Source organism: Embleya sp. NBC_00888, assembly GCF_045207655.1.
Taxonomy (GTDB): domain Bacteria; phylum Actinomycetota; class Actinomycetes; order Streptomycetales; family Streptomycetaceae; genus Embleya.
On the sequence record NZ_CP108784.1, the window covers coordinates 2,360,794 to 2,476,136 of the forward strand.

The 115,343-nt window shown below is 71.6% G+C and carries 85 protein-coding genes and 3 rRNA genes (1 of these 88 running past the window's edge); 22 read left to right on the forward strand and 66 right to left on the reverse strand.

The window, feature by feature from the left end; translation table 11 throughout:
• Nucleotides 1-505: 505 nt before the first annotated feature.
• Nucleotides 506-901, forward strand: a complete 396-nt coding sequence (locus OG948_RS09325) for a hypothetical protein (protein WP_406295383.1) — start codon at nucleotides 506-508, stop codon at nucleotides 899-901.
• Between the two features lie 96 nt (nucleotides 902-997).
• On the opposite strand, the gene der is transcribed toward OG948_RS09325, so the two are convergent.
• From der to cmk, 3 genes are read right to left on the reverse strand one after another with little or no spacing between them, the layout of a single operon-like run.
• A complete protein-coding gene (der, locus tag OG948_RS09330) occupies nucleotides 998-2,467 on the reverse strand; it encodes a ribosome biogenesis GTPase Der (protein ID WP_406295384.1) in 1,470 nt (489 codons plus the stop codon).
• A gap of 44 nt (nucleotides 2,468-2,511) precedes the next feature.
• Complete coding sequence (locus OG948_RS09335) at nucleotides 2,512-3,177, reverse strand: lysophospholipid acyltransferase family protein (RefSeq protein WP_406295386.1); 666 nt, start codon at nucleotides 3,175-3,177, stop codon at nucleotides 2,512-2,514.
• Nucleotides 3,174-3,860 carry a (d)CMP kinase gene (gene cmk, locus OG948_RS09340; RefSeq protein WP_395873804.1) on the reverse strand — a complete coding sequence of 229 codons (687 nt, stop codon included), beginning with the start codon at nucleotides 3,858-3,860 and terminating at the stop codon, nucleotides 3,174-3,176. Before cmk ends, OG948_RS09335 begins: the two co-directional genes overlap by 4 nt.
• A 169-nt stretch (nucleotides 3,861-4,029) precedes the next feature.
• Between cmk and OG948_RS09345 the strand changes: the two genes are divergently transcribed.
• The gene (locus OG948_RS09345) at nucleotides 4,030-5,115 is read left to right on the forward strand and encodes a prephenate dehydrogenase (protein ID WP_406295387.1); all 1,086 of its coding nucleotides are present in this window, start codon (nucleotides 4,030-4,032) and stop codon (nucleotides 5,113-5,115) included.
• 136 nt (nucleotides 5,116-5,251) lie between these two features.
• On the opposite strand, the gene OG948_RS09350 is transcribed toward OG948_RS09345, so the two are convergent.
• From OG948_RS09350 to OG948_RS09430, 17 genes are all read right to left on the reverse strand, one after another.
• On the reverse strand, nucleotides 5,252-7,360 hold the full coding sequence (locus OG948_RS09350) for a hypothetical protein (RefSeq protein WP_406295388.1): 2,109 nt from the start codon (nucleotides 7,358-7,360) through the stop codon (nucleotides 5,252-5,254).
• On the reverse strand, nucleotides 7,357-9,438 hold the full coding sequence (locus OG948_RS09355; RefSeq protein WP_406295389.1) for a hypothetical protein: 2,082 nt from the start codon (nucleotides 9,436-9,438) through the stop codon (nucleotides 7,357-7,359). The genes OG948_RS09350 and OG948_RS09355 overlap by 4 nt, the downstream gene beginning before the upstream one ends.
• 1 nt (nucleotide 9,439) lies before the next feature.
• Nucleotides 9,440-11,608, reverse strand: coding sequence for a hypothetical protein (locus tag OG948_RS09360; RefSeq protein WP_406295391.1), 2,169 nt, complete (start codon nucleotides 11,606-11,608; stop codon nucleotides 9,440-9,442).
• Nucleotides 11,609-11,633: 25 nt separating this feature from the next.
• A complete protein-coding gene (locus OG948_RS09365; protein WP_406295392.1) occupies nucleotides 11,634-12,710 on the reverse strand; it encodes a protein kinase domain-containing protein in 1,077 nt (358 codons plus the stop codon).
• The gene (locus OG948_RS09370; RefSeq protein ID WP_406295394.1) at nucleotides 12,707-15,154 is read right to left on the reverse strand and encodes a hypothetical protein; all 2,448 of its coding nucleotides are present in this window, start codon (nucleotides 15,152-15,154) and stop codon (nucleotides 12,707-12,709) included. The genes OG948_RS09365 and OG948_RS09370 overlap by 4 nt, the downstream gene beginning before the upstream one ends.
• Nucleotides 15,151-19,044 carry a tubulin-like doman-containing protein gene (locus tag OG948_RS09375; protein WP_406295396.1) on the reverse strand — a complete coding sequence of 1,298 codons (3,894 nt, stop codon included), beginning with the start codon at nucleotides 19,042-19,044 and terminating at the stop codon, nucleotides 15,151-15,153. Before OG948_RS09375 ends, OG948_RS09370 begins: the two co-directional genes overlap by 4 nt.
• A 105-nt stretch (nucleotides 19,045-19,149) precedes the next feature.
• A complete protein-coding gene (locus OG948_RS09380; RefSeq protein WP_406295397.1) occupies nucleotides 19,150-21,465 on the reverse strand; it encodes a vWA domain-containing protein in 2,316 nt (771 codons plus the stop codon).
• A gap of 370 nt (nucleotides 21,466-21,835) precedes the next feature.
• Nucleotides 21,836-22,822 (reverse strand): pseudouridine synthase, encoded by a 987-nt coding sequence (locus OG948_RS09385; RefSeq protein ID WP_391586915.1) that lies wholly within the window; start codon nucleotides 22,820-22,822, stop codon nucleotides 21,836-21,838.
• Complete coding sequence (scpB, locus tag OG948_RS09390) at nucleotides 22,822-23,595, reverse strand: SMC-Scp complex subunit ScpB (RefSeq protein WP_406295399.1); 774 nt, start codon at nucleotides 23,593-23,595, stop codon at nucleotides 22,822-22,824. The genes OG948_RS09385 and scpB overlap by 1 nt, the downstream gene beginning before the upstream one ends.
• Nucleotides 23,592-24,626 (reverse strand): segregation and condensation protein A, encoded by a 1,035-nt coding sequence (locus OG948_RS09395; RefSeq protein WP_406295401.1) that lies wholly within the window; start codon nucleotides 24,624-24,626, stop codon nucleotides 23,592-23,594. The genes scpB and OG948_RS09395 overlap by 4 nt, the downstream gene beginning before the upstream one ends.
• A gap of 132 nt (nucleotides 24,627-24,758) precedes the next feature.
• On the reverse strand, nucleotides 24,759-25,325 hold the full coding sequence (locus tag OG948_RS09400; RefSeq protein WP_406295402.1) for a hypothetical protein: 567 nt from the start codon (nucleotides 25,323-25,325) through the stop codon (nucleotides 24,759-24,761).
• The gene (locus OG948_RS09405) at nucleotides 25,310-26,284 is read right to left on the reverse strand and encodes a ParA family protein (protein ID WP_020555592.1); all 975 of its coding nucleotides are present in this window, start codon (nucleotides 26,282-26,284) and stop codon (nucleotides 25,310-25,312) included. The genes OG948_RS09400 and OG948_RS09405 overlap by 16 nt, the downstream gene beginning before the upstream one ends.
• Nucleotides 26,285-26,638: 354 nt before the next feature.
• On the reverse strand, nucleotides 26,639-27,538 hold the full coding sequence (locus OG948_RS09410; protein WP_406295404.1) for a tyrosine recombinase: 900 nt from the start codon (nucleotides 27,536-27,538) through the stop codon (nucleotides 26,639-26,641).
• Nucleotides 27,539-27,933: 395 nt separating this feature from the next.
• Nucleotides 27,934-29,049, reverse strand: a complete 1,116-nt coding sequence (gene ald / locus OG948_RS09415; protein WP_406295406.1) for an alanine dehydrogenase — start codon at nucleotides 29,047-29,049, stop codon at nucleotides 27,934-27,936.
• A 200-nt stretch (nucleotides 29,050-29,249) separates the two neighbouring features.
• The gene (locus tag OG948_RS09420) at nucleotides 29,250-31,370 is read right to left on the reverse strand and encodes a tetratricopeptide repeat protein (protein WP_406295407.1); all 2,121 of its coding nucleotides are present in this window, start codon (nucleotides 31,368-31,370) and stop codon (nucleotides 29,250-29,252) included.
• A 175-nt stretch (nucleotides 31,371-31,545) separates the two neighbouring features.
• A complete protein-coding gene (locus OG948_RS09425) occupies nucleotides 31,546-32,187 on the reverse strand; it encodes an NUDIX domain-containing protein (RefSeq protein WP_406295408.1) in 642 nt (213 codons plus the stop codon).
• Between the two features lie 451 nt (nucleotides 32,188-32,638).
• Nucleotides 32,639-34,315: a CTP synthase gene (locus OG948_RS09430; protein ID WP_406300213.1), complete on the reverse strand. Its 1,677-nt coding sequence runs from the start codon at nucleotides 34,313-34,315 to the stop codon at nucleotides 32,639-32,641.
• Between the two features lie 707 nt (nucleotides 34,316-35,022).
• Between OG948_RS09430 and OG948_RS09435 the strand changes: the two genes are divergently transcribed.
• The gene (locus tag OG948_RS09435) at nucleotides 35,023-36,846 is read left to right on the forward strand and encodes a glycoside hydrolase family 15 protein (RefSeq protein ID WP_406295410.1); all 1,824 of its coding nucleotides are present in this window, start codon (nucleotides 35,023-35,025) and stop codon (nucleotides 36,844-36,846) included.
• A gap of 550 nt (nucleotides 36,847-37,396) precedes the next feature.
• On the opposite strand, the gene OG948_RS09440 is transcribed toward OG948_RS09435, so the two are convergent.
• The 5 genes from OG948_RS09440 to steA form a co-directional block, all read right to left on the reverse strand.
• The gene (locus OG948_RS09440; protein ID WP_406295412.1) at nucleotides 37,397-38,530 is read right to left on the reverse strand and encodes a glycosyltransferase family 4 protein; all 1,134 of its coding nucleotides are present in this window, start codon (nucleotides 38,528-38,530) and stop codon (nucleotides 37,397-37,399) included.
• Nucleotides 38,514-40,301 (reverse strand): murein biosynthesis integral membrane protein MurJ, encoded by a 1,788-nt coding sequence (gene murJ, locus OG948_RS09445; RefSeq protein WP_406295414.1) that lies wholly within the window; start codon nucleotides 40,299-40,301, stop codon nucleotides 38,514-38,516. Before murJ ends, OG948_RS09440 begins: the two co-directional genes overlap by 17 nt.
• Before the next feature lie 70 nt (nucleotides 40,302-40,371).
• A complete protein-coding gene (locus OG948_RS09450) occupies nucleotides 40,372-41,319 on the reverse strand; it encodes a hypothetical protein (protein WP_406295415.1) in 948 nt (315 codons plus the stop codon).
• Nucleotides 41,316-42,458 (reverse strand): copper transporter, encoded by a 1,143-nt coding sequence (locus OG948_RS09455; protein WP_406295416.1) that lies wholly within the window; start codon nucleotides 42,456-42,458, stop codon nucleotides 41,316-41,318. Before OG948_RS09455 ends, OG948_RS09450 begins: the two co-directional genes overlap by 4 nt.
• The gene (gene steA / locus OG948_RS09460) at nucleotides 42,455-43,630 is read right to left on the reverse strand and encodes a putative cytokinetic ring protein SteA (protein WP_406295418.1); all 1,176 of its coding nucleotides are present in this window, start codon (nucleotides 43,628-43,630) and stop codon (nucleotides 42,455-42,457) included. Before steA ends, OG948_RS09455 begins: the two co-directional genes overlap by 4 nt.
• Nucleotides 43,631-44,136: 506 nt before the next feature.
• Here steA and OG948_RS09465 point away from each other — a divergent pair.
• The 3 genes from OG948_RS09465 to OG948_RS09475 all read left to right on the forward strand — a co-directional run bounded on the left by OG948_RS09465 (nucleotide 44,137) and on the right by OG948_RS09475 (nucleotide 48,434).
• Entirely contained in the window at nucleotides 44,137-45,375 is a 1,239-nt protein-coding gene (locus tag OG948_RS09465) for a hypothetical protein (protein WP_406295420.1), read from the forward strand.
• A gap of 559 nt (nucleotides 45,376-45,934) precedes the next feature.
• Complete coding sequence (locus tag OG948_RS09470; RefSeq protein ID WP_406295422.1) at nucleotides 45,935-47,125, forward strand: sensor histidine kinase; 1,191 nt, start codon at nucleotides 45,935-45,937, stop codon at nucleotides 47,123-47,125.
• A 625-nt stretch (nucleotides 47,126-47,750) separates the two neighbouring features.
• Nucleotides 47,751-48,434, forward strand: a complete 684-nt coding sequence (locus tag OG948_RS09475) for a response regulator (protein ID WP_406295423.1) — start codon at nucleotides 47,751-47,753, stop codon at nucleotides 48,432-48,434.
• A 41-nt stretch (nucleotides 48,435-48,475) separates the two neighbouring features.
• On the opposite strand, the gene OG948_RS09480 is transcribed toward OG948_RS09475, so the two are convergent.
• The 3 genes from OG948_RS09480 to OG948_RS09490 all read right to left on the reverse strand — a co-directional run bounded on the left by OG948_RS09480 (nucleotide 48,476) and on the right by OG948_RS09490 (nucleotide 51,037).
• Nucleotides 48,476-49,150, reverse strand: coding sequence for an antibiotic biosynthesis monooxygenase (locus OG948_RS09480; protein WP_406295424.1), 675 nt, complete (start codon nucleotides 49,148-49,150; stop codon nucleotides 48,476-48,478).
• A gap of 641 nt (nucleotides 49,151-49,791) precedes the next feature.
• Entirely contained in the window at nucleotides 49,792-50,484 is a 693-nt protein-coding gene (locus OG948_RS09485) for a metal-dependent transcriptional regulator (protein ID WP_406295426.1), read from the reverse strand.
• A gap of 13 nt (nucleotides 50,485-50,497) precedes the next feature.
• On the reverse strand, nucleotides 50,498-51,037 hold the full coding sequence (locus OG948_RS09490; RefSeq protein WP_406295428.1) for a YbhB/YbcL family Raf kinase inhibitor-like protein: 540 nt from the start codon (nucleotides 51,035-51,037) through the stop codon (nucleotides 50,498-50,500).
• A gap of 256 nt (nucleotides 51,038-51,293) precedes the next feature.
• Here OG948_RS09490 and OG948_RS09495 point away from each other — a divergent pair, with 256 nt between their 5' ends.
• A complete protein-coding gene (locus tag OG948_RS09495; protein ID WP_406295429.1) occupies nucleotides 51,294-52,022 on the forward strand; it encodes a GntR family transcriptional regulator in 729 nt (242 codons plus the stop codon).
• A gap of 132 nt (nucleotides 52,023-52,154) precedes the next feature.
• On the opposite strand, the gene OG948_RS09500 is transcribed toward OG948_RS09495, so the two are convergent.
• A complete protein-coding gene (locus OG948_RS09500) occupies nucleotides 52,155-52,922 on the reverse strand; it encodes a hypothetical protein (protein ID WP_406295430.1) in 768 nt (255 codons plus the stop codon).
• Nucleotides 52,919-53,524, reverse strand: a complete 606-nt coding sequence (locus tag OG948_RS09505) for an RNA polymerase sigma factor (RefSeq protein ID WP_406295432.1) — start codon at nucleotides 53,522-53,524, stop codon at nucleotides 52,919-52,921. Before OG948_RS09505 ends, OG948_RS09500 begins: the two co-directional genes overlap by 4 nt.
• 291 nt (nucleotides 53,525-53,815) lie before the next feature.
• Here OG948_RS09505 and OG948_RS09510 point away from each other — a divergent pair, with 291 nt between their 5' ends.
• The 3 genes from OG948_RS09510 (at nucleotide 53,816) to OG948_RS09520 (ending at nucleotide 55,953) form a co-directional block, all read left to right on the forward strand.
• On the forward strand, nucleotides 53,816-54,217 hold the full coding sequence (locus OG948_RS09510; RefSeq protein ID WP_406295433.1) for a hypothetical protein: 402 nt from the start codon (nucleotides 53,816-53,818) through the stop codon (nucleotides 54,215-54,217).
• A gap of 276 nt (nucleotides 54,218-54,493) precedes the next feature.
• Nucleotides 54,494-55,288 carry a metal-dependent hydrolase gene (locus OG948_RS09515; RefSeq protein ID WP_406295434.1) on the forward strand — a complete coding sequence of 265 codons (795 nt, stop codon included), beginning with the start codon at nucleotides 54,494-54,496 and terminating at the stop codon, nucleotides 55,286-55,288.
• A 107-nt stretch (nucleotides 55,289-55,395) separates the two neighbouring features.
• Nucleotides 55,396-55,953: a hypothetical protein gene (locus tag OG948_RS09520; RefSeq protein ID WP_406295435.1), complete on the forward strand. Its 558-nt coding sequence runs from the start codon at nucleotides 55,396-55,398 to the stop codon at nucleotides 55,951-55,953.
• A 170-nt stretch (nucleotides 55,954-56,123) separates the two neighbouring features.
• Here the strand turns inward: OG948_RS09520 and OG948_RS09525 are convergent, their stop codons facing one another.
• The 7 genes from OG948_RS09525 to OG948_RS09555 all read right to left on the reverse strand — a co-directional run bounded on the left by OG948_RS09525 (nucleotide 56,124) and on the right by OG948_RS09555 (nucleotide 65,186).
• On the reverse strand, nucleotides 56,124-57,737 hold the full coding sequence (locus OG948_RS09525) for an FAD-dependent oxidoreductase (RefSeq protein WP_406295437.1): 1,614 nt from the start codon (nucleotides 57,735-57,737) through the stop codon (nucleotides 56,124-56,126).
• 251 nt (nucleotides 57,738-57,988) lie between these two features.
• Entirely contained in the window at nucleotides 57,989-58,999 is a 1,011-nt protein-coding gene (locus tag OG948_RS09530; RefSeq protein WP_406300214.1) for a LacI family DNA-binding transcriptional regulator, read from the reverse strand.
• A 147-nt stretch (nucleotides 59,000-59,146) separates the two neighbouring features.
• The gene (locus tag OG948_RS09535; RefSeq protein WP_406295439.1) at nucleotides 59,147-60,637 is read right to left on the reverse strand and encodes an enolase C-terminal domain-like protein; all 1,491 of its coding nucleotides are present in this window, start codon (nucleotides 60,635-60,637) and stop codon (nucleotides 59,147-59,149) included.
• Entirely contained in the window at nucleotides 60,634-61,707 is a 1,074-nt protein-coding gene (locus OG948_RS09540; protein WP_406295441.1) for an NAD-dependent epimerase/dehydratase family protein, read from the reverse strand. Before OG948_RS09540 ends, OG948_RS09535 begins: the two co-directional genes overlap by 4 nt.
• A 29-nt stretch (nucleotides 61,708-61,736) precedes the next feature.
• Nucleotides 61,737-62,591: a carbohydrate ABC transporter permease gene (locus OG948_RS09545; RefSeq protein WP_406295443.1), complete on the reverse strand. Its 855-nt coding sequence runs from the start codon at nucleotides 62,589-62,591 to the stop codon at nucleotides 61,737-61,739.
• 20 nt (nucleotides 62,592-62,611) lie between these two features.
• On the reverse strand, nucleotides 62,612-63,565 hold the full coding sequence (locus OG948_RS09550) for a carbohydrate ABC transporter permease (protein WP_406295445.1): 954 nt from the start codon (nucleotides 63,563-63,565) through the stop codon (nucleotides 62,612-62,614).
• A 214-nt stretch (nucleotides 63,566-63,779) separates the two neighbouring features.
• The gene (locus OG948_RS09555) at nucleotides 63,780-65,186 is read right to left on the reverse strand and encodes an ABC transporter substrate-binding protein (protein ID WP_406295447.1); all 1,407 of its coding nucleotides are present in this window, start codon (nucleotides 65,184-65,186) and stop codon (nucleotides 63,780-63,782) included.
• A gap of 253 nt (nucleotides 65,187-65,439) precedes the next feature.
• Between OG948_RS09555 and OG948_RS09560 the strand changes: the two genes are divergently transcribed.
• On the forward strand, nucleotides 65,440-67,842 hold the full coding sequence (locus OG948_RS09560) for a hypothetical protein (RefSeq protein ID WP_406295449.1): 2,403 nt from the start codon (nucleotides 65,440-65,442) through the stop codon (nucleotides 67,840-67,842).
• Nucleotides 67,843-68,048: 206 nt separating this feature from the next.
• Here the strand turns inward: OG948_RS09560 and OG948_RS09565 are convergent, their stop codons facing one another.
• Complete coding sequence (locus tag OG948_RS09565) at nucleotides 68,049-68,558, reverse strand: hypothetical protein (protein ID WP_406295451.1); 510 nt, start codon at nucleotides 68,556-68,558, stop codon at nucleotides 68,049-68,051.
• Nucleotides 68,559-68,873: 315 nt separating this feature from the next.
• On the opposite strand from OG948_RS09565, the gene OG948_RS09570 reads away from it, so the two are divergent.
• Genes OG948_RS09570 through OG948_RS09580 form a run of 3 tightly spaced genes read left to right on the forward strand, consistent with a single transcriptional unit; the run spans nucleotide 68,874 to nucleotide 70,573 of the window.
• Complete coding sequence (locus OG948_RS09570) at nucleotides 68,874-69,458, forward strand: TetR/AcrR family transcriptional regulator (protein ID WP_406295452.1); 585 nt, start codon at nucleotides 68,874-68,876, stop codon at nucleotides 69,456-69,458.
• 54 nt (nucleotides 69,459-69,512) lie between these two features.
• The gene (locus OG948_RS09575) at nucleotides 69,513-69,914 is read left to right on the forward strand and encodes a cupin domain-containing protein (protein ID WP_406295454.1); all 402 of its coding nucleotides are present in this window, start codon (nucleotides 69,513-69,515) and stop codon (nucleotides 69,912-69,914) included.
• A 44-nt stretch (nucleotides 69,915-69,958) separates the two neighbouring features.
• Complete coding sequence (locus tag OG948_RS09580; protein ID WP_406295455.1) at nucleotides 69,959-70,573, forward strand: DUF4865 family protein; 615 nt, start codon at nucleotides 69,959-69,961, stop codon at nucleotides 70,571-70,573.
• Between the two features lie 704 nt (nucleotides 70,574-71,277).
• On the opposite strand, the gene recN is transcribed toward OG948_RS09580, so the two are convergent.
• The 5 genes from recN to OG948_RS09605 form a co-directional block, all read right to left on the reverse strand.
• Entirely contained in the window at nucleotides 71,278-73,011 is a 1,734-nt protein-coding gene (gene recN, locus OG948_RS09585; protein WP_395873811.1) for a DNA repair protein RecN, read from the reverse strand.
• A gap of 122 nt (nucleotides 73,012-73,133) precedes the next feature.
• Nucleotides 73,134-74,021, reverse strand: coding sequence for an NAD kinase (locus OG948_RS09590; RefSeq protein WP_406295456.1), 888 nt, complete (start codon nucleotides 74,019-74,021; stop codon nucleotides 73,134-73,136).
• A 73-nt stretch (nucleotides 74,022-74,094) separates the two neighbouring features.
• Complete coding sequence (locus OG948_RS09595; protein WP_406300215.1) at nucleotides 74,095-74,898, reverse strand: TlyA family RNA methyltransferase; 804 nt, start codon at nucleotides 74,896-74,898, stop codon at nucleotides 74,095-74,097.
• Nucleotides 74,899-75,000: 102 nt separating this feature from the next.
• A complete protein-coding gene (locus OG948_RS09600) occupies nucleotides 75,001-75,240 on the reverse strand; it encodes a hypothetical protein (RefSeq protein WP_406295458.1) in 240 nt (79 codons plus the stop codon).
• The gene (locus OG948_RS09605; RefSeq protein WP_406295460.1) at nucleotides 75,237-75,845 is read right to left on the reverse strand and encodes a hypothetical protein; all 609 of its coding nucleotides are present in this window, start codon (nucleotides 75,843-75,845) and stop codon (nucleotides 75,237-75,239) included. Before OG948_RS09605 ends, OG948_RS09600 begins: the two co-directional genes overlap by 4 nt.
• Nucleotides 75,846-76,257: 412 nt before the next feature.
• Here OG948_RS09605 and OG948_RS09610 point away from each other — a divergent pair, with 412 nt between their 5' ends.
• A complete protein-coding gene (locus OG948_RS09610) occupies nucleotides 76,258-76,599 on the forward strand; it encodes an alkyl sulfatase C-terminal domain-containing protein (protein ID WP_395873758.1) in 342 nt (113 codons plus the stop codon).
• Nucleotides 76,600-76,629: 30 nt separating this feature from the next.
• Here OG948_RS09610 and OG948_RS09615 read toward each other — a convergent pair whose 3' ends face one another.
• The gene (locus tag OG948_RS09615) at nucleotides 76,630-77,634 is read right to left on the reverse strand and encodes an HAD-IIA family hydrolase (protein ID WP_406295462.1); all 1,005 of its coding nucleotides are present in this window, start codon (nucleotides 77,632-77,634) and stop codon (nucleotides 76,630-76,632) included.
• Between the two features lie 95 nt (nucleotides 77,635-77,729).
• Nucleotides 77,730-78,203: a tetratricopeptide repeat protein gene (locus OG948_RS09620; protein ID WP_395873757.1), complete on the reverse strand. Its 474-nt coding sequence runs from the start codon at nucleotides 78,201-78,203 to the stop codon at nucleotides 77,730-77,732.
• A gap of 103 nt (nucleotides 78,204-78,306) precedes the next feature.
• Here OG948_RS09620 and OG948_RS09625 point away from each other — a divergent pair, with 103 nt between their 5' ends.
• Nucleotides 78,307-79,566: a DUF1015 family protein gene (locus OG948_RS09625; protein ID WP_406295464.1), complete on the forward strand. Its 1,260-nt coding sequence runs from the start codon at nucleotides 78,307-78,309 to the stop codon at nucleotides 79,564-79,566.
• 524 nt (nucleotides 79,567-80,090) lie between these two features.
• On the opposite strand, the gene OG948_RS09630 is transcribed toward OG948_RS09625, so the two are convergent.
• The 6 genes from OG948_RS09630 to OG948_RS09655 form a co-directional block, all read right to left on the reverse strand.
• Nucleotides 80,091-80,936, reverse strand: a complete 846-nt coding sequence (locus OG948_RS09630; protein WP_406295467.1) for a hypothetical protein — start codon at nucleotides 80,934-80,936, stop codon at nucleotides 80,091-80,093.
• A 2,089-nt stretch (nucleotides 80,937-83,025) separates the two neighbouring features.
• Nucleotides 83,026-83,142: ribosomal RNA gene (rrf, locus tag OG948_RS09635) — 5S ribosomal RNA — on the reverse strand.
• Nucleotides 83,143-83,267: 125 nt separating this feature from the next.
• Nucleotides 83,268-86,396 (reverse strand): 23S ribosomal RNA (locus tag OG948_RS09640).
• Between the two features lie 344 nt (nucleotides 86,397-86,740).
• Nucleotides 86,741-88,264, reverse strand: a 16S ribosomal RNA gene (locus tag OG948_RS09645).
• The 16S, 23S and 5S rRNA genes sit together here, the layout of an rRNA operon.
• A 1,026-nt stretch (nucleotides 88,265-89,290) precedes the next feature.
• Complete coding sequence (gene tyrS / locus OG948_RS09650; RefSeq protein ID WP_406295468.1) at nucleotides 89,291-90,568, reverse strand: tyrosine--tRNA ligase; 1,278 nt, start codon at nucleotides 90,566-90,568, stop codon at nucleotides 89,291-89,293.
• 78 nt (nucleotides 90,569-90,646) lie between these two features.
• Nucleotides 90,647-91,390, reverse strand: a complete 744-nt coding sequence (locus OG948_RS09655; RefSeq protein WP_406295470.1) for a DNA-3-methyladenine glycosylase — start codon at nucleotides 91,388-91,390, stop codon at nucleotides 90,647-90,649.
• A 68-nt stretch (nucleotides 91,391-91,458) separates the two neighbouring features.
• On the opposite strand from OG948_RS09655, the gene OG948_RS09660 reads away from it, so the two are divergent.
• On the forward strand, nucleotides 91,459-92,244 hold the full coding sequence (locus OG948_RS09660; RefSeq protein WP_406295472.1) for a sporulation protein: 786 nt from the start codon (nucleotides 91,459-91,461) through the stop codon (nucleotides 92,242-92,244).
• 45 nt (nucleotides 92,245-92,289) lie between these two features.
• Here the strand turns inward: OG948_RS09660 and OG948_RS09665 are convergent, their stop codons facing one another.
• The gene (locus OG948_RS09665; RefSeq protein ID WP_406295474.1) at nucleotides 92,290-93,807 is read right to left on the reverse strand and encodes a hypothetical protein; all 1,518 of its coding nucleotides are present in this window, start codon (nucleotides 93,805-93,807) and stop codon (nucleotides 92,290-92,292) included.
• 135 nt (nucleotides 93,808-93,942) lie between these two features.
• Here OG948_RS09665 and OG948_RS09670 point away from each other — a divergent pair, with 135 nt between their 5' ends.
• Nucleotides 93,943-94,485 (forward strand): YbhB/YbcL family Raf kinase inhibitor-like protein, encoded by a 543-nt coding sequence (locus OG948_RS09670; RefSeq protein ID WP_406295475.1) that lies wholly within the window; start codon nucleotides 93,943-93,945, stop codon nucleotides 94,483-94,485.
• A gap of 254 nt (nucleotides 94,486-94,739) precedes the next feature.
• A complete protein-coding gene (locus tag OG948_RS09675) occupies nucleotides 94,740-95,267 on the forward strand; it encodes an HNH endonuclease (protein ID WP_406295477.1) in 528 nt (175 codons plus the stop codon).
• Nucleotides 95,268-95,386: 119 nt separating this feature from the next.
• On the opposite strand, the gene OG948_RS09680 is transcribed toward OG948_RS09675, so the two are convergent.
• The 11 genes from OG948_RS09680 to OG948_RS09730 all read right to left on the reverse strand — a co-directional run bounded on the left by OG948_RS09680 (nucleotide 95,387) and on the right by OG948_RS09730 (nucleotide 106,855).
• Nucleotides 95,387-96,874, reverse strand: coding sequence for a peptidase MA family metallohydrolase (locus tag OG948_RS09680; protein ID WP_406295478.1), 1,488 nt, complete (start codon nucleotides 96,872-96,874; stop codon nucleotides 95,387-95,389).
• A gap of 1 nt (nucleotide 96,875) precedes the next feature.
• Complete coding sequence (locus tag OG948_RS09685) at nucleotides 96,876-98,792, reverse strand: hypothetical protein (RefSeq protein WP_406295480.1); 1,917 nt, start codon at nucleotides 98,790-98,792, stop codon at nucleotides 96,876-96,878.
• Nucleotides 98,793-98,855: 63 nt separating this feature from the next.
• The gene (locus OG948_RS09690) at nucleotides 98,856-99,317 is read right to left on the reverse strand and encodes a hypothetical protein (RefSeq protein ID WP_406295481.1); all 462 of its coding nucleotides are present in this window, start codon (nucleotides 99,315-99,317) and stop codon (nucleotides 98,856-98,858) included.
• A gap of 10 nt (nucleotides 99,318-99,327) precedes the next feature.
• Nucleotides 99,328-100,227 (reverse strand): metallophosphoesterase, encoded by a 900-nt coding sequence (locus tag OG948_RS09695; protein ID WP_406295483.1) that lies wholly within the window; start codon nucleotides 100,225-100,227, stop codon nucleotides 99,328-99,330.
• A 211-nt stretch (nucleotides 100,228-100,438) separates the two neighbouring features.
• Nucleotides 100,439-101,950, reverse strand: coding sequence for a cobyric acid synthase (locus OG948_RS09700; protein WP_406295485.1), 1,512 nt, complete (start codon nucleotides 101,948-101,950; stop codon nucleotides 100,439-100,441).
• 88 nt (nucleotides 101,951-102,038) lie between these two features.
• A complete protein-coding gene (locus tag OG948_RS09705; RefSeq protein WP_406295487.1) occupies nucleotides 102,039-103,007 on the reverse strand; it encodes a cobalamin biosynthesis protein in 969 nt (322 codons plus the stop codon).
• 153 nt (nucleotides 103,008-103,160) lie between these two features.
• Entirely contained in the window at nucleotides 103,161-103,349 is a 189-nt protein-coding gene (locus OG948_RS09710; protein WP_395862751.1) for a DUF1272 domain-containing protein, read from the reverse strand.
• A 77-nt stretch (nucleotides 103,350-103,426) separates the two neighbouring features.
• Nucleotides 103,427-104,197, reverse strand: a complete 771-nt coding sequence (locus tag OG948_RS09715) for a sulfite exporter TauE/SafE family protein (protein ID WP_406295489.1) — start codon at nucleotides 104,195-104,197, stop codon at nucleotides 103,427-103,429.
• 97 nt (nucleotides 104,198-104,294) lie between these two features.
• Nucleotides 104,295-105,425, reverse strand: a complete 1,131-nt coding sequence (locus OG948_RS09720; protein ID WP_406295491.1) for an SPFH domain-containing protein — start codon at nucleotides 105,423-105,425, stop codon at nucleotides 104,295-104,297.
• A 117-nt stretch (nucleotides 105,426-105,542) separates the two neighbouring features.
• On the reverse strand, nucleotides 105,543-105,950 hold the full coding sequence (locus OG948_RS09725; RefSeq protein ID WP_406300216.1) for an NfeD family protein: 408 nt from the start codon (nucleotides 105,948-105,950) through the stop codon (nucleotides 105,543-105,545).
• 92 nt (nucleotides 105,951-106,042) lie between these two features.
• Complete coding sequence (locus OG948_RS09730; RefSeq protein ID WP_406295493.1) at nucleotides 106,043-106,855, reverse strand: ABC transporter ATP-binding protein; 813 nt, start codon at nucleotides 106,853-106,855, stop codon at nucleotides 106,043-106,045.
• A gap of 171 nt (nucleotides 106,856-107,026) precedes the next feature.
• On the opposite strand from OG948_RS09730, the gene OG948_RS09735 reads away from it, so the two are divergent.
• Nucleotides 107,027-107,803, forward strand: coding sequence for a hypothetical protein (locus tag OG948_RS09735; RefSeq protein WP_406295495.1), 777 nt, complete (start codon nucleotides 107,027-107,029; stop codon nucleotides 107,801-107,803).
• Between the two features lie 99 nt (nucleotides 107,804-107,902).
• Here OG948_RS09735 and OG948_RS09740 read toward each other — a convergent pair whose 3' ends face one another.
• On the reverse strand, nucleotides 107,903-110,452 hold the full coding sequence (locus OG948_RS09740; RefSeq protein ID WP_406295496.1) for an FHA domain-containing protein: 2,550 nt from the start codon (nucleotides 110,450-110,452) through the stop codon (nucleotides 107,903-107,905).
• A 384-nt stretch (nucleotides 110,453-110,836) separates the two neighbouring features.
• Here OG948_RS09740 and OG948_RS09745 point away from each other — a divergent pair, with 384 nt between their 5' ends.
• Both OG948_RS09745 and serB read left to right on the forward strand, forming a co-directional pair.
• Nucleotides 110,837-112,474, forward strand: a complete 1,638-nt coding sequence (locus OG948_RS09745) for a streptophobe family protein (RefSeq protein WP_406295498.1) — start codon at nucleotides 110,837-110,839, stop codon at nucleotides 112,472-112,474.
• Nucleotides 112,475-112,560: 86 nt separating this feature from the next.
• Nucleotides 112,561-113,745, forward strand: a complete 1,185-nt coding sequence (gene serB, locus OG948_RS09750; RefSeq protein ID WP_406295499.1) for a phosphoserine phosphatase SerB — start codon at nucleotides 112,561-112,563, stop codon at nucleotides 113,743-113,745.
• 119 nt (nucleotides 113,746-113,864) lie between these two features.
• On the opposite strand, the gene OG948_RS09755 is transcribed toward serB, so the two are convergent.
• Together OG948_RS09755 and OG948_RS09760 are read right to left on the reverse strand one after the other, a co-directional pair.
• Nucleotides 113,865-114,380, reverse strand: a complete 516-nt coding sequence (locus tag OG948_RS09755) for a SixA phosphatase family protein (RefSeq protein WP_406295500.1) — start codon at nucleotides 114,378-114,380, stop codon at nucleotides 113,865-113,867.
• Between the two features lie 232 nt (nucleotides 114,381-114,612).
• A protein-coding gene (locus OG948_RS09760) for an MMPL family transporter (protein WP_406295502.1) crosses the window boundary here: on the reverse strand, nucleotides 114,613-115,343 show its 3' end. The gene runs 1,621 nt beyond the window's last position; 731 of the gene's 2,352 nt are visible here — the last part of the coding sequence; its start codon lies off the right edge, out of view; it ends in the stop codon at nucleotides 114,613-114,615.

A 115,343-nucleotide genomic window follows, 5' to 3' on the forward strand; every position in this document is an offset into this window, starting at 1 on the left:
CCATCGCCCAAGCGCGATTCCCCCGACGCATCACCGCCCCATCCGCGTCGACCACCGTCACCCAAGCGCGATTCCCCCGGCACGTCACCGCCCCCTCGACCCCCGCCCACCCCATCCGCGTCGACCACCGTCACCCAAGCGCGATTCCCCCCGGCGCGTCAGCGCCCCCGACCCAGCACGCCCCCGGTGATCGACGCGCGAAGCGCGGAGAGCGGCGGAGCCGCAGGTATGGACGGTGTGCCCCGGAGCGAAGCGGAGGGACACACCGTCCCGAGCGAGGCGCCACCTTTTTTCTCGGAGGAGCTTGCGGGGGAGAGAAAAAAGGTGGCGCCTCGCGAGCCGGCGACGAAGTCGCCCAACAAACAGCAACGCCGCGAACCCGACTCCGGCCCGCCACCCCACGCCCCCACCCACGACCCACCCCCACCCCCACCCCCCTCGCGACCCGGCGACGAAGTCGCCCAACAAACAGCAACCCCCAGCCCCCCGTCTCGTTGGACCCGATATGTTCAGCTTCGACGACTCCATCAGCAGCCGAGCCCTCGGCCACCCCGTGGTCGCCGTGGCCGCCCCCACGGCCCCCGCCCACGACGTCCTGACGCCGATCTACAACGCGCTGGAGACCGAGTGGCGGCGCATGTTCCGCGCCGTCCCGCACGAGCGCTCGAACGAGGACTACGCGGCGAGCCGCCCGTCCTACGGCGCGCCCGCCGCGCCCGCCGCGATCAGCCACTCGTACGCGCAGGACCCACCGTTCCCGAACTTCTCGCTGCCCACCCAGGGCAACTGCGCACTGCCCACCCAGGGCGGCTACACCACGTACGGCCGACACCGCGGCGCTTCCCTGGTGCCCGCCCAACCCCCGCGCGTCCCCGCCCCGCACGGCCACCTGCCGCTCTGATGTGCCCGACCGGACAGAGTCGGCGGGAAACGACGACGAGGGCCCGGACGCGATGTCGCGTCCGGGCCCTCGTGATGTCCGCCGTGCCGTCCGGGGTCAGCGACCGGTCTTGTTCCGACCGCGCTTCTCCCTGACCTTCATCCGAATCTCGATCGGCGTGCCCGGGAAGCCGAACTCCTCGCGCAGCCGGCGCTCGATGAACCGGCGGTAGCCCGCCTCCAGGAAGCCGCTGGTGAACAGCACGAAGCGCGGCGGCTTGGTGCCCGCCTGGGTGCCGAACAGGATGCGCGGCTGCTTGCCGCCCCGGATCGGGTGCGGGTGGGAGGCCACCAGCGTGCCCAGGAACGCGTTGAGCTGACCCGTGGGAATGCGCTTCTCCCAGCTCGCCAACGCGGTCTCGATGGCCGGGACCAGCTTCTCCATGTGCCGGCCGGTCAGCGCCGACACGTTCACCCGAGGCGCCCAGGTGACCTGGACCAGGTCCTGCTCGATCTCGCGTTCGAGGTAGTAGCGGCGCTCCTCGTCCATGAGGTCCCACTTGTTGTACGCGATCACGATCGCCCGACCGGCCTCGACCGCGAGCGAGATGATCCGGGTGTCCTGCTCGGTCAGCCGCTCGCTGGCGTCGATCAGGATCACCCCGACCTCGGCCTTCTCCAGCGCGGCCGTGGTGCGCAGCGACGCGTAGAAGTCGGCGCCCTGGGTCAGGTGCACACGGCGACGGATGCCCGCGGTGTCGATGAACTTCCAGGTCTTGCCGCCGAGCTGGATCAGTTCGTCGACCGGGTCGCGGGTGGTGCCCGCGACCTTGTCCACGACCACCCGGTTCTCGCCGGCGACCTTGTTCAGCATGCTCGACTTGCCCACGTTCGGGCGGCCGAGCAGCGCGACCCGGCGCGGGCCGCCCTCCATGACGCCGAAGCGCTGCGCGGGGGCCTCCGGCAGCACCGCCAGCGCGGCGTCGAGCAGGTCGCCGCTGCCTCGGCCGTGCACGGCCGAGACCGGCCAGGGCTGGCCCAGGCCGAGCGACCACAGCGCGGCGGCGTCCGCCTCCTGCGCCATGTTGTCGACCTTGTTGGCGGCCAGCACGACCGGCTTGCCGGACTTGCGCAGCACCCTGACGACGGCCTCGTCGCTGTCGGTGGGGCCGACGATCGCGTCGACCACGAACATCACCGCGTCCGCCGAGTCGATCGCGTACTCGGCCTGGACCGCGACCGACAGGTCGATCCCGACCACGTCGCGCTCCCAGCCGCCGGTGTCGACCACGGTGAACCGTCGACCGTTCCAGGTGGCCTCGTAGTACACGCGGTCGCGGGTCACCCCGGGGGTGTCCTCCACGACCGCCTCGCGGCGCCCGATGATCCGGTTGACCAGCGTGGACTTGCCCACGTTGGGTCGACCGACGACCGCGAGCACCGGCAGGGGCCCGCCGGAGTCCTCGGCGTGCTCGCCTCGGTCGGGGCCGTCCCCTTCCAGGTCGACCCACTCGTCGGGGTCGTAGCCCGCCTCCCACGCCTCCGGGTCGAAGGCGCCCTCGGTCGTGGCGTCGGCGTGCTGCTCCATGGGGGTGTTCCTCGTTCGGGTAGCGGTACGGGTGAAGATCGTGGTCAGCCGGCGCGGCCGGTCATCCGCTCGGCCTCGCGCAGGTGCGCGGTGAGCCGTTCGACGATGCGGTCGGACGCGGCCTGGACGGCCTTGCGGGTGGCCCGGCGGTCGGCGTTCTCGACCGCCTCGAAGGGCTTGCCGTAGACCACGTCGATCCGGGAGCGCAGACCCGGCAATGCACCGATCGAGGATCCCCGCGCACCGGTGCCGAGGCAGGCCACCGGGACGATGGGTGCCCCGGAGCGCAATGCCAGATATGCAAGTCCATTGTGCACTGCCGAGAAGTCGGCCTGTCCCCGCGTGCCCTCCGGGAACACGCCGAGCGCGCCGCCACCGGCCAGTACGTCGAGCGAATCGGTGATCATCCGGCGGTCCGCGACGCCGCGCTGGACCGGGATGTGGCCGATCCCGCGCAGTATCGGGCCGAGCGCGCCGGTGAACATCTCGCGCTTGACCAGCACCTGGGTGGGTCGGGGCGCGAACGCGAAGAGCATCGGGCCGTCGACGAAGTTGGCGTGGTTGCCCGCCAGGATCACCGGGCCGGCCATCGGCACGTGCCACGCGCCGAGCGCGCGCACCCGCCAGAAACTGCGCAGCAGCGGCTCGCCGATGAAGTGCGCGGCTCCGGCGAGCGGGGGCTTCGAGGTGGTCCCGAAAGCCGCGGTCACCGCACGTGTTCCGCGACCAGGGCGAGCAGGTGGTCGACCACCTCTTCGCGGCCGAGCTCGGTGGTGTCCACCAGGATCGCGCCCTCGGCCATCCCCGCGGGGGCGACCGCGCGACCCGAGTCCAGGGCGTCGCGACGGGCCAGATCGGCCCGGGTCGCCTCGACGCTGGTGGCCTGCGTGCCGGTCAGCTCGGCGTTGCGGCGGGCGGCGCGGGCCGCCTCGGACGCGGTCAGGTAGACCTTGACCGCCGCGTCGGGCGCCACCACGCTCGCGATGTCGCGACCCTCGACCACGATGCCGCCCGCGCCGATCGTGGCCCGCTGGAGCTCGACCAGGCGGGTGCGCACCTGCGGCACGGCGCTGACCGCGCTGACCGCCTTGGTCACCTCGTCGGTACGGATCGGGCCGGCCGCGTCCTTGCCGTCCACCGTGATGGTGGGCGCGTCGGGGGCGGTCCCGGAGACGATCTGCGGCTTGTCCGCGGCGGCGGCCACCGCGTCGGGGTCGTGCACGTCGACGCCGTTGAGGAGCATCCACCACGTCATCGCCCGGTACATCGCACCCGTGTCCAGGTAGCGCAGGCCCAGCCGGGCGGCGACCGCGCGCGAGACGCTGGACTTGCCGGACCCTGACGGACCGTCGATGGCGACCACCGCGGTCGCGAGCGGTGTACGGGCTTCCACGGTCGCCGACCTTTCACTTGTTGCCGGCACGGGGGCCGTCACGGGTATTGCCGAACCGGGCGGCGCAGTCGATGCCGCGGGGCGATAGGACACCGCCCGAGGGTACCGTCACGGATAGCCTTGATCGGTTGCCCCATTATTCCGTCACCCGCCCCTTGGAGTTCCCGTCGTGCGTACCGCCGCCGTGGTCGGCACCGGACTGATCGGCACATCCGTCGCACTCGCGCTGGCCTCGCGGGGGGTCACCGTGTATCTCCGTGATCGGGACAGCACCGCGGTGCGCACGGCGGCGGCGATGGGCGCGGGCCAGGAGGCGACACCGCCGGAGCCGGTGGACCTGGCCGTGCTCGCGGTGCCGCCGGCGCGGATCGCCGAGACGCTGCGCCAGGTGCAGTCGGAAGGGCTCGCGCTCGGGTACACCGACGTGGCCAGCGTCAAGGAGCAGCCGCTGCGCGAGATAGCGGATCTGAGCTGCGACCTCACCCGGTACATCGGCGGGCATCCGCTGGCCGGGCGCGAGCGCTCGGGGCCGCTGGCCGCGCGGGCCGACCTGTTCGAGGGCCGGCCGTGGGTGCTCACCCCCTCGCGCGAGACCGACACCGAGACGCTGAATCGGGCGCTGGAGCTGGTGTCGCTGTGCCGGGCGGTGCCGGTGGTGATGGCGCCGCGCGATCACGACCACGCGGTCGCGCTGGTCTCGCACGCGCCGCACCTGGTGTCCGCGCTGATGGCCGCGCGCCTGGAGGGCGCCCGGGACACCGACACCCGGCTCGCGGGCCAGGGCGTCCGGGACGTGACCCGGATCGCGGGTTCGGACCCGAGCCTGTGGGTCGACATCCTGGGCGCCAACGCGAACGCGGTCGCGGACGTGCTCGCCGGGCTGGCGAGCGACCTGGACACCGTGGTCGGCTCGCTGCGCGCGCTCGCCGCGGACGACGAGGCCAAGCGCGAGCTGGGTTCGCGCGGCGTCGCGGCGCTGCTGCGGCGCGGCAACGCCGGGCACGCGCGGATCCCGGGCAAGCACGGTGAGCCGGCCGCGCGGTATGAGGCCGTCCCGGTGGTCGTCCCGGACCGGCCGGGCGAGCTGGCCCGGCTGTTCGCCGACGTGGGCCGGGCCGAGGTCAACATCGAGGACATCCGGATCGACCACGCGCAGGGCCGCCCGACCGGTCTGGTCGAGCTCCAGGTGGATCCGCAGCGGGTCGAGGCGCTCACGACGGCGCTGCGCGGCGGCGGCTGGACCGTACAGCGCTGAGCCGGCGGCGCGCGCGACCGGGCCGCCGATCGGCCCGGTCCGCGCGCACCCGTGCCAGGTTCGCCGGACCGGTCGGCACGACGACGAAGCCGCGCGGTCACCCGGCCGCGCGGTCACCGCATCGCGCGGCCTGCGGTCAGCGCGGCGGGTTCTGCTCCGCCCAGCGCCGGCCCAGTTCGGTGCGGAACTCCTCACCCCACTGGGAGTTGAGCAGGATCTCCTCGATCAGCGGGTTCGGCGAGCGGTCCCGGCGGTCGGAGAGCACGCAGATCGCGATCTGGCGCAGCACGCCCTTGGTGTCGGTCTTGGGCGCGAGCACCACCACGAGCAGTTGCTCGAACAGCTTGCGGGTGCGTTTTTCGCCCGCGCCGGCCGCGTCGAGGCGGTCGCCGAACTGCTCGGCGTCCAGCAGCGTCTCGCGCATCGCCAGCAGGTCGTCCGGGTTCCAGGCCTCCGGCGCGAGTTGCCGTCGGCGCTGTTCCAGCCGGGTGGTCAGCCGGTCCGCGAGCACCGGCAGCACCCGCAGATCGGCGAGGCGCAGCGCGACCGCGAGCGTGACGATGTTGTCGATGCCCGCGACCTCGGTCTTGGCGGCGCCGCCGCCGAGCGCGCGCTCGCGCAGCGTGGGCTTGTCCGGGAGGCGCTTGACCGCGCGTCGTATCTTGTCCACCTCGGTGTCCGGGATGCCGTACCCGGCCCACATGCTCCACGGCGCGTTGCCGGCGCTCGCGGGCAGCGCGCCCGGTGTGGGCGGACTGCCCGCGCCGCCGGCCTCGGGGTCGGCCCCGGCATCCGCGTCGGCGTCGGCGTCCGGGTCGTCCTCGGTGAACGGCAGGGCGGGTATCGGCAGTTCGCCGCGCTCCTCCTCGAAGCCCGGCCAGGGCCCGGTGAAGGCGTCCTCGATCTCCTCGAACACCGCGCCGTCGTCGGCGTACCAGGTCACGTCCGCGGCTTCGGCGGCCTTTGCCGGCTCCCCCGCGCGCGCCGTCCGCGCCGTCGCCGAGGACGGCGAGGACGGGGACGAGGCCGCGGACGAGGAAGCCGGCACCTCGGCCCGCGCCGACACCGACGTCCGGACCGGCTCCGCCGCGTACGGGAAGGCCGGCTCCTCCTCGGCCGCCGACACGGTGACCACCCGCGGCTCGCGCTCGACCCGCTCGGCCAACTCGACCCGTTCGACCCGCTCGCCCCACGCCGGGACCACCGCGGCCACCAGGGCCGGCTCGGGAACCGGCTCCGACGCGACCTCGGCGGCCTCCTCGGCCTGCGCCACGGCCTCGGCGACCGGCGGCCGAGGGGCCGCGCTCCACCGGCCCAGCCGGGTGCAGATCTCCCGGGAGCGCTCCTCGGCCCGCTCGTGCGGGAACCGGCGCAGGTCGCGCATGCCCTCCAGGAGCCGGTGGATGCCCGGCCAGTCGGTGTCGGTGTACCGGCTCACCAGCAGCGCCGCCGCGTGCGCGTGCACATCCGAACCCGCCTTGGGCTCGTCCCGGACCACCAGTCGATAGCGACCCGCCCACGGCTGCGCGTCCCGGGGCCGGCGCGGCACCACCACGAACCTCGGCTTGGCCGAGTGGTCCAGCGTCTCGAACGTGGAGAACGTGAAGGACACCGGCACCAGCCACAGCAGCAGGTCGGAGAGCCCCCACAACATCGGCACCGGGTCGATCCCGACGTCCCGCTGCCGAAACGAGAAGAACCTGCCCGGGTGGCGCAGCACGGCGGCGACCGCGACCTCCAGCAGATAGGCCTGGTCGCGGGCCCGCCCGCGCAGCCGTTCGGCGTGCGCGTCCAGCGCGTGTGCCACGAAGTCCGGTGCGAGCGGGGCCAGTCCGTAGCCGCGCGGGATGTCCTCCAGGGCCGGTTCGCCCGCCCACACCGCGTCCTGGGTGAGCACCAGTGCGGCGTGCGGGCCCAGATCGCGGCCCGGGTCGAGCAGCACCCGCGCGTTGTTGCCGTCGACCACGTACTCGCGCCGGATCACCGCGGCGCCGCGACCGGTGTGCACCAGCGCGACGCTGGTCACCGGTGCGCCCCGATCGTCCGCGTCGACCGCGACGTGCTCGCGCACCTCGTCGTGCCAGCCCGGGAGTTCGTCCCGGGACACGGAGGCCGCGATCGGACCCAGGCCACGCCCGCCGAGCAGGCTGTCCTCCTGGCGTCGGTAGACGATCTGCCGAAACCCGCCCGCGTCGGCGTCGGTCGGCGTGTCCTTCCCGCGCGGCTGCGCCGTCCGTACCGTCATGGCTGCGCTTCCGTCCTGTCCGGCGTGCTGTCGAGGTCCTCCAGGGCGAGCCGACCGTATTCGAGCAGGAACGGCTCGCGATAGCGGGTGGATCGCAGCGCGCTCCACAGGGCCCGCCGATAGTCCTCCCACACCCGAAACGACGTACGAAGCCGCCAGACCGTGCCCGCGACGTCGGTACCGAACGTGGCGAGTCTGCCGTGTGCGACGACGCGCTCGGTCATCTCCCACAACAACAGGCTCAGCGACTCGCGCGGCACGCCGCATCCGTCGAGGGTCTTGATGTCCTCGTGCAGCCGACCGAGCACCGCCGCGAAGGCGGCCTGGGTGTGCTTGTCCAGCCGGCGCCGCTCCTCGTGCGTGCGGTGCACGAGTTGGGCCAGGCGGTACACCACCGGAGTCAGCAGCGGCGGCCCGGCGAGCAGCAGCGCGACCGCGAGCGTGTCCGGGTCGACCCGCTCCAGCGCCTCGCGGAACTCCCGCGTCTCGTGGCCGTTGGACCGGGAGATCTCCCCGGCGGCCAGCTCCAGCACCTCGAAGCCGGACCGGGTCGCGTGCAGCGCCTCCCAGGTCGCCCAGTCCGTCGTGCCGCGCCCGGTCCGCCCGGAGTCGGCCGTCGGCAGCGCCGGGCGACTCTCGGATCCGCCCGACTCGGGCCGGGCGGGCACGAGTCGGTCCGGGCGGGGCGGTACGGGTACGGGCGGGCCGCCCGGCGGCGGGATCGACCGATCCGACTCGCGCCCGTCCCGCCGATCCCGCTCACCGGCCCTCGATATGCGCCCCCCGTCGCCCCGGAACGTGTCCCACCCGTTGCGCCGAGCGCCCCACGCGTCGGATTCGTCGAGCGGGACGTACCCGCTGTCCGGGTGCCGCCCGTTGCGCGCGTCCCGCTCGTCCCGCCCGTTCGGGTCATCGTTCTCGTACGACCGGTCCGACTCGTCCGACTCGTACGACCCATCCGACTCGTACGAGTCGTCGAAGCCGGCCGACTCGTCGTCGGCGGCCCAGGTGTCCGTGTAGCCGGTCACCCCCGGATCGTCGGAGTACCCCGCCGCCGACCACCCCGGGCCCGGGTCGCCGGACCCGCCCGTCCCGGCCGCCGGATCCTCGCGGGGCGCCGGGTCGACCGCGCGCACCAGGCGCGTCGCATCCGGTTCGAGGTCGCGCACCAGGTTGGCGCGGTCCAGAAACGACGCGCCGGGCCGGGCCGCCGCGTCGATCTTGACCAGCGTGCGCTGCACCTCTTCCCACGGACGGGTGCAGTACTGCTGGACCAGGATCCCGGCGGCGTCGCGGAACACGTCCCGCCCCGGCTGCGGTTCGGAGCGCGGGTCGATCCGCAGTCGGTTGGCCGGCTCCGGGGTGTTGGGCCAGCGCGGGACCAGCACGAAGCGCGGCTTGACCATCGCGTCGCTGGTCTCGTACGTGGAGAAGGTCCACCGTCCGGGCGCCACCCACTGCGCCAGGTCGAACACGCCCCACAGCAGCGGCACGATGTCCGGGCCGACGTCGTCCAGGTGCAGGGTGAAGTGCCGCCGGTGGTCGCGCAGTACCGCCGCGAGCACGATCTCGACCAGTTCCGCGTGGTCGCGCGCGTGCCGGCGGATGTCCTCGTGCACGTCCGGGTCGAACGCGTCCGAGCGGATCGAGGCGCCGCGCATCGGCACCGTATCCGGCACGTCGGCGAGCCGGACGTGCGAGCCGGTCAGTCCGCCGCCGTGCCGGCCGTGCAGCCACGCGATCGCCAGCATCGTGTGCGCCTGCACCCGCAGACCGGGGTCGAGCAGCACGTGCGCGTTGTTGCCGGGCCGGTTGGTGCCGTGGATCGCGGCCTCGCGCAGGATCAGCGCGTGCCGCTCCTCCAGCCGCACCCGGCACACGCTCCACTCGGGCGTCTCCGGCAGCGAACGGTCCATCGAGACATGGCTGTCCAGACCCCCGTGCCAGTCCCGCAGGCGGTCGAAGGTCAGCGAGGTGGCGACCGGACCCATGCCCTTGTGGCCGAGCAGGTTCCCGTAGCTCCAGCGATAGACGATCTGATCCAGCCGATCCGCCTCGTCCGCTCCGGTGTCCGCCATCTCACACCCCCACCCGCTCGCTGCCGGCCTGATCGAGCATGTCGCACATCGCAAGGATCGCCACGACGGGTTCGAGAACCCGGCGCGGCCGGATGCCGCCGGGGAACCGGCCGTCCCGGTCGCGCGCGCCGGTGGCCGACACGAAGTGCATCGTGCAGCGCCGGAATTCCTCGAAGGGGCTGAGCCAGGCCGCCGCGTCGTGGGCGTACAGGAACGAGTACACGTCCCGGCTCTCGGCGGCCACCCTGGCCGGGTCCACCACACCGGCGCGCGGCGCGTGCGAGCCCAGCCACGCGTCCACGGGCGGCTCGAAGCGGATCAGGTCGGACTTGGTCACCGCGACCGTGACCGGCTGGTCGAGCAGTTCCGCCCGGCGCGGCAACCGGTCCATCACCGCCGCGAAGGTCCGGTCGCCGCGCCGGGTCCCCGGCATGTCCTCGGCCTCGCCGGTCAGTCGGCGCAGCTCGGGCAGGTCGACCGCGACCACCGGGTCCACCACGAACACGAACGCGTCGGCGGCGGCCAGGAATTGCATCTCCCGGCCGCCCCTGGCCAGGTCCTCGCCGCTGACGTCGAAGAAGGCGATCGGTCGGCTCCGACCGCCCGAGCGCAGCAGCAACGCGTCGGCGAACTGGACCAGGTTGCCCTGGTGGTTGACCGTGGTCGCGAGCATGTGGCCGCGCTGGAGCGGGTCGACCCGGTTGTGCAGGTAGTCCTGATGCTGGGCGGGGTCCACCGGCTGATGGGTGACCCCGTACGGGCGCAGCCCGCCGGCGTCGATCTCGGCGATCATCGCGGCGAGCAGGTGGGTCTTGCCGGAGAGGCCGTCCCCGATCAGGCCGACCACCAGCGGCGGCTCGTGGATCAGGTAGTTGGTCGGCAGGAAGTGTTCGCGCTCCTCGTCCCCGGTGGGGTTGGGGCAGCGCATGAAGGTCGCGCGCATCCGGTCGTGCCGCTTGACCGGGTCGGTGACCGTGCTCAGGTCCACCCGTTCGTAGCGCAGTCGGTCGTCGCGTTCGTAGAGGTCGTTCTCGTCCCAGCGGACCAGGTCCAGGCAGTAGGGGCAGCGCACCACGGCTCGATTCGAGTCGACGGGGCCGGCGGTCGGAGCGGCCGTGGAGGAGGTCGCGGACGCGGTCGGCGTGGGCGGTGTACGGGGCATCTCGCGGGTGCCCTCGTGCGGCGGCTCGACCGGTTCCCCGGGGGAGCCGGGCGAATCGGGCGAGGTCCGGCGGGGTTGCTCGCGCGGTCGGGCGCGCGGTTCGGGGCGGGGGGCGAGCCCGTCGAGGCGGCTCCGGATCGCCTCCACGCGGGTCGCCTCGGGCAGCGTGTGCACCTCGGTGGGCGTGTTCAGGAGTCGGTGGAAGCCCGCCCACCCCTCGCCCACGTAGTGCTTCACCATCCGCCGGGCGAGTTCGCGGTGCGCGTCGAACGGCTCGCCGTTCCCGGTCAGATCGACCCGTGCCCGGGTCCCCGGCGCGGTCCCGGGCACTCGGGGCAGCGTGACGAAGCGCGGCGCGCCCTTGGGATCGGGGGCGGTGTCGTCGACCTCGAACGTGGAGAACGTCCACGGCCCCGGGAGCAGCGCGGTGAGCAGGTGTTGCAGACCCCACAGCAGCACCGTGGCGTCCTCGGCGGTGGCCGGCAGCAGGGCCACCCGGGCCCGGGGCCGGCGCAGCACCGCCGCGGTGAGCACCTCGAGCGGGTCGCCGAGCCGGCGGGCCCGCTCGTGCAGATCGCCGGCGGCGATCTCGAAGGCCTCGGCCAGCCGCTCGTCGGCGAGCGGCTTGAGGCCGTAGCCGGGCGGGATCCGGTCCAGGTCGAGCGCGCCCGGGGCGCGGGTCGCCAGCGAGCCCCACGCGATGGCGTCGAACGGCGCGATGCTGTCCCGGGGACCGACCAGGACGTGTGCGGAGTTGTTCAGCCGCTGGTGCGCGTCGGGGGCGAACTCGCGCCGGATCAGCGCGACGCCCAGCGGGGTGTCGAGCAGACACATGCTGGAGGCCGGGCAGGCGGGATCGCCGTAGTCCACCGTGACCGCCTCGGCCAGCCGGGTCCGGGTATGCCAGCCGAAGACCTCGTCGCGCCCCAGCGACGTGGCGACCGGGACCACGCCGCGACGCCCGAGCAGTCCGTCGGGGTCCCAGCGGTACACGATCTGATGCAACATCAGCCGACCTCACCTGCCGTCGCGTTCAACCGGGTTGGTTCTTTCCGAAGAGCCGGAACCGGCTCGGCCTGGGCTCGGCGGCCGGCGGGTTCGCGGGCTTGGGCGGGACCGACGGCGGCCTGGGTCCGCCGGCGTCGGGCGGGTCGTGTCGCGGCGGCGGTTGGCCGGCCAACGGCATCCGCGTGCGCTTGCGTTCCAGGGCCGCCTCGTAGCCGCGTCGGCCCTCGGCGAGCGGGTCGTACTGGGCGTAGCCGCGCACATACGGGTCCGGCTCGGCCAGCCGGCGCAGCAGTTCCGCCGCGCCCGGCCGGCGCAGCGGGTCCTGCTCGAACACGCCCTGGAGCAGGTCGTACAACACGCCCTGGCTCTCCACGCCGACCGGGATCAGGCCTTGGCGGACCGGGCGGCCGGTGGTGACGTGGTAGGCGACCTGGGCGGCCGACCACAGGTCGTCGCGCGGGTCGGCGGGTCCGGGACCGCGCAGCGGGCCCGGCGCGGCCCACAGTGCGGTGCCCAGGCTGCTGCGCGGTTCCCCGGCGAGCGCGGCGTGGCCGAAGTCGGCGACGTACAAACGGCGTTGCTCGCGCTGCCAGCGCACACTGGCGGGGGTCAGGTCGCCGTGCACGACGCCGGCCGTCTCCAGGTGGCGCACGGTGCGAAAGAGCGCGCGGCGAAACGCCTCCTGTTCCTCGGTCAGCAGCTTGCCGACCACGTCCTCGGCGGGTGGGCAGGGCGCCGCCTCCAGCAGCACGAACGGCTCGACGCCGTCGAAGTCGTGCCCGGCCACCAGGGCGAGTTCGCGCGGGTAGCCGGCCGGTCCGAAGGTGCGCACGAGCCGGAGCAGCACCCGGATCTCGGTCTCCAGGGCGGCCTCGGCGCCGACCCGGCGGCGCGCGTCCAGCGGGCCCAGGCGCTTTTGTACGAACGTGCCGCCGTCCTCCACGTCGCGCACGTCGCGGACCCGGAAGGGCTCGCCGGGCCGGGTCGGCCGGTCCGGGCCGAACTCGACGCGGCGCTCGACCGAACGGCCCTCGGGGTCGGTGTACCCGAGCTTCTCCTCCCGGGCCTCGCCCGCGCGCCCGGGCGCGCCCGGCGCGCTCACGACGCCCATCCGTCGTCGTCGTGGCGTGCGCCCGGCCCGCCGAGGTCCCGGGTCGGCGCGCCGTCCGCGCTCTCCTCCCACATCCGCGCGTCGTCCACCGAGCCCGGCAGCAGCGGCATCAGGCGCAGGACGCCGGCCATCCGGCCGCCGCCGGTCCACACCAGTTCGTGCTCGATCAGGTGCCCGGAGCCGCGGTCGCGCAGTGCCTCGCGGACGGCCGGACGCACCCCGCGCGGTGCGAAGCGCACGCTGCGGGTGTGCGCCGGGGCGTGGTCGAGCAGCACCAACTGGTCGGCCCCGCACAGTTGCAGCATGGATCGGTCCGCGGGTTGGCCGAGCAGTTCGGCGATGCGTTCGGCGTCGCCGCCGGCCGTGTCGCCCACGTGCGGGCGGTCCTGGGCCCGGCGCGCGAACGGCGGCGCGGCTTGCACGCCGTTGTGCGCGAGGTGGTCGGCGTAGGCACGCAGCACCGGCCGCAGTTCGGGTTGCGCGCCGCGCCGGGAGGCCTCCGCCGGGTCGCGTTCGAGCAGCGGCCACAGCGGTTCGAACGCGGCGTGCAGCCCGTCCACCAGGTCGGCGAGCACGGTGTCGTACAGGCTCGCGCCCGCGCTCGGCGGCGGGGCCGAGGGCGGCGCGGGTCGGCCGGAGGTCGGGTAGCCGGCGGTGCCGAACGCGGGCGCGCCCGGGTCGGGCCCCACCGGTTCGCCCGTCAGTTGCCGCTCGATCACCGCCGCGTCCTCGGCGAGCGTCTTGGCGCTCTCCTCCAGCAGCGCGGCCAGCACGGTCGCCCGGTCCACCGCCTCGCGCCGGGGACCGGCCAGCGCCCAGTCGTTCCACACCGTGCGCACCAGCAGCGCGTGCAACGCGTGCAGCGCCCGGGTGGCCGCGCCGAGCGCCAACGCGCGCTCCCAGCGCCGGACCCGCACCGTCCAGTCCACGCCGGGCAGCACCACGAGTACGGCCAGGCCGAGCACCAGCGCGAGCGGCCCCACGCCGGTCGGTGGATCCCACGCGCGTCCGGCGAGCAGTCCGCAGACCGCGCCGACCAGGGCGACCAGGCCGGCCACGACGATCATCGGCAGCGCCTCGCCGGGCAGCGTCGCGCGGCCCGCGCGGTCGGGGCGGCGCACGGTGATCAGGGTCGACCCGAGCACCGCGAGCAGCACCGCCAGGCCCGCGCCGACCACCCCGAAGGCGGGCCACAGCGCGGTCAGGAACGAGCCGACCAGCGCGGCGCCGACCACCCCGACGTGCCCGGGGCCGAGCGGGAACGCGGCCGGGCGCAGGTAGTGCCCGAGGAAGGCGTCCGAGCAGGTCCGGTCCACCTCGTGGGCTCGCGAGGCGCCCGCGCCCGGGGCGATCCGATCGGCCAGCTCACGCAGCCGCTCGGCCAGTCCGCGCAGGCCCTCGGGCCGGTCGAAGGCGGCGGCGGTGCGCTCGTACAGCGCGCCGGCCACCGAGGTCGCGCCCACGCCGGGCGGCTCCGGGATCAGCACGCCGACCTGGTCCAACCAGGCCCGCCCGTCCGCATCCAGGCCGGCCGCGCCGCGGCCCACGGTCTGCCGGACCAGGTCGCGGTATTCGAGCAGCGCGGTCGCGGCGTCGGCGACCTGTTCGTGGATCGGGCGCCCGTCGTGACCCGCCGAGCCGTACAGCGCGAGCGGGCCGGCGAGCAGCGACAGGCGTCGTTGCGCGTGCCCCAGACCCTGGTCTGCGTGCGCCCACCGGCCGCCGAGCGGGCTGTCCGCGCGCACACATTCGCGCATGCCCCCGGCGGCGACCGGGCCCGGGCCCTGGTCGTCGGCGAGCGCGGCGAGCGGTTCGGGCCACGGCTCGTCCACGCCGCCCTCGGCGCCGGACAGTCGCTGTACCGCGCGGATCCGGGCCCGCTGTACCGCGTCGTCGCGGATGCGCTGGACGAACGCGGTCATCCCGGGTGCCGCGATCGAGCGGGGCATCTCGGTCACGCCGGCGAGCACGTGGTCGAACACCTCGGGCTGGGTGAGCACGTCCACCAGCGGCGCGAGCGCGTCCGCGTCGTCGGGGCTGAGCGTCACACCGGGCGCGCGGCCCGGCGCCCAGTCCGTGCCCCGGACGTCGCCGACCCACAGCGTGGCCGCGTCGCTGCCCGCGAGTTGGCCGGGGCGGCGCAGCACGATCGAGCCGTCCACGGGCGCGCCGACCGCGACGCACACGACCTTGCTGTACATGCCGGCGAAGATCCGCTCGTACGCCTGCCGGTGGGCGACCAGTTCCTCGACCGAGTCGAGCACGAGCACGCGGTCCGCGTCCACGTTGCGGGTGCCCGCGGGCACCCGGGTGCGGGCGTACGCGGTCTGCACGTCGGCGAACCGCCGGGCCGCCAGCACCGTGTCGTACTCGGTGCGCAGGTCGACGACGACCACCAGCGGGCGCGGCACGCCCGGGTCGACGGAGTCGGTCACCAGCCACCCCCGGGGAGCTCGCGGTCGTCGTGCTCGTCGGGCAACCGCAGGGTCCGGTCCAGGCCGTCCAGGCGCACCGTGCGATCGTCGGGATCCGCGTCGTCGCGCCCGGGTCGCTCGCGCGGGTCGAACGGATCACCCGGGTCGCGGTCGCGATACGGGTCGTGCGCGTCGCCGGCGTGCCGGGGGTCCAGCGGCCCGCGGGCCTCGCGCGGCTCGCCGGGGTCGTACGGATCGTAGGGGTCGTACGGCTCGCGCCGGCCGCGCCGTTGCGGACCCGGCGGCCGCTCCGGGGCCTCGTGCTCGTCCCGGTCGCCCCGGTCCTGTCGACCCCGGTCGCGCGGGTCCGGCTTGTCCAGGCTCGGCCGCCCCAGGTCGCGGGTGTCGGGCAACTCCGGCGACTCACTCGGGTCGTGCCACCGCTCGGGGCCCCTGGGCGCGCGCCCGTCGCGCCGATCCGGTTCGCCCCGGTCGAACGCCGGTTCGCCCGGGTCGCGCCCGTCCCGCCGCTCCCGCTCCCGGTCGTCCCGACTCTGCCGCGGCCGGCGTCCCTCACGCCACTCGCGCTCGGCACGTTCGTCTCGTTCGTCCCGCTCGTCCCGCTCGTCGCGCCCGCGTTCGCCCACCCGTCGATCCCGCTCGAAGCCGCGCTCGTCCCGCCCGCGGCCCCACTCGTCCGGTGCCCGGCCACGCTCGGCGCCGCCCCCGCCGTACCCGTACTCGTCCACCGGCCCCGAGTCGTCGTACTCCAACTCGCGCAGCGAGTTGCGGGTGGTGGCCTGGTGCGGGAAGGGCAGGTCGAGCGCGGCGGGCAGGGTGATCTCCCACAACCGCAGCAGTTCCTCGGCCCAGCCCCGGCTGCGCTCCGGCAGCCGATCGCGCAGCTCCTTGAGCACCTTGACCTGCCGCGGCGCCACCTCGTGCACGAAGTGCCGGTACAGCGGCGATGGTTCGCCCACTCGCGCGCCCAGCCCCTCCGGGTAGGTGAGCATCAACTGTTTGGCGAACTCCCGGCGCACCGAGGCGTCGTCGGTCAGCGTCCACTCCTCGTAGGCGCGCAGCAGGCTGCCCCACGAGGAGGCTCGATCGAACGGGCGCAGCGGCAGCCGCATCACGGTCGGCCCATGCGGCAGCCGGATGTCGATCACCTCGGGCGAGGACCGGTCCCCGCGCCCGACCTCGACCTGCCCGTTCCACATCGCGCACAGCAGCCGGTGCAGGATGTACACCCGGTGTCCCTCGGTGGTGGCCAGCCAGTCGTAGGTGAAGCCCAGCCGCTGGCGCCACTTGAGGAAGTCGACCGGGTCCTGCCGGTCCAGCGAGCGCGACCACTGGGCGAGCACCTGGCGCACCTCGGGCACCTCGGTCAGGCTCATCGCGCTGCGGAAGAGCACCACCACGATCGACTCCTGCTCGACCGCGCGGAACTCGATCTTGCGGGACGGCTCGTTGGGGATGTTCAGCATGCGTTCCAGGTACTGCCGCACGTCCGAGTCGTGCGAGGTGCCCGGATGGGCGATCAGCACCTTGAGTTCGCCGCTGCCCTCGGGCGAGAAGCCGTTGGGCAACATGCCCGCGAGCTTTTGCACGAACTGTTCGAGGTCCTCCTCGCCCACCGCGACCCCGCGCCGGGTCGCCGCGCGCGTGAGCAGGTCGCGCACCGGCGGCAGCAGCGGCTGCGCGTTGAGCTCGCCGGCCTGCACGAACAGGGTCTTGACGTGCTGCTTGATCTGGTCGCGCACATAGGTGACGGCGGCCGGGCCGCCCTCGCGCTCCTCGCCCATCTCGTAGGCGCGCTGCCAGATGCTCGTGCCGAGCAGCTTGCCGACGATCTGCGCGGCGCCGGCCGTCTCGGGCAGCCGCTCGCGGTCCACGAAACGGCGCAGCACCTGGCGGTAGAACGACTCCAGGTTGCCCTGCGGCGGCAGCAGGTAGGAGACCCCGGAGCGCTGCCGGTACAACTCCCGGGTGGCCCGGCCGAAGTTCGCCTCCTCCTGGTCGCGGTGGTCGTTGAAGGACTGCGCCAGGCCGTCCACGACGTGCCGCAGGTAGACCATCTTGCGGTCCCACACCTCGGCCTGACCGCCCCACTGGGCATGCCAGTTGCGGCGTGAGCGCCATTCGAACCACTGCTGCTGCGCGTTCAGCGCGCGTTGCACCTCGGGGTCGCCCCACTTGGCCTTGACCACCCCGCCCGCGCGGTCCTTGATCGCCGGGATGTGCGGCGCGTTCACGGTGATCCCGGGCGGCGGCGTGGGTTCGGTGCTGCAATGCGCGAGCAGGCCGGCCACTCCCGGCCGGTCCGCGTCGCTGTACAGCCTGCGGTCGCCGAAGAGCACCCGGCGGGCCCGGAACAGGTCGCCGTCGGCGAGCAGTTGGCGGATACCGCGGGCGTGGTTGAAGTCCTCGGCCAATTGCGCGGTGTGCGCCCGCAACTGGGCCTCCTGCTGGCGCAGCGCCTGTTCCATCGCCCGGGTACGCGCGTTGAGCGCCTGCATGATGCCCGCCGCGCCCTTGGCCGGCGACGGGTCGGCCACGTGCGGCGGCGCGCACAACCACAGTTCGCTCAGACCGGCCACCGACATGAACGACTTGATCTGCTCCAGGTTGGCCTCGGAGGACACCCGCACGTCCGAGGTCAGATCGCGCACCGCCTGGGCGAGCAGCCGGCCGGCGACGATGTCGGCGAGTTCGTCCACCGGCACGGTCATCGACGCGACCAGGCTCGTGGAGACCCCGCAGGCGCCGATCCCGCTGGGCGCGGGCACCTCGCGGCGCACGCCCTCGTTGATGAAGCTGTCCGCGAAGGACTGGTACAGGTCGCCCTGGATGACCGCGTTCTCCAACTCGGCCCCGCCCGGGTTGAGTCCGGTGCCGATCAGCGACATCACCAGGGAGACCACCGAGCGGTGCAGGTCCTCGCGCTCGATCCCGCTGGTGCGGCTGAACAGGAAGCCGGTCTGGACGGTGCCCGCCTTGAGCCGGGTGGACTCCAGACCGGGGTAGCGCACGGCCAGGTTGCCCGCCGGCGCGCCGAGCCCGGTGTCGAGTTCCTCCTGCGCGTACTGCCCGTTCTGGTCGTCGACCAATTGGAACAGGTCCAGCAGCGCCCGCCCGGCGTTGAGCACCGCGGGCCGGCCGCCGCCGCGTTCCTCGTCGAACGCGGACGGCATCAGCACCAGCGGATAGATCTTGATCCCGTCGTAACCCTGCGAGAACGCCTCGCCGATCAGGTGCAGGTAGTCGTAGAAGATCCCGCAACCGGTGCCTCCGGCGATCGAGAACGCGACGAACACGTCGCACGTGTTGCGGTTGTTCTGGCTGCCGCTGAGCGCCATCAGGTGGTCGTTGCCGTTGCTGATCAGGCCGACCGCGCGACGCAACGGGTCCATCGCGGGCGCGAGTCCGTGCCGGAAGGTCTCGAACAGCGCGGCGCGCCCGACGGTGGGCAGCTGCCCCGCGCCGCGCCGCAGCGGCGTCACGCGCGGCTCGCCCTCGCGGGCGGGCAGCCACGGGATGGTCTCCTCCGCCGCGTTGATCCGCAGCGAACGAGCCACCTCCGGATAGGTGTTCAGCGGTGGCACCAGTTGGGTGGTCAGATGCGCGTTGCGATCCGCGGCGGCCCGATGCGCGGGCGGCGCGGCCCGCAAGCGCTGCCGCTGCAACTCGTTCTCGTTGAGGTCGGCGTAGACGAACTGGATGCAGTTGGGCAGTTGGTACGGGGTCAGTTGGCCCCCGAGCCGCTGCATCAGGCCGGTGCCGTCGGCGCCGCACAGTTCCTCGCGCAGCCGTCGCTCGAGTTCGGCTCCGATCAGACATCCGGTGCCGCCCAGGCCCACGAACAGCATGGACTGGTGGATGGACATGCCCCTGCGGCCTTGCGCTGCCACGGGCCCTCCTCGAAAAGTGCGTGACGTGCGAGCTCGGGTGACTCGGATCCCGCGTCGGGGACCGGTGCCGCGGCCGGGAAGCGGTGAGCGTTCCCGGCCCGGGCACTAGCGCGGCGGTCCGTAGCCGAACGTGGTGTCGTCGGGGCCCGCGCCGGGCCCGGGATCCGAGGCGGGTCCCGAACCGTACGGGCCGTACGGGTTGTACGGTTGGTCGGATCCGTAGGCGCCCTCGCCGTAGGGGCGCGGGGGCGCGGCCGTGGGCGCGGCGGAGCCGTAGGGGTTGTAGGGATCACCGGAGGCGGAGCCCCCGGTCGGCGACCCGCCCTGGACGCGGTCGTCCGTGCAGCCCAGCGCCAGCCCGGGTTCGATCTCGGTGGACCGGCCCATGTCCAGGTGCAGGTGCGCGCCCAACGGGGTCTCCACGTCCAGGGTGCCCGTCGCCGCGGTCCGCCGCACGATCCACGAGGTTCCGGGTTCGTGCTGATACAGCGGGATCAGTTGGGGCGGGAAACCGGTGGTGTCCAGCCGGAACCACATCGCCTCGGCTCGCTCGTCCAGCGGCCGGGTCTCCACGCCGATCGGCTGCCCGTCGCGGTACAGGCGCAGCGCGATCGGTCCGATCCGACGCGCGCGTCCACGCCGCTTGGCGAGGTAGCCGAGCAGGCCGAGCAGCAGTGCGATCAGCACGACGGCCCCGATCACCATCCACAGGTATCGATCCCAGAAGCCGGGCGGCGGTTCGACGGTGATGGTGCGGGTGGTCTCGAAGAGCACCTTGTCGCCGTCGGTGGTGTCCAGCACCCGGACCCGGCCGGTGTGGTCGCCCTTGGCGATGTTCTTGCCGAAGGCGAGCTTGAAGCCGAACTCGTCGGAGCCGGCCGTCACCTTCTGCTCGGCCCCGGTGATCCGCATTCCGGTGGCGGCCGGGAAGTCGGCGACCACGCGCAGCGTGTGCGACCTGGTGTCGTTCACCTTCCAGGACACCGTGCCCGCGACGCTGCCGCCGGGTTCGATCGTGGTGTCGCCCCAGCGGATCTCGGCCAGGGCCGAGGCCGGCCCGCCGCCGAGGGTGACCGCCTTGACCTCACGGGTGCCGGAGACGCCCGGCGCGGTGATGGTGCCGGTGAAGCTGACCTGACCGGTGGTCCCGGCCGGAATCCGGTAGTCGCTGAAGAACTCGCCCTTGTCGCCGGCCCGGAGCGGGATGTCGGCCTTGAGCCCGGGACCCTCGATGTGCCCGGACACCACGACGCCCTTGAGCGCGGCCGGATCGGTCAGGTTCTTCTCCCGGGTCTGCAGGAAGACGCTGAACTTCACCGGCTCGCCCGCGGTCGGCTGGGGCGGGTTGAGTTGCACGTAGGACTTGACCACGCCCTGCCACAGCGCGGCCGCGCTGACCGGCCCGGACACCCCGGCGGGCGCCTTGAGATGGATCCGCCACTTGCCCGCGACGGGGTCGGTGACCCGCAGCGTCTCGGTTCGCGAGCCCTCCCCGCGGTGTTCGGTGCCGGGCGCGTTGTCGACCTGCTTGCCGTCCGGGTCGAAGAACGTGGTGTCGATGTGCTCGTTGGCCTTCTGCACCTGGATGACCACGTCGGTGGCGATCGCCGGGATCGTCACGTTCAGGTCGGCCTCGCCGTTGACGTCGGTCGAGTCGGTCTGGGTGACCCCGGCGCAGCGCGCGGTCCCGAACGCCTTGCGCAGGGTCTGCACGACCTCGCCGGAGTCCTTGACCGTGACCGCCTTGGGCTTGTCCTCGGGGCGATTCGAGCAGATCGAGGGTGCGCCGCCGTCCGCGATCCGGTTCAGTTGGGCGGCGTCGATCCCGCTGCCGAAGCCCAGTGGCCAGATTTGTATGCCCGCGGTCTTCGCGTCGGCCAGCGCGGCGGTCAGGGCCTTGTCGAGTTCGCCCGGGATCCGCGCGGCGTCGGTGCCGTAGCTCTCGCCGGGCGCGACCGCCATCGCGCCGTCGGTCAGCACGAACAGGACCTTGGGTTGGCCGGCCGGGGCCGAGCGCAGCATGCTCACGCCCTGCCTGATCGCGGCCGGGATGTCGGTGTTGTTGCCTTCCTGATCGGTGCGCGCGTGCAGCTTGTCCGCGCACGTGGCCACCGCCGGATCGGACACCGCGGTCATCGGACAGACCACGTCCACCGGCGGCTTGACGCCGTTGCCGCTGCCGAAGCCGACCACTCCCACCCGCGATTCGGGCGAGAGCTCGCCGATCGCGGCGAGCGCGGCGGCGTCCTTCTCCCGGTCCAGGTCGGGGCCCTTGAGGCTGCCGGACTCGTCGACCAGGACCACGTACGAGATCGGCGCGACCTTGAGGCTGGGGTCACCCACCGCGGGGTCGGCCGCCCGGGCGGCCGGGCCGGGTATCAGGGCCAGGGCGAGCGCGCCGAGCAGAGTCGCGGTGGCCAACCGTCGTGGACGCCGTGTGGAGGGCGCCGGCCGCGGCGCTCCCCGGCGGACAGGCAGCACCAAAGTGGCGTCCCCCCTGCTGTCGGCCCCGCGGGCGCGAGGCACACCTCGGGTGTTCGGCAACGTTCTAGCAGCAACGCGCGGGGTAACGGGCACCGATCGCGATCACTGGCACACGCTCGGTTCCGAACCGTTATTCGGCCAACACCCGTACACCCCCGTGCGGGCTTCCACGATGCACCATCGAGCAGGCCGGCGGAACCGAATCGAGCAGATACGGACAACGGCCGCGGTGGTTCCACTCGAAAGTGGAACCACCGCGGCCGTCAAGGCAGTTGGCCGCCGGCACCGAGATGCGGCGGACCCTCGACTACAGGTCGACCTGGCGGAAGAGCAGGCCGATCTCGTCGTTGGACAACCGGCGGGTGCGGCCCGGCTTCTGGTCGCCCAGCTGGATCGGACCGAACTGCGTGCGCACCAGGCGCTCGACCGGGAAGCCCAGTTCGGCCAGCATGCGCCGGACGATGTGCTTGCGGCCCTCGTGCAGCACCACCTCGACCAGGAAGTTGTTCCCGACGCTGTCCACGATCCGGAAGCTGTCGGCGCGCGCGACGCCGTCCTCCAGTTCGACCCCGGCCTTGAGCTTCTTGCCCAGGTCGCGCGGGATCGGGCCCTGGATCGAGGCGAGGTAGGTCTTGCGCACCTCGTACCGGGGGTGGGTCAGGCGGTTGGACAGCTCACCGTGGTTGGTGAGCAGGATCAGACCCTCGGTCTCGGTGTCCAGCCGGCCGACGTGGAACAGGCGCTGCTCGAACTCGGTGATGTAGTCGGCGATGGTGAACCGGCCGTCCGGGTCGAACATGGTGGACACCACGCCGGTCGGCTTGTTGAACGCGATGTAGGTCTCCGCCGGGCGGGTCGGGATGCGCATCCCGTCGACCTTGATCTCCACCGTGTCCGGGTCCACCCGCTTGCCCTGTTCGGTGACCCGCTCGTCGTTGACCTGGACCCGGCCGGCCTCGATCAGGTTCTCGCAGTGCCGGCGGCTGCCGATGCCCGCGTCCGCCATCACCTTCTGGAGGCGGACGCCCTCCTGCTTCTCGCGCTCGTTGCGCTCGGTGGAGCGCATCGTGGTGGGACGGCGGTCCGGGCGACCGGTGCTCGCCGACGGGCGGCGGTCCTTGCCACCCGCCGCGCCGGACTTCGGCTGCCCACCCGCGCCGCCTCGACGATTGTCGTCGGCGACCCGGCGGGGCTGCGGAGTGTTGCTGCCGCGCCCGGTGCCCCCGCGCTTGTTCACCGAGCGTTCGTTGCCTCGGTCGTTGCCGCCGGAGCCTTGCCTGTTGGTGGGTGCCATCAAACTTCCGTTGTCGTCTCGCCGTCGTCGGGGTCGGTGTGCACCGCCCCGGTATCCCTCCCAGTATCCCCGCTCCGCGCAAGCGGGGACGCCGCGCGTACCGGGAAGCCGTCCAGGGCCCCCTCGCCCTCCGCCTCCAAGGCCTCGATCTCGGGCAGGAAAGGGGCCAATTCCGGCAACTCGTCGAGCGAGCGCAGGCCCATCCGCTCCAGGAAGAACTCGGTGGTGCGGTACAGCGTGGCCTGGGTCTCGTATTCGACGCCGTACTCCTCCACCAGGCCGCGCGCGAGCAGCGTGCGCATCACGCCGTCGCAGTTGACGCCGCGTACCGAGGAGATCCGGCCACGGCCGACCGGCTGGCGGTAGGCGACCACGGCGAGCGTCTCCAGGGCGGCCTGGGTCAGCCTGGACTGCTGCCCGTCCAGGACGAAGCGCTCGACGGCGGCGGCGTGCTCGGGGCGGCTGTAGAACCGCCAGCCGCCGGCCACTTCGCGCAGGTCGAAGCCGCGGCCCTGGGCGGTGTACTCCAGGGACAACGTGCGCAGCGTGGCGAGCACCTCGACGACCGGGCGATCGAGCACCTCGGCGAGCAGGTGTTCGGAGACCGGCTCCTGGACCACCATCAGGATGGCCTCCAGCGCCGCCGGAAGCGGGCTGTCCGACACCGGGAGGGCGGGCGGCGGGGTCTTGCCGCGCGCGGCCCGCGGGGCGGGTACGGCCGCCTCCGGCGCCTCGTCCTCGGGCTCGGTCCAATACCCCTGGTCGCCGCTCACGCGTCCTCCTCCTCGCCCTCGCGCAACACCGTGTCGAACTCGTCGAACCCGTCCCCGACCACCACCGCCTCGTCCGTGCCCGCCGTCCACCGCACGGTCAGCTCGCCCAGCGCCTCGACCTGGTCGAACCCGACCGCCAGTTCGCGAAAGAGTTCGAGCAGGACCAGGAACCGGGCGACCACGTGCAGCGTGTCCGGCGCGTCCTCGGTCAGTTCGGCGAACGTCGCGCTGCCGGTCCGGCGCAGCCGCTCGACCACTATCGCCGCCTGCTCGCGCACGCTCACCCGCTGGACGTGGATGTGTTCGATCGACACGATCCTGGGCGCCTTGGGCGTCATCGCCTTCGCCGCCAGCCGGGCGAACCGCTCGAGCGAGGTGGTGATCACCACCTCGGGCAGCAACCCCTGATACCGCGGCTCCAGCGGCACGTCGCGCGGATGACGGCGCGACTCCTCGGCCCAGCGGTGCTCCAGGATGCCCGCGATCTGCTTGTACGCCCGGTACTGGAGCAGCCGCGCGAACAGTATGTCCCGGGCCTCCAGCAGGGCCAGGTCCTCCTCGTCCTCGACCTCGGCGACCGGCAGCAGCCGGGCCGCCTTCAGGTCCAGCAGGGTCGCCGCGATCAACAGGAACTCGGTGGCCTGGCCCAGGTCCCAGTCCGGGCCCTGGGCCCGGATGTGCGCGATGAACTCGTCGGTGACCCGGGACAGCGCGACCTCGGTGACGTCCAGCTTGTGCTTGGCGATCAAGCCCAGGAGCAGGTCGAACGGACCCTCGAAGTTGGCCAGGTTGACCCGGAATCCGGTGTCGTCGTCCGGCGCGGGCGGCGGTGCGGCGGGCTCGGGGACGACCGGCGGTTCGGGTCGCGGCGCGGACCCCGACCCGACGGGCGCGCCGGGCCCGGCCCGGCCGGCGCGTGCGGCCTCGGCGGCGGGCTCGGCCCGCACGGCCTGTTCGGCCGGTACGGCGGGCCGGTCCGGGCCGCGCCCGAGCGTGCGTCGGGTGGGGGCGGGACCGTTGTTGTTGGACATGGTGCGCTCAATGGTGCGGGCCGCGACTGCGGGAAACGGCACGGACCCGCCGGGTGGTGGTCCGAATTGGGCCACTCAGGGGACCGGCGGGTCCGTCGAGACTTCGCGAAGCGGGGTTCGCTCGAATGTCGCTTAAGAGCCACGCAGCCGGCGGACGAGAATGCTCGCCTCGCCGCGCGCCTCCAGGTCGGCCAGGACCACCGCGACGGCCTCACGCACTATCCGACCGCGGTCCACGGCCAGGCCGTAGTCGCCGCGCAGGCTGAGGCGCGCGTGCTCGAGGTCCATCAGTTCCTCGGCGGACACGTAGACCGTGATCTTCTCGTCGTGTCGCTCGCGCCCGCTCGGTCGGCGCTGCGCACGGGTGCGCCGGTGTGCCGGGCGCGCGTTGGGGTCGACACCCGCGGCGGCGGACATCGAGGACGCCCCCGACGGTGTGGGCGCCTCACGGCGGCCGGGCACGGGGTGTTGCACGGCGTGCTGTTCGACCTCGCCGGAGCCGCCGTCCGCGCCGGACGACTCGTGTCGCTCGGCGCTGTCGGGACTGGCCCCGACCGGCGGAACCTGCGCGGGTACGGTGCCACGCGGCTCTCCCGATTCCCCGCCGGCGCTCTGCTGCTGCTGCTGTTGCCTCAGCATGGCGCCGCCGGTGGTCCGGAACAGCTCGTCGGCACCCGGGAGACTCACTCGGCGCGACACCGGGCGAGCACCTCCCTGGCCAGTTGGCGATAGGCGGCCGCGCCCACCGAGTTGGAGGCGTAGGTGGTGATCGGTTCGCCCGCGACGGTGGTCTCGGGGAACCTGACGGTCCGTCCGATCACCGTGTGGAAGACCTGGTCGCCGAACGCCTCGGTGACCCGGGCCAATACCTCGCGGCCGTGCACGGTGCGCACGTCGTACATCGTCGCCAGGATGCCGTCGAGCACGAGGTCGGGGTTGAGCCGCTCGTGCACCTTCTCGATCGTCTCGGTCAGCAGCGCCACTCCGCGCAGTGCGAAGAACTCGCATTCCAGCGGCACGATGACGCTGTTCGCCGCGGTGAGGGCGTTGACCGTGAGCAGCCCGAGCGAGGGCTGGCAGTCGATGATGATGTAGTCGTAGTCGTTGACCAGCGGCCGGATCGCGCGCGAGAGCGTGGTCTCACGGGCCACCTCGGTGACCAGTTGCACCTCCGCCGCCGACAAGTCGATGTTGCTGGGCAGCAGGTCCATGCCCGGGATGATGGTCTTCAGCAGGACGTCGTCCGCGCTGAGGTGACTTTCCATCAGCAGGTTGTAGACCGTGAGTTCGAGCTCCATGGGGTTGACGCCCAGGCCCACCGACAGCGCGCCCTGGGGGTCGAAGTCCACGAGCAGGACCCGACGACCGTATTCGGCCAGCGCGGCACCCAGGTTGATGGTCGACGTGGTCTTGCCGACGCCGCCCTTCTGGTTGCACATCGCGATGATCTTCGCGGGTCCGTGTTCGCTCACGGGCGCCGGGATCGGGAAGTACGGAAGGGCGCGGCCGGTCGGGCCGACCCGCTCGCGCCGCTGCGTGGCGGCGTCGGGGGCGAGTGTCGCGGCGTACTCCGGATCCGGTTCGTAGTCCGCGTCGGGGTCGAACGGTCCGCCACGCAGTTCCTCGGCGTAGCGCAACTCGTCGTCGTAGTAGTACATATCGTAGGCGTACTCGTGCGCGTCCGGACCATCGAGCCCGTCTTGCCCGGCCTGGCCGGCCGGGGCGGTCTGGCCCGCCTGGGCGGCGCTGTCCGTGCGCGTCCCCTGCTGGTCCTGCAGGCCGTCGGCGGGCCCGTAGGAAGAGGTAGTCGGCGCTGCACGGCCCGGCGCCGCCCCTGGCTGGGCACCCCCGGGAGCAAATGTCGACTCGTTCACAAGTCGTCTTACCTCCTTGCCGACCAGGTCATTTCTTGCTTCGTCAGCCTGAATCCTTGCCGACGGATCGCGACTCTATGGCGTTGCGGACGGTCGCAGCAAGGCGAAGCGCCCGACGCATGCAACATGTGAGGCGATCTAGTCAAGCGCCCGAGGGTGGGATCCTGCGTACACATGACGACGTCCGTCGGGGGTTTCGCGCCCGTAGACCCGGGTCGTGGACACCGAGGAATGACCCAGGAGTTCCTGGACGACCCGGACATCGGCCCCACCGTCGAGCAAATGTGTGGCGAACGAACGCCGCAGCGTGTGCGGGGAGATGGGGTCGGTCAACGACGCCCGCGCGGCGGCGGTCCGGAGCACGGCCCAGCCGCTCTGCCGTGACAATCCGCCGCCTCGCGCGTTGAGAAAGACGGCGGTGAGGCCGCGCCCGGCGGCGGCGAGTTCGGGACGCGCGCGCACCAAGTACGTGTCGAGCGCCTCCATGGCCAGCGCGCCGAGCGGCACCACACGACGTCGGCCGCCGGGACCGACCAGGGTGATGGTCCGCGCGACCAGGTCCAGATCGTGCAGATCCGCGCCGACCGCCTCCGAGACGCGCGCGCCGGTGCCGTACAGGAGTTCGAGCAGGGCGCGGTCGCGGTGCCCGTACGGCGCGGCACCCTCCGAGGCGGCGGCGAGCAACGCCTCGACCTGCTCGACCGACAGCGCGCCGGTGCGCCGCGGCGGCGGCGCGCCCGGACGCACGTCGTGCGCCACGTCGACCGGGACCAACCCCTCGCGCAACGCGAACCGGTGCAATCCGCGCACCGCGACCACGGCCCGGACCACCGACGCCTCGGCCGACCCCGCGGTCCGCAACGCCGCGACGAACGCGGTCACGTCCGCGGCCCGCACCTGCGCGAGCGCACCCACCCCGCGCCCATCCAGATAGGAGAGGTAACGCCGCAAATCCCGTCGATAGGCGAGCAGCGTGTTCCGCGCCACCCCACACTCACCCGTCACATGGGCCAGATAGGCCCCGACCACTACATCCACGCCCTCATTCTGACCCCCGAAACACCACATGCCGTACACCCACATCTTTGGGGGTGCACGGCACGCAATGCCTTACAAAACCTCACACACCGAACAAGCCAACCCGGCCCATCCGACACCCGAGGACAAACAAGCCCGCCGCCCTCACACCGGGCGAGCAAACTCCAGCCCGCCCGGCACCCGAGGACAAACGAGACCGCCACCCCCAAGCCCCAGGCGAGCAAAACCCAGCCCGTCCGGCGCCTGAGGACAAACGAGACCGCCACCCCCAGCACCGGGCAAGCAAACTCCAGCCCGTCCGGCGCTTGAGGACAAGTAGCCCAGGCCAACTTCAGCCCGGCCGGCGTTTGAGGCCAATCCAGCCCGGCCGGCGTTTGAGGCCAAAAAGCCAGGCGTCAGCCCAGCACGTCTTCCAACGACACAGCCGGCAGGCCCAGCGCCTCGCCGACCGCAGCGTTCGTGAGCAGACCCTCGTGCGTCGACAGACCAAGCGCGAGCGCCCGATCCGCCTTCGCCGCATCCCGCCACCCGCGGTTCGCGAGCTGCACGATGTACGGCAGCGTCGCGTTCGTCAGCGCGTAGGTCGAGGTGTGCGGCACCGCACCCGGCATGTTCGCGACGCAGTAGAAGATCGAGTTGTGCACCTTGTACACCGGGTCGTCGTGCGTCGTGGCGTGCGAGTCCTCGAAGCAACCACCCTGGTCGATCGCGATGTCCACGAGCACCGAGCCCGGCTTCATCCGCGACACCAGCTCGTTGGTGATCAGCTTCGGGGCCTTCGCGCCCGGGATCAGCACCGCGCCGATGACCAGGTCCGCGTCCAGCACGGCCTTCTCGATCTCGTACGTGTTGGACGCGACGGTCTGCAGGTGGCCCTGGTAGATCCGGTCCGCGTCGCGCAGCGCCTGGATGTTCCGGTCCAGCAGAAGCACCTCGGCCTGCATGCCGAGCGCGATCGCCGCCGCGTTCATGCCCGAGACACCGGCGCCGATCACGACGACCTTCGCGGCGTAGACACCGGAGACGCCACCCATCAGGGTGCCGCGACCGCCGCCCTGCGCCATCAGGTGGTACGAGCCGACCTGCGGCGCGAGCCGACCGGCCACCTCGGACATCGGGGCGAGCAGCGGCAGCCCGCCGTTCGGCAACTGCACCGTCTCGTACGCGATGGACGTGGTGCCGGCGCTGAGCAGGGCCTCGGTGCACTCCTTACCCGCGGCGAGGTGCAGGTAGGTGAACAACGTCTGGTCCTTGCGCAGCCGACCGAACTCCGAGGCGATCGGCTCCTTGACCTTCAGAATGAGGTCACCGGTCGCCCAGACGTCGTCCGCGGTCGCGAGGATGGTCGCCCCCGCGGCCACGTACTCCTCGTTCGGGATGGACGAGCCGACGCCCGCATCGTGCTCGATGTAGACCTCGTGACCGTTGCGCACGAGCTCGTGCACGCCGGCGGGCGTGATCGCCACGCGGTACTCGTGGTTCTTGACCTCGCGGGGGATACCGACCTTCACGGCTATCAAGTCCTGTCGACAGAGGGTTGGGCACCAGCGAGCCCAGGCATGCGAATGCACGCCTTACCTCGTGGTGTCCCTAGCTTAGTGCGGTTGGAACGCCCCGCCAACCTTACAAAGTGGCAGTGAGGGGCCGACCGCTTGTCTATTTCGTAGGTTGCGCCCGGGAGGATGGACCGGAGCCGGTACCCGCGAGGCGGCTATTCGTCACCCAGATGGCGACGAACCTCGTCTGCCTCGGGCGCGCCCGCGTCCACGAGCAGGGCCAATGCCTGCCGGCGGCGCGATCGGGCGTCCCGGACGTCGCCGGCCTCGAGCGCCAGTTCGGCGCTCTGCAACAGGGCGAGGGCCTCCAGGCGCTCGTCGCCCGCCGCCCGGAACGCCTCCATCGCGTCCCGGTAGACCGCGAGCCCTTCGGAGACCCGGCCCGCCTCGCCGAGCACCGCCGCGATGTCGGTGAGCACCCGGCCGATGTCGGCGGGGTCGCCGATCCGGCGGCGCACCCCGAGGGCCGCCCGGTGATCGCGGACGGACTGTTCGAACCGGCCCATCCGCGCGTGCAGCCGGCCCAGGTGGGACAACACCCGGGCCTGGCCGGCCGCGTCGCCGATGGTGCGGCGCAACAACAACGAGCGGTCGTACCAGTCCGCGGCGCGTTGCAGGTCGCCCAGATCGGCGTAGGCGTTGCCGAGATTGACCATCGCGCGGCCCTCGCCCGCCGGATCGCCCAGTCCGCGGGACACCTCCAGGGCCGCCCGGTAGCAGGACAGCGCCTCCTCCAGTTCCTGGCGCGCGACGTGCAGGTTGCCCAGGTTGAGCAGGGCGACCGCCTCCTGCCGACCGGAGCCGGCCCGGCGTGCGGTGGTCAGCGCGAGTTCGTGCAGTTCGCGCACGTCGCTCCAGTGCGCGCGCCGGTCGAGCAGGCGGGTGAGCACCGAGACCAGTCGGCGGGTGGCCGCGTCCAGGCCGGCCGCCGCGGCGACCCGGGCGGCGGCCAGCAGCTCCGGCCGCTCGTCGCGCAGCCAGGCACGCGCCTCGTCGGCCGACGCGAAGCGCACGTCGGCGCCCGGGTCGGGGCCGTCCACGCCGACGATGACCCGCTCGGCCGAGCGGGCCAGCCGTACGTACCGGTCGAGCAGGCGCACCCGCGCGTTGCGCCGCTCGCCGGGCCGCTCCTCCGCGTCCAGGCGCTCCTGTACATAACCGCGCACCAGGTCGTGAAAGCGGAACCGCCCCGGCACCGAGCCCTGCTCCAGCAGATGCAGCTCGCGCAGCTCGATCAGCGAGCGAGTCGCCGCGTCGGGGCCGCAGTCGGCGAGCGCGGCGGCGGCGTCCGCGCCGAACTCGCGCCCGGGCACCAGCGCGAGCAGCCGCAACAGCCGCGCGGCGGAGGGCACCAGTTCGCGGTGGATCAGCGAGAAGCACGCGCGCACCGCGAGGTCGTCGCCGGCCTGCTCGTGCAACCGCAACCGCTCGGCCCGCAGCCGGCGTCCGACGTCGGCCATCGCGTACCGCGGCCGGGCCCGCAACCAGGCACCCGCCATCCGCAGCGCGGCCGGGTGGAAGTCGCACAGCGCGGCCAACTCGTCCGCCGCGCGCGGATCGCACGCGACCCGGGTGTGCCCGGCCAGGTTGCCGAGCAGTTCGGCCGAGGCGCGGGTGTCCAGCATGTCCAGCGCGCATGTGCGCACCGCGGCGGCCCGGCCGAGCCCGGTCAGCGGGGACACCGAGGTGAGCACCACGAGCGCGGTGGGACTCTCCGGGAGCAGCGGGCGCAGTTGCGCCGTCCCGGTCACGTCCTCGAGCAGGATCAGGAAACGTTTGCCGTCCAGGTGCTCGCGAAAGAGCCGGATCCGCTCCTCGTGCGCGGAGGGGATGCCGACCGTGCCGAGCGCGTACAGCAGTGATTCGAGCACGTCGCCGGGCGGGATCAGCTCACCGCGCGGCCCGGTGAGGCGAGCGTAGAGCCGACCGTCCGGGAAATGCGGCGCGAGGCGATGGGCCAGTCGTACCGCGAACTCCGTCCGGCCCACGCCGACCGGTCCGGTGATCGCGACCACCCGGTCCCGGGGCAGCCAGACCGTGCGAGTGGTGCCCGGGTGCTCGGGGTCGGTCGGCGCCAACTGGGCCGGAATCGCCGCGCCGGGACCGGTGACCCAGCCGTAGAGGGTGTCGAGTTCCTCGGTGCGGCCGACGAAGTCGGGGCCTCCGGGCGGCAGTTGGTCCACGATCGCGGGCAACGCCTCGACCGGCGCGCGCATTCCGGGAACCAGCGCCTCGGCCGTCGCGCACCCGACCCCGGACTCCCCGGTCACAGCCACCGCAGACGCCCCCTGTCTCACCCACACCCAGCCCGCAGATTACGACCACGCACCGGTCCGCAGGGCCCGACTCGCCAACCCCGCGGCGCTAATTCCGCAGCCTTTCGACCCCGACGCGAAGGGTGTGCCGGTGGGCGTGAAATCCCGAGCCCGCCCCGGCGGCGACCGCGGCGCGTCAAAAGGGCCGAGCGGGCCAGGGCGCGTCCGCCGCCCGAAGCGCGTCCAGCCCGTCGCCGGCCAACGCCGCCGAGAGCGCCAGGGCTCCGGAAACCAGCATCGGGTTGTGCAGTTCACCCGCCAGAATCCCGGCGATCGCCTCGTCCAGCGGAAGCCAGGAGAGTTCCATCCCGACCTCCTCGTGCTCGGCGGCGAACCGCTCGGCCCGAGACTCGGACAACCCGCGCGCGAGGAACACCCGGATCGCCTCATCCGAGGAGCCGGGTGTGGTGAAGACGTCCACCAGCACGTTCCATGTGGCGGCCTCGTGATGGGCCTCCTCGAACAGCTCGCGCTCGGCCGCGTGCAGCGGGTTCTCCCCCGGCACGTCCAGCAGCCCCGCCGGAATCTCCCACAACTTGTGCCGCACCGGGTGCCGATACTGGCGCAGCACCAGCAGCCGCCCGTGCTCGTCCAGCGCCACCACGCCCACCGCCCCGGGATGGTCCAGGTAGTCGCGTCGCGCGCTGCTCCCGTCCGGCATCTCGACCACATCACTGCGCATCGACCAGACCCGTCCCTTGAACGGTGTCTCGCTCTCCGCGACGGGCCACGCCTCGGCGGTATCGACGATCCTCGCCCGAGTGCCCGGGTCGTTCACGATGCGCTCCCCTTCAAGCTGCCGCCGGCCGGATACCGCCGTCCCGATCGGCCAGCCTAGGCCCTGTCCGGCGGATCCTGGTGGATCGGGCCGGGTCGTCCGGTGCCGTGCGTCGGCGTGCGTCGGCGTGCCGGAGAAGCAGCCGCACAGTGGTTGCATTCGGCCGCTTCTCCGGTGCGGCGAGGCGCGGTGCCGGGCGGCGCGGACGCACCGGGATCCGCCGGACAGGGCCCGGGGCCGCTCCCGGCCACGCCGAGCGCCCCCGGCCCGCGGTCCGTCGCGCCCGTCCACCGGCGACCCGGCGTCGGAGGCCACCGGCGGAGAAGCCACCCGCCCCGGGTATCGGGGCGGGTGGCTTCTCGGGGTTGTCGATCGGGCCGGATCGCCGGTCAGGCGCCATTGCCGCGACCGGCGGCGCGCACCGGTTCCCGGTCACGGCACCGCCGGGTGTTCAGGAAGTGGTCTCCGCGACCCGGTCCTCGCCCTTGATCCGCCGTACCGCCGCCGCGACCAGGCCCGCGAAGAGCGGGTGCGGGCGGGTCGGGCGGGACTTGAGCTCGGGGTGGGCCTGGGTGGCGATGAAGTACGGGTGCTGCTCGCGCGGCAGTTCCACGTACTCCACCAGCCGGCCGTCGGGCGAGAGGCCGGAGAAGGTCAGGCCGGTCTCCTCCAACCTGGCGCGGTAGGCGTTGTTGACCTCGTAGCGGTGCCGGTGGCGCTCCTCGGACTGGGGCGCGCCGTAGACCTCGCGGGCGATCGAGCCCTCGGCCAGGTCCGCGGTGTACAGGCCCAGTCGCATCGTGCCGCCCAGGTCGCCCTGGCCCGCGACGATGTCGAGTTGGTCGGCCATGGTCGCCACCACCGGGTGCGCGGCCTCGGGGTCGAACTCGAGCGAGTTCGCGCCGTCCAGGCCGGCCAGGTTGCGCGCGGCCTCGATCACCATGCACTGCAGGCCCAGACAGATGCCCAGGGTCGGGATCCGGTGCTCGCGCGCGTACGCGATCGCCTGCACCTTGCCCTCGACGCCCCGGTCGCCGAACCCGCCGGGGACCAGCACCGCGTCGCAGTCGCCGAGTTCGCGCGCGGCGCCCTCGGGTGTCGCGGTGTTGTCCGACGTCACCCACTTGATCTTGGTGCGCACGTTGTTCGCGAAGCCGCCCGCGCGGATCGCCTCGGTGACCGAGAGGTAGGCGTCGGGCAGGTCGATGTACTTGCCCACCAACGCGACGGTGACCTCGCGCTCGGGCTGGTGCACCCGGCGCAGCAGGTCGTCCCACTGGGTCCAGTCCACGTCCCGGAAGTTGAGCCCGAGCCGGCGCACCACGTACGCGTCCAGGCCCTCGGAGTGCAGGACCTTGGGGATGTCGTAGATCGAGGGGGCGTCGATGGCCGCGACCACGGCTTCCTCGTCCACGTCGCACATCAGCGAGATCTTGCGCTTGATGTCCTGCGGTACGGCCCGGTCCGCGCGCAGCACGATCGCGTCCGGCTGGATGCCGATGCTGCGCAGCGCGGCGACCGAGTGCTGGGTCGGCTTGGTCTTCAGCTCCCCCGACGGGCCGATGTAGGGCAGCAGCGAGACGTGCAGGAAGAAGACGTTGTCCCGGCCGACCTCGTGCCGGACCTGGCGGATCGACTCGAGGAAGGGCAGCGACTCGATGTCGCCGACGGTGCCGCCGACCTCGGTGATCACGATGTCCACGTCGTCCGCGGCCATGGCCCGGATCCGCGACTTGATCTCGTTGGTGATGTGCGGGATGACCTGCACGGTGTCACCGAGGTACTCGCCGCGGCGCTCCTTGGCGATGACCGTCGAGTAGACCTGGCCGGTCGTCACGTTGGCGGAGCCGTGCAGGTCGACGTCGAGGAAGCGCTCGTAGTGGCCGACGTCCAGGTCGGTCTCGGCGCCGTCGTTGGTGACGAACACCTCGCCGTGCTGGAACGGGTTCATCGTCCCGGGGTCGACGTTCAGGTAGGGGTCGAGCTTTTGCATCGTGACCCGCAGGCCGCGCGCCTTGAGGAGCGCTCCGAGGCTCGACGCGGTGAGCCCCTTGCCGAGCGAGGAGGCGACGCCTCCGGTGACGAAAAGGTGCTTCGCCTGCCGGGTGCGACTGGGCGTCTGAGGCACTGCCAAGGAGGGGCTCCCGTGGTTGCGATCGAGGGGATTTCGAAGGGGACGCTGCTGGGCCGATGCGGGCCCGGAACAGTCCCACCAAGTCCACGGGATACCAGCCTAACAGCGTCGGGCGTCGAGGTCCCGCACCCGGTGCGGAACAACTGCGACACCATACGGCGATTGCCCAGAGTGACAACGCACGGGAGAATCCGGGCACATGCCGACGGATCGGCCGAGTCGGATTCGACACAGAGTCAACGATCGGGTCGGCGCTCGCAGGCACGTTTCAGCGCCGACGGCGCACTATGCTACGCAGACGGCGCGCGAGCGTTTCTCCGCTCGCCGTCGCCCGCGCGCAGCGGAACCTCACGCGCGCGACGGGTGACGTCCCCCGGATCCCGACGGGACGACATTTCGGGAGTACCGGTCGATCCGACCACCGTTTCGGCGGTCGATCACGCGCGCGTGGTGCACTCTGGAATGAATCGATCAACCGCTGATCAGAACATGCCGGTCGGCGACGCGGTAAGCACAAGCGCAGCACAACACGGTTCTCCACATCACCGAACGCAGCACAACGCGGTTCTCCGCACCACATTCCGCCGGACCCCCGCCGCGCGCAGTACGAGCCGGGACGCAGCACGCGCCGACCGACTCGCAATACGCACAACCAGGACGACCGGCATCATCAGGACGACCAGGAACGGAAAGCGTTGCCCGTGACCAGCCGCATCGAGGACTACGCCCTCATCGGGGACATGCAGACCGCCGCTCTCGTGGGCCGCGACGGTTCCATGGATTGGCTCTGCCTCCCCCGCTTCGATTCGCCCGCCGTGTTCGCCGGCCTGCTCGGCACCGAGGAACACGGTTCGTGGCGGGTCGCCCCGCTCTCCGGCGGGCCCGCGACACGCCGGCGGTATCGCGGCGACTCGCTGATCCTCGAATCGGAATGGGAGACCCCGCGGGGGACCATTCGGGTGATCGATTTCATGCCTCCGGCGGACGCGCTGGTCGGCGCGCCCGTCGTGGTGCGGATCGTGGAGGGCGTGTCGGGCCGCGTGCCGGTCCGCTCGGAACTGCGCATGCGGTTCCACTACGGCAAGGTCGTGCCCTGGGTGCGGCGCGAGGCGGACGGGCGCACCGTCGCGGTGGCCGGCCCCGACGCGGTGTGGTTCGCCAGTGACACCGAGACCTACGGGCGGGGTCTGACCACCTATTCGGACGTCACCCTCGGCGAGGGCGACCGGGTCACCTTCACCCTCACGTGGCATCCCTCGCACGTCGAGGGCCCGCTGCCCACCGACGCGCTCGCGGCGCTGGCGGACACCGAGAGGTTCTGGACCGACTGGATGACCCGCTGTACCTACCGGGGACCGTGGCGCGAGCCGGTGGTGCGCTCGCTGATCACGCTCAAGGCGCTCACGTACGCGCCGACCGGCGGGATCGTCGCGGCGCCGACCACGTCGCTGCCCGAGGACGTGGGCGGGGTGCGCAACTGGGACTACCGCTACACGTGGCTGCGGGACGCGGCGATGACGCTGGGCGCGCTGCTGAAGACCGGTTTCGTGGACGAGGCCAAGGCGTGGCGCGAGTGGCTGCTGCGGGCGGTCGCGGGCGACCCGGAGAACCTGCAGATCATGTACGGCGTGGGCGGCGAGCGCCGGCTGACCGAGTACGAGGCGACCTGGCTGCCGGGCTACGAGGGCTCGCACCCGGTCCGGATCGGCAACGCCGCCGCCGAGCAGTTCCAGCTCGACGTCTACGGCGAGGTGGTCGACGCGCTGCACCTGGGCCGGGTCTCCGGCATGGAGGGCAACGACCACGCGCACGCGCTCCAGCTCAAGCTGATGGACTACATGGAGCAGCACTGGCGCGACCCGGACGAGGGCATCTGGGAGGTGCGCGGGCCGCGCCGGCACTTCGTGCACTCCAAGGTGATGGCCTGGGTCGCGGTGGACCGCACGATCCGGATGCTCGTGGACGAGCCGATGGCCTCGGACACCGAGAAGATGCTCGAGCACCTGCGGGGTGTGCGCGAGGAGATCCACCGCGAGGTGTGCGCCTACGGGTACGACGTGGACCGCAACACCTTCACCCAGTACTACGGCTCGACCGAGCTGGACGCGTCGCTGCTGCTGATCCCGCAGGTGGGCTTCCTGCCACCGGAGGACAAGCGGGTGATCGGCACGATCGAGGCGATCCAGCGCGAGCTGACCGAGGACGGCTTCGTGCGCCGCTACCCGACCAACGGCACCAGCGTCGGCCTGGACGGTCTGCCCGGCGACGAAGGCGCGTTCCTGGCCTGCTCGTTCTGGCTGGCCGACGACCTGGCGATGATCGGCCGGGTGGAGGAGGCCCGCGAGCTGTTCGAGCGCCTGCTCGCGCTGCGCAACGACCTGGGCCTGCTCGCCGAGGAGTGGGACCCCCGGCTCCAGCGCCAGGTCGGCAACTTCCCCCAGGCGTTCAGCCACGTGCCACTGATCGACACGGCCCTGCGCCTGACCGCGACGATGCGCGCCGAGCCGGCGACCGACCAGGACTGAGCACGCGGGCGCGGGGACAGGCAAGACGCGAAGGCGGGTCGCGAAGGCAAAAGCGAGCGGCCCGGGCGGGTCCGTGGGCACTCCGTGCAGGTGTGCGCATCGATTCCGGGTGGTACCTCCGGACACCGTGACCCGCGAACGTTCCACGACCGCGGCGACGGGCGACGAGCCGACCGGCTCGTCGCCCGTCTCGTCGTTGCCGTTCCTGCCCCGGGGGCGGCGGCGACGCGCGCTCATCCCCCGGGGCCCGGCGACCTGCCGGAGATCATCCTCCGTGCCGCTGCCCGGAGTTGGTCCGGCAACGATCCCTGGTGCGCGACGCGGTCGAGCGCACCCACCCCGACGCGGCCGGCCGCCGCTTCGCGTCGGAGCCGGATCGACAGGGGATCGGCTGAGCGGGCGGACGGGCGCGGGCGGGCGGACTGCGCCGGTCACGGCACCGGGGCCGTGACCGGCGACCCGTCCCCGGTGCGCCGCGGCGCCGGTACGGCGATCGGTGCGGGGCCGCGGCCCCGGTGCGATGGTCGCGGGCCGGCGAGGTGATCGCGGGCTACACCGGGCCCAGTTCCTCGTAGATGCTCAGCACCTGGGCGATGGTCTCGCGTTCGTCGGGCCAGGTCGCCGCCTGGGCTCGGCCCGCCTCGACGAGTTCGGCGCGCCGGGTCGGGTCGGCGAGCAGGCCGCGGACCGCGGCGGCGAGCTCGTCCGGCTCTCCGGCCGGCACCAACACCGCCGCGTCGCCGACGAGTTCGGGGATGCCGCCGACCTGCGTGGCGACCAGCGCGACGCCGGTGCGCAGGGCCTCCTGGGCGACCAGCGCGCGGGCCTCCCAGCGGCTGGGCAGGACCGCGAGGTCGGCCGCGCCGAGCAGGTCGGCCACGTCGGCGCGGTGGCCGAGCAGGCGGACCGACAGCGACTCGGCGTCGATCCGGTCCTGGAGCGATTCCCGCAGCGGCCCGTCTCCGGCGATCACGAGCAGCGGGGTCGGCTCGTCATCCAGCCACTGCCGCGCGGCGTCCAGAAGCACCGGGTAGTCCTTCTGCGGGGCCAACCTGCCCACCGCGACCAGCAGCGGCCGGTCGCCGGCCGCGAATTCGGCCCGGACCGCCGCCCGATCCCGCTCGGCCGGCGGCAGCGGCGGCGCCGACACGGGTCCCAGCCGGGCATCCCGCGCGCCGAGTTGCCTGGCCCGGTCGACCAGGTCGGTCGAGGCGCCCAGTACGACGTCGGCCGCCCGTACCGCGCGCCCCTCCAGCACCCGGGTCAGCGCGCCCTTCGCGCCGCCGACCAGGACCGCGTTGTGCAGGGTCAGCACCAGCGGCCTGCGTCGTACCCGATGTCGGCCGAGCGCGTTGCCCGCCGCCATCCCCGCACGCAGCCCGTGCGCGTGCACCACATGCGCCGGGGCGCAGGCCGCGCGCAGTTCGCGCAGCGCCGCCCGATCGGTGGGCCGGGGCCCGGACCCGATCTCGACCGGGCGAAATCGCGCGCCGGCGCCCGTGAAGTCGAAGTGCTCATCGGTCGCGGCCGGGCCGCACACGGTCACCGCGACCCCACGCCCGACCAGGCCGGCGGCCAGCGAGCGCACGTGCGCGCCGATGCCGCCGGTGGACGTGGCCAGGACCAGGACGGCCCGCAGCCGGGCCGGCTCGGTGCGCTCTCGCGACTCAGTCGTCGTGTCCACGTCGCTGCTCCCCTTCCGATTCGGCCGTCCGCCGCCCGCGCAACGCGGCTTTGACAGCCTCGCCGACGGTCACGGAAACGACTCCCGCGAACACCAGGGTGCCCACGATGGCGGCAACCGCCGCGATGATCAACGTGAAGACGATGCCGCCCGTCCCGAATAGGCGCGACACGCCGAATCCGGCCGCGCCGGCGGTGACCGCGGCCACCACCGTGCCGGCCGCCGTCCCGGCCATCGACGCGCCCGCCATCGCCCGCGGGCCGGCCGTGCGGGCCACGGCGTAGGCCAGCAACACGCCGGCCGCGCTCATCCCGATCGAGTTGCCCAGACCGAGCGCGGCCACCGTCCAGCGCTCGGGCAGCGCGAAGGCGAGCGCGACGTCGGCGAGCACGACCACGCACCAGCCGGCCACCACACAACCCGCGGCGGCGCGGCCGTGGCCGGAGGCGTTCAGCGCGCGGCCCAGGTGCGCGATCAGCGCGTACCCGAGCAGGCCGGGCGCGAACGCGGCCAGCGCCCAGGCCATCGGCTCGGGCTCGGTGGAGCCGGCCATGAACAGCGCGAAGAACCGGCCGAGCGGCGCGGCGGCGGCCAGCAGCAGCGCGGTGCCGAGCGCGCCGACCAGGAGCACGGTGCGGGTGGTCGCGGCGACGGCGTCCGCGAACGCGTCCCGGTCGCCGTCGTGCGCGTGGGCGCTCAGCCGCGGGAAGGCGGCGGTGGCGATCGGCACCGCGAGGACCGCGTACGGGAGCAGGTAGACCATCCAGGTGGTCTGGTAGACGACCAGGGATCCGTGCGTACCGCGCCCGTTGGCGAGCAGGATCACCGCGATCGTCGCGGCCTGCTGGGCGATCAGCGTCGCGACGCCGGCCAGCGCGAGGGTGCGCACCCGGCGGGCCACGCCGTCCGGGAAGCGCAGCGTGGGACGCAGCCGCAGGCCGGTCGCGCGCAGCGGTACGACGGTGACCAGCGCGAGCGCCAGCACGCCCGCGGTGGTGCCCAGCGACAGCGTCAGTTCGGCGCCGCGCGGCAGTTCGGCGAGGTTGTCGAGGTCGACGTCGTAGCGGCTCGCGAAGAGCAGATAGCTGCCGGCCACCACCAGGCTGGACACCAGCGGCGCGAGCGTGCCGGCCAGGAATCGGTGGTGCGCCTGGAGGATGCCGCCGGCGACCACGGCGATCCCGTACAGCGGCACCTGCGGCAGGAACACGAGCAACATCCGGGAGGCGACGTCCGCGACACCGGGCCCGTCCGCCTTCCCGGCCAACAGCAGTTCGGCGATCGGGCGGGCGAGCAGCGCGCCGAGCAGCACGATCGGGGTCAGCACCAGGACGACCCAGGTCAGCAGCGCGGACGCGATCCGCCCGGCGTCCTCGCGCGCGCCCTTGGCCACCGGTCCGGCCAGCACCGGCACGACCACGCTCGCCAGCGCCCCGCCGGCCACGACCTCGAAGACGATGTTGGGCACCGAGTTGACCGTGCTGTACACGGTGCCCAGGACGGTGTCGCCGACCGTCCCGGAGAAGACCAACTGCCGCCCGAACCCGGCCAGTCGGGCGAACACGGTGACCACGGCCATCAACGCGGCGGCCCCGGCGAGACCACGCACGACGGCGCGCGAGCGGGTGGCACCGGCGGGGGCGGGTTCGGTGTCCGGGGCGATCGCGTCGGTTCCGGCGTCAGGGGCGATGGCGTCGACTTCGCCCTCGGTGGGCGAGCCGTCGCCTCCGCGGCCATCCGACGGCGGGCAGGCGCCTCGGGTGTCGCTCACCTGCCGACCATTCCCGTGCCGCTCTCGGACACGCCCCCTCGCGTGCCCGCGGGCCATCGATCGTTGCCGGTCATGCCGGTGCGGTGGCTCCCTCGGCGGCCGGCTGTCGGGGCGCCGGAGCGGCGGCCGGACGGCGGCCGAGCATGTCGATCGTGTTCAGCGGCCGGTTGCCGGCGATGACCTTGGTGAAGCTGACCTTCTCGCTGGCCGCGGTGAGCGCGGTGAGCACGAGCGCCTTGGCCAGCAGGCCCTTGCGCGAGGAACCGGCGGCGAAGGCCACGCCCAGGGCCGCGCCCAGCACGTTCGCGCCCGCGTCGCCGAGCATCGACTTCTCGCCGAGGTCCTCGGGCAGCAGCGCCGCCGCCGCGCCCACCGGCGCCGCCGCGAGGGCCGCCGCCGGGCCGCCGCGGAGCAGTCGCGGCGTGCCCGCGATCAGGACCGCCTTGGCCGCGCGGCCCGGGCGCAGGTCGAACAGGTTGATCAGGTTGGCCGTACCGGCGACCACCACGCCCGCGAGCAGCTTGTCCACCGGCCGCCGCTGCACGAGCGCGCCGGCCGCGAGACCGGCCGCGCCGAGTCCGACGATCTTGAGGCCCCCGCTGGTCACCTCGCCCTTGGCGAGCGCGCCGAGGTGGCCCTTGAACCCGCGCCGATCGCTCGACCCGGCCATGTCGTCGTAGGTCCCGAACCCGGCACCCGCGACCGCCGCCAGCACGCCGGCCGCGCGCCACCGACCGGGCACCCCCGGGGCGCACGCGGCGGCGACGGCCGTACCGACCGCCGTCGCGGGCCCTTCGAGCAGGGTCAGCACCTCGCCCCGGTGGTTGCGCCGCTCCCACAGCGCGGCCTCGCCCGGCGGGCGGCGGGTCAGCGCGGCGTACGCGGCCCGGGCCGCACCGGTCGCGGCCAGCGCCGTCACCAGCCGACCCGGCCGGCCCCGACGGGCGTCGCCGGGGGCCGCGGCACGGCCGGCTACACGAGCGGTGGCACCAGCCGGGGCGGCGGCGGCCTTCGTCACGGCGTCTCCTTCTTCGGCAGTTCCGGCAACGGACCGTCGGTAGTGCCCGTCGTCCCGTATTGACCCGAACTGCCCTGCTTGTCCTCGACCACCAGGGACCACACGACCGCGACCTGACCCACGGGCGTGTCGGCGGTGTCCACGGTGGAAACGGCCTTGGCGGTTTGATCGTTACGGCGCAGCGCCCAGATCACGCCGTTCTCCTGCGCGGCGGACGCGGTGCCGGCCATGACCGTACCGCCGTCGCCGCTGTCCAGGGCGCGAGCGAGCGAAAGATGAATGTTGTTGATCCGGCCCGGATCGTCCCCGCCGGTGGCGCCCGAGGGCGCGACGACCACGACCAGGTCGGCGCCGGTGGCGGGGTTGTCCTTGACGTCCACGAAGCCGGCGTCCTTGAGCTTGGTCAGCGTCTCGGTCGCGGCCTGCGTGTTGTGCGTGGCGGGGGTGGTGGTGCCGTTGTTCTGATTGGTGGTGCCGTTGTTCTGGTTGGTCGTGCCCTGGCCCGGGGTCTGGCCGCTCGGCGGCGCGGAGGTGGTCCCGGCTCCGGTCGCCGGCGCGCCCGACTCGGGCGCGCCCGGCGTCGAGCCGCTCGCGGGCGGCTGGGTCGACGCCGGCGGCGAGCCGGGCGTACCGGTCTGCACCGGCGGCAACTTCTCGGTGATCGCGCCCGCGAGCACGCGCGCGGCCCGATCGGTCGCCGACCCGGTCGGGAAGGCCGCCGCGTTGGCGCCCAGGGCGGTGACCAGGTCGCTCTCGCGCTTGGGGTCGGTCCAGGCGCCCTTGACCGCCACCTGGCCGGTGACCGTCGCGGAGGCGCCGTCGAGCAGCTTGACCATGCTGTCGGTCAGCTTGGTGTCCGCGCCGGGCAGCGCGACCACGACCGCCTTGTGCCCGGCGAGCCGGCCCTTGGTCAGCTCGGGCCCGACGGTGTTCATGATGCCGTTCAGGTACCTCGTACCGGCGTTCGCCCGATCGAGTTCACGACGCAAGCCTTCGTTGTTCCGGGCCAGGTCCTGGACCTGCGTGTCGAGCCCGGAGACGGCCGCCTCCTTGAGGAAGGACGCGCCGAGCACCAGCCCGACCGACAGGGCCAGGAAGACCGCGATGATGGAGACGACGTGGTATCTGAAGTCGATCAACTGAACAGTCCCTGGAGCCAGTAGACGAAGGCGTCCCACTGCGCCCCGAACACGTGGAAGTACGCGCGACCGAGCGGGGTGACCCGCACGGTGACCGCGATGGTGACCAGCGCGGCGAGGCACAGCATGAGCAGCGATGTCGTGGAGATGCGGCTGCGGTACAGACGGCTGACGCCCTTGGCGTCCACGAGCTTGCCGCCGACCCGCAGCCGCGTGAGGAAGGTGCTCGCCATGCCGGCCCGGCCCTTGTCCAGGAACTCGACGAGCGTGAGGTGCGTACCGACCGCGACGATCAGGCTCGCGCCGCCGTCGTCGGCGAGCAGCATCGCGATGTCCTCGCTGGTCCCGGTGGCGGGGAAGGCGATCCCGTCCACGCCGAGCTCGTCGAGGCGTTCCATCCCGGGGGCGCGCCCGTCGCGGTACGCGTGCACGATGATCTCCGCGCCGCAGCGCAGCGCCTGGTCGGACACGGAGTCCATGTCGCCGACGATCATGTCCGGCTTGTAGCCGGCCTGGAGCAGCGCGTCCGCACCGCCGTCGACGCCGATCATCACCGGGCGGTACTCCCGGATGTACGGCCGCAGCGCGGCGATGTCCTCGCGGTAGTGGTAGCCGCGGACCACGATGAGCACCTGACGGCCGTCGATCCGGGTCCGGATCTCGGGGACGCCGACGCCGTCGAGGAGCAGTTCGCGCTCCTCGCGGATGTACTTGAGGGTGTTCTCGGCGAACGCCTCGATCTGCTCGGACAGCCCGGCGCGGGCCTCCTCCATCGCGGCCGCGACCGATTCCGCGTCGAGCAGGGTGCCGACGGCGATCGGGTCGTCGCCGCGGTAGAGGACGTTGTCCTCGACCCGGACCAGCTCACCCTCGCGGATCCGGTCGAGCACACTCCCGCCGACGGCGTCGAGGAGCGGTACGCCGGCCTCCACGAGCAGTTGCGGCCCGATGTTGGGGTAGCGCCCGCTGATGCTTTCGGCGGCGTTGACCACGGCGGCCGGCCGGCACTTGACCAGCGCCTCGGCGGCGACGCGGTCGAGGTCGCCGTGATTGATGATCGCGACGTCTCCGGGCCGGAGGCGCTTGGTGAGGTCCTTGGTACGCCGATCGACCCGGGCGAACGAGCCGGTGTCCTCGGTATGCCGTCGACGACGAAGCGCGGGAATCCTCACCGGCGCAATCCTGCCATGCACAGTTTTTGGCGGCGGCCTCCGGCCGCTCTGCTCGCTCGCTCGTCGATCACCGGTCGACGATGAAGTCGTGGGCGCCGACGCGCCGAGAGGCGCCCGAATTCGCAGCAGCCCGGGGGTGGGGGCGCGGCCGGGTCGTGGGGGCGGGGCCGAAGTGGGGGCGGGTCGGGGGTGCGAGGAGGGGTGAAACCGAAGCGCGGCTGTTACACGATGCCGGTGGAGCGGCGCACACCACGTGGGGCCGCAGGGCCGCGGCAGGCCGCGTCGGCGCCCGTGAAACCCCACACTCCGCATGCAACGGTGGGCCGGGTGGGACATGTCCCACCCGGCCCACCGAGACGCGGCCGCACCCGTGCCCGCGTGGCTCGGGTACTCGGCCCGTTCCGGGGTCGGTGGGGATGCCGACGAGGGGCGTCCCCCATCCGGGGGATCGGGATCGGCATGTGTGGCGACGCGCTCGGGTGTGGGTCGGCACAAGGCTGGTCCGCATGGAGACCACGGAGCCGACCCACACCGGCGATCCGCACCCGACGACACCCGATCCGACATGCGCGGACACCGATGCCAGGCATCCCGCGGAGGCGGGCCCCCGCGGCGGACCCCGCCCGGTCGCGGCCCCCGGGGTTTACCCCACCCTCGACGTCCCGCGCGGCACCGACCCCGTCGGTCCGCGTCCGGCCGGCGCCGAAGCCCGGGGAGTGCTTCGGCGGCGGCTCGCCTGGTTCGCGGTGCTCGCGTGTTCGCCGTACTTGTTGTTGAAGTTGCTCTGGGTGGTCGGGATCGATGTGGGCGTGGTGCATCCCGACGAGCTGAATCGCGCGCAGTGGGTTGCCGCGAACGCGCTCACGTTCGCGATGGACGCGATCGCGGCGCTGATCGCGTACGCCCTCACTCGGACGCGCGAGTTCCGGGTCCGCGCCTGGTTGATCGTGTTGCCGTTGTGGGTGGCGTCGGGGCTGCTCGTGGTGATCATGGCGGCCGTACCGCTCAGCCTGATCGGTGCCGCGGTCGGCGACGCCGGCAACCCGTTCGCGGGCGACGACTTCCTGCGGCCGTGGGTGTACGCGGTCGTCTACGGCGGCTTCATCGTCGAAGGCGCGGTGTTGTCGGTGGCCTTCGGGCTGTATGCCCACGAACGCTGGGGCGCGCTCTTGCGGGTCCGCGTTCGGGCCCTGCCGGATCCGGCCGGCACCGGTGACGCACAGCGGTTCCTCGGTACGGTCGCCGCGCTCCTCCTCGGCTTCGCGGGAGTACTCCGGATGGCATGGGCATCGGGCGCCCACGTCGGCATGACCGGCCGGTGGATCGCCGACCGAAACGCGACCGGGCGCTGGATGGACGGCGTACAGGGCGGGCTCGCCCTGGTCGGCGCGACGGGCCTGATCCTGCTCGTTCACCGGCTCGGCGGCGCGCGCGTCCGGGGTCCCCTGGCAATGGCCTGGTTCGGGGCGGGCAGCGCCTTCGGATGGGGCGGCTGGATGGGCTTGATCAGCGCCGGAGCCGCACCCGGCAGCACCCTGGCGGAGCGCACCTCCACGCTCCTGCGCTTTGTCTACACTGCCGAAATGATCACCGGCGTCCTGGCTCTGACCATCGGCTGGTTCTTCCTGACCGAGTACGCCGGCCGCACACGCCACATCACGCACCCGGCGCACCCGAACCCCACCCCCGACACCCCGAGCACCAACGGCGAGCCCCACGCGCACTCGACGAAGACCCACCCGTGACCACCTGTCGCATCCACGCCGCCCCACCCACCACCCGCAACACCAACCCCGCGCCGAACACCACCGCGCGCGGTGGCCCCGGGCCGGCCCACAACGACACCGACACCGAAACGCCCCAACCGGCCCGGCTCCCGCCCGGGAACGCCGAGGACACCCAGCGCGTCGACATCCACCCGAGCCGGGGCCACACACCGCCCGTGACCGACCATGCCGGGCACGGCGAGCGCACCATCGCCGCCCTCGGCGCCGACCGCGCACCAGGCGCCACCGCGCGCGCCAAAGCCGGGCCGGTCCACGACGACACACCTGAGCCGACTCGGCTCAGGTGTGCCGGGGGCGTTGAGTGTGGCGGTGTCGGGGCGGTTCGTGACCGCACGTTGGCCGTGTGTGGATGGGGTGGACGTACCGCCGGCGCTTCGGGCGGCGATGGCGGAGCGGGGCGGGGTGGGCGTGGCAGGGGCCGGGGGCCGGGGTGCGGGGCGTGGTCGGGTGGGTGGGTCGGCGGATGACGGTTCGGGTCGTGCGGGGGCTGGTCGGGCGGCGGGCACGGTTGCGGTGGGTGCATCTCGTGTTGGGGGGCGCCCTGTTGATGCCCTTCCATTTCGCCGCGCTCACCGTGCTCGCGGCCACCGGGCTGTTGCGCGGCACACCGGCGGAGGCGCTCACGTCGCAGTTCCTCGCGCCGGCCCTGGCGCTGCCGTTCGTGGCGGCGGCCGGGCTGGTTCCGCTGGTACGCACCCTGGAGGGCAACGCCGCGCGGGTGTTGTGCGCGCCGGAGGGTGAGGTGCTGAGTGTCCCGGCGACCAGTGCGGCGGCGCGGCGCCGGGCGTCCGCGTGGTTCACGCTGCACGCACTTCTGGGCGGTGTCGTCGCGGGCACCTCGCTCGCCGCACCGCCCGGGGGCGTGGTGTTGCTCGTACTGCCCCTGGCCCCGGCCGTCGCCGACGTCTTCCCCTGGGCCGAACCGGCGCACGCGCTGCCGATCGCGTGGGTGCCGGTCGGCCTGGCCCTCCTCGTCCTCCCCTTGCTCGTATCCGCCGCCGCCGGCGCCTGGCTGGCCCGCCTCGCCCCCACCCTGCTCGGCCCGACCCCCGCCGACCGCCTCGCCCTCGCCGAGCAACGCGCCGAGCGCCTCGCCGAACGCGCCCGAATCGCCCGCGACCTGCACGACTCCGTCGGCCACGCACTGAGCGCCGTCGGCATCCAGGCCGCTGCGGCCGGCCGGCTACTGGAGCGCGATCCGGCCTTCGCCGCCCGGGCGTTGGCCGCGATCGAGGACACCGCACGCGAGGCGGTGGCCGAACTCGACCATGTACTCGGCCTGTTGCGCGAGGAGTCGGACCCGTCCGCCGCGCCCGTGCCGTCACTCACCAACCTGGCCGACCTGATCGCCCGCACCCGCGCGGCCGGCGCCGACGTAGACCTCGACCTCGAACCGGCGGGAGGCTTGGAGGGCCTGCCGCGCCTGGTCTCACGCGAGGCGTACCGCATCATCCAGGAGGGATTCGGCAACGTATTGCGGCACGCCGGCGAAGTCCCGGTCCGACTCCGCATAGCGGTCGCCAAGGGCGAGTTGGCCATCGACCTGAGCAATCCGCTCGGTTCGGCCCGGGCCACCCGACACGGCGGCGGACGCGGCCTGCGCGGCGCCGCCGAGCGAATCGCCGTACTACGCGGCACCTTCACCGCCGGCCCCCACGACGGCCACTGGCACCTGACCGCCCGCATCCCCCTGGAAGGCAACTCGTGACCAAGACCCACACACGTGCCGACCACCGCCGTCCGCCGGCGAACCGCCTCTCCCCGAAGGCCTTCGTAACGACGAGCGCCCGGTCCGCTCCGGCCTCGACGCGACCGAACCCGACCACTCCGCCGTCGGCCATGGCGCCATCGACGTCGAGCCGTACTCCCGCCGGAGACGCACCCGCGACTCAGCCGCCCCCAGGCGGCCTGATCACCGACGACCGCCCCCGAACCACGCCGCCCCGCACACCGCGGCAGCCGGACCCGCGCCGCCCCATCGGGCAACTCGCCGGCCGCACGAAGACAGGACGTGGACCGCGTCTCCGCGAAGGCGTACCTGTGAGCGGCCCCGAGCCGACGCCGACGACCGACAACCGAAGCGCGGTCCATACCGTCGCGACCCGGCCCCACCGTGATCGATCGGGCGCACGTCGTCGTGGAGGTTGCCACCGTGCGCCGCGGACTCCCGGAGACGCGGTCGTGACCCGGCCCAAAGGCGTCCCGATCGCCATCGACGGCGGCGGAGTTCCCGCCCACGCCGGCCCGCGCGCCATGGTCACCGGCGCCCGGCCCGCGCCGAATGTCGGTGGCGGGGAAGCGGGTGTGCGTCGCAACCGCTTGGAGGTACGTCCGTGAACGAGCCCGTGCGCGTGTTGATCGCCGATGACGAGAGCCTGGTTCGTGCGGGACTCCACGCGATCGTGGCCGCCGAGCCCGACCTGGCTGTCGTCGGGGAGGCCGCCACGGGCGTGGAGGCGGTGGCGAGGGCGCGGGAGTTGCGGCCGGATCTGGTGTTGATGGACGTTCGGATGCCGGGCCTGAACGGGATCGAGGCGACCGCGCAGTTGCTGCGCGAACCGTCGGGGTCGCCGAAGGTGCTGGTGGTGACGACGTTCGAGAACGACGAGTACGTCTACGACGCGCTGCGGGCCGGCGCGCACGGCTTCCTGCTCAAGCGGGCGCGCGCGGACGAGATGGTGCACGCGATCCGGACCGTGGCCCGAGGCGATTCGTTGTTGTTCCCGACCGCGATCCGCGACTTGGCGTTGAGCCGGGTACCGGCCCGGGAACGGAGCCGGGAACTGCGTACGCGAATCGACCGGCTGACCGCACGCGAGCAGGAGGTGCTGCGGCTGATCACGGCCGGCCTGTCGAACACCGAGATCGCCGAACGGACCGCGCTGGGGCCGGAGACGGTCAAGACACACGTGGCCCGTGTCCTCGGCAAGCTGGGCGTCCGGGACCGCACCCAGGCGGTGATCGCCGCGTATGAGAGCGGATTCGCGACGACGGGGCGCGGGAGCGGCTGGGAGTAGGTCCCTTTTTGGCGACTCCGGGAGCGGGTCCCTTGCCCGGCTCAGGCCGTCGGGCGGTGCAGGCTCTTGCGCAGGTGGTAGGCCCGGATGTCGAGGGAACGCACCTGCGGGAGAACCGAGTCGGCTGGATCGGACGGACCGGTGGCGGCTCGGGACGCGGCGTAGGACTCCGCGTCGGTCCACTCCGTGTAGGCCATGCCCCGGGTGCCGTCGAGGTTGATGTGCACGTGGGTGGCGATCCGGCCCGGGGCGTGGTCGCGTACCGCCGTCGCAAGGATCAGTTCGGCCCAGCGGCGGGTGGCCGGTGCGGTGTCGGCCTCGATGTCGTCGATCACGATCAGGGTCGGGGTGGCCGGGAATTCAGGGTGGATCGCGCTGCCGGTCAGGCGATAGCGGATCACGCCGGGGCGTTCGATGCCGGGTACGACCTCGTCGATGCCTCGGACGAGCTTCGGCCGCGTGGTGCGCATGAAGGCCCGGTGCTCGTCGTCGCCGGTCCACTGGGCGTAGTTCAGGACGCGCTCGCCGTCGGTGCTCACGAAGCAGTTCAGGGTGAGGAAACCGGCGGGCCACGGAACGCCCTCCCACTCGGCGATCGTCGCGTCCACGGCGGCGCGTTGGCGCTCCGGCGTGTGCACGATCCAGGGGCTGACCAGGATCGTACCCACGTCGGCCCGGCGAACCCGGGGCAGCGCATGGTGCGGTGAAGCGGTCACGGAGACTCCTCGACTCGACCTCGACGACAGAACCCACCCCACCCTGCAACCTCAACCGCACTTGAGGTCAAGCCCGGCACGGCGCACGACCACCGCCCCGGGGCCGCCGTGTCGCCGCCGCGGATCGAGTACGTCGGACCAACGGTCGGGGCGCGTACGCCGAACCCCGACGATCAAGGCATACGCCGAACGCACCACACACGCGCCCCCGACAGCGACACCGCGCCAACGGCGCTCGCCGGGCGACCCCGGAGCCGAAGGCCACAACCTCCCCAATCCTCCGGGCTGCCGTCGCCCTGCGGCCGGCCTCGCTGCAGGGTCCGGCTTTTGGGAAACGGGGCGGGGGGTCGACATCGAGACCGCGACACCGCGCCACCGGCGTTCACCGGGCCCCCGCCCGAAGGCCGTTGGCCGGCCCCAAGCCCCCACATCCTCGGGCTGCCGTCGCCTGGCGGCCGGCCTCGGTTCGGGGGTCCGGCTCCGGGAGCGGGGAGTCGGCGACGGCAGCCCGTATTCAACTGGTCCCGGCGACTTGGCAGGTTGCCGCTACGAGGGTGGTTCGCGATCACGATCGTGGTCGAGAACCACCCTCGTGAGTGCGCCGGTCACGGCGATCCGGGACCGCACGCCGCTTGCCGGGCTCAGCGCCTGGCCACGAAGACGTGCGCGGCGGTTCGGGTGGGAAGTTCGGCGACTTCCCCACCGCTGCCGACCGTCACGCCGCCGGGCGAGGACGTCACGCTCACGACCGCGCCGGGCTGTACCCCGGCGTGCCGCAGGGTGTACATCAGCCGGGAGTCGGTCTGGATCGGCTCCCCGATGCGCCGTACGACCGCGCTCGCGCCGTTCGGCCCGGGCTCCAGGTCGCCGAGGCTGACCATGCCCTCGCCAAGGAACGGATCCGGGGTGGTCCGCTCGCCGAGTTCCTCCAGGCCCGGGATCGGGTTGCCATAGGGCGACTGCGTCGGGTGCCGCAGCAGTTCCAGAACGCGGCGTTCGACCGCCTCGCTCATCACGTGCTCCCAGCGGGAGGCTTCGGCGTGGACCTCCTCCCACTCCAGCCCGATCACGTCGACGAGCAGACACTCCGCGAGGCGGTGCTTGCGGATCACCCGCGTGGCGATCCGCCGGCCCTCGTCCGTCAACTCCAGGCGCCGGTCGCCCGCGATGTACAGCAGACCGTTGCGCTCCATGCGGGCCACGGTCTGGCTGACGGTGGGGCCGCTGTGGTGCAGGCGCTCGGCGATGCGGGCGCGCATGGGGACCACGCCTTCCTCGGCCAGTTCCAGGATGGTGCGGAGATACGTCTCCGTGGTGTTGATGAGTCCGGACATGCCGCTCGTCTCGTCAGGCGGGGGTTTCGGCGGTGGCGGTCAGGACCGCGCGGCCGAGGATGTGGCCGGTCATGGTGAAGCCGAGGACGGCCGGGGTCGCTTCGGCGGAGACGCCGATCGACTCGACGTCGAGAGCGTGCACCACGACGAGGTAGCGGTGCGGGCCGTGTCCGGCCGGCGGGGCGGCGCCGATGAAGCGGGCGGCGCGGGCGTCGTTGGGCAGTTGGAAGGCGCCCTCGGGCAGGCCCGAGCCGGTGTCGTCGCCCGCGCCCTCGGGCAGTTCGGTGACGGCGGCGGGGATGTCGGCGACCGCCCAGTGCCAGAAGCCGGATCCGGTCGGGGCGTCGGGGTCGTAGACGGTGACGGCGTAGCTCCTGGTGCCTTCCGGAGCGCCGCTCCAGGACAGGTGTGGGGAAACGTCCTTGCCGCCGGGAACGCCGAAGATGCCGGAGAACTGCTCGGGGGACCACGCGGCGCCGTCGGTGACGGTGGTGCTGGTGACGGTGAAGGAGGCCGCCTCGGGGAGGCGGGCGAAGGGGTCGTTGACGCTCATCGTGTCGTGCCTTTCGAAGTGTCTCGGGATGTTGCCGACAGTCGTGTGCGCAGCCGTCGCCGCTGCTTGGCAGCGGCGACGGGCTGTGGCGGCCGCCTAATCGGCTGCTCCTGGCCGGGCCCCGACCAGGAACCCGGCCAAGAGCAGCTCCTGAACCGGTCCTGGTGGAGGCGGCCACGGCAAGCCGACGAGCGACCGTCTTCATCGACCATAGCATTGATAATCGATTATTAGTCCAATCGTCTATGCTGATGCCATGACACAGACGACGGCCGTCCCTTCCACCTCGTCGGGGAAACAGATGCTTTCCGAGCAGGTCTACGCCCGGCTGCGGGACGCGATCATGCATGGGGCCTACGCCCCTGGTGAGGCCCTCAAGCCGCAGGACTTGGCCAAGAAACACGGTGTGAGCCTGGCCGTCGTACGCGAGGCGCTCGTGCGAGTGGTCGGCGACGGCCTCGCCGACCGGCTGCCCAACCGCGGCTTCGCCGTGCCCGCCTTCTCCGACCAGCGCTGGCAGGAGATCGCCGAGGCCCGCCGCACGATCGAGCCGGTCGTGCTGCGCATGTCCGTCGAGCGCGGCGACCTCGACTGGGAGGCTCGGGTGCGAGCCGCCCACCACCGTCTGGCCCGCACTCCGCCCTACACGCCGGAGGAGAGCAAGTACTACAGCGACGCCTGGGCCGAGGCCCATCGGGTCTTCCACCGCACTCTGCTGGAAGGCTGCGGCAACCCCGTACTCCTGGAGACCTTCGACCGCATGTGGATCGCGAGCGAACTGGCCCGGCGCTGGTCGGCCCACCGCGCCCCCGACCGGGACGGCATCGACGAACACCGCCGACTCGAGGAAGCGGCGCTGGCCCGTGACGCCGACACCGCAGCCGCGGTACTGGTCAAGCACCTCACCCGAACCGCGACCAACCTGACCGGCTCCGCCCACCCCGAACCCGGACACGACACCACGCCACACACCGGCCCGGCGTAGCGGTCACGTCTCGAACACGGCCCCGACCACCACGCCGATACTGCGCCTCACGGCGTTGGCCAAGCCGCGCCGGGCCCGAAGCCGCGCTGCCGACGCAGCCCCGCAGGCGAGCCGGGCGAACCGCGGGCCGAACTATCGGCCGGGCATCGGCCCAACCGGAGTTGCCGACCCGGCCGAAGCGGGTGGCGGGGTCGGGCCATCGTCGAAGGTCGGGCCCGTCTGGTTCGGGTCGTCGACCAGGACACAGGGACCCACCGGGCCATCGGCGAGCTGGTAGAGGGTGGTGCTTCCGACGCTGTCCGAGTTGTGTGCGCGTCGGCCGTCGCGAGAGCCCGGGTCGGGGAGGTCCTTCGCGTAGACCTTGAAGAGAGTCGCGGTGAGCACCAATGTGGCGTCCGGGGGCACGAGCTCCGGGCGTACCTCGGTCCAACGGTGGCTGTAGAACTCCAGTTCCGCGTCCGTCATCAGCCGGCCCTCGGGCGATGGGAGCCAGTGATAGATCGCGTTCAGGTCGTCGTTGGAGATGGGGCGTTCGGTGAAGCGGCCGGAGGCGCACTTCTTGCCGTAGGGCACGTAGTCGACGACCGCCCGCAATCCCAGGTCCCGGAAGCGCTGTTCAAGGCCCTTGGGGTTCCGGAACTCGTCGACCTTGAACAGGATCCCGCCGTCGGGCCGCTTCACCACCTCGAAGGGCTGGGCCTCGGCCGAACCACCGCTGAGCATCGGCACACCGACCCCGATCCCGGTCGCGAGCACCGCCGAGGCGGCCAAGCCGTAGACCGCCCGCCTGCGCCGGCGAGAGGTCGCGGGGCGCACCGGTGGCGGATCGGTCGCCGGCACACCTCCCTCGGCGGCGAGCGTCTTGAGCTCCTCCAGCGCGCGTTCCTCGAAATTGATCATGCCTTCGCCTCCGCCTGTACGTGTGCGGTCCGGGTCTCTCGGTGGGGCTCCGCCGACGGCGAGCCCAGTTCCCTCGCGAGTCGTCGCCGTGCCCGGTGCAACCGCACTCGCGCCGCGACCGGCCCGATGCCCAGCACCCGGGCGGCCTCGACGACCGTCATGCCGTCGACGCTGACCAGTTCGACCACCGCGCGGTCGTCCTCGGACAACCGCTCGATCGCCCGGTAGATGTGCCGGGCCGCCGACGCCGCGTCGAGTCGCTCCTCCAGCCGCAGGATGTCGTCCTCGTCCAGCCACCGACGGCCCGCCATCCGCCGCGACGCGTCGGCCTCACGCGCCGAGCGACGACGCTCGCTCGCGACCACGTTGCGGGCAACCCCGTACAGCCATGCCAGTTCGCCGCCCGGACCGCCTCGATAGCCCCCCGCAGAGCCCATCGCGGCGATGAAGACCTCGACGGTCAGATCGGCGGCCGACTGTGGGTCGTCCACCCGTCGGGCCACGAAACGCCCCACCGCGTCTATATGTCTGCGATAGAACGCCTCCAGGAGCGCCGGGTCCCCGGCGATCCCTTTGACCGCTTGCACATCCGGTCCGTCCAAGATGGGCTCCTCGCACCGCGCCGATGTTGTTGCCTGTCACCTCTCTTGTGGCGGGTGGCATCGAGAGCGTTACAGGTCACCGACAAGAGCTCCGACCCGAAGCGGACCCGGCGTGTACACAGACACAAAAGCGCACACATCCACGTACGAATACGCATACGCGCGGGCGGCCGACATCCGCGGAAGCCGTCGTACGCGGACGACGACTCCATGTGGCGATCGAGCAGATGGACCACATGCCCGCGGCAATCGTGTGACCGCGCTGTCGGCGGCGGCTGCGATGCTTGCGACGTGCCCCCTTGGAACCTGCTCGTCCTCGACAAGGCCCTGCGCGCCAGTTGGGCCGCCGACACATGCTCCCCCGACAATCAGGCCGACTGGCTTCCCGACAACCCTGCCTGGGGCCACTGCGACATCACGGCCTTGATCGTCCACGACATCTTCGGCGGCGACCTCCTGCTCGGCGAGGTCCACCTCAACGGGGACCAATACGGCTTCCATTGGTGGAACCGCCTGCCCAGCGGCATCGAACTCGACCTGACATACGAACAGTTCCGGCAAGGCCAGGCCGTCACCGAAGCCCGTGTCGTCCAACGCCCACCAGGCCTGCCACCCCGACGATGCGAGGAGTACCTACTCCTGCGCGATCGCGTCAGCAAACACCTCGGCCACCTACCGGCCCCCTCCTCCTGACCGCGCGGAAGCAGCGCCCAGCCGAACCCGACCCAGCCCACCGACTCGAAGCGGACGCGCCGGACGTTCGGACGCGCGGAGTTCGAACCGCCCGGAAATCGGGTGCGCCGGCCTGACAATCGCCGGGAAACTCGACTCATGCAGCGATTCCCGAGGCCGGCCGCCGAATGACTGCCCTCTCCAAGGGGGTTCACCGTGCCCAAGATCGCCACCGCTAAGCTGCGGTCACTGTGCGGGCTCGGGGTTCGCCCGGGTTCACCAGAGGAGCACAACCGCATGATGGGGCCGGCCCATTCACTGTCCGGAGCATGCGCGTGGATGGCCGCGGGTGCCGCCGCCGATGCCTACGGACGCCCGATGCCCTGGCCCGTCCTGGTAGTCGGCGGCCTGATCTGCGCCGGCGCGGCCCTGGGACCGGACCTTGACCACAAGGCCGCCACCGTCTCCCGCTCGTTCGGGCCGCTATCCCTGATCCTGTGTGGCCTGGTCGACACCCTCGCGTCCGCCACCTACAAGGCCACCCGCAAGAAGGGCGATCCCCGCCGCGATGGTGGCCACCGCACCCTCACCCACACCTGGGTCTGGGCCCTGCTGGTCGGCACCGGCGCCTCGGCGATCTGCGCGTACGGCGGCCGATGGGGCGTCCTGGGCGTGCTGTTCGTGCACATGGTGCTCGCCATCGAGGGTTTGTTGTGGCGCCAGGCCCGGCTGCACAGTGACATCCTGGTCTGGCTCCTCGGCGCCACCAGCACCTGGATGCTGGTCGAGGTCCTGAACCGACCCGGCAACGGCTCGAATTGGTTCTTCACCGAGCCCGGCCAGGAGTACTGGTGGATCGGCCTACCGATCGCCCTCGGCGCCCTCACCCACTGCGTCGGCGACGCGCTCACCATCTCCGGCTGCCCGATCCTGTGGCCGATACCGATCGGCCGCAAACGCTGGTACCCCCTGGGCCCGCCGAAGTCCATGCGCTTCCGCGCGGGCGCCAAGGTCGAGGTCAAGGTCCTGATGCCCCTGTTCATGGGTGCGGGCGGCCTGGGCGCCGTCAGCGCCCTCGGCTATCTCGGCTGACCCGAGCGCAATCCTCGCACCCGCGTTCGACCGCCGAAGCGGTTTCCCGACGGCACGCAATTGTCCCTGTCATGCTGATTGTTCCGGCTCGAACGACAGGAGCGTCGATGCGTGCGGAAGACGTGGCCGCGGTCGTGGTCGCGGTGGTGGTGCCCGTACTGACCGCAACCGTGGGGGTCTTCGCGGTCGCCTGGCAGGATCGCCAGGCGAGCCGGTCGCAAACCGGCCGTCGGCAAAGGGCGTTCGAGGACGCGACCCGACAGGTCGACTTCGCGGTCCTGTGGTGGGACGCGCGCCAACGCCTTCCCGGCAACCAGGAGGAGTTGGCCAACGCGAGTCGCGTCGCCCAACGCTGGCTCGACCAGGCGGGCGCGCTCGTGGTCGCCGCCGGGCCCGGCACCGTCGATCCACCACGTCGGTTGTCCCCCACCCGGCTACTGCTGCTCTATCCGTTCCGTTACACGGCCGCCAAGTTCATCCGCGCGGGCTTCCTCGCGATGCTCGGCGTCATGGCCGTCACCAGCGTCGGTGTACTGAGCGTGGCCCTGTCCACCGGTACCGGCGCGGACTTCGGCTGGTCGCTGACGTGGCTGCTGCTCTTCGCCCTGATCGCGCTGTCCCTGCGCTTCTGGGCCGTCTCGGCGGATGCCGTCCGCCAACCCTGAACCTCGATGAGTCACGAGCCCGACCAATCGATGAGTCCCGAGCCCGACCCATCGATCAGACCCGGGCCCGACCACGCGATCCGACCCGATTCGGACCAACCGACCCGGCACCCACCGAAGGCCGCCCCGCCGACACTCGCGCGGCGAAGCGGCCCTCGGGCCCGAGCAGTTCAGTACCCGGCCGGCGCCGGCCAGTGGCGCTCCACCCCGATCGCGTCCAGTTCGGCCGCGAACTCGGCGAACAGCGCCGGGTCTTCGCGTACCGCGTGCGGTTCGACGCCCCGCTCCAGGCAATAGGAGGCGAGTCGGCCGACCACCTCGCCCACGTTCCACTCCACCGGGTGCAGCCGGTAGCAGCCGTTGGAGATGTGCGTCGTGCCGATGTTCTTGGCCGCCGGGAGCAGATTGCGCATCCGGATCGGCAGCAGCGCGCCGAGCGGGATCTCGAACGGCACGCTGGCCACGTCGATGTAGTTGTCGCCGCCGGTCGAGGGATGCAGGTCGATCCGGTAGGCACCCACGCCCACCGAGTCCGGGAAGTGGTGGATACCGTGCGTGCCCAGGATGTCCCGCGAGACGTGGTGTTCGGTCACCGTGGTGACCGCGCGGATGCGCCGCGACTCGCGCACGTAGGCGGACTTGGCCAGTCCGTCGGCCGTGCCGACCACATCGTGCCGCAGCCGCAGCCCGGGATACCCGGTGCCTCCGTCCGGCCGGGGCGCCTCGGTCTGGAGCCAGTACAGCACCGACAGGGACAGCTGCTTGGCCTCCCGGTGCGCGGCGGCGGCCTCGTCCGCGCCGACCTCGATGATCGGCCGCAGCCAGTAGTCGTTGAGCGGCCAGTTCACCAGCGTGATGTCCGAGTCGACCGCGCCGGGCTCGAACAGGCCCTTGGCCAGGATCCGCCGGAACAACCACAGGTCGTCGCCACCGGCGTTGGCGCTCTGGTCGGCATGCACCGCGAGTGGGTCCCCGGTCGGGCGCGGGTCGAAGGTCCGCACCTCGGGTTCGAGCGTGCGCGGGTCCGGCGCGAGGAAGCCGAGCAGTGGTCCGGGCCAGAAGTCCGGCCGGTACGAGCGCCAGAACTCGTAGTCGGCGGGCTTGTCGATCACGTGGTTCTCGCCCTCGTGGTACGACACCGCGAAGCAGTAGGTGATGCCCTGCATGTTCAACGGCTCGTACCGCTCGGGCGCGTTCGGCTCGCCGTGTTCGTCCCGGGACTCGGCGCCGGTGACGTACTCCGCCTTGGCCAGCGGAAGCAACTCACCGGTCTCGGTCGCGTCCAGGACGTACGCCGCGCTGATCGTGTGCGACTCCTCGGTACGCACGCCCCACAGGGTGACCGCGCGCACCCGATCGCCGTCCGCGAACACCTCGGCGGGCACGTGCTCCAGGAGTATTCGCAGCCGCCCGGACGCCAGGTGCGGCGCGAGCAGCGCCTGCAAAACGGCCAGCGCGGCGCGCGGTTCGTGGCACAGCTTGCTCACGTAACCGGCGCCGGGGTTGAGCTCGCGACGCTGCCGAGCCGCGCCGGTCAGCGGGTACCAGGTGCGGTAGTGGTCGCGGATCGCGGTGCGCAACTCGCGGTAGCTCGCGGGTGCGCCGTAGCTCTCGATCCAGGGATGCTCGTCCGGCGGCACCGCCTGCGCGGTGAGCTGTCCGCCGATCCAGTCGGTCTCCTCCGTGAGTACGACCGTCCGGCCCGCGCGGCACGCGGCCAGCGCGGCGGCGACTCCGCCGAGCCCACCGCCGACGATGAGAATCTCGGTGCTGATTTCGGACATGGTGAAGCCTTCCGTGAACGGTGCGAATGGAACGCGCTGCGGAATCGCGCGGGAACGAGGGTGTGAAGACGAAGGAAAAACCGAGCGGAACGAGGCGAAGCCGGGCAACACGCAAGACCGCCAGGGCGTAAAACGGCATGCCCGCAAGGCCGTTCGCCCCAGGCCGACCCACCGGCACACCGGCCCAACGACGCGCCTGCCCGCCGGCCCACCGATCTGCCGGCCCCGCCGACCCGCCCCTCAGCCCGAACTCAGCGCGCCGGCCCCGCCGTCTGCCCCGGCACCGGCTCACAGCTCATCAACTGGTGTCTGGCCAGGCTCGGATCCCCCGCGATCAGGCCGGTGAGCAGACGGACCGCGGCCGCGCCCATCTCCCGTCTGGGTACCGAGAACCCGGACAGGAACGCCGGTCCGGGGACCGCGTGTTCGGGTGCGCCCAGAGTCGCCAGCGACAGGTCCTCGGGAAAGCGGTAACCGGCGGCAGAGGCCGCCTCCAGCACCGCGCGATGCGCGGCGTCGGTGTCGGTCGCCTCGGTGACGATCGCGGTGACGCCCTGCTCGTACCAGCCCCGCAACCGGTCGGTGGTCAGGTCCGAACCGTCGGTGCGCACCACGCCGGCCCGCTCGACCGGGAGTCCGCATTCGGCCATGCCGCGACGGAACCCGGCCTCGCGGTCGACCGCGCTGATCGCGTCGTCGAGTTCGCGGACGTACAGGATCTTGTGGTGCCCCAGCTCGGCCAGGTGACGTACGACCTCCGCCGTCGCCGTCACGTAGTCCGCGCCGACGTACGGCAGTCGGTCGCCGAAGTCGTCGTGCCGGCCCAGGTAGACCACCGGCAGGTCGGTGGCCAGGAGCCGGTCCATCTCCCGGATCGGCAGGTGTCGGCCCATGAACAGGCAACCGTCGGCCAGCCGGACCCGGTTGAGCACCTCGGCGTGTGGCCGCTCGCCGGTGACGCTGGAGGCGATGAACATCAGCAGGTCGTAGCCCTGCGCGGCGGACTCCTGCTCGATGCCGACCAGGAACGGGTGGTAGGCGTGCGACATCTCGGTGGGGAAGGTCGCGGTGAACGTGTACAGGCCGAGCAGGTTGTTCTGGCCGGCCGCGAGCCGCTTCGCTATCGGGTCCGGCACGTAGCCGAGTTGCTCGGCGGCGGCCATCACCTTGCGCCGGGTCTCGTCGGCGATCCCGACCGCCGCCGAACCGCCGCTGAGGATCAGGGACACCGTCGGCTGTGAGACGCCGGCCAAGCGGGCGATATCCGCCTGACGGGGCCGGTTCGCGCGTGAACCAGCCGGCCGTCCGGGCCCGCCGATCGGCTTCATGTACTCCTCCAAATGCCTGACAACGGGTTCCTAATGCGCATCAGATCAATCGATCCAGTATATCCAGTCACGGTGCGTGATTCACGGTGCTTCCAGGCCGCCGTCGGGTCGGCGCACCCGGGCCGCCCACCGCTCGTGCAGGTGGGTCCGCGGCGGGTACTTCGCCGCCGCCGCCTCGTCCAGGTCGATGCCCCATCCGGGCCGATCCGAGGGTGTGAGGTAGCCGTCCACGGTGCGCAGCGTGCCGGGGAACACCTCGTGCACCCGCTCGGGGTAGACGTGTTGCTCCTGGATGCCGAAGGCGGGACTGGTCACATCGAGCGTGACGTTGACCGCCGCGCCGATCGGCGAGACGTCCGGCGGCCCGTGCCACGCGGTCCGCACCCCGGTCAGCTCGCACAGCGTGGCCAGCTTGCGGGCCGGGGTCAGCCCGCCCACCGCCGACACGTGCACCCGCAGGTAGTCGACGCCGCCCGAGGTGATCAGGCGCGTCGCATCGGTCATCGAAGTGAGCAACTCGCCGGAGGCGATCGGCATCGGCGCGGCGGCGCGCACCTCGGGCAGCCGATCGAAGTGCTCCGGCGCCAGCGGGTCCTCGAGGAAGAACAGCCCGTACGGCTCCAGCGAACGGGCCAGTCCCACCGCCTCCTTCGGGGTGAGCCGGTTGTGCGCGTCGTGCAGCAGCCCGAGTTCGTCGCCGAGCACCTCGCGAGCCCGCTCGAACAGGCGCGGCGCGGTACGCAGGTAGTGCCCGACGTCCCAGCCGTCCGGATAGGGCGCGCTCGGGTAGCCGCCCGGCGTGCCGTCGGCGCCGTAGGTGCCCAGGCCCGGGCCGCCGCTCTGCAACCGCACGTAGCGGTAGCCCTGTTCGGCCAATGCGGCCACCCGCTCGATCGACTCCTCGATGCTGCCGCCGCGAGCCCCGGTGTACACCGCGGCGCCACCGCGCACCCGGCCGCCGAGCAGTTCGTACACCGGCACGCCCAGTCGTTTGCCGGCGATGTCCCACAGCGCCTGGTCGATCCCGGACAGCGCGTTGTTGTGCACCGGGCCACCGCGCCAATAGGAGGAGTAGTGCAGCAGCCGGAAGATGTCCTCGATGTCGGCCGGGTGCCGACCGATCACCATCGGCGCGAGGTGTTCCTCGACGGCCGAGACCACCGCGTGGAAGCGCTGGGTGAAGGTGGCGCAGCCGAGGCCGTACAGCCCCGGCTCGGAGGTGTCGACCCGCACCACGACGAGCGGCACCCCACCGGGCGCGGTCACGATCGCCCGCACCGACGTGATCCGCAACGCGTCCCGAGCGGCCCACGGCGCCTGCGTCTCGGCCATGACCGCGAGAGTCGCCGTATCGGGCACGTGACCGCCGGGCACCTGAGCGTCGGCCACGTAAGCCCCGGCCACCTGAACACCGGGCACCTGAGCCTCGGCCACGCGAGTCCCAGCCACGTGGGCGCCGGGCGTTGCCGCCGGGTCCACCCGATCGGTCGATTGCGTCCCCGTCCCCGTCCCGGACTCCGACTCCGGCTCCGTCTCGGTCTCCGTCTCGGTCTCCGTCTCCGACTTGCTCATGAGGTTCGCTCCTGTGGGTACGAGGGCCGATCAGCGTGCCGAGTCCCACCCGAGTCCGGCTGTTTCGCGGGCGAATCCTCCTGGGGTTCACCGGAGTTCGGTCCGCCCGCGATCGGATACGGGTGTCGGGCGCTGAAGCCGAGGAGCCGCCTGGCGGGCGCCAGGTCGATCGGGACCGACCGCTCGGGAAAGGTCGCTCGGCAGGGCACATCCGGCAGGTGGCTGGCGACGAGTTCGCGAGTGGGCGTCGCCGAAAGCGTGTCCGGCGCCGCCACGAACAGCACCGGCGCGCCCGTCACGCCCGACGCGGTCAGGCCGAGTACGCATGCTCGGGCGGCGTCCCGCAGGTCGAGGTAACTCCACACCTCCGCCGCACCGCTCGCCGGGTCCCCGGCCAACCGGGCTGCGTGCCCGGCGAGTCGGTCGGGATCACCGAGGAACGGCAGGCGCAACGCCACCGCCGTCATGCCGTGCCGTCGGTGCATCATCGCGGCGGTGGCCTCGTCGACCTGCTTGGACAGCGCGTACGGGTCCTCGATGCGAAGCGGCAACTCGGTGTCGAGGGGCAGGTACGCCGGCTGCGGCCGGGGCGTGGAGCGGGCGAACGGCAGGCCGGTGACGGACAGGCTGCTCGCCAACACCGCGCGGCGCACCCCCGCCCGGCCCGCCTCGTTCAGCACCACGAAGGTGGCCTGCGTATTCGTACCGAACACCACCTCGGGCGCGGCCACTTCGGGCGAGGCGAGCGCGGCCAGGTGGATCACCGCGTCGACCCCGTCGAGCGCATCCGCCACGGCCACCGGATCCCGGGCATCGCCGACCACCACCCGGTCGGCGCGCAACTCCCCCGTGTCCCCGGCATGCCCGGCGTCCTCGGCGACCAACGCGGTGACCGACACGCCTCGACCGGCCAACTCCGCCAACACAGCGGTCCCCAGCCGCCCCGCTGCACCGGTAACCAGAACCCGCGCCATCCACACCTCGGGCTCGGGTACGTCCGACCCACGCGTCGCGGGCCCACCCACGCCGCTTCCCCACACACCGCTTCCGTGCTCCATCGGCTCGCGCATCCCGCGCCCGCGCGTTCCGCGCCCCCCGCTCACTTGAGCCCCGTGAACGCGATGCCGCGCACGATCTGCCGCTGGAAGACCAGGAAGACCACAACCGGCGGGATGATCGTGATCAGCATTCCCGCGATCAGCAGACTCTGGTCCGAGGTGTCCGCGAGTCGCGGGAGCGCCACCGCCAGCGGCTGCTTGTCCGTGTCGGTGATGGCGATCATCGGCCAGAGGAAGTCCTTCCAGGCGTTCATCACCGCGAGCAGCGACACCACGGCCAGGATCGGCCGGGACATGGGCAGCACGATACGGGTGAGGATCCGCCACGGACCGGCACCGTCCAGGCGTGCCGCCTCGAGGAGTTCCCGGGGGATGCCGTCGAAGAACTGCTTCATCAGCAGAACGTTGAACGCGTGCGCGCCGGCCGGCAGCCACACCGCCATCGGCGTGTTGGCGATCGACCCGCCGGTCAGCGGCAGGTCCTGGATGGTCAGGTAGAGCGAGACCATCGACACCGTGCCCGGCAGGAACAGCGTGGCCAGCACGGCGGCGTAGACGTACTTGCCGTAGAACGGCCGCAGGATGGACAGCGCATAGGCCCCGGTGACCGCGACGAACAACTGCACGAACCACGAACCGCCGACCAGCACAACGGTGTTGGTCAGATAGCGGCCCAGGTCCAGGCTCGTCCACGCGGTCGAGATGTTCGACCAGTGCGCCTCCTCGGGCCACAGCGCCAGCGGGTGTCGCAACGACTCCTGGGTGGAGGAGATCGAGCCCTTGAACACCCAGTAGATGGGGCCCGCGCCCTCGATCACCAGCGCGGCGATCAGCAGCAGTTGGGTGGTGCCCAGGCCGAACCGGGTGAGGGGGCGGCGGCGTTCCGTCTCGGACATCACGCCCCTGGTACCGGTACTCATTTCGTCCCCCACGTGCGGGTGAGCCGCAGATAGATCGCCGACAGGACCGCGAGCACCGCGGCCAGGCTCACGCTCAGCGCGGCGGCGCTGCCGTAGTCGCCGCTGACGAACGCGTACCGGTAGATGAGCAGCAGCACGGTGACCGTGGAGTCCTCCGGACCGCCGTCGGTGAGTACGAACGGCTCGGTGAACACCTGGAAGGTGTTGATCACCTGGAGCAGCATCATGATCAACAGGACCGAGCGCATGTGCGGCAGCGTGACGTGCCACAACCGGCGCCGGACCGAGGCCCCGTCCAGTTCCGCGGCCTCGTACAACTCGGTCGGCACACTCGCGAGCGCGGCCAGATAGATCAGCACCGCACCGCCCGCGCCCGCCCAGGTCGCCTCCACCACCAGGCTCGTCATCGCGGTGTCGGCGGATTGCAACCACGGGTACGGACCCAGGCCGACCTTGCCGAGCACCTCGTTGAACAGCCCCGAGTCCGGGTCGTAGAACCACTTCCACATCAGCACCGCCACCACCGGCGGGACCGCCACCGGCAGGTAGACCAGCACTCGCATCAGCCCGGCGCCGCGCCGCAGTTCGGACATCAACACGGCCAGGAACAGCGGCAGCGGGAAGCCGATCAGCAGCGCCAGGCCGGTGAACACCAGGGTGTTCCACACCGCCTTGCCGAGCAGCGGATCGTCCAGCAGGGTCTGGTAGTTCTGCAGGCCGACCCAACTCGCCGGTTCGACCAGGTTGGTCTGCTGGAAGCTGAGCACCAGGCTGCGGATGATCGGCCACCACGAGAACAGTCCGAACACCAGCACGGTCGGCAGCAGGAACAACACCGCCGCGATGTGCCGGGACCCGCCGCGCCACCGGGTCGCCTTGGGCAGGCCCTTGCGCGAGGGCAGCTGCGCGACGGCCGGCGGGCTCTCCCGGGAAATGGTCGGCGTGCTCACAGCGCGCCCCCGTCGCGATCCCGGTACTGCCCGCCACCGCCGTCGCGATCCCGGTACGCCCCGACACCCCCGCGGCGGTCCCGGTACGGCCCTACACCCCCATCGCGATCCCGGTACGGCCCGGCACCGACCGACCCCCCGCCGGCAGCAGGCGTCCGCACGATTCCGGGTCGACCCGACGCACCCCCTCGGCGCGCCCGGGTCTCGCCCCCGGTCACTGCGCCTGCGCCTTCTCGAAGGCCGGTCCGAGCCGGTCGCCGGCCTTCGCCAACTCCTCACGCGGGTCCGCGTCCTTGCGGGTCAACACGGCCTGCACCACGGTGTCCAACGCCCCGTACAGATCCTGCGCGGCGACCGGCGGCTCCACCTGGTAGTCCAGCTTGCCCACGCCGGTGACGTAGGGCGCGAAGTTCGCGGTCGGGATGTTGGTGTGCTTGTTGATCGCGGCGTTGACCGGATCGGCCACGGCGGCCGAGTAGAACGGCAGCGTGGGCAGGCCGACCGCGAGCTTGTCCGCGGCCTGGGCGAGCGCGAGTTCCTCGGCCGCGGCCGGGTCGTACGTCGGCTTGAGGTAGAAGTAGTCGATCCACTTCACCGCCGCGGCCCGCTGCGCCGGCGTGGCCTTGGCGCTGACCACGGCCATCAGGCCGCCGAGCAGGGTGGCCTTGCCGCCGTTCTGTTGCGGCAGCGCGGCCATGCCGAAGTCGGCGGGCTTGCCGGAGTACTGGGTGATGTAGCGCTGGTAGCTGTTGACCGTGCTGATCATCATGCCGATCTTGCCCGCGGCGAAGTCGCGTTCGGCGTCCTGCTGGGTACGCAGGTGGTTGTTGCCCATCGAGTCGTCCTGCCAGCGCATCGCGGACAGTTGCTTGAGCGCGTTCTCGGCCGGACCGTCGAGCAGGGACGGCACGTACTTGTCGCCGACCTTCTTCTCCATCGAGCCGCCGTAGGCGTAGGTCATCGCGGTGAGGATCCAGCCGCCGGTGTTCTTGACGGTCATCTGGGTGTAGCCGGTGGCGCCGGTGTCGGAGATCTTCTTGGCGGCGCTACGCACCTCGTCCCAGGTCGCGGGCGGCTTGTCCGGGTCCAGACCGGCCTTGGTGAACAGATCGCGGTTGTAGACCAGGCCGAGCGCGTACTCGGTGACCGGCAGCCCGTAGATCTTGCCGTCCGCGGCGGTGGCCGGGGCCAGCGCGCGCGGATCCAGGTCGCCCGAGTGCGGCAGGCTCTTGACCTCGGTGCTCAGGTCGGTGATCTGCTTGCGCGCGATCAGGCCGGGCGGTTCGGTCAGCGGCACGGTCAGCACCGTCTCGGCGCTGCCGCCGGCCAGACGGGCCGCGAACGTGCGCGCGTCCCACTGGGTGTCGGTCGGCTTGAGCTTGATGTTCGGGTTGGCCTTCTCGAACGCGGCGACCGCGTCCAGGAATTGTTGCCGCGTCTTCGGGGCCGTGGTCGCGGGCATGCCCGCGACGGTGATCGTGGTCTTGCCGGAGGAGCCGGCGCCGTCGGACGTGCCGGACGAACAACCGGCGGCGCCGGCGACGAGGGCGAGCGCGAGCGCCCCGGCCCCTGCCACCGCCCGACGGCGCCGGTGCGTGCTGACCGGGACTGACTCGGCCACGGGTACCTCCCTGGATCCTGGTGCTGCGGGCCGGACGTTGCTCCGGAGGGGATGCCGCTCCGGACGCGGATGCGTCGGGCTGCGATGAGGTCGTATCTAATTCGCATTAGGAGAGTGTGTCAAGAGGGTTGCCGACAAGTTGCGCGGCCCGGCGAATCAGACATACGGCGACCTTGACTCGTGTCGACGATCGGAGTACACATTCGCTCTAATCCGCATTAGGTCAGCCTTGGCGCTCGGGAAAGGGATCCTCATGTCCACCCACCACGCACCCGACGACCACCACAGTGCCGACGGCGACCTGCGCCGACGCGGCTTTCTCGCCGGGGCGGTCGCGGTCGGTGTGGCCGGCACGGTGCTGCCGGGAACCGCGTTCGCGGCCGAACAGGCGGCCCCGGTGACCGTGTCCGCGCCGGGCATCAGCCTCACCGCCGGCGCCGACGGCTACGTCTCGATCCGCGACGGCGGCGGGATCGAGCGGGTGCGCCTGACCAGATTCATGGCCAAGGACACCGTCGTCGGCATCCAGCAGAGCACCGGCGGCACACCGTCGTTGATCACGCTCGCCGACGGCAGATCCGCGATCCGGGTCGAGTACACGCTGCCCGCCGCCGCGAACGGGATCACCGTCCGGGGCGTCTTCGACGTCACCGCGCACCGGGCGCACCTGCGCTGGGAGGTGGGCGGCTCGACCACGCTGGTCCCGGCCGGCTTCATGTTCGGGCGCACCGTACTCGCGCCCACCGCGCCGGAGGCCTTCGCCGCGCTGACCACGTGGAACCGGGACGCGGGCGGCGGCATCCCGTACGAGACCAACGCCGGCGTGGTCTACCAGGAGACCTGGGCCGACACGAAGGCGTACTTCCGGCTCGCCGGCACCACGCCGGCCTGGACCAACGCCACCTGGATCCACGCGCCCGGCACCGCGACCACCGACGGCGCGGTGACCGAGGCCGACCTGGTGCTCGGCACGATGCGGCCCGCGGCGGCCGGCACCACCGGATCGGCCCGGCCGCTCGGTGTCGAGGTGTGGACCGACCAGCCGTTCTCGCTGTGGGATCGGGGCGGCCTACCGATGCCGCTGCACGCGGAGGTGGCCAACGGCGGCGCCACCGACAAGGCGGTGCGACTGTCCTGGTGGGCGCGCGACTTCGACGGCCGGATCCTGGGCAGCGGCACGGTCACCGACACCGTCGCGGCGGGCGCCACCTGGGCGCAGACGTTCACCGTCACCTCGCCGCCGCACGGCATCGTGTTCACCGAGGTGAGCGCGACCTCCGGAACGGACGAGGCGTTCGCCCGGACCAACCTCTCGGTGCTGCCCTCCTTCGCCTACCAAGCGGGCGCCGACAGCATGTTCGGCATCGCCAACTACCCGTGGCTGCTCGAGCCGGACGCCCCGGCCGTACTGGGCCTGATGCGAAGGCTCGGCATCAAGCGGGTGCGGATCGCCTACGACGGCGGCCCCGGCCTGCCGCCGGCCACGCTCGACGCGGCCGGCTTCGCGCACAACATCGAACTGGCCGGCATCCCGCTCGGCGGCACCACCGCCCAGATCGCCGCGTGGGCGGACACCAACACCGCCAAGGCGATCGGCGCGAACGCCGACTGGTTCGAGGTGGCCAACGAGATCAACAAGCCGTGGATGAGCGGCCAGACCGCGTCCGCCTACGTCCGCGACGGACTGCACCCGGTACGGGATCGGCTGACCGCGGCCGGGGCGCGGACCAAGGTGATGAACGCGGGCCTGGCCGGGATGGACTACGTCTGGACCAAGAACTTCCGCGACGCGGGCGGCTGGGACCTGATCGACGGCTTCGCCTTCCACCCCGGCCGCGGCAACTTCACCCCCGACTACGCGCCGGCGCCGGCCGACTGGACGATGGGCGACCACGGCACGTACTGGAACTTCCTCGGCGGCCTGCGCAAGGCCCGCGAGGTGATCGCCGAGTACGGCGAGAAGGAGTTGTGGCTGACCGAGGCGTACGCGTGCACCAAGCCGAACAGTTGGTGGCACGACACCTACCGGCACGCCGCGGAGAACGTGCTGTTGACCCTGGCCCTGGCCAAGGCCGAGGGGGTGCGCTGCGTGAACTGGTACCAGTTGCACGACAGCGTGCTGGGCAAGCCGCAACTGGCCGATCCGGTGAACTCCGAGTACCACTACGGGCTGATGCACCGCGACCTCGGGGCCAAGCCGTCGGCACTGGCCTACGCCACGGCGGCCCGGGTGCTGGATCGGGCCACGTTCGTCCGCCGGTTGAACCTGGCCGATCCGGATCTCAAGGGGCTCCTGTTCGCCTCGCCCGACGGCCCGATCTCGATCCTGTGGAGCCGCAAGGACGGGTACGTGCTCAACCCCGACCACCCCGCGGACTCGGGGTGGTTCGCCGCGCCCGAGCCGTGGGTGGACGGGTGGCGGACGAAGACGACGTTGACGGTGGCGGCGGCGTCGGGAGCTGCGCCGGCAGAGGCCGGGCCACGCGGTCGGGGGCATCGCGGCGGCGGGCGCAACACCGCGGCGACGGTCCGCGAGCTGGACTGCATCGGGCGGGAGCGGCTGCTGACTCCGGTGCGCGGACGGGTGGAGCTTCGCCTGGATGGCGCGCCTCGGATCTACTACGGGCTCACGGACACACCGGACGCGCCGTGTTGATCCGAGCCGACGGATCCACCGGACACACTGCCGGTACGGGCTGACCGGCACGGCTGACCGACACGGCTGACCGACAGGTTGGACGGGGCGTGTCGAGCGGGCGTGCCGGGCGGAGCGGCGATGGCGCGGTGATCCGGCGGGCGGCCTTGGCGGGGCGGAGCGGGGCGGCGGCGGACTCGGTGCCGCCGCCCCGGTCTGGTGGCGGATCAGTTGTAGGTCAGGGGCGGGCTGAGCGGGGTGCGGGTGACGCAGTACCAACTGGGCCACGGCACCGACGTCGTCGGGAACAGCACCCGCAGACTCCAGTTGCTCGGCGAGGGCGGCGAACCGGTGAGCACGGCGTTCAGCGGCTGCCCGGGCGAGATGGTGCCGCTGACCTTCGGGATCGCACCCAGGTTGAGCACGGGCGCGCCGGCCGTGTAGGGCGGATTGATCGTGCCGTCGTAGACCACGCCGCCGCTGGGTCCGTTGAAGAGCACGGTGGTGTTGATCGAGTTCGCGGGGAAGCTCACCGGGACGGCCGTGGCGATGTTCACCTTGAGCAGGCCACCGCCGGTGCTGTACGTCACCTTCGTGGTGAACGTTCGGCCCCTGGTGTCCACGCAGTTGTACGGGGATGTCGAGGGCCCGCCCGCAGAGGCGGTACCGGCGAACGTGGTCACGGCGGCGAATGCGCCGGCGGTGGCGAGCGCGGCGATCTTTGCGCGCTTGGACATACCTGTCTCCTGGGTTTCTGGGCTGGACCCGAACCGTGCGGAGGAGCAGAAGTACACCGGGTGCGACCACACCCGTCACGCGCGCCCAGTAGACCAACCCCCGCCGCACCCCGACAAGCCGGCCGACGGGAATGTCTCGATCTGGCAAATGGGCGGGATCCGGCGGCTGATGGTGGCGCGGTGCGGGTGCGGGTGCGGGTGCGCGATGGCGCGATGGCGCGATGGCGCGATGGCGCGATGGCGCCGGTCCTACGGGATGTTGGGATGTCGGGGTGCATCACGGATTCTGTACCTACTGGTATGTACACTCGTTGTATGAGTTCGAATACCGCCGACCTTCTTATCGAGGCCACGCGTGACCTCCTCTGGGAGCGCGGCTATATCGGCACCAGCCCCAAGGCGATTCAGCAGCGGGCCGGAGTGGGCCAGGGCAGCATGTACCACCACTTCACCGGCAAGTCGGATCTCGCACTGGCCGCGATCGACCGGACCGCCGAGGAGCTGCGGGCCGCCGCCGAACGGCAGTTCGCCGCGCCGGGAACCGCCGTCGAGCGGATCACCGCCTATCTGCGACGCGAGCGCGACGTGCTCAAGGGCTGCCCGATCGGCCGACTGACCCAGGATCCGGACGTCATGAGCGACCCGGCGCTGCGCGGACCCGTCGACGAGACCTTCGTCTGGCTGCGCGGCAGGCTGGCCCGGGTCCTGGCCGAGGGCCGCGCGCAGGGTGAACCGGATGTGGCCGCGCTCGACCCCGACAGCACCGCCGCCACCATCGTCGCGGTGCTCCAGGGCGGGTACGTACTGGCCCGCGCCGCCGACTCGACCGAGCCCTTCGACCAGGCCGTGACCGGTGTGCTCGGCCTGCTGACCGGACCGCCACCCACCGACCGGGACTGAAGCCGAGTCCGAAACCGAGTCCGGAGCCGAGTCCGAGTCCGAGGAGCCCCCTCCATGCAGGTCACCCGTATCCAGGCCGCCACCGCCGCGGCACCGCCCGAGTGGCTGACCGGCCCGGCCTGGGTCGACGAGATCGCCGCGCCGGTGGAGCCCTCGCGGGTGCGCGTCGACAGCGTGCACTTCGCACCCGGCTCCCGCACCGTGTGGCACCGCCACCCGCTCGGCCAAGTGCTCCACATCACCGAGGGCACCGGCCTGATCCAGCGCCGCGGCGGTCCTGTGGAAACCCTGCGCCCCGGCGACACCGTACGAATCGCGCCCGACGAATGGCACTGGCACGGCGCCGGCCCCACCACCTTCATGACCCACCTGGCCATCCAGGAGGTAGCCCCCGACGGCACCGAGGCCGAACGAGGCGAGCCGGTCACCGACACGGAGTACCAGCCCGTCGGATAGCCGATACCGAACCGCAAACGACCACGAGGACGGGACCTCCGGACATGTACGCCCATCAGTACGAGATCACCTTGCCCGCCGACTACGACATGGGCATCATCCGCAAGCGCGTCGCCGACTTCGGACACGGCCTCGACGACCGGGCGGGCCTGGGCCTGAAGGCGTACACGATCCGCGAACGCGGCGTCGACGGCTCGCCGGTCAACGAGTACGCGCCGTTCTACCTGTGGCGGGAGATCGGCGCGATGGCCCACTTCCTGGTCGGCGGCGGCGGCTTCCAAGGCATCATCCGCGACTTCGGTCGCCCCCGGGTCCGGCACTGGACCGGCCTGGCCCACCTGCCCGGCCCCGCTCGGGAGCACACGCCCAAGGCCGCCTCCCGCCGCCTGCTTCCGCTGCCGGCCGACCCCGACCCCACGGGGCTCGGCCTGGCCGCACACATCGACGCCGAAATCGAAGCCCTACACGCGCTCGCCCGCACCGACGGCGTCCACACCGCCGCCCTCGCCCTCGACCCGGACCACTGGCACCTGATGCGCTTCGTCCTGTGGCAGGGCCCGATCCCGACGCCCCACCACGAGGACACCACCGAACGCTACGAAATCCTGCACACGTCCACACCGTCCCTCACCGACCTACCCACCGGCCGCCTCACCTGAGACCCGCCCCTGCGTCCGTGGGGCAAGCGGAGCGAACTCCACGCACACGGGGCGGAGGGCGAACGGGGCGTCGGGGCGGCTGGGGGTGGGACTGGGTCGGGGGCCGAAGCGGTCGGGGTGGGACTGGGTCTGGGCTGGAGCGGGGTGGGACTGAGTCGGAGGCCGAAGCGGTCGGGATAGGCCAGAGTCGGGTCCCGCGGCGTTGTTGCTTGTTGGGCGACTTCGTCGCCGGCTCGCGAGGCACCGCCTTTTTTCTCTCCCCCGCAAGCTCCTCCGAGAAAAAAGGCGGCCCCTCGCTCGGGGCTTCGTGTCCCTCCGCTTCGCTCCGGGCCACGAAGCCCAAACCTGCGGCTCCGCCGCTCTCCGCGCTTCGCGCGTCGATCACGAGGTCTCGCCGGGGTCGGGGGCGCTGACGCGCCAAGGCGCAGCCGAGTCCGGCGGCCCGTCCGCGGGCAGCCCGACCTCTCACCGCAGCCAATCCACCCCTCCGGCAAACCACACCGGGGGCCGCGGGGCCGGATCAGGTCCCCACGCCGCCCCTGAAACCCCAACCTCCGCACCAGAGGCAACGGGTGGAGCGGGTGGGTACACAACCCAAAGCAACCAAAGACGCATCCGCAGCACAGCGCACAACGCACGCCCATCGCCCACGCAACCCGCCCGCTACCGCAGCGAACCCGCCCAAGCCGCTTCGCCCATCAGGGTCATGTGACCTCGAGCTTGGCTCCCGCGGCCGTGGCCAGGAGTTCTTCCGCGTGGGCCCGGCCGAGTTCGGAGTCTTCCAGGCCGGCCAACATGCGGGAGAGTTCTCGGACTCGGGCCGGGTCGTCGAGGGTGACCACTCCGGAGCGGGTGACCGTGCCGTCGCTGGACTTTTCCACCACCAGGTGGCGATCGGCGAAGGCGGCCACCTGGGGGAGGTGGGTCACCACGATCACCTGGGCGACCCGCGCCAGGCGGGCCAGGCGGCGGCCCACCTCGACCGCGGCCTTGCCGCCGACGCCCTGGTCGACCTCGTCGAAGACGAACGTGGGGACCGGGTCGGCGCCGGCGAAGACCACCTCGACCGCGAGCATCACCCGGGAGAGCTCACCGCCGGAGGCACCCTTGGCCAGCGGTCGCGGTGGCGCTCCCGGGTGCGGGGACAATTGCAGTTCGACCTCGTCCACGCCCGCCTGGCCGTACGCCAGGACCCGATCGCCGACCGGCAACCCGTCCGGGTCGTCCACGCCGGAGATGGCCACGCCGACCCGCGCGTACGGCATCGCCAGCGCCGCCAACTCGCCGGTCACCGCCGCCGCGAAGCGTTCCGCCGCGGCGTGCCGGGCCGCCGACACCTCGCTCGCGAGCGCCGCCAACTCGACCCGCAGCGCGTCCCGTTCGGCGGTCAGTTCCTCGGTGCGGTCGTCGTCGCCGTCCAACTCGGCCAACCGCGTGGCCGAGCGCTCGGCCCAGGCCAGCACCTCGTCGATCGACTCGCCGTACTTGCGGGTCAGCGCCGACAGTGCCGCCCGCCGCTCCTCCGCCGCCGCGAGCCGAACCGGGTCCGCGTCCACGCCGGCCGCGTAGGAGGCGAGCTCGGTGGCCACGTCGGACACCAGGTAGCCGACCTCGCCGAGCCGATCCGCCAACGCCGCCAACGCCGGGTCGTGCGCGCGTACCGCCTCCACCGCCCGCTGTGCGGCACCCAGCAGGGTCGAGGCGTCCACCGCGTCCGTACCGGTCTCCGGATCGCCCAACAGCGCCTCGTGCGCCGTGGTCGCCGCGGTGCGCAGCGCGTCCGCGTGACCCAGCCGCAAGGTCTCCGCGGCCAGTTCCGCGTCCTCGCCCGGCTGCGGCACGACCTGTTCGATCTCGGTCAGGCCGAACCGCAACAGATCGGCCTCCTGCGCGCGTTCGCGCGCCCGGGTGGTGATCTCGGCGAGTTCCGCGCTCACCTCGCGCAGCCGCCGATAGACCCCGCCGTACGCCTTCAACGGCACCGACACGGCCTCCCCGGCGTACCGGTCGAGCGCGCCGCGCTGCCGGGCCGGGCGCAGCAGCCGCTGCTGGTCGGTCTGGCCGTGGACCGCGATCAGGTCGTCGGCCAGGTCGGTCAACAACCCGACCGGCGCGGACCGCCCGCCCACATGCGCGCGCGAGCGACCCTCGGCCGAGACGGTCCGCGCCAGCAGCAGCTCGTCGTCGTCCAACTCGGCGCCCGCCTCGATCGCCCGACGCCCCGCCGGCGAGTCCGCCGGCACGCTGAGCCGACCCTCCACCAGGGCCTTCCCCGTCCCGTTGCGCACCAGCCCGGCATCGGCCCGCCCACCGAACAGCAAGCCGAGCCCGGTCACCACCATCGTCTTGCCGGCGCCGGTCTCGCCCGTGACCACGGTGAAGCCCGGCGCGAGCTCGACTACGGCGTCTTCGATGACACCCAGACCCTGTATCCGCATCTCTTCGAGCACGGGACGACACTACGAGGTCGTGGGGACTCCACGCGAAGAACGCAGTTCAACGGCGTGTGTTCAACACACGAACAGACGACCGTATCGACGATCCGGCCCGGAAAGGCGGCTCACTTGCGCCCGCGCCAGCCCTTGACCGGCAGCGCGAACTTGGCCACGAGCCGATCCGTGAACGGCGCCCGATGCAACCGCGCCAACCGCACCGGCTGGGTCCCGCGACGCACCTCCACCCGCGCCCCGGCAGGCAACTGCACGGTGCGCCGGCCGTCGCACCACAGCGCGCCGGGCGGCGTCTCCGGCGCGAGCTCGAGCGCCAGCACCGAGTTCGGCGAGACCACCACCGGGCGCGCGAACAGCGCGTGCGCGCTGATCGGCACCATGATCAGCGCCTCCACCTCGGGCCACACGATCGGCCCGCCGCCGGAGAAGGCGTACGCGGTCGACCCGGTCGGCGTCGCGCACACCACCCCGTCGCAGCCCCACCGGGACAACGGCCGGCCGTCCACCTCGGCGACCAGTTCCAGCATGCGCTCGCGCGAGGCCTTCTCGATCGCGGCCTCGTTCAGCGCCCAGTTGGTGTGCACGGTCTCGCCGTTGACCCGCACCACCACGTCGAGCGTCATGCGCTCCTCGACGTCGTAGTCGCGCGCCACGACCCGCTCCACGACGTCGTTGAGGTCCTCGCGCTCGGCCTCCGCCAGGAAGCCGACCCGGCCCAGGTTGACCCCGAGCATCGGCACCGCCGCCTCACGCACCAGCTCCGCGCCGCGCAGCAGCGTGCCGTCGCCGCCGAGCACGATGGCCAGCTCGCAGCCCTTGGCCGCGTCCGGCTCCACCGACACCACGACCGCGCCCGGCAGGGCCAGGTCGTCCGCCTCGTTCTCGAGCACTCGTACGCCCAGGCCCGCCGCGATCAACCGCTCCACCACCAGCCGTGCGCTGCGCAATGCCGCAGGTCGGCCGGTGTGCGTCACCACCAGTACCGTGCGATCGTTCATGCCCGTATCCCCTCGTCCGCATCGAATCGACCGCAGCCGTACCCGTACGCCGTGACGCTACCGTGCGCGCCGCTCACCGAGGCCCCTCGGCGACCGCCCGATCGACGTCCGCCGGGTCCAGCTCCGGCGCACCGGCCCGCATCCACAAGAAGTACTCGACGTTGCCCGACGGCCCCGGCAGCGGCGACGCGGTCACCCCGAGCACACCCAGCCCCGTCTTCGCGGCCTGCTCCGCGACCGTACGCACCGCCTCGGCCCGCAGGGCCGGATCACGCACCACCCCGCCCGCGCCGAGCCGCTCGCGCCCGACCTCGAACTGCGGCTTGACCATCATCACCAGATCCGCGTCCGGCGCGGAACAGCGCACCAGCGCGGGCAGCACCAGCCCGAGCGAGATGAAGGACAGGTCACCCACCACCAGATCGGCCGCCGGTCCCACCTGATCCGGCGTCAGCTCACGCACGTTGGTCCGGTCCCGTACCGTCACCCGATCGTCGCTGCGCAGCGCCCACGCCAGTTGCCCGTACCCGACGTCCACCGCGACCACGTGCGCCGCGCCCGCGCGCAACAACACGTCGGTGAAGCCGCCGGTGGAGGCGCCCGCGTCGATGCAGCGCCGCCCCTCGACGGTGAGGCCCAGCGGGGTGAACGCGGCCAGCGCGCCCGCGAGTTTGTGTCCACCGCGCGAGACGTAGTCCGGATCGCCCTCGTCGGCGGCGACCACCACGGCCGCCCCCGCGTCGACCTGGGTGGCCGCCTTGGTCGCGGCCTGCCCGCCCACCGTCACCCGCCCGGCCGCGATCAGTTCGCTCGCGTGGTCCCGGGAGCGAGCGAGTCCCCTGCGCACCAGCTCGGCGTCGAGCCTGCGTCGTGCCACCGGTCGTGCCTGCCGTTCCTTGGTTGTGCCGAAGTCGTCGACGAGGACCGCCGTTCCCGCGCCCGACACGCGTGGGTCCCTCGCCCGGGTCGGGATTCGGACCTACCGGTCCAGGTCCGCCAGGGTGTCCCGCAGCCCTCGGTGCACATCCTCGTACACCGACCCGTGCGCCTCGGTGGGCAGGTCACCCACACGGCTCAGGGTGGCGAGTACGGCGTCCACGTGCGGATCACCGGTGGGCGCGGGCGGCTCGACGTCGAGCGGCCCGATCGCGGCCGGCCCCGAGGGCGCGACGAGCCCGACCGCGCCGGGCCCCACGCCCACGTCCGCGCCCTCGCTCACGACTGCTCGTCCGCGTCGGCGGCCGGCTCGGCGGGCTTGCGGATGGCCTTCTTGGCCGGCGTCGCCTTCTTCGTCGCGGCGGTGCCGTTCGTCTTGCGCGCGGGCTTGCGCGGCCCGGCCCCCGGAGCCGACGCGGGCGCGTTCGCGGCCGTCTTGCGCGCCGCGGCCTTCTTCGCCGCAGCGGGCTTCGTGGCCGCCGCGGGCTTCGTGGCGGCGGGCTCGGCGACCGGCGCGGCCGGCGAGGCGGCGGCACGGGTCGCGGCCGGCGAGCCCGTACCCGTCGCCGGACGTGCCGTCCGCGGCGTGGACGCACGCGCCAGGCGGTGCTCCAGGTCGGTCACCCGGCTCTTGAGCCGAGCGATCTCCTCCTCCGCCTTGATCAGATCCTTGGTCCACGGCTTCGACCGGGACAGCGCCTTGTCCACCTCGCCGCGCACGACGCCCACGAGCAGGTCCCGGTTCGCCTTGCCCGTCTCGTACAGCTCCTCGGCGACCTGCTGCACATACTGCGGCAACGCCTGGGCCTGGTCCGGCACCTGCTCCAGGTCCAGGCCGCTGCGCTCGACGAGGGCCTTGGCCACCTCGGTGACACGCTGCCGGGTCATCTCGGTCAAGCCACTGGCGATCTGAAGGTAACTGCGAACGACATCTCGCATAAGCGGCGCCTGCCTTCCTGCTCCGGCCGCCGTATGCGTGCCTGTGCGGCGATACGAACGGCGATGATCGGTCTGCTCCGACGCTACCCTCTCGACCGGCGCGGGACCGGAAGCAACGACATGCGGGCCGCGCCGAGAACGACGGAGAAGGGCGGAGAAGGGCGGAGAAGGGCCGAGAGCGGGGAAGAAGGACGGAGAACGACACGGGCCGGCCCGAGGACGGTCGCCGACCTCGGCCTCCGACGACGACCGAGGAGGCGACGGAAGGCGAGCCGACCGCACCCGGCGACCCGGCCCGGCATCGGCGGACTCCCGGTGGGGTACGGTCGCCAACCGGATCCCACGGAAGGAACGCCTTCGCATGGCCACCGTCGAAGAGTGCCGCAAGGCCCTCGAGGAACTGTCCGCCAAGATGGGCCGAGCGGAGGGCGAAACCCGCAAGGCCACCCAGCTCGACCGCAGCCTCAGTTGCCGCGTCACCGACCTCGACGTCACCTTCTCCGGCCGACTGCGCGACGGCGCGCTGCACGACATCGACACCGAGCCGCGCACCGACAAGGCGCAGATCCGGCTGAGCCTGACCGGCGACGACCTGATCGCGCTGGTCGCCGGCGAACTCAACTTCGGTGCGGCGTGGGCCAAGGGCCGGGTCAAACTGGACGCCTCGTTCAAGGACCTGCTGGTCCTGCGCAAACTGCTCTGACCCGGCCCACCCCACCTCGGGTCGCGCCCGCTACCAGCCCAGACGCGACGCGACCCCGGCCGTGTCCACCGGCGCGTGCGCCGCCCAGGCCGCGGCGCACGCCGCCCGCAGCCCGTCGATCCGCTCGCCCTTGCCCTCGACCGCCACGGCGCCGTCGACCACTTGCGCCGACCAACCGCCACACACCCACGCCTCGCCCTCTTGCCGAGCCGTCACCGGCGCGGCCAACAACGCCCGCAGGTCCTCGGCCACGAACGTCGGCCGCCGGCCCTCGCCCGCCGCCAGCAGCCCATCCGGCGTGGTGACCCCGGTGAGCACCAAGAGGCTGTCCACGCCCCCCTTGCACGCGCCCTCGATGTCGGTGTCCAGCCGGTCGCCCACCACCAGCGGCCGACGCGCGCCGGTACGCAGGATCGTCTCCCGATGCAGCGGCAACTCGGGCTTGCCCGCGACCACCGGCTCGACCCCCGTCGCCGCCCGCACCACGCCCACGAGCGCGCCGTTGCCCGGCGCGATACCGCGCTCGGTGGGAATGGTCAGGTCCGCGTTCGAGGCCACCCAGAACACCCCGCGCGCCACCGCGTACGACGCCTCGGTGAGCGCCTGCCACCCCACGTCGGACGCGAACCCCTGGACCACCGCCGCGGGCTCCTCGTCCGCCGACCGCACCGGCCGCAGCCCGTGCTCGCGCAACGCCACCTCCAACCCCGCGCCGCCCACCACGAGCACCGCCGCACCCTCGGGCACCCGCTCCGCGACCACCCGCGCGGCGGCCTGCGCCGAGGTCACCACGTCCTCGGGCTGCGCCGGGATGCCCAGCTCGACCAGGTGTTCGGCCACCGTCTTGGGCGGCCGGGACGCGTTGTTCGTGACGAACGCCAGCCCCATCCCCCGCCGCCGCGCCTCGGCCAGCACCTCCACCGCGTGCGGAACGGCCCGCGCGCCGGTGTACACGACACCGTCCAGGTCGAGCAGCGCGACGTCGTACGCCCGCGCCAACTCCCCCGCCACCGCGGCCTCGTCCGGAGCGTCCACCCCCGCTGCCGATGCCGACGTCGACCCCGTCGCGGATGCCGAAGTCGTTGCCGAGGTCGAAGTCGTTGCCGAGGTCCCTGCCGAGGTCTGCTTGCTCACGCGTCGTCGCTCCTGTCGTCCATGTCCCCACCGTCCTTGCCGATCGTCCCGTATGCGCCGGCCCTCGCGCGCAACGTGGCCCGCGCCTGGACCAGAGCCGTCCGGTAGTGCTCGGTCTCCGGCCGCATCGCCACCGCGAGCGCCAGGTGCTCCACCGCGGTCTCGAAATCGCCGAGCCGCGACGCGGACAATCCCCACCCGAACTGCGCGTAGTCGTCCGCCGGATCCGACTCGGCCACCGCCCGAAAATGCCGCAGCGCCTCGTCGTGTCTGCCCGAGTCGAACCAGGCCCGCGCCAACGCCTCCCGCACACTGCGCGACTCCGGCGCCGCGTCCGCCGCCCGCGCCAACAACTGCGCGGCGGCGGCCGGATTACCCGACGAGAGCAACTGCATGCCACGCCGATACCAGTCGTACACGTCTCCCGTGGGCGCACCGTTCACCCCGCCGGCTCCCTGAGCCATCGCCATGATGCCCTCCCGCAACTCGACCATCCGCCGGCCGGCGAAATCCGGCGGCCGGCGACATCGGATGTCCTGATCTTGCCCGGGCTCGGGCCCGTAACATTCGGCCATGGACGACGCAGTGCCGAACGGGCTCGATCTGGCCCCCTTCCGCGGGCTTCGCTACGACCCGGAACACGTGGGGGACGTCGCCTCGGTGACCTCGCCGCCGTACGACGTGGTCGAGCCCGGCGGCGTACCCGCGCTGGAGGACGCCGATCCGCACAACATCGTGCGCCTGGTCCTCCCGCGCAGCGCGGAACAGGCGGGCACCACGCTGCGCACCTGGCTGGCCGAGGGCGTGTTGCGCCCCGACCCGCTGCCCACGCTGTACGTATACGAACAGCGCGACCACAACTCCATCCAACGCGGTCTGATCGGCGCCCTCTCGCTCGACTCCGCGGTCCTGCCGCACGAGGACGTGATGCCCGGACCGGTCGCGAACCGCGCCGCGCTGATGACCGAGTTGTCGGCCAACCCCGAGCCGATCCTGCTGGTGTACACCGGCGGCGGGCGCGCCTCGGACATCGTGGAACAGACCACGCACCAGTCGCCCCTGGTCGGCCTGCGCACGCCGGACGGCATACGACACCGGCTGTGGGGGGTGACCGATCGGCACGCGCTCACCGCGATCCGCGAGGACCTCGCGCATCGCAAGGCGCTGATCGCCGACGGCCACCACCGCTGGGCGGCCTACGCCAGGATGCGTGACCGCGCGCACGCGGACGGCCGTGGCGACGGCCCCTGGGATCGCGGCCTGGTGCTGCTCGTGGACACCGTCCGACACCCGCTGCGGGTCGGCGCGATCCACCGCGTCCTGCCCAAGCTGCGCCCGGCCGACGCCCTGAACGCCCTGGCCACCTACGGCGACGCGGGCGCCGGCGCGTTTTTGGCCCGCCCCCTCGACGGCACTTTGCCGGCCGCCCTGTGGGCACTGGACCAGGCCACCGGACCGGCCTTCCTGCTCGCCGGCGACCGCCGCTTCCACCTGCTCACCGGCCCCGACCCGGACCTGCTCGACCTCGCGATCCGCGCCGACCGCCCGCACACGTGGCGCTGTCTGGACGCCACCGTCCTGCACGCGGCCCTGCTCGACCACGTCTGGCACGTCCCCGACAACTGGGACAACATCACCTACGTCCACGACGCCACCGCCGCCGTACGCCAGGCCAACCACACGGGCGGCACGGCAATCCTGCTCCGCCCCACCGACGAGCGAGTGGTGAGAACACTGGCAGAACAAGACGTACGCATGCCCCGCAAATCAACATCATTCGGCCCAAAACCAGCCACAGGCCTGGTCCTACGAACCTTGGACCTGGACGAGTAGCCCCAAAACCACCCCCACCCCACGACCAGCGCCGCCCCGCGGGCGGCGCCACCCCGCGGGTGGGACGGGGTCGCGGGTCGAGCCGGGTCGCAGGCGGGGCGGGCTCGAAGGCCGCGCTGGGTCCTAGGCGGAGCGGGGGCGCCGGCGGAGCCGGGCTGCGGGCGGAGGCGAATCGCAGGCGGGACCAGGTCGCGAGCGCGGTCGAGGTCCGGTCGCAGGCAGCGCCGGCTCGGGCCGGGCCGCGGGTCGGCGCCGGATCGCAGGCGGAGCCGGATCGCAGGCGGGACCAGGTCGCGGGCGGGGCGGGGTCACGGTCGGCGCCGGGTCGCAGGCGGGACCGGGTCGCGGGGCCAGACCAGGCCACCCCGGCGCCCCTGAAACCCCAGCCTCCGCACCAAGGGCAACGGGTGGAGCGGGTGGGCACACAACCCAACCCAACCAACGCACAACGACGGCCACGCCCGAAACGCAAGAAGGGCCCGACACACGTGTGTGCCAGGCCCTTCTCACGTCCCACCGCCAAGTCAGTCCTTCTCGACCGCCGACTCGTCATCCGCAACCACGTCCGAGCTCGCCGCATCGGCAACCTCGTCCTCGGCCGCAACCTCGGCCTCGACCTCGGCAACCTCGTCCTCGGCCTCATCCTCGGAGTCGGCGGAGCCGTCCGCGTCCTCGTCATCCTCCGCGTCCGGGTCGAGCGCGTCGGTGAAGTCGAGGCCGTCGAGTTCGGCGACCCGCTCGGCCGCACCCGTCTCGCCCGTCGTGTCCGCCTCGGCTGCCCGGCCGAACCAGTCGCGCGCCTCGTCGTCCCGGCCCACGGCCGCCAACGCGTCGGCGTACGCGAATCGCAGTCGCGCCACCCACGGATTCGTCGACGCCGAGTTCAGCTCCGGCACCTGCAGCGTAACCACGGCCGCGTCGAGCTGGTCCAGGTCGCGACGCGCGCCGGCTGCAACGATCCGCAGCTCGATCTGCGCGGCCTTGTCCAGTTCCTTGACCTCGTCCGCGCCGGCCATCTGCAACGCCCGCTCCGGACGACCCAGCCCACGCTCGCAGTCGGCCATCACGGCCCAGTGCTCGCTCGAACCGGTCATCCGCCGCGCCGCACGCAGCTCGGACAGCGCCTCCGCGTACGCACCCGCCATGTACGCGGCGATCCCCGCCGCCTCGCGCACCGCGGCAACGCGCGACGCGAGCCGCAGCGCGACCTTGGCGTACTTGTAGGCCAGCTCCGGGTCCTCGTCGACCGTACGGCCGATCATCACCAGGTTGCGCGCGACCTCGTCAGCGAGGGTCTTGGGCAGCCCGCGCAGCTCCTGGCGCGCCTCCGCACCGAGCTCCTCGGCCTGCACGTCCTCCGGGATGTACATCCGCTCGACCGGCACATAACCCGGCTCGTCCCGACGGTCGAACGACGGCCGCGACCCACCACGATCGTCCCGATTCCCATACGACGGACGGCTGTTCCCGCGGTCCCGGTCCCCATGGGAGGGTCGGCCACCACGGTCGTCCCGGCTGAACGAGGAACGCGACCCGGCACGATCCCCGCGGTCGCCATACGACGGCCGCGAGCCGCGGTCGTCCCGAGCGGGCCGGTCCGAACGCTCCGGCCGATCCGACCGGAACGGCGGACGCGACGACCCACCGCGGTCGTCCCGGGCAGGCCGGTCCGAACGCTCGGGCCGGTCCGGCCGGAACGGCGGACGCGAACCGCCACCGGAACGGTCATCCCGATTGAACGCGGGACGCGCCGAGCCACCACGGTCGTCCCGATTGAACGACGGACGACGGTCACCACCACGCTCGTCCCGACCACCACTCGCCGGACGACCCGAACCCCGGTCGTCCCGACGCGGCGCCGGACGACGCTCGTGGAACGGCTGCCGCGCACCGGGCTGACCGTTGTAGGTCGGCCGGCTGCTGGCGCCGTCCTTGTAGTCGCGGTCCCCGAACTCCCGCTCGTCACGAGCGGACCGGTCCGAACGCTCAGGACGGTCCGACCGGAACGGCGGACGCGAACCGCCCGCACCGCCGCGCTCGTCCCGGTTGAACGACGGACGACGGTCGCCACCACGATCGTCCCGGTTGAACGGGGGACGCGAGCCACCCCGGTCGTCACGATTGAACGAAGGACGCGACGAACCACCACGGTCGTCCCGAGCGGGCCGGTCCGAACGCTCCGACCGGAACGGCAAACGCCCACCGGCGCCACCCCGGTCGCCACGATCATCACGGTTGAACGAAGGACGCGACGACGCACCGCGGTCGTCCCGGCCAGGCCGGTCCGAACGCTCGGGCCGGTCCGACCGGTACGGCGGACGCGACCCCCCACCCGAACGATCGTCACGGTTGAACGAGGGACGGCGATCCCCGCCGCGCTCCTCACGGAACCCGGGCCGATCGTCCCGACCGGCCGGAGGCCGACGGTCGTCACGGTTGAACGAGGGACGCGAGCCACCCCGGTCGTCACGGTTGCCGTACGACGGACGACTGCCACCCCGGTCGTCACGGTTGTAGGGCGGGCGCGAACCACCATCGCGGTCGTCACGGCCCGGCCGCGTGATCGCGTGGTCGCCGCGAGCCCCGTAAGACGTACGCGACTGACCGCGGTCACGCTCGGGAGCGTCCGCCCGGAAGGGCGGACGGGAGCCACCACGGTCGTCGCGGCCAGGGCGATCGTCACGAGCGGGCCGGTCCGACCGGTACGGCGGACGCGACCCCCCACCCGAACGATCGTCACGATTGAACGAAGGCCGCGAGGATCCACCACGGTCATCCCGCCCACCGGACTGCGGCCGACCCGCACCACGGTCGTCACGGTTGAACGGCGGACGCGAGCCACCCCGGTCGTCACGATTGCCGTACGACGGGCGCGAACCACCGCGGTCGTCCCGCGCAGGCCGGTCCGAACGCTCGGGCCGGTCCGACCGGTACGGCGGACGCGAACCGCCACCGGAACGGTCATCCCGATTGAACGGGGGACGCGAAGCACCACCACGGTCGTCCCGACCGCCGGACTGAGGACGCCCACCGGACTGCGGCCGACCGGCGCCCGCGCCACGGTTGCCACCACGGTCGTCACGATTGAACGGAGGACGCGAACCGCCACGGTCGTCACGGCCACCCTGGTCACGACCACCGGAAGCCGGACGGCCACCGCGATCATCACGGTTGAACGGCCGGCGATCACCGCCGCCACCGCCCCCCGAGTACTGCGATCCACTGGGACGGCGACTCGGCCGTCCCTCGGAGGGGGGATTGGACATGGGATTTGCTCCTCGTGATCGTCGTACGGGTACGCAGTCGCCTGTGGCGCGACCACCATTGTCCCGTATGACGAACGAAGTCGGCGCACCCGATGGTGGCCCTGAGCCCCTGTGGACAGGAGTCGCCACGGTAAATAGAACTGGACAAAAAAATAAGGGGCCCCACCGGGGTGGGGCCCCTTACTCACGTTGATTCCGGCGGCGTCCTACTCTCCCACACCCCTTCGAGTGCAGTACCATCGGCGCTGGAGAGCTTAGCTTCCGGGTTCGGAATGAGACCGGGCGTTTCCTCTCCGCCAAGACCACCGGAAAACCATCGAACCCTGCAAAAGGGTCGTTCGGTGAACCAGAAATCACATGCGGTGATTCAATTATCAAACGGGTTCCCCGAAACCGATTGCGGTTCGGGAACCACACAGTGGACGCGTAGCAACTGAGGACAAGTCCTCGGCCTATTAGTACCGGTCAGCTCCACCCCTTACAGGGCTTCCACACCCGGCCTATCAACCCGATCGTCTCTCGGGGGCCTTACCCAACCGAAGTTGGTGGGAGTCCTCATCTCGAAGCAAGCTTCCCGCTTAGATGCTTTCAGCGGTTATCCCTCCCGAACGTAGCCAACCAGCCATGCCCTTGGCAGAACAACTGGCACACCAGAGGTTCGTCCGTCCCGGTCCTCTCGTACTAGGGACAGCCCTTCTCAAGACTCCTACGCGCACAGCGGATAGGGACCGAACTGTCTCACGACGTTCTAAACCCAGCTCGCGTACCGCTTTAATGGGCGAACAGCCCAACCCTTGGGACCTACTCCAGCCCCAGGATGCGACGAGCCGACATCGAGGTGCCAAACCATCCCGTCGATATGGACTCTTGGGGAAGATCAGCCTGTTATCCCCGGGGTACCTTTTATCCGTTGAGCGACGGCGCTTCCACAAGCCACCGCCGGATCACTAGTCCCTGCTTTCGCACCTGCTCGACCTGTCGGTCTCACAGTCAAGCTCCCTTGTGCACTTACACTCGACACCTGATTGCCAACCAGGATGAGGGAACCTTTGGGCGCCTCCGTTACCCTTTAGGAGGCAACCGCCCCAGTTAAACTACCCATCAGACACTGTCCCTGATCCGGATCACGGACCCAGGTTAGACATCCAGCACGACCAGAGTGGTATTTCAACGACGACTCCACGAACACTGGCGTGTCCGCTTCAAAGTCTCCCACCTATCCTACACAAGCCGAACCGAACACCAATATCAAACTATAGTAAAGGTCCCGGGGTCTTTCCGTCCTGCTGCGCGAAACGAGCATCTTTACTCGTAGTGCAATTTCACCGGGCCTGTGGTTGAGACAGTCGAGAAGTCGTTACGCCATTCGTGCAGGTCGGAACTTACCCGACAAGGAATTTCGCTACCTTAGGATGGTTATAGTTACCACCGCCGTTTACTGGCGCTTAAGTTCTCAGCCTCGCCCCGAAGAGCTAACCGGTCCCCTTAACGTTCCAGCACCGGGCAGGCGTCAGTCCGTATACATCGTCTTACGACTTCGCACGGACCTGTGTTTTTAGTAAACAGTCGCTTCTCGCTGGTCTCTGCGGCCACCACCAGCTCGGAGAGCAAGTCTCCTCACCAACAATGGCCCCCCTTCTCCCGAAGTTACGGGGGCATTTTGCCGAGTTCCTTAACCACAGTTCACCCGAACGCCTTAGTATTCTCTACCTGACCACCTGAGTCGGTTTGGGGTACGGGCCGCCACGACACTCGCTAGAGGCTTTTCTCGGCAGCATAGGATCATCCACTTCCCCACAATCGGGTCGGCATCAGGTCTCAGGCTCGTGTTGTGCGGATTTGCCTACACAACGCCCTACACCCTTACCCCGGGACTACCACCGCCCGGGCTGGACTACCTTCCTGCGTCACCCCATCGCTCACCTACTACCCGATTGGTTCGGCGGCTCCACCAAAACCGTTCACCCGAAGGATCCCGGCGGCTTCACGGCCTTAACATCACGAGGTTCGGCGCTGGCGCATCGTAGCGGGTACGGGAATATCAACCCGTTGTCCATCGACTACGCCTGTCGGCCTCGCCTTAGGTCCCGACTTACCCTGGGCGGATTAGCCTGCCCCAGGAACCCTTGGTCATCCGGCGCACACGTTTCTCACGTGTGATTCGCTACTCATGCCTGCATTCTCACTCGTGCAGCGTCCACCGCTGGTTTCCACCGCGACTTCACTCGCTGCACGACGCTCCCCTACCCATCCGTACGCCTGAACCACGAAGGCTTGGCTACATGTACGAATGACACGACTTCGGCGGTGCGCTTGAGCCCCGCTACATTATCGGCGCGGAATCACTTGACCAGTGAGCTATTACGCACTCTTTCAAGGGTGGCTGCTTCTAAGCCAACCTCCTGGTTGTCTCTGCGACTCCACATCCTTTCCCACTTAGCGCACGCTTGGGGGCCTTAGTCGGTGCTCTGGGCTGTTTCCCTCTCGACCACGGAGCTTATCCCCCGCAGTCTCACTGCCGCGCTCTCACTTACCGGCATTCGGAGTTTGGCTTATCTCAGTAACCTGGTGAGGCCCATCAACAATCCAGTGCTCTACCTCCGGCAAGAAACACACGACGCTGCACCTAAATGCATTTCGGGGAGAACCAGCTATCACGGAGTTTGATTGGCCTTTCACCCCTAACCACAGGTCATCCCCCAGGTTTTCAACCCTGGTGGGTTCGGGCCTCCACACGGTCTTACCCGCGCTTCACCCTGCCCATGGCTAGATCACTCCGCTTCGGGTCTTGGGCGCGCGACTCAATCGCCCTGTTCGGACTCGCTTTCGCTACGGCTACCCCACACGGGTTAACCTCGCCACACACCGCAAACTCGCAGGCTCATTCTTCAAAAGGCACGCAGTCACGACCACCCACGACTAAACGCGGATGGCGACGCTCCCACGGCTTGTAGGCACACGGTTTCAGGTACTATTTCACTCCCCTCCCGGGGTACTTTTCACCTTTCCCTCACGGTACTAGTCCGCTATCGGTCACCAGGGAATATTTAGGCTTAGCGGGTGGTCCCGCCGGATTCACACGGGATTTCTCGGGCCCCGTGCTACTTGGGAAATGCGCAAGCAAGCCGCACATGTTTCGTCTACGGGGGTCTTACCCTCTACGCCGGACCTTTCGCATGTCCTTCGACTACATGTACGGTTTCTGACTCGCCGACCGGCCGGCAGACCGATCAAGCACACTCCCACGACCCCGATCACGCAACCCCTGCCGGGTATCACACGTGACCGGTTTAGCCTCATCCGATTTCGCTCGCCACTACTCTCGGAATCACGGTTGTTTTCTCTTCCTGCGGGTACTGAGATGTTTCACTTCCCCGCGTTCCCTCCACACACCCTATATATTCAGGTGCGGGTGACAGCCCATGACGACTGCCGGGTTTCCCCATTCGGACACCCCCGGATCACAGCTCGGTTGACAGCTCCCCGGGGCCTATCGCGGCCTCCCACGTCCTTCATCGGTTCCTGGTACCTAGGCATCCACCGTGCGCCCTTAACAACTTGGCCACAGATGCTCGCGTCCACTGTGCAGTTCTCAAACAACAACCGATTCCCACGAACATCCGATCCCGCCTGCTCACCCCAAAGGCGAGTGGTTCGAGGACCGTCCGAGGATCGGAACCTTCCCGAGACAACAGACCAGCCCCAACAGCCAACAGGCTGTGGGGCCGGGCCCGTTCCCTCAGGACCCAACAACGTGCCCGGCGGAAGCCTCCGACCGACCCGCGCTTTCCACGCCCCGAAGAGCAGTACTCACGAAGATCTTTGAAAGATCCCACCGAATAGTCAACGTTCCACCCATGAGCAACCCCTTCGATACATGCGATCGAAGCGGGCTATGTGCTCCTTAGAAAGGAGGTGATCCAGCCGCACCTTCCGGTACGGCTACCTTGTTACGACTTCGTCCCAATCGCTGGTCCCACCTTCGACGGCTCCCCCTCTTGCGAGTTGGGCCACCGGCTTCGGGTGTTACCGACTTTCGTGACGTGACGGGCGGTGTGTACAAGGCCCGGGAACGTATTCACCGCAGCAATGCTGATCTGCGATTACTAGAGACTCCGACTTCACGGGGTCGAGTTGCAGACCCCGATCCGAACTGAGACCGGCTTTTTGAGATTCGCTCCACCTCGCGGTATCGCAGCTCATTGTACCGGCCATTGTAGCACGTGTGCAGCCCAAGACATAAGGGGCATGATGACTTGACGTCGTCCCCACCTTCCTCCGAGTTGACCCCGGCAGTCTCCTGTGAGTCCCCATCACCCCGAAGGACATGCTGGCAACACAGAACGAGGGTTGCGCTCGTTGCGGGACTTAACCCAACATCTCACGACACGAGCTGACGACAGCCATGCACCACCTGTACACCGACCAAAAGGGGCACCTGTCTCCAGATGTTTCCGGTGTATGTCAAGCCTTGGTAAGGTTCTTCGCGTTGCGTCGAATTAAGCCACATGCTCCGCCTCTTGTGCGGGCCCCCGTCAATTCCTTTGAGTTTTAGCCTTGCGGCCGTACTCCCCAGGCGGGGAACTTAATGCGTTAGCTGCGGCACGGACGACGTGGAATGTCGCCCACACCTAGTTCCCAACGTTTACGGCGTGGACTACCAGGGTATCTAATCCTGTTCGCTCCCCACGCTTTCGCTCCTCAGCGTCAGTATCGGCCCAGAGACCCGCCTTCGCCACCGGTGTTCCTCCTGATATCTGCGCATTTCACCGCTACACCAGGAATTCCAGTCTCCCCTGCCGAACTCTAGCCTGCCCGTATCGAATGCAGGCTCGGGGTTAAGCCCCGAGTTTTCACATCCGACGCGACAGGCCGCCTACGAGCTCTTTACGCCCAATAATTCCGGACAACGCTCGCACCCTACGTATTACCGCGGCTGCTGGCACGTAGTTAGCCGGTGCTTCTTCTGCAGGTACCGTCACTTTCGCTTCTTCCCTGCTGAAAGAGGTTTACAACCCGAAGGCCGTCATCCCTCACGCGGCGTCGCTGCGTCAGGCTTTCGCCCATTGCGCAATATTCCCCACTGCTGCCTCCCGTAGGAGTCTGGGCCGTGTCTCAGTCCCAGTGTGGCCGGTCGCCCTCTCAGGCCGGCTACCCGTCGTCGCCTTGGTAGGCCACTACCCCACCAACAAGCTGATAGGCCGCGGGCCCATCCTGCACCGCCGGAACTTTCAACCCCCCACCATGCGGAGGAGGATGTTATCCGGTATTAGCTCCGGTTTCCCGAAGTTATCCCAGAGTGCAGGGCAGGTTGCCCACGTGTTACTCACCCGTTCGCCACTCATCCACCCCGAAGGGCTTCAGCGTTCGACTTGCATGTGTTAAGCACGCCGCCAGCGTTCGTCCTGAGCCAGGATCAAACTCTCCATTGATGTTCACCGGTAATCCGGTGGAACACAATAAGTGAGCGGCGACTCTCCCGAAGGAATAGTCCGGGTATGTCGCCGGCGTCCTTGCTGTGACCTGGGCCCACTGACGGAACCCAGGATTTTCTTCAAAGGAACCACCAACACTCTCCGCACACCGCCATGTGACGGGGCTTCAAGCGCCGGGGGTGTTTCTTTGGCGTTGACTTTTGGCACGCTGTTGAGTTCTCAAGGAACGGACGCTTCCTTCGGTGCGGAGTCAACCGCGCCCTCCGGGCGTTTAACGTTCAAGATGTTTCAGTTTTTCGTTTTCCGTGTTTCGCTTTCGCGTTTCCAGCTTAGCACACCGTTTCGGCGGCTTCGCTTTCCTCGCTTTCGGCTTCCACCGCGTTTCCGCGTTTTCCGCCTCCCGGACTCTAGCAGATCTTCCGACCCGCTTTTCGTCCGTTGCTTCGTGCTTTCCGCTTTCGAAACTCTCGTTTCTTCCGCTTCCGGCCCGCCGAGCTTAGCAGACCCGTTTTCCCGCCTCCCCCAACCTCGCTTGATCACTCTCGCGATGTCGGCGGCCGGCGAGCCGCGCGTCGTGCTCCGGATCTCTCCGGTACTCGATGCTTCAACTCTAGCAGGTTTCCCCGATAAAGCCGAATCGCATTCCGAAAATGCGATTCCCAGTAATAAATGGCAGCACAAATAAAACCCCCGGAATTTGGATGATCAAATTCCGCGCGCTTCACAAGGGCTGTGTCGATCACTGGTTACACTGGGTCACACCCACGGAGACACCACAGGGACGGAGCAGCCAAAGGCCGTCCGCTTCCGGATGGATCGTTGGGGTGTGAGTCGCGGTGGGATCGGCCATCGCGCCGGTGTTGAGGGCGCGCCTGTCCGGATCTCCCGAAGTTGCGACTCGTACGAGCTTAAACCACCGACTTGGACGGGTCAAGCCGGTCCCCTATACCCAGTGGAACGGGTCGGGAACCGGCTCGACGAGTGAACCGTCGGGGTGGCTGACGGTGCATCAACTGCCTTGTGTCAGGCGGTGATCTCCGCTGCGGCGAGGTTGCGCTTGCCGCGGCGCAGGAGGGCCCAGCGGCCGTGCAGCAGGTCGGACGCGGTGATCACCGCGTCCTCGTCGGTCACCTTGGCGTTGTTGAGGTAGGCGCCGCCTTCCTTGATGGTGCGCCGGGCACCGCCCTTGCTCGGGGCGAGGCCGGTGGCCACCAGGGCGTCGATCACCGTCGGGCCCTCGGGCAGTTGTGCGCTGGGGAGTTCGGCAACGGCGGAGCGCAGGGTCGGCTCGTCGAGTGCGGTCAGGTCGCCCTGACCGAACAGTGCCTTGCTCGCCTCGACGACCGCGGCGCACTGGTCGGCGCCGTGGACCAGCGTGGTCAGTTCCTCCGCGAGAGCACGCTGGCCGATCCGGGCGGCGGGGCGTTCCTCGCTGTCTCGTTCGAGGGTCTCGATCTCCTCGCGCGAGCGGAAGCTGAAGGTGCGCAGGTAGCGCGAGACGTCACGGTCGTCCGCGCCCAGCCAGAACTGGTAGAAGGCGTACGGCGTGGTCAGCTCGGGGTCGAGCCAGACCGTGCCGCCCTCGGTCTTGCCGAACTTGCTGCCGTCGGCCTTGGTGAGCAGGTTGGTGGTCAGCGCGTGGGCCTGGCCGTGCGGGTCGTTGCCGGTGATCCGACGGATCAGGTCGAGGCCGGCGGTGATGTTGCCCCACTGGTCGCTGCCGCCGATCTGGAGCGTGCAGCCGTACCGCTTGTAGAGCTCGACGAAGTCGTAGGACTGGAGCAGCACGTAGCTGAACTCGGTGTAGCTCATGCCTTCGCCGGAGAGGCGGGAGCGCACCGTCTCGCGGGCGAGCATCTGGTTGACGCTGAAGTGCTTGCCGATGTCGCGCAGGTACTCGACGATGCCGAGCTGCGCGATCCAGTCGTGGTTGTTCGCCATCACGGCGGTGCTCGGGTCGGTGCCGTCGAAGTCGAGGAACGCGGAGAGCTGGCCTCGGATCCGGTCGGTCCAGGCCTCGACGGTGGCGACCTCGTTCATCGCGCGCTCGGCCGAGGGCTTGGGGTCGCCGATCAGGCCGGTGGCGCCGCCGACCAGGGCGATCGGGCGGTGGCCGAACAACTGGAGTCGGCGCAGCGTCAGGACCTGGGTGAGGTGGCCGACGTGCAGGCTGGCCGCGGTCGGGTCGAACCCGCAATACGCCGTGACGGGACCGTCCGTGAACGCCTTCTTGAGCGCGTCCTCGTCGGTGGTCTGGGCCAGCAGGCCCCGCCACCGCAACTCGTCGACGATGTCCGTCACAGTGCCTGGTCTCCTCGATCGATGCCGATGTGCGGCATGGGGGTGCGGCGTGTGCCGCGAGTGCGGCTGATGCAGCCGTTACAGGGTGCCCGACGGTCCGCCCTCGGCGCTAACCGCTTTGCCGGGCCGCGCCGCATCGGAGTCGGCGGCCGGCTTGGTGGTCGGCTCGGCGGCCGGCTTGGTGCTGCGCTTGCGTGGCTGGTGGGCTCGGTACGGGCTGACCGTCGGGTCGCCCGCGATGTGGAAGCGCCAGGGCTGGGTGGCTCCGCCGCCGCCGACGCCGGTGCGTGGGCCGGTGCGGATCGCGGTGCGGGCGGGGGGTTTGCCGTACAGGACGCGGACCGGGCCGGTGGGGTCGCAGACGTCGGTGCCGTCCTGGGTGCGGTCCAGGGCCATCGCCATGGCCAGGCGGGCGGGGCCGGCGGCGAGGTCGGTGTCCTTGCGGGTGGTGGGTCGACGGGCGCGGGCCAGGGCGGTGCCGGTGGTGATCTCGCCGGCGCGCAGCAGTACCCCGGATGCGCGCTCGGGTGGGCCGCAGACCAGGTTGGCGCAGTAGTACATGCCGTAGGTGAAGTAGACGTACAGGTGGCCGGGCGGGCCGAACATCGTGGCGTTGCGGGCGGTTCTGCCGCGGTAGGCGTGCGAGCCGGGATCGTTGGCGCCGTCGTAGGCCTCGACCTCGGTCAGCCGTAGTTCGACCGGGCCGGCCTCGGTCTCGTGCACGAAGGTTCGGCCGAGCAGGTCGGCGGCGACGGCCAGGACCGGGCGGTCGAAGAAGGAGCGCGGCAGCGGCTCGGTCGGGTGGGCGGTGGGGGCACGCATGACGAGCCAGCTTACGGCCGGGCGCACGTGATGGAATGGGCCGCCGAGACGATCATCGGGGAGGACACATGGTTTTCAAGAAGCTGATGGCGAGCATGGGCGCGGGCGGCGCCTCGGTCGAGACCGAGCTGCACGGTGCGCACACCACGCCGGGCGGTGTGGTCGAGGGACATGTCCGAATCCAGGGCGGCAAGGTCGACCAGCGCATCGAGGGCCTGTACGTCGGGTTCCAGGCGGTCGTCGAGGTGGAGACCCAGGACGGCGAGCAGCGGCGGAACGTGGAGTTCGGCCGGCAGCAGATCGGCGGCGAGTTCGAGCTGCGCGAGGGCACGACGCACGACGTGCAGTTCCGGCTGCCGGTGCCGTGGGAGACGCCGCTGACCACATTCCGCGGGGTGCAGCTCCGCGGCACCACGGTCGGGGTGCGGACCGAGCTGGCCATCGATCGGGCGATCGACAAGGGCGACCTGGACCCGGTCTCGGTGGACGCGTTCCCGGCGCAGGCGCTGATCCTCGACGCGTTCGGGAATCTGGGCTTCCACTTCAAGGCCGCCGACCTGGAGCAGGGGCACATCCGCGGGGTCGATCAGCGGCTGCCGTTCTACCAGGAGATCGAGTTCGCCCCGCCGCAGGCGTACGCGCGCGGCATCAACGAGGTCGAGCTGACCTTCGTGTCGGCCGAGCACGCGACCGAGGTGATCCTGGAGATCGACAAGAAGGGCGGCGCGCTCTCCGGTGGGAGCGACGCGATCCGGCGGTTCACCGTCGATCACGGTTCGGCGCAGCAGACCGACTGGAACGCCTACCTGCACGGCTGGTTCCAGGAGCTCGGTCAGCGCCGCGGCTGGTTCTAGTCCGTTTCCGGTCCGCGTGTTACGGGACGGGCGGCGGCCCGGGTGTCAGGCGTCCAGGAGCGCGCGTACCCGGGCCGCCCAGTCCGCCTCGAACTTCGCCCGGGACAGACCGGTGGCCCGGTCCAGCGCCGCGTCCACGGCGGCGGGCGCGGGGTTGGCGTAGACGGCGGTGACGAAGCCGTACACGGCCAGGCTGCCGCCGAGTTCCTCGATCCGGCGGATCGCGAGGTGGGCGAGTTCGTAGGCGGCGGCGTTGGCGACGGTGTCGGCCTGGTACAGCTCGTTGTCCGTGGGCAGCTTGCCGGTGAACCGGTTCGTGGCGACGTAGGTCCTGGCCTCGTACAGTTCGTCGGTGCCGAGCAGGGTGCGGCCGCGTAGGGCGAGCCAGTCGGCGAAGCCCTCGACGACCCACACGGGTTGGTCCTGGTTGGGCACCTCGGTGCGCAGCGGGGTGACCAGTGCGTGGGCCATCTCGTGGCGCAGCAGTTCGCCCAGGCGTCGGGGGTTGGGCGAGGTGAACCAGCCCGAGGTGGTGTCGAGCACGATCCGCGAGCCGCCGAAGCGGCCCTTGCCGGCCGGGTCGATCGTGCGCAGCGCGTAGGTGAGGCCGGATTCCTCGCCGTGTTCGCCGGTGCGCCCGCCGTACAGTCGGTAGAAGGTGTCGCGGTCGGCGACCGGGACGATCACGAAGCCGGGGGCGGTGCCGGGTGGGCCGCCGTCCGCCCACGTGTCGATGTCGGCGCGCGCGGCCTCCTCGGCGTCGTCGGCCAGTTGTTCGGCGCCGGCGGCGGTGGTCGGGTCGGCGAGCACCACGACGTGGTCGCGGCGGACCACGGTCAGGTCGGCCTGGTCCCAGGGCGCGGGATAGTCGCGGGCGTACGCGTAGCCGGCTCCGTCGTAGGGGGTGCCGTCGACCGCCTCGATGACCAGTGGGGCGCCGGGTTCGGCGCGGACCACGGTCCAGCGGTAGCCCTCGCCGACGGTCGCGGTGTCGGCGGCGGAGACGCGGTGGTCGAAGGACACGTCCACGTAGGCGGTGATCCGCTCGCCGACCCCGGGCATGGTCTGCACCGTCTCGACGCGGTAGCCGAGGTGGTCGAAGGACACGCGGCCGAGGTTGTGGAACAGGCGCTGCTGGCCGCTGACCAGTTCGGGGATGTCCGGGTCGAGGTCGGCGGTGAAGCCCTGCGCGTCCCGGCCGATCAGGGCCTTGGTGCGGCGGCCGACCAGTTCCTGGATGTCGGAGCTCGCGATCGTGGGCCCGTGTGCGGGGGCGACCGGTGTCGCGGTGCCCGGGCGGGGGCCGCCGATCGCGCCGTCGGCGCCGCGCGGCTTGGCGCTGCCCGGGTCGCTGAGGGTGACGCCGAAGACGATCAGGGCGACGAGCGCCAGTACCAGCGCGGTCAGCGGCGCGGCGAGCCGGCGGGCGGCGGATCGCGGCCGGGCCGGTGCGGGCCCGGGTATCGCGCCGTCGGCACCGCCCGCCCGATCGACGGCCTCGGCGGATATGCCCGATGAGGCGTCGTCGGCACAATCGCCGCTTTCGTGCGTCGGCTGGGTCACGCCGGATGCCTCCCCCCTGTTGGCGCGAGGATACCTACGTGATCTTCGCCGGTTTGCCGGACGGTGAGAATAGGCTCGTCCGGACGAGGCGCCCGGCAGGCGGCCGGGTGCCGGTGAGCACGAGCGGAGTCTCGCGTGACCGAGCCCATCAAGCCCTCGATGCCCTACGACTATCTGCCCGAGAAGCCGTCCTTCACGGTCACCAGTGGGGACCTGACCGATGGCCTGACCCTGCCGACCGCCCAGGTCAGTGGCGTGATGGGCGCGGGCGGCGAGGACGTGTCGCCGCAGCTGTCCTGGTCCGGCTTCCCGGCCGGCACCAAGAGCTTCGCGGTGACCTGCTTCGACCCGGACGCGCCCACGCACAGCGGGTTCTGGCACTGGGTCGTGGTGGACGTCCCGGCGGACGTCACCGAGTTGGCGAGCGGCGCGGGCGCGGCGGACGGCAAGGCGCTGCCCTCGGGCGCGTTCCACGTGCGCAACGACACCGGCGGCCCGGGCTACGTGGGCGCGGCGCCGCCGCCGGGGCACTACCCGCACCGGTACGTCTTCACGGTGCACGCGCTGGATGTGGACAAGCTCGGCGTGGACGAGAGCGCGACGCCCGCGTTCGTCGGCTTCAACCTGTTCTCGCACACGCTCGCGCGCGCGGTTCTGGTCAACACGTACGCGCAGTGATCGCCGTGCCGCGGGCCTGCCGTTCACAAACGGCCGGCCCGGCACGGATTCCCGTCCGGTAATTGCGTTGTCCCGGTGATCGATCAAAAGGCACAGTGGTCGAGTTGTCCGTACTGACGGTTCGTCGAGTCGAAGGGTGCGCATGAGCGTCGCAGCACCGCCCCAAAGCTGAGCGCGTGGTCGCGCCCGGCCGGTTCGGTGCGCGTCCGGGTGTGCTCGCTTCTCCCCTCGTCGACCAGGTGAGGGGAGGTCGCATGCGGGAGACGTTGGTGCTGAACGCGACGTATCAGCCGCTGGCGACGGTGTCGTTCAAGCGCGCGCTCGTGTTGGTGTTGCAGGAGAAGGCGGTCGTCGAGCATGTCGATCCCGGCCGGGTGGTGCGGGCCTCGACTCTCGAGTTGCCGCTGCCGCGGGTGATCCGGTTGCTCAAGTTCGTCCGGGTGCCGTTCCGACAACAGGCCGCTTGGTCTCGCCGGGGCGTGCTGCTCCGGGACAATCGGCGCTGCGCCTACTGCGGTGGGCGGGCGACCACGGTGGACCACGTGCTGCCGCGTTCGCGTGGTGGCGCGGACTCGTGGCTGAACACCGTCGCCGCGTGCGGGAGCGACAATCAGCGCAAGGCGGCCCGGACGCCGGTCGAGGCCGGAATGCGGTTGTTGTTCCAGCCGTACGAGCCGTCGGCGACCCGGGCGTTGGTGCTCGCGTTCGGCGTGGCCGACGTCGAGGGCGCGCAGTGGCTCGCCGAGCCGGTACGGGCGCCGGTGCTCGCGATGGGCGCCTGATCCGCCGCTCGGGTGGGTGACGAGGCGTACAGGCCGCCGGGGGTTCCTCACCCCGGCGGCCTTCGGTGTTTCGCGGCGTCCCACGGGTGCCTCGGGTGCGCGGGTGGCGGTCCGGGGTGTCAGACCGTCTTGCGGACCCAGGCCGCCCAGTCGGCGCGAAGCCGGTCCGGCGTGTTGTCGAAGGCGGCGGTCAGGGCCTCGTCGACGGAGTCGTACCGGCCGGTGACGACGTCCGTGTAGAACGTGCACACCCGTTCCGCGCCGTAGGTCCGGGCCAGGTAGCGCAGCATCAGGTGGGCCAGGTTGTAGGCGTTCTCGACCCGATCCTCGTCGGTGGTCTCGAAGTCGCTCTCGGCGGGCAACTCGCCGGTGAAGCGCCCCCGGTCGATCAGTGCGCGAATATTTTGGGTGACCACCGGCTCCAGCGGCCGGTCGGCCTCCGCCTGCCAGTCGGCGAACCCTTCGGCGAGCCAGGTGGGCAGGTCCGCGCCTCGGGCCGGCCGGGACAGCGGGGCGACCAGGGCGTGTGTCATCTCGTGCCGAAGCAGGATCGGCGCGAAGGCCGGGTCGCTCGCCAGTTGCCCTTCGTCCACCACCATCCGCACGCCGCCGACGGGCCGGTCGGTCCCGGGCATGCCCAGCGCGTAGCCCGCCGCCCAGTCCTGCACCTCGCCGCTGTTGTACAGCTTGTCGAAGCCGGCCCGCGACGAGGTCAGCACGAGCGCGAAGCCGGGTGAGGTGCCGGGGCCGCCCTTCCACGCGCCGAGCGTGTAGACGGCGGCCCGTTCGGCCAGGTCCGCGTTGCGGCGCAGCGCGGCCGGGTCCGCCCCGGAACCGATCAGCACGACGTGCGGGCGCCGTTCGACCCGGATGTCCCACAGGTCCCACGCGGCGGGATACCCGGCGAAGCCGGAGGTGGTGTCGGCGTCGGCCGCGCCGTCGGCGCCGACGAGGGTGCACGGGTCCTCGGGGCCCGCGCAGCGCGCCTTCCAGAGGTAGATCTCCGGGACCGGACCCAGGTCGACGCCGGTGATGGCGTGCTCGAAGCGCACCTGCGCGGTCACCGTGACCGGCCACGCGGCGGCGGTGCCGGCGTGCTTCGGGTCGGAGCCGTCGGCGGTGACCGCCTCGTCGATGCCCAGGACGCGCCAGCGGGCGGTGTCGAACGGGATCTTGCGCAGATTGCCGAAGAGTCGGCGCTGACCGTCGACGAGGGCCTTGTCCTGCTGGTCCACGCCGGCCAGGAAGCCCGCCTCGTCCCCTCGTTCGAAGGTTGTCGAGCGGTTCGCGGCGAGGGCCCGCATCCGGGCGGACACGCGCGAGTCGATCCCGTCCGGGGTCGGGGTCGCGGCGGCGCCGGGTGTACCGGGTGCGCCCGGGAGGCGGGAGGCGGTGCGGTCCGGAAGGCGGCCCGGTGTGGGCCGGTCGTGCTCGAGCACCCGTTGGGCCGTGTCGAGTCCGACGAGGCGACCGCCGGCCGACACCGCGCCGACGACGAAGGAGAGCGAGAGCAGGGCGCCCAGCAGCGCGACGCAGATCGCCCACGGTCGGGATCGGCGCGGCTCGACGGCGTCCGGCCACGGCCCGGACGGGTCGCCCGAGCGCACGTCAGTTGCCCACCTTGGTCTTGACGTACTTGGCCCAGTTGCTCTCGAAGGTGTCCCGGTCCTGGCCGGTGGCCTCCTTGAGCGCGGCCTCCAGGGCGGCCGGGGTGGAGTCCTTGTACACCGCGACGACGAAGTCGTCGGCCTTGGCCGCGCCGTACTTCTCCGCGATGTAGCGGATGGCCAGCATGCTGTAGTGGTAGCCGACCGTGGAGGTCTTGGCGTCGGCCGAGTTGACCTCGGTGTCGGTGGGCAGCTTGCCGGCGAACTTGCCCGCCCGGACCTGCGCGCGGGCGTCGGGCTGGAACCACTCGGCCAGCGACAGGTCGGTCCAGGCCAGGTATTCGGCGAAGCCCTCGGAGACCCACAGCGGCGGCCCTTCACCGCCGCGCTCGAACTCGGCGACCATCGCGTGCCCGAGTTCGTGCCGGATCAGGTGCATCTGCTGCTCGCCGTCGCCCTTGGCGAACATCTCGTCCGAGCCGTCCAGGGTGATCCGGCTGCCGGCCATCGGCTGGTCGCTGCCGGTGGGGCGGGCGGGCGGCATGGTGCGACACACCCCGGTGACGTTGGGCAGGTCGTTGCCGGACAGCGCGCGGGTGAAGGTGTCGTGGTCGGGCGTGATGTAGATGACGTAGCGCTGCGGCGTGATGGCCGGACCCTTCCACACCGCCAGGTTCTTCTTCAGCGCGCTCTCGGCCCGATCGGCCCAGGCGGCGCCCTTGCTCTTGTTCTTCGCCGGTACGGCGACCAGCACGTGCGGGCGTTCGATCAGCGCGAGTTCGTCCTCGTCCCAGGGCGCGGGGTAGGCGTTGCCGCCGCCTCGGGTCGAGCCGCCGGTGATCTTGGTGATCAGCAGCGGTGCGTCCACCGCGGCTCGGGAGAGGGTCCAGATGTAGCGCTCGGCGATCGGCTCGCTGTCCACGCCGGTGATCTGGTGGGCGAACACCACGTTGACGTCGCGGGTGAGCGGGCCGGCGTCGGTGCCCGGGTCGATGCTCGCGTTCGGTGGCCGGAACTCGACGCTGGTGAACGGGAAGAGCCGCAGGTTGCCGAACAACCGACGCTGCGCGGCCACGAGTTCGGTGGCGGCGGGGTCGATTCCGGCGACGAACGCGTCGGCGTTGCCGGACTTGAGGGCCTGGGTGCGGTTGTCGGTCAGGAAGGCCACGTCGGACGTCGCGATCCGGGTGACCGGCGGCTTCTTGTCCTCGGGCTTCGCGGAGGTTTCGGCGTCGTTCCGCTCGGCGATGGGCGCGGTGGCCGGGGAGGAGGGTGTGTCGAAGACGCCGCCGACGGCGAGGGACGCGAGCAGCGCCAGGATCGCGGCCACGCCGCCGATCGCGGCCAGCCGACGCCGGCGGGTGTTGCGGCGCTGCTGGTCGGCGGGTGGTACGTACGGGAGGGGACCGAAGAAGCCGACCTGGGTGGGGAACTCGGGTGCCGCGAGGCCCTGTGGAGGGCCGTAGGGGGTGCCGGCCGGCGGTGCGGCGGGTCTGGGGGGTGCGGCGGGCAGGGCGGACCCGGTGCGCGCGATCGGCGCGGCGGGCTCCGCCGGTGTGCTCGGGGATGGAGCCTCGGCGGATATGGCGCCGGCGTCGACACCGTCGCCGTCGGGTATCGCCTCCGGCCGGGGTGCGGAGATCGCGTGCCCGGTCGAGGCGGCGGGCGCCGGCGCGGCTGTCTCGGACCCGTCGGGTGCCGGCGCGTCTTCGGGCCGGTGCGGCTCGGACACGGCGGGATTCGCACCGCCGGGTTCCGCCGGTGCGGACGGGCTCGCGGACGGGCGTTCGGACGTCCCCATGTCCGGGCGCTCGGGCCGCTGTTCGTGTTCGGCTTCGGACTCGGTGGGTCCGTTGGTCGAAGCGTCGGCCGGCGGGTTCGTGCCGCCGTCGTTCGCGTTTTTGGGCATGTCGGACATGCCAGTCCTCCCCTGGACCGCCGGCCCGATGATTCCGCCCCCGGCCCCGGATCGGCGATCCGATCATGTGTTCGCCGAGGCTATCGACGTGCCCGGACACCGTCGGCACGGGGTCCGCACGCTGTCGTGTGTGGTGCTCGCGGGTGGTCGGCCGACCGACTCGGCCCGTACGTAGTCTGCCCGGTCGGCCTCGAACCGAGCCCGGTCGAGTCCGGTCGCCGCCTTGATCGCCTCGTCCACCGAGGCCGGATCGGCGTACATGGCGACGACGAACCCGTCGGCCTCGGCGGCCTCGTACTTCTCGGCCCATGCCCGGGCGCGGTCCCGGTTCTCGGCCGCGACCGCCATCGGCACGTGCTCGCGTTCGAGCACCGCGAGTTCCTCGCCGTCCCAGGCGGCCGGGTTTCGGATGCCGACGAGGAGGTTCGAGGTCGGCCCGGCGCCGATCTCGGTGATCTCGGTGATCTCGGTGATCTCGGTGATCTCGGTGATCCGCAGCGGTGCGTCGATCGAGGCCCGGCTCATGCCCCGGGGGTCAGGAGGCGGTGCCGGCCTCCACGGTGTCCGTGTCGGGGCCCGGGGTGGGGATCGGGGTCGGGTCGGTCAGGTCGAGGACGTGCCACGAGTCGGGGACCAGGTAGCCGGGCACGTCGTAGGAGGCCATCGGGTCCGCGGCCAGGCCCTCGACGCGTGTGGACGAGCCGTCCGGGTGGGCGAGTTCCTCGGTGTAGCGGAAGTGCAGGTGGCCGTGTGCGGCCAGCGCGGGGCGGTAGGCGTCCACGAGGCGCTGGACGCGGCGCTGGTTGGGTAGGCAGCGCGGGTCGCCCTTGCGGTTGAACTCGGGTGCGGTACGCAGCGGTTTGTCGTGCGTGAACAGCACGTCGACGGGCGAGGGGTCGGCCAGGATCGCGTCCACGTCGGCGTCCGTGGCCTCCTCCTCGGGAAACCACAGGGCACCCGCGAAGTCCGGCACCTCGCCGGGCGGGCGGCCCGCACCGAGCCGGAAGCCCTCCTTGCGCAGCGCCCTCTCGTACCGCCGACGCTCCTCGGCGAGCCGCTGTTCGCGGTCCAGCGAGAGCGCGCCGCCGAACGCGAGGAAGTTCGTCCCGTGCCAGGACCAGCGGTGTCCGCGCGGCGCGTAGCGCACCCGGGTGCGCACGATCAGGAAGCCGTGCTCGTCGCGGTCGTCGCCGTAGGACTCCGTCAGCAGCGAGGTCTTGTCGTGGTTCCCGTCCAGGAAGTACACGTCGATGCCGCGCGAGCGGGCCGAACGGTTGACCGCGTCCAGGTAGCGGACGCCGGACGCCTCGTGCTCCCAGTAGCCGAAGTCGCCGAGTTGGAAGATCAGATCGACGTCGAGCTGCACGGCGGCGTCGAGCAGCCGCCGCACGTGCCCGGTGTTGCCGTGCGTGTCACCGGCCAGCAGGATCCGCATCGTGAGCCCCCGCCTTTCCACCCCGTTTTCGCGTGCGTGTACGCCCGCCCCCGAGGTCCATCATCGGTGATCGGGCGACGACCCGTCCGGGGTATTTCCCCAGGACTTGGGTGTCGGGCCCGGTCCAGGCCCTGTCCGGCGGACCCTGGTGGATCAGGCCGCGTCGTCTGGTACCGCGCCTCGCCGCACCGGAGAAGCAGCCGGACAGGACCTAGGCACCGGGGGGTACGAACGGCAGGCCGGAGGGAGCGCCCGCGCTGATGAGGCGGTCCACCGCGGCGTTGTCGAGGTGGTTGGCGACCAGATCGCCCAGCGCGTCCAGCCGGCTCTGCCGGGCCGCCTCGAACGAGGTGTCCGGCGACACGACGAACCGACGGCCCGTCAGCTCGGCCGTCCGGGCCAGGAAGGCGCGGCGGAAGCCGTCGTTCTCCAGCGCGCCGTGCCACAACGTGCCGGTCACCGCGCCGACCCGACAACCGTCCAGCGCACCGCCGTCGGCGGCGGTGAACAAGGGCTCGCCCGCCTCGACGTCGACGACGCCGTGGTGGATCTCGTACGCGCTCACCGGCTCGCCGTCGGCGAAGCCGCGTGGGCGGGCCAGCGTCTTGGCGGCGGCGAAGCGTATCCGGACCGGGAGCAGGCCGAGCCCGGCCACGGTGCCCGCGCGGCTCTCCACGTCGTCGTGGATCTCGTGTCCGAGCATCTGGTAGCCGCCGCAGATCCCGAGCACGGGCCGGTCCTCGGCGGCGCGTCGGGCCAGCGCGGTGTCCAGGCCGCGCTCGCGCAGCCAGGCCAGGTCGGCGACGGTGGCGCGGGTGCCGGGCAGGACCACCAGGTCGGCGTCGGCGATCTCGCCCGGTGTGCTCACGAACCGGACCACGACGCCGGGTTCGACGGAGAGCGCGTCGATGTCGGTGAAGTTGCTGATCCGGGGCAGTCGGACCACCGCGACCCGCAGCACGTCCGCGCCGAGCGGCGGTTCCGGGGTGCCGCGGTCGGCGTCCAGGGCGAGCGAGTCCTCCACGTCCAGCCACAGGCCGCCCAGGAACGGCAGCACGCCCAGGACCGGACGCCCGGTGAGTTCGCGCATCCGGGTCAGCGCCGGGTCGAGCAGCCGGGCGTCGCCGCGGAACTTGTTGATCACGAAGCCGCAGACGAGTGCCTGGTCCTCGCGCGAGAGCAGCGCGAGGGTGCCGAAGAAGGACGCGAAGATCCCGCCCCGGTCGATGTCGCCGACCACGAGCACCGGCAGGTTCGCCGCCCGGGCCAGGCCCATGTTGGTGATGTCCCGGTCGCGCAGGTTGATCTCGGTGGGGCTGCCCGCGCCCTCGCACACCACCACGTCGTAGCGCGAGCGCAGATCGGCCAGCGACTCGAGCACGGCCTCGAACAGACGCGGCTTCAGGTCGCGGTAGTTCAGCGCGCCGACCTCGGCGATCGGCTTGCCGAGCAGCACGACCTGACTGCTCATCAGCCCACCGGGCTTGAGCAGTACCGGGTTCATCACCGCCTCCGGCTCGATCCGCGCGGCGGCGGCCTGCATCGCCTGCGCGCGCCCGATCTCCGCGCCGTCGGCGGTGACCATCGAGTTGAGCGACATGTTCTGCGCCTTGAACGGCGCGACCTTGACGCCCTCGCGCGCGAGCCGTCGGCACAGTCCGGCGACCACGACGCTCTTGCCCGCGTCGGAGGTGGTGCCGGCCACCAGGAGGGCGCCGTTCATCGGGTTGCCTTTCGGGTACGCGGTGCCGTGCGGCCGGCGACGTCCCGGCCGGTGTCGGCGGTGGGGTCGACGATCGGCGCGGCGCGGGTCATCGAGGCGTCCCGCGGGTGCGCCGCGCGGCGCGGGCGGCGACGAAGGCGACGGCCGGCGCCGCGGCGGCCAGGCCGACGGTCGCGGAGAGCCGGTTGGCGCGGTCGATGTCGGTGGGGCTCGGCGGTGGGCCGTCGCCCAGTCGCGGGCGGTCCTCGGTGCGGCCGGCGTAGACGTTGCGTCCGCCCAGCGCGACGTCCAGCGCGCCGGCGGCGGAGGCCTCGCAGCGGCCCGCGTTGGGGCTGGGGTGGCTGCCGCCGTCGCGGCGCAGCACGGCCCACGCGCGGGCCCGGTCGCCGCCGACGACCGGGGCGACGGCGACGGTGAGCAGGCCGGTCAGGCGGGCGGGCAGCCAGTTGGCGGCGTCGTCCAGGCGGGCCGAGGCCCAGCCGAAGTTCTCGTGCCGCGGGGTGTGGTGGCCGACCATCGCGTCGAGGGTGTTGATCGCGCGGTAGCCGAGCAGGCCCGGGATGCCCGCGACGGCGCCCCAGAACAGCGGGGCCACGACGGCGTCGGAGGTGTTCTCGGCGACCGACTCGACCACGGCTCGGGCGATGCCCTTGTCGTCCAGGCGGGCCGGGTCGCGACCGACCAGGCGGGGCAGCGCGGCCCGGGCGGCGGGCAGGTCGCCGGCCACCAGCGGCGCGGCGATCAGTCGGGCCTCGCGACGCAGGGTGGTGCCGCCGAGGACGGCCCACGTGCAGCCGGCGGTGACCGCGACGGTCGCGAGCGGCCGGCCGGCGACCGCGCGGCGCAGCCCCAGGCCGAGGGCGGCGGTGGTACCGACGCACAGCGCGGTGTAGGCGACGCCGCGCGCGCGGTCGTCGGCGTGCATGGCCCGTTCCAGCCGGCCGGCCACGGCACCGAAGCCGGCCACGGGGTGACCGCGCCGGGGGTCGCCGAAGGCGGCGTCGAGGAGGACGCCTACGGCGAGGCCGACGGCGGTTGAGGTCGCGTGCGCGGGCATCCCGGCATCGTTTCACGGGGGCGTGACGTCACCTCGACGGGGTGCGACGACCGGGCGCCGGGCTTCGAGGCTCCCGGGCCTCGAGGCTCCGAAGCTCCGGGGCTCCCGGGGCTCCGAGTTCCGCAAACGACGCGGGCCCGCGCGTGGGTCGGGCTAGCCCAGTGCCGGTTCCGCGCGGCGCGGCCGGGGCACCAGTTCGCCGCCGCAATTGGGGCACGTGTCGTCCATCGTGGCACTGCACGGTTCACAGAAGGTGCACTCGTACGAGCAGATCCGAGCCGGGCTCGTCGCGGCGAGCGCCACGTCGCATCGTTCGCACTGCTCGCGCATCTCCAGGGCCATCGGGCCGCCTCCCCGGTAGTGCCGTTCGGGAGGATCAGGGTATCCAAAGCGGCCCTCGCGGCAGCGGCGGAACGACCTCAGAGCAGCAGTCGCACGACCGCGATCAGACCCACCACGACGATCACCGCGCGCAGCACGGTCGGCGGGAGCCGGCGGCCGACCTTGGCGCCGATCTGCCCGCCGATCACCGAGCCGAGCGCGATCAGCAGGACCACCCACCACGCGACGTCGGCGACGAGCATGAACACGATCGCGGCGACGCCGTTGACGATGCCGGCGAGCACGTTCTTGACCGCGTTCATGCGTTGCAGGTTCTCCGCGATGAACACACCGAACAGCGCGAGCAGCAGCACGCCCTGCGCGGCGCCGAAGTATCCGCCGTAGACGCCGGTCGCGAACACGGCCACCCACAGCAGCACACCGCCGTGCCGGGGGCCCTCCTCGCCCGCTCCGCTGTCGGCACGCCGGGCGGCGAGTCGCTTGGCCAGCCGCGGTTGCAGCACCACCAGCACCAACGCCAGCACGATCAGCGCGGGCACGATCGCCTTGAACGCGTCGTCGGGCAGGGTCAGCAGCAGGATCGCGCCGGCCAGCCCGCCGAGCAGCGAGGCCGCTCCGAGTCGGATCAGCCGGGGCCGCTGGCCCACGAGTTCGCGGCGGTAGCCGATCGCGCCGCTGATCGACCCGGGCACCAGGCCGATCGTGTTCGACACGTTGGCGGTGACCGGCGAGTAGCCGAAGGCGAGCAGTACCGGGAAGGTGATCAGCGTGCCGGATCCGACCACCGTGTTGATCCCGCCGGCCGCGATGCCCGCGGCGAAGATCGCCAAAGCTTCCAACCAGCTCATGTCCACCCGCTTCGCCGCGATGATCCTGGCGTCGGGAGGACATCGAGCTTCCCCCGTGGCCGTAACGCCAGAGATCATCGCAGCCCGCGAGCCGACCTCAACGTGGTGGTCGGTGACCGCGCTCGATGTGCGGGGGTTCCACGTCGCCGGCCGGCGGAGTGCCGCGGCGCTGCGGCTCGATCGGCGGCTGGGCCGGAATGGTCGGCGGGTCGGCGGGCGGGCGCGGCGGCGTGGAGGCGCCGTTGCCGGGCGGCAGCTTGCGGGCCGGTGCGGTGGAGGTACCCGAGCCGGGCCAGGCCGGCTCCTCCTCGACCGGCACCTGCGGTACCCGGTGGGCCGGGCCGGAGCCGTTCTGGGACAGGTTGCCGACCGCGTCGCCGATGCCCTCCAGGGCCCGGGTGACCTCGCTGGGCAGGATCCACAGCTTGTTGGAGCTGCCCTCGGCGATCTTCGGCAACATCTGGAGGTACTGGTAGGCGAGGAGCTTGTTGTCCACCTCGCCGGCGTGGATCGCCTCGAAGACGGTCTCGATCGCGCGCGCCTCACCCTCGGCCCGGATCACCGCGGCCTGGCGCTCACCCTCGGCGCGCAGCACGGCGGCTTCCTTGTCACCTTCGGCGGTGAGCACCTGCGAGCGCTGGTGGCCCTCGGCGGTCAGGATCGCCGCGCGCTTGTCCCGCTCGGCGCGCATCTGCTTCTCCATCGAGTCCTGGATGGAGGGCGGCGGCTCGATCGCCTTGAGCTCGACCCGGTTGACCCGGATTCCCCAGCGGCCGGTCGCCTCGTCGAGCACGCCGCGCAGCCCCGCGTTGATCTCCTCGCGCGAGGTGAGCGTCTGTTCGAGGTCCATGCCACCGATGATGTTGCGCAGCGTGGTGATGGTGAGCTGCTCGATCGCCTGGATGTAGTTGGCGATCTCGTAGGTGGCCGCACGCGGGTCGGTGACCTGGAAGTAGATGACGGTGTCGATCTGAACGACGAGGTTGTCCTCGGTGATCACCGGTTGCGGCGGGAAGGGGACGACCTGTTCGCGCAGGTCGATCATCTGCCGGATGCGGTCGATGAACGGTACGAGGATGTTGAGTCCGGCGTGCAGCGTGCGGGTGTAGCGCCCGAATCGCTCCACGATGGCGGCACTCGCCTGGGGGATCACCTTGACCGTCTTGACCAGGGCGACGACCACCAGCAGTACGAGTACGACCAGGACGATGACGGCGGTGGCCTTCACGATCTCTCCCGAGGTCCTGCTTGCCTGTGGCTGCCTTCGAATTCCAAGGCTGGTTCGAGCGTAGGGGTTCGCGGGCCGGCGTGGGGCGTCAACACGGTTGGCGCAACGATCGGGGTCTCACATCACCACGGCGGTCGCACCCACGATGTCCGCGACGTCCACCCGGCTGCCGGGCTCGAACACGGCGGTCGTGTCCAGGCTGCGGGCCGACCAGACCTCGCCGTTGAGCTTGATCCGGCCACCGTGCTCGTCCACGCGTTCCAGCACCACGGCGCTGGTGCCCTTGAGCGCCTCGATGCCGGTGCGTGCTCCGGGCGTGTTGTCGTGCCGGACCACGATCGGTCGCACGAACACGAGCAGCGCGATCGACACGACCGCGAACACGACGGACTGGATCAGAAAGTTGCCGCCGAGTCCGGCCGCCGCGGCGGCCGCGGCGGCGCCGACCGCGAACATGCCCATCTCCACGAAGGAGGTGAGCACGCCGAAGATGCCGAACGCCCCGACCGCGATGAGCCACCACATCCATGCGTCCACGTGTTCATCGTAGATCGTGGACCCGTCGGGCAGCAGGCGGTTCTCGGCCGAAACGATCAGCGCCGGACGCGCGCCCGGGGTCAGCCCTGCGCCTCCGGCGCCTCCGGCATCGGCAGGCCGCGCGCGGACCAACGCCCGTACTGCTGCTCGACGATCAGCGGCAGGCCGAAGCAGTGCGAGAGGTTGCGCGAGTTGAGCGTGTCGGCGATCGGGCCGGCCGCGAGCACCCGTCCCTGACGGATCATCAGGATGTGCGTGAAGCCGGGCGGGATCTCCTCGACGTGGTGGCTCACCAAAATCATCGACGGCGCGTACGGGTCGGCGGCCAGCGTGCCGAGCCGGCGGACCAGGTCCTCGCGCCCGCCCAGGTCCAGGCCGGCGGCCGGCTCGTCCAGGAGCAGCAGTTCGGGGTCGGTCATCAGCGCACGGGCGATCTGTACCCGCTTGCGCTCGCCCTCGGACAGGGTGCCGAACCGGCGGTCGACGTATTCGGCCATGCCGAGTTGGTCGAGCAGTCGGCGGGCGCGCTGCTCGTCCTCGGCGTCGTAGCGCTCGTGCCACTTGGCGGTCATCCCGTAGGCCGCGGTGAGCACGATGTCCAGCACCCGCTCGCGCCGGGGCAGCTTGTCGGTGAGCGCGGCCGAGGCCATGCCCACGCGCGGGCGCAGCTCGAACACGTCGACCGTGCCGAGCTTCTCGCCCAGTACCGCGACGGCCCCGGTGGTGGGGAACAGATAGGTGGACGCCAATTGCAACAGAGTGGTCTTGCCCGCGCCGTTGGGTCCGACGACGATCCAGCGTTCGCCTTCCGCGACCGACCAGGTGACCTGGTCCACCAGAGGGCGACCGTCGCGCACCACCGATACGTCAACCAGTTCGAGAACGTCGCTCATCGCCTGCCAGCTCCCCATCGTGCGCTACGCCGCCGGGCGGCATCCCCTTGTGTGGGATCGCCGCCTCGCTCCGTGGTCCGCGTTGTTGCACCCGGTCCGGGAGAAACCTATGACACCGAGCCGCCTCCGGTCGTGTCCGGGAGCGTTGTGACGCCCCTTAGGCTTGTCCGCATGCTTGCCGAACCTCGCTCCGGACTTCTCGTCGCATGGGGCAATGCCCTGTTGGCCGGGCACGTTCCGCCGGACGACGCGGTGTCCGAGATCGTCGGAACGGACGAACCGCATCGGGTGACGGGCGTGCCCGGCGAGAGTGTGCCGGTGGGCCTGTCGCTGGCGCTGGGTCGGCTGCGCGCGCTGGGCGTGACCGGTCTGCGGTTGGCCCTGCCGGTGGCGGGCGACCCGCTGGCGCTGCCCGGCCCGCCCGCGTTCAACGACCTCGCCCTGGACGCCGGCGAGGCGGCCATCACGGTCGGCGCGCCGGACGTCGCGTACGGCCTGGTACCCGAGGTGACCCGGCACGGCACCGACGGCGACGCGGCGGTGCGGGTCGCGTGGCGCATGCTCGAGGTGAGCGACCGGCCCGCTCAGGGGCCGTTCCTGGCCGAGGCGGAGCGCGAGCTGGCCGAGGCGATGCGGGACGCCATCGAGGACCTGACCCGGCTCGACGTGGCGGGCAGCGGTCCGGCCGCGCAACGTGCCCTGGCCGGGCTGTACCGCAAGGACTCGGACACCCGGGTCGCGCCGGGGCATCCGGGCCGGGCCGGCCGGGTGCTCGACCAGGCCCGCCGGATCCACGCGGTACTGAGCGTGGCCTGCGCCGAGGACGGCGCGGCGGTCAGCGCGGCCGAGATCTCCGCGCGGCTCGGCGCGCTCGCCCCACTGGAGCGGGCCTGCCGCCGGGCGATGGTGGCGGCGTACGGCGCGGCCCTGGAGCCGGACCGCGCCTGAGCGAGCAGGAGACGCCCGCGCGGCGCCCGGCTTGCATGGACGTGCACGACACTCCCGCGCGGCGAGCACGAGACGCCCGCGCGGTGCGTGGAGCACGCTTCAGCCGCCGCGCTTGCGCTTGGTCTTCGGGTCGAGGCGGCGGAGCATCAACAGGGCGATCATGCCGTAGACCGCGATCTGGCCGGCCAGGATGCCGATGTTGCGGTACCAGACCTTCGGATCGTGCTTCCACAGCGGATCCGGGGATTCGCCGGGTTTGCGCGGCAGTTGGGTGGCCAGATCGATCGTGCTGCCGGCTGCGGCGAAGGCCCAGCGAGCCGGGGCCAGCCAGGAGATCTGCTCGATGCCGGCCTTGCCGTTGAGCGGGAACAGGCCACCGCACAGCACCACTTGCACGATCGCGATGACCACGAGCAGCGGCATCGCCAGCTCCGCGCTGCCGATCGACGCGGAGACCACCAGGCCCACCGCCATCGCCGCTATCGCGGACAGCACCACCGCGATGCCGATCTCGATGATCGGCGGGCTGATCACCACGCCCTTGGCGGGCAACTTCTGTCCGACCAGGGCGACCGCGGTGAGCACGACGCCCTGGATCGCGGAGATCAGTCCGAGCACGATGATCTTGGAGCCGAGATAGGCGGACACCGAGAGCCCGGCGCTGCGTTCGCGCCGGTAGATCGCGCGTTCCTTGATCAGTTCGTTGACCGCCGTGGCGGTGCCCATCAGGCCGCTGATCACGAACAGCACGAGCAGCTTGGTGGTCGCCTCCGGATTCGAGCCCGGCGGTGACCCCGGCGGGCTGACCAGCTCGCCGGGGATCACCCGGCACAACATCCCCAGGAACAGCGGCGCTATCGCCAACAGCGCCAGGTACTTGCGGTCCGAGGAGATCACCGCGAGGTAGCGCCGGGACAGCGTGGTCAGTTGGGAGAACCAGCCCTGCGGCTTCGGCGGCTTGGCCTGGGGCCGATCGCCCTGCACGGCGTGCGCGCGATCGCGGCCGACCTCTATGTACCGCCCGTACAACTCGGAGCGCCGGAACGGACCCTCGTAGTCGCGGTCCGGCTCGTCGTCGAACATCTTGAAAACCTCGGGCCAGTCGCCCTTGCCGAAGAACGGCAGCGCCTCGTCCGGCGGTCCGAAGAAGGCGATCCGACCGCCCGGGGCGAGCACCAGCACGCGATCGCAGACGTTCAGGCTGCGGGTGCTGTGGGTGACCACGATGACCGTACGGCCGTCGTCGGCGAGTTCGCGCAGCTTCTCCATCACCGAGCGTTCCAGGCCCTCGTCCAGGCCGGACGTCGGCTCGTCCAGGAACAGCACGGACGGCTTGGTGAGCAGTTCGACGGCGACGCTCACCCGCTTGCGCTGGCCGCCGGAGAGGCTGCTGACCTTGGTGTCGGCGTACGGCGCCGTGGCGCCGCGCGGCATCTTGTCCAGGCTCAGCTCGCCGATCACCTCCTCGACCCGGCGCTCGCGCTCGGCCGCCTCGGTGTCCTCGGGGAAGCGCAGTTGCGCGGCGTAGCGCAGCGCGGTGCGCGCGGTGAGCTGGGCGTGCAGGATGTCGTCCTGCGGCACCAGGCCGATCCGCTGGCGCAGTTCGGCGTTGTTCGCGTACAGGTCGCGGCCGTCGTAGAGGATCTTGCCGCTGGCGGCTCGCCGGCTGCCGGTGAGCGCGCCGAGCAGGGTGGACTTGCCCGCGCCCGAACCGCCGACGATGGCAAGCAGGTTGCGCTCGGCGAGCGGGAAGGAGACGTTGTCGAGCAGGACCCGCTTGCCCGCCGTGACGGTGAGGTTCTGCACCTCCAGCGAGACCTCGCCGGTGTCGATGAACTCGCGTAGTTCCTGGCCGTCCAGCCGGAAGGTGGCGTGCCCGATGCCGACCAGGTCCGCCTCGCCCAGCAGCGCGCGCTCGATCGGCTGACCGTTGAGGAAGGTGCCGTTGTGGCTGCCGAGGTCGACGATCTCGCGCCGGCCGCCGGGCGTGGTACGCAATTCGGCGTGGTGCCGGGAGACCATCAGGTCGGTGAGCACCAGGTCGTTGTCCAGCGCGCGGCCGATCCGCAGGGTGCGCACCGGGAGCGGGATGACCATGCTCGGCGCCCGGTCCACGCTCGGGCGCGGATCCGCGTGCGGCCCGGCGCCGATCTGCGCGCAGCCCAACGGGCGTGCGGGCTCGGAGACTTGCCGAGGTGGCTCGGGCACGTACGGCGGTTCGAGCCCACGCGGCGGTTCCACCCCGCGCGGGGGTTCGGCGCGGCGCGGCGGCGGTTCGCTCCGGCGCGGCGGCTCGGGGATCTGTACGTGGTCGTGGTGGGCCGGCCGCGGCGGCACCACCTCGGTGACGTTCGACTCCGGGGCCAGGCGCAGCGGGTCGCCGTCGTCCGGGTCGCCGAGCAGCACTTCGCAGCCTCGGCCGACGACCACGCGGTGCACCCGATTGCCGCGCACCCATGAGCCGTTGACGCTGTTGGTGTCGACGAACTCCCAGCCGTCGGGCCCCACTCGCAGGATCGCGTGTTGGCGCGACACCCGGCGGTCGTCGAGCACGATCGCACAGGACGGGTCGCGGCCGACGACGTGTTCCCGCCCGGGATCCAGGATCACGGGTGCTCCGGCGCTGGTGCCGACGGTCAGGTGCGGCACTGCCGGTCCTTCTGGCGTATAGCTGTCCCCCACTCTTCGAGAGTGTAGGGACGCGCGGGCCTCGCGGGCAGCCTTTCTCATCCGGAAGGGCACCGAACCACTCCGAAGGGGGATTACAACATCAACTTCTCCGAATCGGGTGTGATCTTCTCCGATCATCCATCGGTCGGATCTTTGCATTCATATCGCCGATTCGAAGGTCCGTCGCGATCGTGACCGTCCGCCACTCTCACGCGGCCGAGCGTAATCGCCGGTCGGGTGCCGATTCCCGCCGTCCGCACGGGTGGCAGTCCGGCCGAATCCGTTGACGCGCGGGTCGGGGCGCTCGATAGTCGAGTTTGTCCCGCTCAACCGGCAGCCGGGTCGCACGTGACAGGAGCGGTCGTGTCCTGGAACCAGCAGCAGCACAACGCACCGCGGCAACACGATCCGCCTCCGGCCCGACCACCGGCCGGACCCGCCCACTGGGGCGGCGTGGCGCCCTGGCTGCACGCGCTCGGCGCGGTGCTCGCGGCGTTCGTCGCGATGGCCGTCGCCGCGTGGGCGGCGCTGTGGCTGCTCGGCGCGGACGGCCTGGGGTCGGGCACGATGCCCGCGCTGGTCGCGGCGGTGATCGCGCTGGCCGTCGGCGGCACCGTCGACCTCAAGGGAGCCGAACAGGGCAGCCCGGACAACGACATCCTCAGCCAACTCACCGGCGACATCTCCCTCGCCCAGGGCAGCGGCAAGGTCGACATCATGCTGCTCGGCATCGGCCTGATCGGCGCGCTGGTGCTGGGCTGGTTGTTCCTGCGCCCGCTCCGCCACCGGTTGGTGATCGGCGCGCTGGACCTGATCGTGCACGGCGTGCGGGTCCTGGTGTTCACCATGGCCGCGCTCGGTGTGGTGGTGTCGACGGGCGAACACTCGCTGCCGATCCAGCAGTTCGTCTCGCAGGTCGGCGGCGCCCAGGACCTGATGGGCATCTTCGACCTGGGCGCGGCGGCCAGGTTCGAGACCGACGTGAGCGGCACCCTGGTCTTCGGCACACTGTGGTTGCTGATCACCCTGGTGGCCGCCGTCGCGGTGTCCGCGCGCGGGCCGCTCCCGCTCAAGTGGCTGCGGCACCGCGCGGTACTGCGGGCCCCGGTCGCGGGTCTGCTCGCGGTGCTGATCACCGCGGTGGTCGCCGGGATCGTGGGCACCCCGTTCGTGGCCGCCGCCGCGCCCGCGCCCAAGCGGATGATCGGCGGCATGTTGTTCGCGCTGCCCAACGCGGTCTGGCTGCTCGCCTCGCTCGGCCTGGGCATCCCGTGGAAGGCCACCAGCAGCGCGCCCACCGAGTTCGGCGGCTTCTCCTTCGGTCTGCCCGGCCCGCTGGGCAAACTGGTCAAGGCCTCCGCCGGGGAGGGCCTGCCGATCCGGATCGACCGGCTGGCGGAGCTGGACTCGCGCGCGTGGTTCGTGCCGCTGTTCTCCGCGCTGCTCCTGCTGCTCGGCGCGACCGTGATGGCCATGCGCGCGCCGGCCTCGGTGCGTCCGCATCAGCACGCGTGGCGGTTCGCGGTCGCCCTCGCCGGCGGCCTGCTGGTGATCTCCTACCTGATGGAGCTCCAGCTCAAGGTCGCGGTGACCGTCCTCGGCGGGGTGATGTCCCCGGGCGCGTCGGTGTCGCTGCACGCGGACTACCTGTGGACCGTGCTGCTCGGGCTGCTGTGGGGCGCGTGCGCGGGCTTCATCGGCGGCGCGGTCGCGGACTGGGTGCGCTACCGCAGGACCGACCCCGCCGGCGCGCCGCCGGCCGCGGGCCCGCCGCGACCCACCCGCGCCGCGCCGCCGGCCGGCTCGCCGCGGCCTTACCCGCAGGGCGCGCCGTACCCGCGGGACCGATCGGCCTCCCGGCCCCCGTCGGCACATCCGCCCGCCCCCGGCGCACCCGCGCCGCCCGGCCCGCCGCACTCGAACAGACCCGCCCCGGCGTACCGCCCGCCACCCCCGCCCGATCCGCAGGGTCCGACCCGGTCGGGCCCCTGGCCTGGGTAGATCCGACCGGCGCGGGCCTTGCTCCGGTGTTCGTACCGTGGACCGGCGACGCGTGCGCCATCGAACGGCCGGTACCGTGAAGCATCATGAATGCGCCGCGCACTCTTCTCGTCAAGATCTTCGGCAAGGACCGGCCGGGGGTGACGTCGAGCCTCTTCGAGATCCTGGCCGGCCACTCCGTCGAGGTCGTCGACGTCGAGCAGACCGTCACCCGGGGCCGGCTCACGCTGTGCGTCCTGATCACCACGCCGGCCGACGAGGGCCGGCTGCGGGCCGGCGTGCACCGCTGGGCGGACGGCGAGCGGCTGGAGGCGGAGATCCTCTCCGGCGTCGGCGACAACCGCCCGCGCGGCGAGGGCCGCTCGCACGTCACCGTCCTGGGCCACCCGCTGGAGGCCACCGCGTTCGCCGGGATAGCGCACCGGATCGCGGCCACCGGCGCCAACATCGACCGGATCTTCCGCCTCGCCAAGTACCCGGTGACCGCGATCGAGCTCCAGGTCTCCGGCGTCGAGACGGACAAGCTGCGCCTGGAACTGGCCACCGAGGCGGCCGAGCGCCGGGTGGACATCGCGGTCCAGCCCTCGGGGCTGCGCCGCCGGGCCAAGCGGCTGATCGTGATGGACGTCGACTCGACCCTGATCCAGGGCGAGGTGATCGAGCTGCTGGCCGAACACGCCGGCTGCCTGGACCAGGTGGCCGAGGTGACCGCCGCCGCGATGCGCGGCGAGTTGGACTTCGCCGAGTCGCTGCACGCTCGGGTGGCACTGCTGGCCGGGCTGGACGAGGACGCCATAGACAAGGTCCGCGAGCAGGTCGTGCTCACCCGCGGCGCGCGCACCCTGGTCCGCACGCTCAAGCGGCTCGGCTACCAGGTGGGCATCGTCTCGGGCGGGTTCACCCAGGTCACCGACGCGCTGGTGGAGCGGCTCGGGCTCGACTACAGCGCGGCCAACACCCTCGAGGTGGTGGACGGCAAGCTCACCGGGCGCGTGGTCGGCGAGATCGTGGACCGGGCGGGCAAGGCCCGGCTGCTGCGCCGCTTCGCGGCCGAGGCGGGCGTCCCGCTGACCGCGACGGTGGCCATCGGCGACGGCGCGAACGACCTGGACATGCTCAACGCCGCGGGTCTGGGCGTGGCCTTCAACGCGAAGCCGGTGGTCCGCGAGGCCGCCGACACGGCGGTCAACGTGCCGTTCCTGGACACCGTGCTGTTCCTGCTCGGCGTCACCCGCGACGAGATCGAGGCGGCCGACGCCGCCGACGTGTAGCGCCGAACCGGGACACGCGTCCCGCGACGTCGAACGCCGGACGGGCCGAGTGCGGCCGTCCGGCGTTCGAGGCGGTGCTTCGAGGCGGTGTCTCGAAGCACCGCTTTTTTCGCGGCGGGTCAGGACTCGGGCGTGCTGAACCTGGTCAGGTGGGCCGAGCGTTCCCGAAGGTCGGCCCACGGGGTGTGCAGGCTCAGCACCGACACGGCCGAGGTCGGGTACTTCTCCCGGAGCCGGGCCAGCGTGTCGTCCTCGCCGCTGCCCGCCAACGCGTTGACCAGCGTGGCCACGCCCGGGTTGTGCCCGATCAGCAGCAGCGTGTCGACCTCGTCGGGGGTCTCCTGGACGAGGTACAGCAGCGCCTGCGCGCTCGCCTCGTACACCCGCTCGTCGTAGATCGTGTGCGGCTTGTGGTCGTAGACCTTGCCCACGAGACGCCAGGTCTCCCGGGTGCGTACGGCCGGCGAGCACACCACCAGATCGGGGGTGATGCCCTGGTCGAGCAGCCGGTGCCCGGTCTCGGCGGCGTCCTTGCGGCCGCGTTCGGCGAGGGGTCGCTCGTGGTCCGGCCCGTCGGGCCACTCGGCCTTCGCGTGCCTCATCACCACAAGATTGCGCTGTCGGTGGGATGCCATGGGTTCAGCCTCTCAGACATCGGCCTTTGTGCACTGCGGGTCGGCGCCTCGGCACACGATTGATTCGGCACCTCGGCACACGATCGACGGGACCGCCGGCGCCGGCCGGATCGCGTCGGTGGAGCCGACACGCACGACGGGTCGGGACCGAGTATCCGGTCCCGACCCGCGCTTTGCTCGGATCTACAGGGTGGTCACCGCCAGGATCCCTCCGGCGGCGGTCCGGTTCGGGTCAGCCGACCGGCGGCTGCGGGATCCGGCGCGACCGGGACACGCCCTCGTCGTATCCGGTCGTCCCCGGGTGCGCCGGCTCGTGGCTCGGCGAGGCGTAGCCGTTGGCCCCGGCGTACGCGGGAACCGGCCGGGCGGCGGGGGCCGGCACGTCGACCGCCTCGTCGCCGTGGTCCATCTGCGGCAGCCAGTTCAGCCAGCGGGGCAGGTACCAGTTGTGGTCGCCGAGCAGGCTCATCACGGCCGGGAGCAGCAGACCGCGGATGATCGTCGCGTCCAGCAGGACCGCGACCGCCAGACCGACACCGAACTGCTTCATCGACTGCATCGACAGGGTGCCGAAGACCGCGAACACCGCGACCATGATCGTCGCCGCGCTGGTCACCACGCCCGCGGTGGTGCGGATGCCGTGCGACACGGCGGACTTGGTGTCCATGCCCTTGTCGTAGGCCTCACGGATGCGCGAGACCACGAACACGTGGTAGTCCATCGACAGGCCGAACAGGATCACGAACAGGAACATCGGGATCCAGGAGACGACCGCGCCGGGTGCGTCCGTGCCGACCAGGAAGTCGCCGTAGCCGTGCTGGAAGACCAGCGTCATCACACCGTAGGCGGCACCCACCGACAGCAGGTTGAGCACGATCGCGGTGACCGCGATGGCGATCGAGCGGAACGAGACCAGCATGAGCAGGAAGGCGAAGCCGAGCACGAAGGCGAAGATCGGCAACC

Excerpts from the sequence above, each read along its gene's own strand:
- OG948_RS09325 (WP_406295383.1), top strand. The coding sequence starts at position 506 with ATGTTCAGCTTCGACGACTCCATCAGCAGCCGAGCCCTCGGCCACCCC.
- der (WP_406295384.1), bottom strand. The coding sequence starts at position 2,467 with ATGGAGCAGCACGCCGACGCCACGACCGAGGGCGCCTTCGACCCGGAG.
- OG948_RS09350 (WP_406295388.1), bottom strand. The coding sequence starts at position 7,360 with ATGACGGTACGGACGGCGCAGCCGCGCGGGAAGGACACGCCGACCGAC.
- OG948_RS09355 (WP_406295389.1), bottom strand. The coding sequence starts at position 9,438 with ATGGCGGACACCGGAGCGGACGAGGCGGATCGGCTGGATCAGATCGTC.
- OG948_RS09360 (WP_406295391.1), bottom strand. The coding sequence starts at position 11,608 with ATGTTGCATCAGATCGTGTACCGCTGGGACCCCGACGGACTGCTCGGG.
- OG948_RS09385 (WP_391586915.1), bottom strand. The coding sequence starts at position 22,822 with ATGGCACCCACCAACAGGCAAGGCTCCGGCGGCAACGACCGAGGCAAC.
- OG948_RS09395 (WP_406295401.1), bottom strand. The coding sequence starts at position 24,626 with ATGTCCAACAACAACGGTCCCGCCCCCACCCGACGCACGCTCGGGCGC.
- OG948_RS09405 (WP_020555592.1), bottom strand. The coding sequence starts at position 26,284 with ATGTACTACTACGACGACGAGTTGCGCTACGCCGAGGAACTGCGTGGC.
- OG948_RS09465 (WP_406295420.1), top strand. The coding sequence starts at position 44,137 with ATGGAGACCACGGAGCCGACCCACACCGGCGATCCGCACCCGACGACA.
- OG948_RS09485 (WP_406295426.1), bottom strand. The coding sequence starts at position 50,484 with ATGTCCGGACTCATCAACACCACGGAGACGTATCTCCGCACCATCCTG.
- OG948_RS09490 (WP_406295428.1), bottom strand. The coding sequence starts at position 51,037 with ATGAGCGTCAACGACCCCTTCGCCCGCCTCCCCGAGGCGGCCTCCTTC.
- OG948_RS09495 (WP_406295429.1), top strand. The coding sequence starts at position 51,294 with ATGACACAGACGACGGCCGTCCCTTCCACCTCGTCGGGGAAACAGATG.
- OG948_RS09500 (WP_406295430.1), bottom strand. The coding sequence starts at position 52,922 with ATGATCAATTTCGAGGAACGCGCGCTGGAGGAGCTCAAGACGCTCGCC.
- OG948_RS09515 (WP_406295434.1), top strand. The coding sequence starts at position 54,494 with ATGATGGGGCCGGCCCATTCACTGTCCGGAGCATGCGCGTGGATGGCC.
- OG948_RS09520 (WP_406295435.1), top strand. The coding sequence starts at position 55,396 with ATGCGTGCGGAAGACGTGGCCGCGGTCGTGGTCGCGGTGGTGGTGCCC.
- OG948_RS09525 (WP_406295437.1), bottom strand. The coding sequence starts at position 57,737 with ATGTCCGAAATCAGCACCGAGATTCTCATCGTCGGCGGTGGGCTCGGC.
- OG948_RS09535 (WP_406295439.1), bottom strand. The coding sequence starts at position 60,637 with ATGAGCAAGTCGGAGACGGAGACCGAGACGGAGACCGAGACGGAGCCG.
- OG948_RS09540 (WP_406295441.1), bottom strand. The coding sequence starts at position 61,707 with ATGCGCGAGCCGATGGAGCACGGAAGCGGTGTGTGGGGAAGCGGCGTG.
- OG948_RS09545 (WP_406295443.1), bottom strand. The coding sequence starts at position 62,591 with ATGTCCGAGACGGAACGCCGCCGCCCCCTCACCCGGTTCGGCCTGGGC.
- OG948_RS09560 (WP_406295449.1), top strand. The coding sequence starts at position 65,440 with ATGTCCACCCACCACGCACCCGACGACCACCACAGTGCCGACGGCGAC.
- OG948_RS09565 (WP_406295451.1), bottom strand. The coding sequence starts at position 68,558 with ATGTCCAAGCGCGCAAAGATCGCCGCGCTCGCCACCGCCGGCGCATTC.
- OG948_RS09570 (WP_406295452.1), top strand. The coding sequence starts at position 68,874 with ATGAGTTCGAATACCGCCGACCTTCTTATCGAGGCCACGCGTGACCTC.
- OG948_RS09575 (WP_406295454.1), top strand. The coding sequence starts at position 69,513 with ATGCAGGTCACCCGTATCCAGGCCGCCACCGCCGCGGCACCGCCCGAG.
- OG948_RS09580 (WP_406295455.1), top strand. The coding sequence starts at position 69,959 with ATGTACGCCCATCAGTACGAGATCACCTTGCCCGCCGACTACGACATG.
- recN (WP_395873811.1), bottom strand. The coding sequence starts at position 73,011 with ATGCGGATACAGGGTCTGGGTGTCATCGAAGACGCCGTAGTCGAGCTC.
- OG948_RS09590 (WP_406295456.1), bottom strand. The coding sequence starts at position 74,021 with ATGAACGATCGCACGGTACTGGTGGTGACGCACACCGGCCGACCTGCG.
- OG948_RS09605 (WP_406295460.1), bottom strand. The coding sequence starts at position 75,845 with ATGACCCGGCAGCGTGTCACCGAGGTGGCCAAGGCCCTCGTCGAGCGC.
- OG948_RS09610 (WP_395873758.1), top strand. The coding sequence starts at position 76,258 with ATGGCCACCGTCGAAGAGTGCCGCAAGGCCCTCGAGGAACTGTCCGCC.
- OG948_RS09620 (WP_395873757.1), bottom strand. The coding sequence starts at position 78,203 with ATGGCGATGGCTCAGGGAGCCGGCGGGGTGAACGGTGCGCCCACGGGA.
- OG948_RS09625 (WP_406295464.1), top strand. The coding sequence starts at position 78,307 with ATGGACGACGCAGTGCCGAACGGGCTCGATCTGGCCCCCTTCCGCGGG.
- OG948_RS09630 (WP_406295467.1), bottom strand. The coding sequence starts at position 80,936 with ATGTACATCCCGGAGGACGTGCAGGCCGAGGAGCTCGGTGCGGAGGCG.
- OG948_RS09655 (WP_406295470.1), bottom strand. The coding sequence starts at position 91,390 with ATGCGTGCCCCCACCGCCCACCCGACCGAGCCGCTGCCGCGCTCCTTC.
- OG948_RS09660 (WP_406295472.1), top strand. The coding sequence starts at position 91,459 with ATGGTTTTCAAGAAGCTGATGGCGAGCATGGGCGCGGGCGGCGCCTCG.
- OG948_RS09675 (WP_406295477.1), top strand. The coding sequence starts at position 94,740 with ATGCGGGAGACGTTGGTGCTGAACGCGACGTATCAGCCGCTGGCGACG.
- OG948_RS09685 (WP_406295480.1), bottom strand. The coding sequence starts at position 98,792 with ATGTCCGACATGCCCAAAAACGCGAACGACGGCGGCACGAACCCGCCG.
- OG948_RS09690 (WP_406295481.1), bottom strand. The coding sequence starts at position 99,317 with ATGAGCCGGGCCTCGATCGACGCACCGCTGCGGATCACCGAGATCACC.
- OG948_RS09695 (WP_406295483.1), bottom strand. The coding sequence starts at position 100,227 with ATGCGGATCCTGCTGGCCGGTGACACGCACGGCAACACCGGGCACGTG.
- OG948_RS09700 (WP_406295485.1), bottom strand. The coding sequence starts at position 101,950 with ATGAACGGCGCCCTCCTGGTGGCCGGCACCACCTCCGACGCGGGCAAG.
- OG948_RS09705 (WP_406295487.1), bottom strand. The coding sequence starts at position 103,007 with ATGCCCGCGCACGCGACCTCAACCGCCGTCGGCCTCGCCGTAGGCGTC.
- OG948_RS09710 (WP_395862751.1), bottom strand. The coding sequence starts at position 103,349 with ATGGCCCTGGAGATGCGCGAGCAGTGCGAACGATGCGACGTGGCGCTC.
- OG948_RS09715 (WP_406295489.1), bottom strand. The coding sequence starts at position 104,197 with ATGAGCTGGTTGGAAGCTTTGGCGATCTTCGCCGCGGGCATCGCGGCC.
- OG948_RS09725 (WP_406300216.1), bottom strand. The coding sequence starts at position 105,950 with ATGTGGTGGCTCATCGCGGTCGGGGCGTTCGGCATCTTCGGCGTGCTC.
- OG948_RS09730 (WP_406295493.1), bottom strand. The coding sequence starts at position 106,855 with ATGAGCGACGTTCTCGAACTGGTTGACGTATCGGTGGTGCGCGACGGT.
- OG948_RS09735 (WP_406295495.1), top strand. The coding sequence starts at position 107,027 with ATGCTTGCCGAACCTCGCTCCGGACTTCTCGTCGCATGGGGCAATGCC.
- serB (WP_406295499.1), top strand. The coding sequence starts at position 112,561 with ATGAATGCGCCGCGCACTCTTCTCGTCAAGATCTTCGGCAAGGACCGG.
- OG948_RS09755 (WP_406295500.1), bottom strand. The coding sequence starts at position 114,380 with ATGGCATCCCACCGACAGCGCAATCTTGTGGTGATGAGGCACGCGAAG.